This is a genomic window from Acinetobacter sp. GW821-FHT01C12 (assembly GCF_059422625.1).
In genome coordinates, this window is sequence record NZ_JBWKXD010000009.1 from 57,672 (window position 1) to 158,804 (window position 101,133).

The window sequence follows — 101,133 nt, forward strand, 5'->3', positions numbered from 1 at the left end:
AAAGTCTTGCCGTTAGTGAAAGCGGTAAAGATATTAGCGGAAGTAATACTAAGAACTCAGCATTTACAAACAATAATTTTGCAAAAGTATTCGATGAGCAGATAGTTGCTATAGATCATGAAGGTAATTTTATACCTGACACAGCTTATTACATCAAATCAAAAGATGGACAAATATTTAAGGGATACACTGATTATGAAGGAAAAACTCCACGTATAATTACAAATACAGCAAATGATCTAGAAATATGGCTGGGCGATGATGCTGAATTTATGATGGAGAACCATAACAATGGTTAATCCAACAGGTACAGCTAATACGAATCAAAAACTGGGGTCAACTCAGAACATTAAAGTAGATCGAAAAAATAGAATTATTGTTTGGGGCGGGGCTTACAGTACAAGTGATATAAACACGTTTAAAGCTACTGCTAATAACTTACAAAGGATGTATAAAGCTAGGGATGGAAGTAAATATAATATATTTATTCGCGAAATAAAAATATATCAGGATCTCATAGACTTAATTAATAGGCAGCCTGAAAATAGTATTAAATCATTAGATATTTTTACACATGGTGGTCAAAACCATTTGTGGATGGTTTCCGTAAGAGAGTCTGATACTGATAATGACCGAATTAAATGGAGTATTTATGATCTAAAATGGATTAGAGGACTGTTTAAAAGTGCAAATTTTGGTGTAAGTGACCTTAAAAAGATTAATTTTAAAGGTTTTATGAATGATGCCAAAATTGAAATACAGGGTTGCAATACCGCAGAAGACCCACACGATTCTAATAACTTATCTGCCGCATTTTCTAGGTATTTATATAATGCAGGAAAAATAAAGTCGTATGTCATTGGGCATACGACTCAGTCAAACCCACGAATTAATGGCTCTTCAACAAAAATTAGTGAGCAAAGTTATATGTGGATGCGTAGAGTTGTTTATCGAAATGGTCATTTAATTTTAGATACGAAAGATAAAGGCTTTTTAGATAGTAAAATTAAATAATAGGTTGAGATATGTTAGGAAAATACACTTATGAAATCTTTTTAATTTCAGGATACTTGAGCCTTTTTTTTCTAGTATTCACTATTCTTGTTTTAAGCTTTCCAGGATTTTTTAGATTAATACCAATATTTAAGCGTGTGAATAGAAAGACCTCAATGTGGTTGTTTTTCATTGCTGGAATATTTTTTCTCTTGTGTCAGCTCGCAATCCCTGAGGGATTTCCTTAATAAGAAATAGGATGCTGTAAGTCTTTATATTTATTTAATTTCTAAAAGTGTCATCTTCAAAAAATAAAAAAGAGTGCCAAAGCACTCTTTCACTCGCAACAGAATACATTAAACCGCTATTTTAAGTTAATCTGATAAATTGCTGTACTGCCACTGACTTCATTACCCACAATCAACATAGGCTTTGAATTTGGTGAATCTTTGGCAGAGACAAACATCAGTCCTTCAGGACCTAAATCACTTTTCTCAATCAGAATCTGCTTGCCATCCTTGTTTAAGATTGGCTGACCTTTGGCATCTTTATAAACCTGATCCTGTTTAAAGGTACGATTATTAAAATACTGTATAAACACAGGCTTTTGTGGATTGCTAATGTCATATACCATTATCCCACTTTGGCGCTCTAAGCCAATAAAGGCAAAGGTTTTTTTGCCAATTGTACCCAGCGCTAAACCTTCAGGCTCAGGCCCTTTATTGTCACTTCGGTCATCAAAAGCCGCCGATTCGTGATCACTATTAAAGTAATTTGGAAATAGCTCAGCAACTTTACGCTCAAATTCACTGCCTGAATCCCAAACTAACTTGCCTTGTGCATCCCAAATACTGAAAGAACGCGCGCCATAGCTATAAAGTTTGCTATAGGTCAATAATCCATTGGCATCCAATTTTGGTGAGCCATCCGTGTTGGTTTGATAACCCATATTCCAAGCAATGTTTAAACGTCCTAATTGTGTATCATCACGGCACATGCCTGGATCAGTCGCTGTTGCACCACAATAGGCAAAAACTGTTGCATCTAGTTTGACCCCTTTTACACCCGCAACAAGATTAGTCAAATGAGCAGGATAATCGCCTTTATTATTGAAACCTTTGACGTTGAATAAATGCTTCATTCGAATTGCTTCTGTAAAACCTTTACTTTGATCTCCAGCATAATATGCAGTTGAGTCTTTTAGCCACTCACGTGAATCACCTTCATTGGCGGTGACCAAATAACTTGCCCCATTGACTTGATAATGGGCAATTGAATCAGGTTGATACATCCCCACCAAACCTGGCCAAGTTTGGATATTAATTTTTCCATCTTTATCACTGACATCTAGCGCATTATTGGCAAGCCCATGATCTTTATAACCTAATGGAAAAATATCAGTCACTTTTTTAGCAACGATATCAATTTTGGCAATGGCATTATTTTCTTGTAAGGTCGCCCAAGCGGTTTTCCCATCATTGCTGATGGTGATGTACTCTGGCTCTAGATCTTGTGCAACTGTCGCTTTAGGACCAAAAATACGTACACCCGATTTAATCAAATCGGCTTTTTTATCATTAAACGCTTTAAAATCAGCAAGGCTGGCGGTTGGTCGTTGAATATTGCTGATATCAATAATGCTGATTGAACCTTCAGGATCAATACTATAGTCATCATTGGGTTCAGCTTCATTTGCCACCAAAACAGTTTTACCATCGGGGCTAAATGTCAGCATATCAGGTAAAGCACCAACTTCGACTGTACTGATCAATTTCAAATCTTTGGCATTAAAAAAAGCCACAATCCCCTTATCTGTTTTTTGTTTGGCTTGAACAGCAAGTGCCACAATGCCATTTTTAATCGCAACTGAATTTACTTCTGAATCAGCTAAAGCTTCACGGGCCGAAAGCTCACCAATATGCACAGGCGTTTCGGGTTTAGACACATCTAACACATCAACCAAACCCTTTTTGGCATTGACCACAAATACCCGTTTTGTTGTTGCATCATATGCCGGAATCTCTGCTGCACTTTCAGCAAAAATACCCGTTTCATAACGCCCCAATAAGCTTAAATTAATGCTTTCAGGGGTGGCTTCTTCAACCGTTGGCGCTGTTGTTTTATTATCATCATTACATGCCACTAAGCCAACAGAAAGCATTGCTAAACACAATGCAGAAACTTTTATGTTCATAAACAGCCCATTTTTTGTTTAATTTGGCTTAATGTATTCATCATGGGTGTAAGTTCCATGACAAGCAGATTACAGTTTTATGGCAATTTCTTGAACATTCAATTGAATACTGCACCTGATTCAATATAAAGCAACGATTTCATACAGATTTAGTCAGATGATTGTTTTAAAATATTCACAAAATGGGATTATTTAAGTTCTATGACGACTACGCCATCGCACAGTAAACTCCAACCTAAATTCTATTTATTGGTTTTTTTAGTTTCGATCGGCTTTTTCATGCAAGGCTTAGATACCACGATTATCAATACCGCTTTGCCAGCTATGGCAGAAAGCCTGCAAGAAAATCCATTAAAAATGCATGGCATCGTGATTAGCTATGTCTTGGCAGTTGCTGCATGTATTCCTTTAAGTGGTTGGTTGGCAGATCGCTTTGGGGTACGAAATATTTTCTTTGCAGCAATCGTGATTTTTACCGCTGCCTCATTGGGCTGTGCACTGTCCAATGACTTCAATCTGCTTATTGTATTTCGAGTTATTCAAGGTATCGGTGGCGCATTACTGGTTCCAGTCGGGCGACTCGCCATGTTAAAAATCATCCCTCGTGAGCAGTTTCTTTCTGCAATGAGTTTGATGAGCTTAGCAGGTTTACTCGGTCCATTAATGGGTCCGATCTTAGGCGGTTGGTTGGTCGAATATGCCTCTTGGCACTGGATTTTTCTGATTAATTTACCCATCGGTATTTTAGGCACTTTTGTCACCTTTAAAGCCATGCCCAATGTGGTTGAAGCATCGGTAAAATCCTTTGATTTCAGTGGCTTTATCCTATTGGCAATTGCAATGGTGGGCATGGCATTAGGGATTGAAAATATTGCCAGCAATGAAATCTCCAGAAACCTGAGCTTAGGCTTACTTTTCGCAGGGATAATCTCAGCATTGGTCTATGCCTATCATGCCCATACCCATAAAAATGCATTGTTTCGTAGTCGACTGTTTAAAAATAAAATCTATACCATCGGTGTACTCGGTAATTTCTTTGCGCGCTTTGGTGGAAATGCGGTTCCTTTTATTTTGCCACTGATGCTTCAAGTCGCCTTTAAAATGGAACCTTTTATGACTGGGGTAATGATGACCCCGATTGTACTTGGTTCATTATTTTCTAAACCCATCATTCGCCCGATTTTACAACGTACTGGTTATCGTCCATTTCTACTGGTCAATACTTTATTGATCGGTGCATGTATTGCCAGTTTTGCCTTACATACAGCAGATACTCCGACATGGTTAGGTGTAGTGCATTTCTTTATTTTTGGTGTACTCAACTCATTACAGTTTGTGACCATGAATACCCTTACGCTTAAAGATCTCCCACAACAGGACGCCAGTAGTGGGAATAGCTTTTTATCGATGATTATGATGTTATCAATGAGTATTGGGATTGCTTTGGCAGGTACTTTACTCAATGCATTTACAGGCTATTTTAGTGAAGCGCATATAACACAAGCATTTCACTATACCCTGATTTGCTTAGGTGCGATTAACATCATTACGGCGTTGATATTCTTTCAAATTCCCAAAGATGCGCAAATTTAAGTGTTTCAATTTTTATTCAGCCATCGTTTTTTAGAACCAAAGCACGTTAAACTGATCCATCTGGATATTTAGAAAAACCATGTCAAAATACGCTGCGAAAAAACACAAACAGCAAAAAATCACTCGCAATAGCTCAGTTTTAGCGATCGCACTTTTCTGCTGCGTCATACTCGGCACTTTGTTTTTTGTTCATAATAATGCTGCCTTGGCTGAAGCCTATCCGATTAAAGGCTTCGATGTATCACATCATCAAGGTGATATTGATTGGAAAAAAATTTCTCCGCAGCACTATCAGTTTGTCTATCTCAAAGCCACTGAAGGTGGCGATTATCAAGATGATAAATTTCAGCAATATTGGTTAGAAGCACGTGAACGTGGTCTACGCGTGGGGGCTTATCACTTCTTTCGTTTATGTCGCGATGGTGACATTCAAGCACAAAATTTTATCAAAACAGTGCCAAATAAAAGCAATGCCTTGCCCCCTGTGATGGACTTGGAGTATGACAGCAGTTGCATAAACACCTATACCAAAGAACAATTAATCAAACACATCAAAAATATGCATGATCAATTGCAAAAGCATTATGGTAAACAACCGATTTTTTATACCTCTAAAATCTTTTACAACATGGTACTCACAGGTGAATTTAAAGATACACCGATTTGGATTCGTGAATATAAAGATAAGCCTGATTTAAAAGACCAACGTGCATGGACATTTTGGCAACAGAGCAACCAAGGCAAAATTCAAGGCATCGAGAAAAATGTCGATTTAAATGTATTTTATGGTGATGCAGAACAATGGCAGCAGTTTTTACAGAAAAATAAGTTGAATTAAGCGTAATCAAGATCATTCATGACATAAGCTGTCGCATATTCTTTACAAAATTCAAATTCATCAATAGAAACAAATCAAGATCGGTTAGAATAATCACACAGCGTTTCAACACTGTGTAATTCATGAGAAAAATCATCCATATTGACATGGATGCATTCTATGCATCTGTAGAGCTACTCGACCGTCCTGAATTAAAGCATCTGCCTGTGGTGATTTCCTCACATCATCCTCGGGCTGTGATTGCTGCTGCATCCTACCCAGCACGTCAGTTTGGATTACGCTCCGCCATGTCGATGTCACAGGCAAAAAAGCTCTGCCCTCAAGTCTATGTGATTGAACCGAACTTTGAAAAATATCGCGATGTTTCTGTAAAAATTCATGAAATCTTTCAGAAATACACTGCGCTTATCGAACCTTTATCTTTAGATGAAGCTTATTTAGATGTCACTGAAAATTTACAAAATATTCCCAGCGCCACTGAAGTGGCGGAACGAATTCGAGCCGATATTTTTAAACAAACAGGGCTTACGGCTTCGGCAGGTGTGGCACCGAATAAATTTCTTGCCAAAATTGCCTCGGACTGGAATAAACCCAATGGCATTTGCATCATTAAACCGACCCAAGTTCAACATTTTATCCATGCTTTACCCCTGAAAAAAATTCCCGGTGTTGGGAAGGTCACTCAGGAAAAACTGAAAAGCTTAAACTTAGAGACTTTGGGTGATTTGCAAAAAATTGAAGAAAATATACTGATCCATCATTTTGGCAAATATGGCAGACAGTTGTTTTTATATGCCCAAGGTATTGATGATCGCCCAGTACAAGCCGAACGACAACGTCAGCAAATTTCCAAAGAAACCACATTTGATGATGATCTCAGCCTTGAACAGTGTTCAATCTATTGGGACAATTTAATTGAACGTGTTTGGCTCAGTTTAGAAAAAAAACACATGCAGGCTCGCGGTGTCACCGTTAAGTTAAAACTCAAGAATTTTCAGGTTTTACAGCACAGTAAAAGTTTTAAAACCGCACTTCAATCACAACAAGAAATGGTTCAGGTCATTCAAATATTATTAAGCGAAATGCAAATTCCTGAGCATTTCCAATTCCGTTTAATCGGGGTAGGTTTATACCAACTGACAGATCAGCAAGATGAAGCACAATTGTCATTATGGTAAACATAAATGAAAAAGACATGTGCGACTTCAGCTTAAATCTTTTACTTTATATCAGAAATAAAATCGTGAATTAATCTGGCCACTTGATTTGCGTGTACATTGGCCAAATCATGTTTCCCTTGTTCAATGATATGCAATCTGGAATGCTGAATTTTTTCATGCAAATATTTACCCACGCCCACAGGGCTAATGGGATCTGCATCGCCCCAGAGCAACAGGACTGGGCACGCTATTTTGTATAATGAATCATCTAAATGGGTTTGATGATCGACAAACCAATTGGGCACCGCAAATGTTTGCTGGTAATCGCCTCGCCAATCGGCAACCTGAAAGGGGCTTAAATCAATTCCACCAGAGCTTGCAACCAAAACCAAAGCTTTGATCAATTCAGGTTTTTGTAGTGCTGCTTGAACTGCAAAAACCCCTCCCATAGATTGAGCTATCACAATGCAGGGCTGTTGAATTTGGTCGAGAATATAATCCTGTAAATCATCAAAACTATCAATATACGGATGCTCTGGATGCCCAGCAAAACTTGGATAGGCCATCACTGTTTTTTGATGATCGGCTGAAAGCTGCTGCATAACAGGTTGCCAAAATGCTGTACTTCCCGATGCACCTGGTAAAAAAATTAAATGCATTCAGCCATCACCTTGATATACAAAATTTAATCATCACTCTTTAGTTTAGCGCGTTGAAAAGCTGGACGCTGCTGAATTCGTTCAGCATATGCAGCCAGTCGAGGGGTTTTATTTTTGGTTCTTTGTTGCATGGCAATCACGGGAAAACTCATTTGAATGTCGGCAAAAGAAAACTCACCTGCGGCATAGTCATGTTGACTAAAATAAGCTTCCAAAAAGGCTGCATGTTCTTTTAAACGAGGATTGCTAAAGCCGCCACGGACGCCTTCTGAAATTTTCTTTGCAATCGGGCGAATTAAAAAAGGAACATGTTTTGGCATATTGGTCATGACCAAGGTCATCAACAAATAAGGCATTAAAGAACCCTCGGCATAATGCATCCAGTAGTTATATTGCATTAAGTCTTTAGGATTCTGAGGCTTAAACTGATTTTTTGTATCATAGGTTGCTTGAAGATAGTCCAAAATCACAGCAGATTCTGCAATGGTTAGGTCACCATCAGTCAATACAGGTGACTTTCCAAGCGGATGAACTGCTTTTAACTCAGGGGGTGCAGCAAAAGTAGGCAAGCGTTTATAGTGCTTAATCTGATACTCAAGTCCCAACTCTTCTAAAGCCCAAATAATACGGAGTGAACGAGATTGATCTAGGTGATGTAATGTAATCATTGTATTGCCTCAGTTTTTATCCTTCGACTATAAATTGATCTCGACTTTTCAACAATTCTATTACTGTATTTAAATCATTTTTTTATCAACTTTGTTTATACTCTAGATTCAATATTGATTATTCTGAGAATAAAAATGAAGTCACTTATCCCGTTAATTTTCTTCTTTATTTGTTCAAATCTATATGCATATCAACCCAAGCTTATGTTACTGGGATCTCTTGAGAATAAGGGTGAGTCCTTTATTGATGTAAATGCACATCAAAAAATTCGTGGTTCGTTTAAGCAAGCTGTCATCTATGAAAAATATGCCAACCCTATTAAAGATGAGCAAGGTGCAACATATCAATCGGTTATTAAACAGCTTATTGTAGATTGCACAGGAAAAACCATCGCCATTCGGGGCGCTGACTACTTTGCAGGAAAAACATCAAACAGTAAATTAGTGAAAAAATTTGATGACCTTACCTTGAGCCATGATGGTGAAACGGGGGCTGCTTTTTATTCGTTTGACGACTTAGAGTTTAAAGCCTTGAATCAAGATAAGTTCTATAACAAAATTTATGCAAACACCTGTAAATAATCAATAAAAGCAACTTTGTATAATCTTAATGACAGAAAAAAAAGATATTTTGTTTTTATACAAAATATCTTTTATGGATCAGCGACAACGGTCATCTTTTACATAGCCGTTTTTATATAATCGTGGTATTGATTTCCACACTACGCAATAAAGTCTTGGTCACTGGGGTTTTTTGGCAAATGTCTAACACTTTTTGATGCAACTCTTCAGACAAAGGAGTGGCAAAAGACAAGCGACGCTCGACCCATTCTTTCCCCTCTTTATTGGCATTAAAATCAGCTTCAACTGTAAACTCACCCAAATCAAGACCTTTGTGTTGCGCATACATACGCAATGTAATCATGGTACAAGAAATTAAACCTGAACAGATAAAATCATAAGGTGCTAAGCCCTTGTCTTGCCCACCAAATGATTCTGGTTTATCGGTAATCAGTTGATGTTTTCCACTCACCACCTCACCTGACCATGGTTCTGGATAGGTTTTTACCTTTGCATTTGCAATAATTGCCATTTTATTTTCCTTTAATCTTTAAATTTTTAGTGAATGCCCGTTTAAATAAAACTTTGTAAACGCAACACTTGCGCTAAAGGATGATCAAGCATGCCTTTAACGCAAATTATTCAACGTGGGTTCAATCTAACTATATCTTTAACTTATTGAAAAACAATGATCTTGGCGGAGTCTTACTGAGCTCTCATTCAATTTCAGGATCAGCCTGCGGCTCGCCCTACTTTTGTTTCGACAAAAGTAGGCAAAACCATTGTCATCCGCAAAACTCATCAACCACCAGCAACGCATTCAATGAATCGCAGAAACAACACTTTATCAATGAAGTCCTGCCTCAGACAGTTGCGGATGACGTTTCCGAGTATCATATTTTCATCAAGAGTTTTATATCGAACTCAGGTTATTTACTTTGAATCCCTGTCTAAAGATCGGCAATGCGCAATGCAGCACATCACTTCGATGCTCGCATCTTGTCTGGGAATGCCGGTGCTTCTAAACGTGGACCATCATAATCAGGGATCGTTCCAAAACGGGTATCCTGATTTGCCCATTGTTCTGTTGCCGTTTTTAGTTCTTCCTGTGTTCTGCCCACAAGATTCCACCACAGTAATATAGGCGACTCAAAAGGTTCTCCACCAATCAACAGTAAACGCGAGCCTTTTGGTAATTCAACCTCAATCTGTGAAATTCCAGGTTCAATCACCACCATATTGTCACTATTTAAATCATGACCATTTACTGTTGCTTCACCTTCTAATGCCATAAATCCATATTCAAAATGAGGATTCAGTGGAATACGTGTCTTGGTTGATTCTTTTGCAAAAAAATCGATCCCGACTAATTCCGTATGCACTTTGACAGGAGATTTGGTATTCATGAATTCACCGACTAAAACTGTAAATTCAATATGGTCCTGCTCTACGATGGGTAATTCTGGATAATGATCAAACTGCGGGGCCATATTGATCTTATCATCAGGCAGTGCAATCCAAAGCTGTGCAGCATGCATTCTCGTTTCAGTATCGGGAGCAACTTCTGTATGGGAAATTCCATAACCCGCCGTCATCAGATTCACTTGTTTAGGACGAATCAATTGTTTAGAGCCGATGCTGTCTGTATGCATCATCGTCCCTTCGATCATCCAAGTGAAGGTTTGTAACCCAATATGCGGGTGCGGTCCGACATCCAATCCATCTCCCTGAGGAAATACGACTGGGCCAGCGTGATCTAAAAAGCACCATGCGCCAATCATGCGTTTTTGACGACTGGGTAATGCACGTTTAATGACGGTGCCTTTGCCTATTTCTGCTGAACGGATTGGAAAATCTTGAATGAACTGATTCACATATTTTTCACAATCGTCAGAGTTAGAAATCTCGGTATAGTTGGTATTGGTCATTTTGTTATCCTAAATTTGTCCATCAGCTCAGGACGTTATTGCAACATCTACAATTTCATTTTATTTAGCTTATCGGTTTTATATACATCGACCTATAGCTATCTTAATACGCTGAATACCATGAATAGGACAATAATAGTTTGGTTTTTGTTATGCAGTTTCTGATTACAAGATCTGGGAGCAATACTTTACCAAGTTGAATATTCTCTGAAATGTTTATAGACCCGTCATCACCCTATAGCATGTTCAAAGTCTTGATCGAATTAAGCAGAAGGTGGTGGCGTAAGATCTACAAATAAGCCTGTGAAACGGCGAACCAGAGGTAAAAAAATTAATACTGTGGGAAAGGCAATCATCCATGAAAATAGCCAGACGCTAAACCATTTTGCAAAAAATCCATCGAACCACCCCACATTTTTCCATAAATTAATCATGGAAATGGTCGCACTCATCAAAGCTGATAGTATGAACGGCATAATCCACCCTGCATATTTTGCTGGTAATTTCGGAATTCCAGCAAAAATCATGGCAGGTTTATGTTGATCGGGTCTATTTTCGATCTTGATCTCTGGTTTTAAATCAGGCATTTTTCTTGACGTTCTGCTTTAGGTTTTTCATAAATTGTTTAACTGCGGGTTCAAAGTCTTGAAATAGTACATGATCACGGTGGGTAATCATGACTTCTAAAAAGAGTTTTAATCCTACCGCAAACGCTTTAGTGGTTTCTTCATCAAAAAACTCAGCAGCTTTTAAGCGCTCTACGATTTGGAAAATATCATCGTGATTGCCCACGTTAAATTCGATATTTTCATTGTAGGTTGACGGATGACCTTGCGCATCTGCAAGATGTTGAACAGTCACATAATATTGATGTTGTTTCATAAGATTTCTCTAACTTGTTAAATATTCGGCTGGGTTTAATGAAGGGTCTGTTGACAATTCGTCTACGTTTGCGACTACGTGTGTTTTTTAGACGATACTAGGCGCGAGATACGAAATTTAGTCATTCTAAATGAGTATTTCGAAACGACGTAGCGGCAAAAAACACGCTAGTCCCGAAGGGTTGTGGCTAAAATTATCTCAGCCTTCGTTATGAAACTCGAAAATAGTCTCGCTATTCTCTTCGTTTCATGCCTTGCCTGCTCAATTTTAACCTACAACGCAAGCCATTTATGAAATGTCAACAGACCCTCATGTCGTACTAAATTTAATATCCAAAACATCAATATCAAACGCTTGAAAAACCTGTTCCAGTGAAGCGATCAAAGATGCTTTATTGATCTGGGTTAGGTCAGCACATTGAATATTGAGTGACTCCACTTCGGATAAATAAGGCAAAGCATATTTGGCTTCATCTCTGCCATGCAGATTTTGAGTAATCAGACCGACTTTTTCTAAATCGCTCACCACTCGATATATGGTCGATAAGCTGATCTGCTTATTTTGTACATATAACTGCTGATAAATCTGCTTTGCTGTCAGTTGTGTTTTTTGGTCCAACAGCGCTTTGAATACAATCACTCTTGCTTGGGTCACTTTTAAATTTGCATGCCGCAGCTTTTGTTGTACCTCAATACTCATGTCTCACCTAAACCTTCTATTGCCCTATTATTGCCCCATTATTGCACTGTTATAAACGCCCAATTTCTACGGCGGCTTGATCAATTTTTTCAGCGACTTGTCTAACTTGTTCAGCATCAAAATCTTTACCCTTGAGCTTTAAGCGTAATGATGTTTTTAAGTTTTCCATCGCACGATGAATATCCAAATATTGGTCGTTTTCATGAATTTCGCGTCGAGTTTCCAAACGCTCTAATAAGTGTTTGATATGTGCATGCTGCTCTTTTAAATGTAATTTTCCAGCATCAGTAATGTGATATTGCTTACGATCACCTTCTGTATTTTCAGCATGCACAAAACCAATTTCTTCAAGATAGGTCAGGGTTGGATAGATTGTGCCTGAACTTGGAGTATAGCCTCCACCGACCAGATCACTGATGGCTTTGATAATTTCATAACCATGCTTTGGCTGTTGCTGTATCAGATGTAAAACCAAAAGCTTCATTTTACCCGATTCAAACAACCGACCTCGTCGTCCACCATAGCCCCGTTCGGTATGCTGTTCACGATGCTCAAAATCATTTTGTGAATGATCATGTCGCTCTGATTTCATCTTTATTTTTCTCAAATTGATTAATTTATGCATATTAAGATATATCTTAATAAGTCTTAAGACAAGACTAAAGAACAAAATAAATTATAATATTTTGATAAATAATGAATTAAATAATTTTAAATCGATCTATCTTAAAAAATTAAGACATAAAAAAGACCGATTAAAAGCCTTTAAACCGAATCTATTGGCTATTTCTATTATTGTTATGGATTGCTTAAAGCTTGACTTAGTTACCCATTTTTTAAGCATCGTTTTTATATCTTGGGACAGCAAACTTTTAATTTTCAGATCTTTAGCCTTGACATAGAGATTAATTTACATACAATGCGATTTGTAACAAAAAATTAATATTTTTATAACAAAAGGGTCACACAATGTTTAAGAAAACTTTATTTGCTGCATTACTTGCTAGTTCTTTTGGGTCTGCACATGCATACCAAGCTGAAATCGGTGGTTCACTCGGTATTGTTGATCCAGATAAAGGGGATACATCTACTGGTTTTGCTATTGATGGAACATATTATTTTAACCCTGTTCAAGTTAAAAATAACCCATTAAACGAAGCTGCCTTTCTAGATCGCGCAAGCAACGTAAATGCTGGGATTAGCTATATCGATTATGATGCCTACGATGTAACAGCTTATGGTGTTGGTATTGAATATTTCGTTCCAAATACCGATTTTTATGCAAGTGCTGCTATTGGACGCTCTACAGCTAAGGCCGATCATGTCGATGATTTAGATACAACAACTTACTCTGCTGAAGTAGGTTACTTGCCAATCCCGGGGCTTTTGATTGCAGTGGGTTTAGCAGGCTATGATAATGATTTTAATGATGATATAGATCCAACTATCCGTGCTAAATATGTCACTCAAGTGGGTCGCTATGACATAAATTTTGAAGGTGGTGCAAGCTTTGGTGATACCGATGCTTACAGCGTAGGTACAGATTTATACCTAGATAAAACTTTCAGTGTCGGATTGGCTTATTCAGGTAACCGCACTGATGGTACTGATGAAGACAGCTTTACAATTCGTGCAAAAAAATTCTTTACTCAACAAATCAGCTTAGAAGGTTCTGTTGATTTTGAAGATGACGATAATATCTATGGTCTTCGCGCTGCTTACCGCTTCTAATTATTGGTAAACTTTAAAAAACCGCTCTTGTATAAGCGGTTTTTTAATCTCTAAATTTACTGTTCTAAATGCAGCATTCTTAACTGTAAACTCACATTGCCATTAAATTGATTTTTATCCAATTCATAAACAATACGTACCATATCTTGCATGGGATCAAAATTGAATTTATCGCGTACATTAAAGGCAATCGCATCAATCGGTTGGCCATTTTCCAAAGCTAAACGCAATTTCAGATGCACTTCCTTTAACCAACGATAATCGATGACTTTAAAACGCCCTTCAAATACCGGTGCAGGAAACTTTTGCCCCCACGGCCCCAATTGCGCCAAAGTATCTACAGTTTGCAGTTGAAATGCCTGAGCAGGTAATTCACCATCCGTCCACAACACCGCTTGGAATAGTGCATCATCTGATTGAGCAACCAACTCAGTAAACCGTTGTTTAAATTCTTCAAAATGTTGCTTTTGAATGGTCAAACCCGCCGCCGCCGCATGCCCACCAAAATGACTAATCAAATCAGGATATTGCTCAGCAACTTTTTCAATACTGTCTCGAATATGAATACCATCAATCGAACGTGCGGAACCTTTGATATGAATCCCGTCTTTATCTGCCGCAAATACAATACTGGGGCGATGAAATTGCTCTTTTAAACGCCCTGCCACAATACCAATCACCCCTTGATGCCAATGCTCTTCAAACATGACCAGCGCTGCGGGTAAATGATCTTGATCAAGCTGTAGATTTTCCAGCGCTGCCAAAGCCTCTTGTTTGATCTCCGACTCAACTTGACGGCGTTCTAAGTTTAAATCATTGAGCTGGCGTGCCAAAGCATGAGCTGTCTGCGTATCGGTTGCCAAAAGACATTCAATACCGATGTCCATGGTTTCCATACGCCCTGCGGCATTAAGACGAGGCCCTAACACAAAACCTAAATCAGAGGCTTTTAACTCAGCAGGATCTCGCGCTGCGATGTCTAATAAGGCACTAATCCCAGCACGACATTGATTCTGTTGAATCCGTTTAACCCCTGCATCCACTAAGATACGATTGTTATGGTCGAGGCTGGCAACATCGGCATAAGTGCCCAAAGCAACCAAATCCAAATATTGCGGCATTTTTGCAGCCGATTTCCCCAGTTTTGCCCGATGGCTACTTAACTTTGCCAATAGGTAAAATGCCACGCCAACGCCAGCCAAAGCCTTACTTGGAAATTCGCACCCTAACTGATTTGGGTTAACAACCGCTTCAGCCTGAGGCGTTTCCTTGGTTGTTAAATGGTGATCGGTGATAATCACCTGCATTGCATGTGACTGCGCTTGTGCTACACCTGCATGACTGGAAATTCCATTGTCGACCGTAATTAATAGATCAGGCTGATATTTTTCAAAAGCCAAGTCGGCAATTTTAGGGGTTAGGCCATAACCATATTTAAAACGATCTGGAACAAGGTATTCAACATTGGCGCCCATTTCTCGTAAAGCCAGCATCATCAGTGCGGTACTGGTGGCACCATCTGCATCATAATCGCCAACAATCACAATTTTTTTATCTTGATCTAAAGCTTGATCAATTATTTGAATGGCTTGCTCCAAACCTTTCATTTCTGGTGCAAGTAAATATTTAAGTTTTAAGTCTAATTCTTGTTCAGATTGCACACCACGACGGGCCAAAATTTCCGCAATAAAGGGTAACACGCCCTGAAAGTTTTCAGGGCGTGTAATCAAAGGTCGTTGTTTAATTTTTAATTTTTGCATTTATGGCATCAAACGTTGTATTGCCCAAGATCCACCTACTTTTTCATAAGTGAGGCGATCATGTAAGCGATTTGGGCGGCCTTGCCAGAATTCATAATACGTTGGCTCTAAACGATAGCCTCCCCAAAATTCGGGTTTAGCCAATTCATTTTTTTCAGCCACTTGATCATACAACGCTTGAAAACGCTGTTGTAGATGTTCACGACTTTCAATCACGCCACTTTGTGGGGTACTGATATGCGCTGCAATTTGGCTATCACGCGGACGCTTATGATAATAATCTGTAGATTCTTGTTCAGATATTTTCTGAACTTGACCACCCACACGAACCTGACGTTCTAACTCAGGCCAATAGAATAGCAATTCTGCATAAGGATTTTCAGCTAAATCTAAGCCTTTTTGGCTATCATAATTGGTATAAAAATCATAACCAGCCTCAGTGGCTCCACGCAATAACACAGTACGCACATGTGGACGCCCTTGTGCATTTGCAGTTGCCAACGACATTGCATAGGGTTCATGCAGTTTTGCTTCTAAAGCCAAATTAAACCAATTGAGAAACTGCGCATGAGGATGAGCATCCACCTGCTCCTCATGTAGTTCACCTTTTTGATAAGTAAGGCGAAGCTCACTTAAGTCTTTAATTACATCACGCATGAAGCAAAACCTTCTACAGACGATACAATATTTTAAGCCGCATTTTGACGAACAGCATCTGCTAAATGATTTGCCAAATCAGTTACTTCTTGCAGATTATCGCCTTCTACCATAACACGGATGATCGGTTCCGTCCCTGACTTACGAATTAAAATTCGCCCACGTCCTTTAAGTGTGGCTTCTACTTTATCAAACTCGGCAACCAATGCTGGCACTGCAAATGGGTCAAACATTTGTTCAAGACGAACATTGACCAAAACATTGGGTAAAGTTTTAAAATCTGCAACCAATTCATCTAAAGATTTATTCTGTTCAACCAATACTGTTAACACTTGCAGGGCTGCAATGATTGCATCGCCTGTTGTGCTCTTGTCTAAAGTCAAAATATGACCAGATGGTTCGCCACCAGTCACCCAGTTGTTTTCTTCTAAATTTTGCAATACATAGCGATCACCCACTTTAGCACGCACAAAAGGCACTTTGGCTTTTTCAAGTGCCAATTCTAATGCCATGTTACTCATCACTGTACCCACGATACCCGCCGGTTTTTGAGATGCTTGGGTTGCTAAAATATACAGAATATGGTCGCCATCAATCAATTTACCAAAACGATCGACCAAAACCACACGATCTGCATCGCCATCAAAAGCAATACCTAAATCTGCTTGATGCTCAATCACGGCTTTTTGTAAATTTTCAGGATGTGTTGAACCACAATCCTTATTGATATTTAAACCATCTGGTTCATTATAAAGCGCAATAACTTTTGCACCTAATTCACGAAATACTGCTGGGCCTACGCTATATGCTGCGCCATTGGCGCAATCCACCACAATTTTTAAATGGCGTAAATTGAAATGATATGGGAATGTCGATTTACAAAACTCAATATAACGACCATTGGCATCTTTAACACGTACACTCTTACCTAAGTTTGCGGTGTCTTCAATGATGATATCGTTCTCAAGCTCTTGGTTAATCGCATCTTGAATCGTATCTGGGAGCTTTTTCCCTTCATCTGAAAAGAATTTAATCCCATTATCAAAATAAGGGTTATGTGAAGCAGAAATCACGATCCCTAAGTTGGCATGCAATGCACGGGTTAAATGAGCAATTGCAGGGGTCGGCAGCGGTCCAAGCAAATGTACATAAACACCTGCCGCATTGAGACCCGCCTGTAAAGCTGCTTCAAGAATATAACCCGATAAACGGGTATCTTTACCTAAAACCACAATCGGTTTTGATTTTGGGCTAATTTGCTTTAATACTTTCCCTGCCGCAAATCCGAGTTTAAGTGCAAATTCTGGGGTAATTGGGAGTTCACCAAATTTTCCACGAATCCCGTCTGTTCCAAAATAACTCATCTTTTACCCACTTATTATGTGTTGTATAACCAATTTTTAAGGTTTACTACTTTACACCAAAATAAAAAAGCCGTCATAAACTGACGGCTTTTTCCAATCAAAATATTACAAAAGATTAACCTACACGATAGTTCGGTGCTTCTTTGGTAATCGTTACATCATGCACATGTGACTCTTGCATACCTGCAGCGGTGATTTTCACAAATTTTGCATTTTGACGTAAATCTTCAATGGTTGCAGAACCGGTATAGCCCATAGATGAACGTAAACCACCCATCATTTGATGTACGATATTGCCCATAGGGCCTTTGTACGGTACGCGACCTTCAATCCCTTCTGGGACCAATTTTTCAGCGCCTGCTTTCGAATCTTGGAAATAACGATCGGCAGAACCCGTCGCACCAGCCATTGCACCCAAAGAACCCATACCACGGTATGCTTTGTAATAACGGCCTTGGAAGAATTCAACTTCACCAGGTGCTTCTTCAGTACCCGCCATAAGTGAACCCACCATAATCGTGCTTGCGCCAGCACCAATTGCTTTGGCCATATCCCCAGAGAAACGGATACCACCATCAGCAATTAATGGAATTTGGTCTTTCAATGCATTGGCAACACTGTCAATTGCAGAAATTTGTGGCATACCAATACCTGCAACGATACGTGTCGTACAGATTGAACCAGGACCAATACCCACTTTCACCGCATCTGCACCCGCATCAAGTAATGCCAAAGCAGCATCACCCGTTGCGATATTACCGCCAATCACTTGGACTTGAGGGAAGTTTGCTTTCACCCAACGTACACGCTCGATCACACCCGCAGAATGACCATGCGCTGTATCCACTACAATCGCATCAACGCCTGCTTCAACTAACGCTTCAACACGACTTGGAGTTTCAGCGCCAGTACCCACTGCAGCACCAACACGTAAACGACCTAATTCATCTTTACAGCTATTTGGATAAGATTCCGCTTTACGGAAATCTGTAACTGTAATTAAGCCTTTTAATGCATTGCTTTCATCAACCACCAATACTTTTTCAATACGGTGTTTTTGCAATAATGCTTGAATATTTTCTTTCGATTCATTTTCACGAACAGTCACAAGACGATCTTGCCCTGTCATGATATTGCTTACTGGTTGTTCCAAGTTCGTTACAAAACGAGTATCTCGGCCAGTTACAATCCCAACCACTTTGCCATCTTTAACGACAGGTACACCGCTGATGTTGTTGGCTTGTGTAATTGCCATCAAATCACGAATCGTGGTTTCAGGTGTCACGGTAATTGGATCTTTCACCATTCCCGCTTCGAATTTTTTTACACGGCGAACTTCTGCAGCTTGTGCAGAAATATCCATGTTTTTATGTAAAATACCAATACCACCGTTTTGCGCCATTGCAATCGCCATACGTGACTCAGTCACAGTATCCATTGCTGCTGAAACCATAGGGATGTTCAGTTGAATGCCGCGTGTGAGGCGTGTCTTTAGAGAGACATCTTTTGGGAGGATAGTAGAATAGGCAGGGAGTAATAAGACATCATCGAAGGTTAGCGCTTCTTGAACGATGGTCAACATAACAGTCTCGCTGGTAATTTCCGTGAGCTATTATATACAAATTTCCGTTCAATTTTCATTTTTTATTGTGCGGATTTATCTTATTCTCGATCACACTTTATTTTTCAGTATCTTATTGAAATAAAAATGGGCTTTGAATATAAAATTACCGTGGATTTAACACTACAGTAGACTGTCGACTTACAGTCTCTGCTTTAATATCCTAAATTTTCCCAATGAAGCGTTAACACACCTGATCAAAGTCTTCATCATTGCTGGGGGTAGCGACTTCTATTTCGATCAGGGGAATTAAACCATAGCCTTGTCTTGCTTTTGCACATTGTGAATCCCCAGCATGTACCTGTTTGCATGAAGAACTCCGTTGCTCATACATACTACAGCTGACTTGCTGTCCAATCTCACCCTTTAATGCCACACAACGCGGTTGCTTTTGATTGGTGCCCTGCATACAAGAATACACGGCTGTCAAAGGTTCGACATAATCTGGCGGCATGGCTTCTCCTTCTGCCCAATAAAATGAGACTCGGAAAAAGGCGCAACACGCCCCGCAACTTAAGCACGCATCCTGTGCTGAGATTTGTGACAACATTTTTTTAAGATTCTCGTTATCAATTTAAAATTTTGGCAAGAAAATCCTAAAAAAAGTCGCACTCAAACTCAATATCTTTTTTGAATTTTTTATTGCGGACAGGTAAACACGGACTCATCCATCAAATCGACACCACATTGTAAATTTTCGATCCAGTCTAAAAACTGATGAATCATCTCTTTACCAATAAATGGCTTACCATGTTGCGGCACAATCATTTCAATATCCATTTGACGCACCATTTTCACCCATAAACGAATTACCCGATTGGTACACATATAACGCTGATGAAAACCATGCATGGTTGGAATGTGCATTGCAAAATCTTCAATTGGTTTCGAGGCATCATCAACAATCGATGCACCCATATCACCTGAGAATAAAATTTTTGAAATTGGATCATAAAACTGGAAATTTCCAACGGAATGTAAGAAATGCGCAGGAACCACGATAATGCGGGTTTCTCCCAATGGAATAGAGCCACCTTGGTCAGGCAATTCGATCAGACGTTCTAACCAGCCCCCCTTCATACGGTCACTCATAAATGCTGAGTTTAAATGAGGTAAAAAGCGTGCCCATAATTTAGATGCGACCACTTTGGCATCGGTATAGACCAACCAACGCGGCATTGAGGTAATAATATCAGGGTCTTGGTGAGATGCCATGACATAGTCTAGATTTTGTAATCGGGTGTATTTATTGAGCTCCATGGTCAGGGGCACATAAGTCAAATCACCGCCCGGATCTAATACTGCTGCACGTTCATTATTTAAAATAAGAAACTGATTGGCTTGTACACCTTCACCTTTCACCAAACTGGTAAAACTTATACATTTATGAGTGCCATTATCAAACAAAACTTGCGACGTGGTGCGATCTAAAGCCATACCAGAAACCCCAAAACCTTTTTTAAAATAAATCTTTAGTTATCCCATACAACATATAAGGTTTTCTTCAAAGTTACAATAAATCTACAACCTAAGTTTAAAGATTATTTGTGTCATCATTCTCAGAATAATAAAAAACCCAACATTAAGTTGGGTTTTCAGCTTTAAAAATAGATGACTTTATTGATGTTCAATCAGCTTGGAAAATTGCGCTTAAAAAAAGTAATGCTGAACTAAAGCGGCGACACCAATAATAAAGAAGATTGCAGCTCCAATTTTATGAATCAGAGCAATAGGTAATTTATCTGCCAATTTATTGCCAATAAATACGGCAGGTGCATTGACCAGCATAATCCCCAATGTCGTACCTAGAGTTACCCAACCGATGCTGTCAAAGCGTGCAGCAAGTGCCACTGTGGCGATTTGGGTTTTATCCCCAATTTCTGCAAGGAAGAATAATACAAAGGTTGCACCAAAGACCCCATATTTTTGCCATTTATTAATACTTTCAGATTCATCATCCAATTCATCTGGAATTAACATCCACCCAGCCATACCAATAAAGCCAAGTGACACAATCCAAAGTAACACTGTCGGGCTAAGGACTGTGGTAATCCACTGACCAAGTACAGCCGATACGCCATGATTGACAATAGTTGCTAATAAAATTGCAAATAAAATAGGAATAGGTTTACGAAAACGTGCAGCAAGAAGTAATGCGAGCAGTTGTGTTTTATCGCCCATTTCGGATAAAGCGACAACCACTAAAGAGATGAGGAAGGCATTTAACATTTCAAAGTCTCTGGCTAGCAATATTTACCGATGACTTACCCCTCCTGCTAGCCAATATGAATAGTCGCCTATTCAACGCGGAGTGATAAATCAAAGGTCTTGCCAACAAAAGATAGCTGAGTAAACACCTTCAGCTAAATTGGTTCTTTGCTATGATGACCATACTCTGTTGAGTAATTATGTTGATCATCACCCATTTATCATCTCGCAGATGACAAACAGCGGCTACTCCCCAATGAAGTACAGCTATTCTACAACGCTTTATCAATCATTTTCAATTTTTAAAAATTAAAAAATTTAAAGCTCAGATAAACTTCAAAAAATATCGTGCCGAAGCATTTTTAATGCCCGCAGAGGATGAATTCAATTTCGTTTCTTCACTAATTTTGAACCCTAGATGGTTATCCCATCGTGGGGCGACAGGGATGTCGCCGATTGATTTAGTTGAAAATATTAATTAGGAGAAATTATATTCTTGTGCCTGAGTTTTTTGACAGATTGACTATATTGAATAATGACTTTAAAGCAGGTTTGAAAATTGTTGATAAAACGAAATCAGACGCATATAAAAAACCTCGCCTAAAGCGAGGTCTTCTATAATTTAAAACTTAAAGCAAGATGTTACGAATATCTGATAACAACTTGGTCAATTTATTGGTAAATCGCGCAGCATCCGCACCATTAATCACACGATGGTCATAAGACAATGACAATGGCAACATCAGTTTTGGATCAAAGCCTGAGCCATTCCATACTGGTTGCATCGTTGCAGGTGAGATACCCAAAATCGCAACTTGCGGCCAGTTCACCAATGGCGTAAATGCAGTACCACCAATTGAACCTAGGCTAGTAATAGTAAAGTTTGCACCTTGTAAGTCTTTCGGAGAAAGTTTCTTATCACGTGCTTTTTTACTTAACTCACCCAATTCAATGGCAATTTGCTTAATCGATTTTTGATCAGGATTACGCAATACTGGAACAGTTAAACCATCTGGTGTCGCCACAGCGATTCCCATATGGATTTCTTTACGCAACAGCACAGACTTTTGATCATCTGCCAAGTGACCTGCAAAATAAGGCTCTTCTTTAAGTAAGAACGCCACCGCTTTTGCAATAAAGGCAAGGATCGTTAAGCTAATACCATCTTGCTTAAATTTCCCTTTTAACTCACCGCGCCAAGCTTCTAGTTCAGTAATATCTGCTAAATCAAATTGTGTCACTTGCGGAATAAAATTGTTTAATGACAATTGCGGTACAGACACTTGCTGTAAACGCGTCATTGGTGCAATTTCACTACCACCAAATGCACTGAAATCTGGTAATGCAGGCAAACCTGAAGCGGCTGGCGCAGCAGTTGTTTGAGCTGCTGCTTGTGGTGCAGTCAATTTGGCTTTAACAAAAGCAAAAACATCATCTTTCATCACCCGTGCATGAGGGCCAGAGGCCTCGACTTGTGATAAAACCACACCCAGTTCACGCGCAAGCTTACGCACGGCTGGACCTGCATAAACTTTGGCATTTTCAGCTTGTTGTGCTTTAGATAACTTTTCAGTACCCACTTGAGCAACGGCCACTTCAGCTTTTGGCGCTGATGCTGTCGTTTTCGCGGCTGGTGCTGATGCAGCTTGTGATGCTTGAGCGGCTGGTTTTTCTTTCGGTGCTGGTGCAGTCTGACCTTGTGCTTCAATCGTCACCAAAGCAGTGCCCTGACTTACAGACTGATTCAATTCCACATGGATCGCCGTCACTGTCCCTGCAACCGTACTTGGTACTTCTACAGAGGCTTTATCCGACTCAGCAACGCAAAGGCTTTGGTCTTTTTCAACTTGATCGCCTACGCTCACCAAGATTTCAGAAATTGTTGCTTTATCTACACCAAGATCAGGAACAGCAACTTCAACTTTACCCGATTGGGCTGGCGCTGATGCTTCTGGTGCAGCAGCTTGAGTTGGTGTTGCTGACGCTTGTTGAGGCGCTTCAGCAGGTGCTGCCGCCGAAGTCGTTGTAGCGCCTACAGTTTTCACTGTAATCAGTACCACACCTTCTTTAACATTATCGCCTTCTTTGACCACAACACTTTCAACAGTGCCGGCAACTGTACTTGGAACTTCAACCGTTGCTTTATCCGATTCCACTACGACGATGCTGTCATCTACCGCAATTTCGTCGCCCACTTTAACCAGAACTTCGCCGACCAAAGCTTTTTCAACACCAATATCTGGCACTTGAACTTCAACTGTTTGAGATGAAGCTGGCGCAGATGCTGAAGGTGCAGCAGATGCCACAGGTTCAGCTTTAGTTTCCACAGCAGGTTCAGTTTTTGCAGCTTCTTGAGCAGGCTGTGCTGGTGTTTCTGTCGCAGTTGCATCCGCAGATTCAACTTCGATCAACACAGCACCTTCTGAAACTTCATCACCTTCCGTAACAGCAATACTTTTAACCACACCTGCTGAAGTGCTTGGCACTTCAACAGAGGCTTTGTCTGACTCAAGTAGAACGATACTGTCATCAACAGCGATGGTATCCCCGACTTTCACCAAGATTTCTGCAACAGTGGCCTTATCAACGCCAATATCAGGAGTTTTAACTTGCATCATTATTTCTCCTCTGTCACTTCAGTATAAGCAGCAACTTCTTGTACAGATGGATGCGCTTGCGGTAACCATGCAACTGGACGATCAACATCAAGTTCAAATGAAGAGATTGCATCTTTCACTAAACGTGGATCAACTTCACCTTCATCAGCAAGTTTTTTCAATGTTGCAACCACAATATGTGCCGCATCTACACCAAAGTAACTACGCAAATTACTGCGTGTATCTGAACGACCATAACCATCTGTACCCAATGTTACATATGGACGGCTATCTGGAAGGTAAGCACGGATCTGTTCGCTATAGGCACGCATATGATCTGTTGCTGAAACAACAATACCATCCGTGTCACGTAATTGCTGAGAAACCCAAGACTCTTTACCGTCTTCAAGTGGATGTAGGCGATTGTATTCTTCAACAGCCATACCATCACGTGCCAATTCATTGAAGCTTGTTACGCTCCAAACATTGGAATGGATTTGGTATTCATCACGTAAAATTTGCCCAGCTTTAATCACTTCACGCAGAATCACGCCTGAACCCAATAACTGAACTGTGGCTTTTTCATCTTTATTGAACAAGTACATACCACGTTTGATGCCTTCTTCAGCACCTTCAGGCAATGCAGGTTGGTCATAGTTTTCATTCATGAGCGTCAAGTAATAGAACACACGTTCTTGATTCACATACATACGTTGTAAACCATCATGCACAATCACAGCTAACTCATAACCAAAGCAAGGATCATACGCTACACAGTTTGGAATCGTTCCTGCCAAGATATGAGAATGACCATCTTGGTGTTGTAAACCTTCACCATTTAATGTTGTACGACCAGCTGTTGCACCACACAAGAAGCCTTGTGCCTGAGAGTCACCCGCTGCCCATGCAATATCCCCAATACGTTGGAAACCAAACATTGAGTAATACATATACATCGGAATCATTGGTAAGTTATTGGTTGAATAACTGGTACCCAATGCTGACCAAGCGCTCATTGCACCTGCTTCATTGATCCCTTCTTGCAACATGTGACCATCTTTTGCTTCACGATAGTTCATGAGCTGTTCTTGGTCTTCTGGGGTATAGTTTTGTCCATGCGCAGCATAGATACCCAACTGACGGAACATGCCTTCTAAACCAAAGGTACGCGCTTCATCAGGTACGATAGGCACAACACGGTCTTTAATGGCTTTTTCTTTTAACAATGCAGCAATCAAACGCACCATAACCATCGTGGTTGATTGTTCTTTACCACCACTGCCTTTAAGCACGCCATCAAATACTGAAATCTCAGGAATCGCCAATACTTCACTGTCTTTACGACGTGCAGGTAAATAACCACCTAAAGCTTCACGACGTGCTTTCATATATTTCAATTCAGGTGAGTTTTCACCTGGACGATAGAATGGAAGCTCTTCAAGTTGCTCATCAGAGAATGGTAAATTGAAACGGTCACGCACATATTTCAATGAATCGTGTTGCATTTTCTTGATTTGGTGGGTTTTGTTGACAGCTTCAATTTCGTCAGACAAACCATAACCTTTCACTGTTTTCGCTAAGATTACAGTCGGTTGACCATTGCTGGTCATTGCTGCTGCATACGCGGCATATACTTTGTATGGGTCATGACCACCGCGATTCAGATTATCAATATCTTCATCACTTAAGCCTTTTACCAACTCCGCAGCTTCTGGGTACTTACCAAAGAATTTTTCACGGGTATAAGCGCCCCCTTTTACTTGGTAACGTTGGTATTCACCATCTAGCGTTTCATCCATACGGGCTTTTAAAGCACCTGAGGTGTCTTTGTCCAATAAAGGATCCCAATGACGACCCCAGACCACCTTAATCACACGCCAGCCTGCACCACGGAACAGTGACTCTAGCTCTTGAATGATTTTACCGTTACCACGTACAGGACCATCTAGACGCTGTAAGTTACAGTTAACCACCCAGATTAAGTTGTCTAATTTTTCGCGACCCGCAAGCGAGATTGCACCTAAGCTTTCTGGCTCATCCATTTCACCATCGCCAAGATACGCCCAAACCTTACGGTTTTCTTCTTTGATCAAACCACGATTCATCAAGTACTTTTGAATATGCGCTTGATAAATTGACATGATTGGACCAAGGCCCATCGAAACGGTTGGGAACTGCCAGTAATCTGGCATTAAGTAAGGATGAGGATAACTTGAAAGCCCTTGACCACCCACTTCACGACGGAAATTACTCAATTGATCTTCAGTCAAACGACCTTCTAAAAATGAACGTGCGTAAATACCTGGTGCACAATGACCTTGGTAATAGATCATGTCGCCACCAAAGCTATCACTATTGGCACGGAAGAAATGGTTAAAACCGACATCATATAGGGTTGCTGAAGACGCAAAACTTGCCAAGTGACCACCTAAGTCATCACCTGTTTTATTGGCACGTAGAACCATTGCCAAAGCATTCCAACGAATTAATGCTCGAATACGACGCTCCATATCTTGGTCGCCTGGCATCGCTGGAGATTCTTCAACTGGAATGGTATTTAAATAAGGGGTATTTAGACGCTGAATAGGTACATGCTTCGAAATTGCTTGTTGATATAATTTTTCTAATAAAAACGCAGCACGATCCGTACCCATATGCTGGAGCACTGAATCAAAGGCATCTTGCCATTCTTGTGTTTCCTGAGCGTCGCTATCACCATAATACGCCATTTCCCACTTACTCCTTGAATAGTTTTCTATATATTATATGTATCATGTTTTAGGCCTGTTAAGTTATCGTTACAGCCAAATGCAGATTGTAAGGATTATTTAGCAACTAAATAGTTGTTGACTAATTAACACTTAAAATAACAAAAAACCGCCAATAAAGGCGGTTTTTTATACAAAATAATTTTTTATTTGATGATAGTCTGAATACAGTATTTAATTCATCGCGACTACGAATTCAACCATGCATACAGAGCATCAGTCATAAGCTCAACAATCAAATGTTTAGCGTTATGGCAACATGGCTAAGTAAGAAGATGGATTTTTACGTTGACCATCTTTCACTACTTCGTAATGCAAATGTGGGCCTGTGCAACGACCGGTACAACCCACGTTGGCAATATGTTCACCAGCCTTCACCTGATCACCCACACGGGCAATTAGACGTGAAGCATGCGCATAACGTGTGATATAGCCATTGCCATGGTTAATTTCTACATATTGACCATAACCAGTGCCCCAACCAGACTTGGTTACGATACCAGGACCTGTTGCATAAATTGGTGTACCACTTGGTGCTGAAAGATCTAAACCAGAATGATGTTCGGCACGACCACCCATTGTACGACCGCCAAAATCAGAGCTTACGCGCTTCATGTCTGGAAGAGGATGAGTGACTAACCAAGAATATGGAGAGTTTGCAGTATAACGAGAAGCAGAGTTTGCGCTAGAACCGTATTTTTTAGCGATACTTGCATTGTTTAACTCGATTGGCGCATCTTGGCTACGTAAAGTAATATTCATCTTTGCTGAAGCAGGAAGATCTAAATCATCTGGATTATAAGAGCCTTGAGATAGAGTCTTTGATAATTGCTCTAAACGATCTGGTGATTGAACCAAGTCTGCAAATGCAGCGGTTGCAGCGGAAGCTGCTAAAGTAAAAGCCAATAAAATACGTCGCGTATGCATAAAAACCTCTTTAACTGTTCTTAGTCAAGTTTCTTGAGTGATCTCATCCTTGATATCTATCGAAATGAGCGCTTAAGATAGGACATAAATATGTAGGAACCATGTATGTCTGAACCAAAAAACGTCTTTCAACCAACAAGACAACACTTAAAAACAGGAAACTTATCGTTTCTTACAAAGCAAGTTGCCGAATGGCAAAAACTTACTAAATTAATTCAACCGCTACTTCCTCAACCTGAGAATTGGCGAGTTGTCTGTTATCAATACGGTATTTTGACCATCACCGGTGAAAATCAAGCCATGATTAGTCAACTCGGTTATCTTCAAAAACAGTATATTTCTCAATTATCACAAATCAACGAACTTCGTGATTTACAAAAACTGCAAGTTCGTTTACGTATTCAAAACAGCAATACTGAAACACCCCCACAACGCCATAAAACTGTAAAAAGCATACAACCTGCAACATCTGAAATGTTACAAAATGCCGCTAGTTTTGTGAGCGACCCTAAGCTTAGCCAAGCTTTACTACGTTTGGCAAGCAATAAAAAGTAAACTGATTAGATTAAATTAAGATTAAAACTGATCAAAATATGACAGATATCACACTTTTTATTGTTACACTATAACACAATGCCTAAAAGACAAAGACTTATGTCACGTTGACAAAATGAATTGGGCACAGCTTCTCGTCATCAAATGTTACAATTTCATAGCTGCTTGGATCACTTTTAACATTGCGTAAAAGTTGATTATTCAGTGCATGTCCCGATTTATAGCCATCGAATTTGGCAATAATTTGATGTCCAAGTAGGTATAAGTCACCAACTGCATCCAAAATTTTATGTCGAACAAACTCATCTGCAAAGCGTAGACCTTCTTCATTGACCACGCCAGTATCATCTAAGCCAACAGCATTATCTAAGCTCGCACCCAAGGCTAAATTATTGGCTTTTAAATAATCAAGATCTTTCATAAAACCAAAAGTACGTGCACCGCTGACTTCATAGACAAATGTTTCTGTTGAAAAATCAATGGTCGCCGATTGGTATTCTTTTGCAAAAGCAGGATGATCAAAGTCGATGGTGAAGTTGATTTGAAAACCATCGTGAGGGGTAAAAATTGCGCGCTTATCTTCTATGAGTGCTTCAACAGGTTTGAGAATCCGAATAAATTTTTTCGGTGCGTCTTGTTCTACTAATTCGCCCTGCATGAGTAAGTATATAAATGGACCTGCACTACCATCCATAATCGGTATTTCAGAAGCAGACACTTCTATAATCAGGTTATCTATACCCAAGCCAGCGATTGCACTGGTGACATGTTCAATGGTGCCAACCTTGGTTTCATGACTGACCAAATTGGAACACATGAATGCTTCTTGAATCAGCATGGCATCTGCTGGCAGATCGACAGGTGGATTTAAATCGATACGGCGAAATACAATACCCCCGTCCGCCACATGTGGCAAAAAGTTAATCATGACTTTTTGTCCGCTATGTAGTCCGATGCCACTCGCTTTAACGACTCGCTTCAGGGTACGTTGTTTCAACATGCTAATTCGGTCTTCATTCTCAAATCCGCTATACGTTAGCACATTTAGCCATTGATAAAAAACAAAAAAGGTAATGAATCTCACTACCTTTTTCGTTGATATTAATTATTTTTAATAATTATCAATCATTTACGCTGTTGATTTTTCAAATAATCTTGAATACTCATTGGCGTAGAACGACCGCTTGAACTTGGTGCTGCAACAGGTGCACCATCTTCTTGACGTTTATTGATCGCAGGAACATCATCTTCATCAACCACAGTGTTGTGGCTGGCTTGCTGGCTATATGATTGCGCAACATTGCTGATATGGGTTCTGCGTTTTGCTTCAGTTGCATCACTGGCATTACGTGTTAAACCTGTAGCAATTACAGTGACACGGATTTCATCACGTGCGTCGGGATCAAATACAGTACCAAAGAACACTTCACCTTCTTCAAGGTCAACAATCTGGTTCACAACATCTGTGATCACTTCAGTTTCACGTAAAGTCACATCAGCACCGCCAGTGATGTTAATCAACACCCCTTTGGCATTCATGATATTTACATTATCCAATAACGGACTACGAATCGCCAAACGTGCCGCTTCTTCAGCACGGTCTGGACCGCTACTCTTCCCTTCACCCATCATTGCATAACCACGTGTACTCATCGCAGTTTTCAAGTCAGCAAAGTCAAGGTTAATATGACCCGGACGAACAACCAGATCAAAAATACTCCGTACCGCATTCAGCAACACGTCATCTGCTTTACGGTAAGCATCTTGCATAGAGATGTCACCATAAACGCTGAGTAAACGTTGGTTCGGTATAATAATTAAAGAATCAACATGTTGTTCTAATGCTTCAATCCCTTTTTCAGCCGAACGTTGACGACGACGACCTTCAAAGTTAAATGGTGTTGTCACCACACCCACGGTAAGAATACCCATTTCTTGAGCAATCTCAGCAACAACGGGTGCAGCACCTGTACCTGTACCACCGCCCATTCCAGCAGTCACAAATACCATATCCGCACCTTCAAGATGTTGACGGATTTGCTCACGGCTTTCTTCAGCAGCAATTTGACCTACATCTGGATTAGCGCCAGCACCCAAACCACGTGTGCTTTGCTCACCAAGTTGCATTTTAAAAGGCGCATTCATGCGATCAAGGGCTTGCTTGTCTGTATTTGCACAAACAAATTTCACACCTTTAATGTCAGATTGCACCATGTGTTGTACAGCATTACCACCGCCGCCACCAACACCAAACACAGTAAAACGGGCTTGACCGTTGTTATCGGTTTGTCCATCGTCTAAAAATTCAAATGAGGCCATGACCTTTAGATTTCCTAATATAATTTGGCAGTCACTTAAGCCCGTATACTGCCTTGATCTTCAATAATAAAAATTGTTTTTAGGATGCTGTTCATTGCAGAGCTTGTCAAGTATTGGACAGAACACTTACAACTTCCTAACAATATTCCCCAAAAAACCACACCTAAAAAATACCTTTTAATTTGTTATTTAAGGCATTCCAACCATTCACAATCCGATCAAAGAATGGTCTTCCACCTTGAACTTCAGGTTCTTCAATCGCCTCTTGCATGTCACTTTGACTAAACAAAAGTAACCCTGCTGCTGTAGCATACATTGAACGACGTAAAGATGGTAAATTCTGATCATCGGTCACCACTTGTAACGGTGGATTGCCTAAGTGTGCAGAGATACCCAGCATACGACGAGCCAATGTCACCATGCCTTCGATCTGGCAAACATCACCTGTCAGTACTACACCATGATACAAACTTTGTAGTGCACTACGTTGTTCTAATTCGTATCGTACTTTACCTAAGATATCTTCATAGCGTGCGATAATAATTTCAGTCAACTCAATACGACTAATGGTTTGTGGGCCATCAATTGCCTCAAACTGAATCATATGATCCGGTTTCACTTGGTGAATGTCGACACAACCATGCAGTAACTTAATCCGTTCAGCTTCTTCGGTTGTAGTTTGCAATACAGTGGCAATATCACGGGTGACATTTTCACCACCACATTGAATGGTGTGGGCTAATGCCAAATGCCCTTCAATATAAACTGCAATATTGGTCGTTCCAGCACCAATATCGAGCAAACAAACGCCATATTCCTTTTCATCTTTCAGCAAACTGCCTTCTGCAGTTGCTAAACAAGACACCACCATTTTTTCAACCGAAATATTGGCGCCTTTCATTGCACGATCCAAGTTCTGCATAGTACTGATTGGCATCATCATCAATTGATAATGGGCTGTCATACTATTGGCAGATAAATTGATTGGATTCTGTACCCACTCACTTGAATCATCCAGCTCAAAACCTAAAGGCACTGCACTTGCTAAGTAATGATCGGCTGTCATATGACTGGCTTTAGCAAGCTCTAATGCACGCACCACTTCAGTTGTCGTAATGGTATGTTCTGAATTTGAAATCGGCGTACGACCAATTGCATAATGGCTTTGTAATTCGGTGCTTGGAATTGAAACCCAAGCTGAATGAATACGACACTCAGCCATATCTTCAGCTTCTTGAACCGCTTGTTTAATTGCATTTGTGACTTTATCAAGGCTCACAATTTTGCCTTTATTCATTCCTTTATTGCGTGCGCTTGCCATGCCAATAACCTGAATATTATCAGGGGCATGTACTTTACCAATCAGTACTGAAACTTTATGTGTCCCAATGTCAATTGCAACAACTGAGGGAACAGCTTCATTCATCACTTTGCTACCATTATCTTCATTGTTTATGTTTGGCTATATGCCTCTTTTTCAAGCCACGTATTATGGCTGTGCAACCATCCCACCTGCAACGCTTATGTCATTACTGGTTACAACAAATTGACCATTCACAATCTTTGGTGAAATAGAATTTCTCCATTGAATTGCCAAACCATTTCGGTAGCGCAAATCAATGGCGGAAATATTCGACCAAGCGGGTTTCAAATCAGTTTGAGCCAAGTGACTTAAACGTTGTAGCTTACTCATGGTTTGATCTTGATCTACGATCACCCGTAGTCCCGAATCAAACTGCATAAACCAAGTCATACGTTCAGTGAGATAAAGCTCTTTTAAACGTAAGTTGACTGGGTGAAATAATTGATTAATTTCATTATAGCGACGCATCATCACTTTGGATTGGCTGAGCGGCCCATGAAGCAATGGCAAGTTTGAATAATTCTTCGCCACCGCTTCTGTATAGACATCTCCAGCATCACTCAGTAATCGCCCGGTTCCCCAACGTGCGATTGCATGACGCGGCATAATCCGCACGCGAATACCATTTGGCCATGCCCGTGAAACCACAACACGATCCACCCATGATACTTCTAGTGCTTTATCTCGAATCTGTTCTAAATCCGAGGTGAAATAATTATTTTTAACAACAGGTGCCAAATGTTGTGTAATCGCTTGTGACTCTACCGATGAAGTGGTGCCTACCACTTGAAGTGTGGCCACCCGAGCATCGGTAATCACTTTATACAGACCATAGATTCCTGCAAATAGCACAGCAATAGCAATGACCATAAGCAACCAGCTTCCCACGTTGAGAAGCTTTTCCTGACGTGTTGGCGGCTTATCGTGTATTGATGTAATTGCCGCACGTTTGCGACGCATCGAAGCAGGAAGTTGAGCCATAAACTTAGTGTGCTTGTTCCGTGAGCGTTTGCGCTAAAATCGCAACACACAATTCATCAAAGCTATAACCTACAGCTTTTGCGGCTTTAGGTACAAGCGAGTGACTGGTCATGCCAGGCACTGTATTCACTTCTAACAACCAGAAATGACCTTGTTCATCTAACATCGCATCAATCCGTCCCCAACCACTGGCACCGACTGCTTGGAAAGCACGTAAACACAATTCTTGTAAGTTCTTTTCTTGTGACTCGCTTAAACCACATGGAATACCATATTCCACGTCATTACGGTTATATTTTGCTTCATAGTCATAGAATGCAACATCAGCAGGTGGTTGCAAACGAATCACGGGTAATGGCAAACCATTGAGGAAAGAAATGGTATATTCACGCCCCGTGATCCATTTTTCAGCCATCACCACAGCATCATGTACTGTGGCCTTTTCAATTGCAGCAGCAAGGTCTTCAGCTTTTTCAACCTTGCTCATACCAACACTAGAACCTTCATGTACAGGCTTAATGATTAATGGTAAGCCAAGGCTTTCAATCACTTCAGTTAAATCAGAATCTTTGGAAATAATACGATACGGTGCAGTCGGTAAATCTGAACCTTGCCAGATTTGTTTGGTTTTAACTTTGTCCATCCCAATCGCTGAACCCTGAACCCCTGTACCTGTATACGGTACATTCATCCATTCTAACGCGCCTTGGATTTGACCATCTTCACCACCACGACCATGCAATACAATAAATGCGCGATCATAGCCCACAAGTTCCGTCACGCTACGTTCTTGAGGATCGAAGCCTTCCGCATTCACACCCGAACGTAATAATGCTTCTAAAACAGCTTTACCACTATCTAATGACACCTCACGCTCAGCAGATTTCCCACCAAGCAACACCGCTACTTTGCCGAATTTAGAAGCATTTGACACGTTTAAATCCTTAAACTTATAAGTTAGTCAATTTAATTTCGAGGCTTTATTCAAATCCAAATTTAAACAAAGCCAAATCAATTATTTTAAATACAGTTGGTTTTGAGCCAATTCTACAGAAATTGCTCCCACGTTACCTGCACCTTGTGTTAATAACAAGTCATTCGCTTGTAACACTTTTTGTATCGCGTTCTGCAAATTGCCTTCCACTGGGTCAATCAAGATCGGCTCAACTTCACCACGCAGGCGAATACTCCGAGCTAATGAACGACTATCTGCACCAACAATCGGTTTCTCACCTGCAGGATATACTTCTAACAACAACAATTGATCGACTTGTGACAACACATCTACAAAATCATCAAAACAGTCACGAGTACGACTATAACGGTGTGGCTGAAACATCATCACCAAGCGACGATCTGGATGGCTGGCACGTGCAGCTTTAATGGTCGCTTCAACTTCTTTCGGGTGATGCCCATAATCATCTACAAGTTTTACTGTACCTTCATCCAATTCAAACTCACCTTGAACTTGGAAACGACGACCTACACCACTAAAGCTTTCTAAGGCACGTGCAATCGCAGCATCAGACACACCTTCATCTGTTGCAATACCAATCGCAGCCAGTGCGTTTAGAATATTATGTAAACCTGGAAGATTAATGGTTAAACGTAATGGCTCACGACCTTTACGTAATACAGTAAAGCTTGACTGCATACCGACTTGTTCAACATCAATTGCTCGAATGTCATTGTCTTCATTAAAACCATAGGTCAATACTGGACGACCAATACGTGGCATGATTTCACGAATATTGGCATCATCACCACACACTACAGCCAAGCCATAGAACGGCATTTTCTGTAAGAATTTGATAAAGGTGTCTTTAAGTACATCAAAACTACCGCCATAGGTATCCATATGATCTGCATCAATATTGGTAACAATGGCCGCCATAGGCTCAAGATGTAAAAATGATGCATCTGATTCGTCTGCTTCTGCGACAATAAAACGACTAGCACCCAACGCAGCATTAACACCGGTACGGTTTAACAGACCACCGATCACATAAGTTGGATCCATGTTTTCTTCTGCCAACATGCAGGTCACTAAACTGGTTGTGGTGGTTTTACCATGAGTTCCTGCAACGGCGATACCATGACGATAACGCATCAATTCACCCAACATTTCTGCACGACGAACTACGGGTATACGATTTTCAATTGCTGCTTTTACTTCTAAATTTTCAGGGTCAATTGCAGTAGAAACAACCAGTACATTTGCACCTTTGATATTGTCTGCCGTATGTCCAATAAAAACTTTAATGCCGTTTTCTTCAAGTTGAACCGTTGTTTTTGATGCCTTAATGTCAGAACCAGAAACCTTATAGCCTTGGTTTTTCAATACTTCTGCAATACCACACATCCCAGCGCCACCAATACCCACAAAATGGATATGTTTAATACGGCGCATCTCTGGAATTTTAATTAGGTTTTTTGCTTTATCAGCAGGGCTTGTTGGAGACATAATCAACTCTAACTTACAAATCTTGAATTAAACCAACCACACGTTGTGTTGCATCTGGTTGAGCTTGTTGACGAGCTTTTACCGCCATTTCCATCAGTAATTGGCGGTTCATCAACGGTGTTAGTAAATCCTTTAACGAATCTGGAGTCATGCTCTGTTGCGGACAGATTTTCGCCGCACCTGTTTTCTCCAAAAATCGTGCATTGGCAGTTTGGTGATCATCCACCGCACTTGGTAATGGCACAAATACAGCCGCCACACCAGCCGTCGCCACTTCAGTGACTGTTAAGGCACCTGCACGACAAATAATTAAATCTGCGTTGCTATAGGCCAGTGCCATATCTTCAATAAATTGCTGAACCTCAACCTGTATATTTGCAGGTGCATCCGCATATAGAGCCTGTGTGGTCTCTTGCTTATTTTGCCCGCATTGATGAAACACTTTTAATGGAACATCAAATTGTTTTAAGGCTTGAGGTACACATTCATTCAGGGCTTGCGCACCCAAAGAACCGCCAACAATTAAAACATGTAAGGGTTCAGCCGCATTTTCGCGTTCTTTATAACGAAAAGAAGGATTATAAATTGCGGTAATTTCTGACCGTACAGGATTACCTGTCATCACAATTTTTTCACTTTTCGGAAAAGTATCTGGAAATGCTTCGCAGACTTTTTTAGCAATTCTTGAAAGCTGGGTATTGGTAAAGCCTGCCACTGCATTTTGTTCGTGAATAATCACAGGAATACCCAACAGACGTGCAGCCAAACCACCCGGACCCGCAACATAACCGCCAAAACCAGCCACTGCATCGACATTGAGCTGTTTCATATAGCGCATTGCGCTCAAGGTTGCTTTTAAAATTTTAAAGGGTGCCGCTAATTTACGTACAATACCGTTGCCACGTACACCTTGAATGTCAATGTGATAGATTGGAATATCATGTTGTTTTAAAAGTCGATTTTCCATACCTGTCGGAGTCGCCAACCAAGACACTTGGCTGCCTTGTTGTTGCAATTCTTTTGCAACTGCCAGTGCAGGGAATACATGTCCACCTGTACCTGCCGCCATCATCATGATGTGTTTCGGTGTGCTTTGCTGGGGTTCGGTCACGGTCTAATTCTTCAATGCAAAAATAAATATTTAACGAATATCTTAAACAACCAATTGTAATCACAATCCGCTATGGGGAAAAGTTCATTTACTTTTTTTCACCAAGCCTTTCATTGTTTTTTTCTACTGATTTGAAAGTTTAAACTACTTTTATCATTAATCCGTTAAAAAAAGTGGAATTAAACGTTATTTTTTTATATTTCTCGATGATTTATCATTTTTATAGCCAATCGACAGCAAAAAAATAGAGCCATGAACGACTCTATTTTTTAGTTGAGATTTAAAATGCATTATCCAGCTTAAATTAAACTGACTGACCAGCTTCTAGTACATTAAACAAATCATCTGCAATTGAAGTACCAAATTGATCATCAATTTCACGGATACAGGTTGGACTGGTGACATTGATTTCAGTGACATAATTTCCAATCACATCTAATCCGACAAAAACCAAACCCTTGGCTTTTAAGAATGGTCCAACTTTGGCGGCGATGGCTTTGTCATTTTCAGTCAATGGACGAGCTTCACCCAAACCACCTGCTGCCAAATTCCCTCGCACTTCACCATTTTGAGGAATACGAGCCAAGCAATAAGGTACAGGCTCACCATTAATCATCAAAATACGTTTATCACCATCCACAATTTCAGGGATATAACGTTGTGCCATAATCGGTTGTGTGCCATTTTCAGTTAAAATTTCAATGGTTGAACCAATATTGACCCCATCTTGATATAAACGGAAGATCCCCATTCCACCCATACCATCCAGTGGCTTAACAATAACGTCACCATGTTCTTTTAAGAACTCACGAATCAAACTTTGTTGTGAAGTCACTAAAGTGGGTACTTGTAGATCTGGAAATTGGGTCGCAAACAATTTTTCATTACAGTCACGCAAACTTTGTGGTTTGTTAATAATCCACACCCCTTCACGCTCTGCCTGTTCCAAAATATAAGTGGTATAAACAAAGTTCATGTCAAAAGGCGGATCTTTACGCATCAACACCACATCATAAGCAGCAAGTGACTCTTTGGCTTTTTCACCTAACTCATAGTAGTGATCATAATCTTCAAAAACCTGAAGCGGTGAAATCAAACCAAATGCTTTGCCTTGGTCAATATATAAATCTTGTTGTAATGCATAGCCTAACTCATGCCCTCGACGTGCAGCCGCCCATAACATTGCCATTGTTGAGTCTTTTTTCAGGTTTACACTTTCGATGGGATCCATCACAACAAGTACGCGCATATTGATGCTCTTATAAAATTTTGGATTGAATGCAGTATAGCGGAGAATCTGGTGTACTTTTTCGAAATTTCGCTAAACTCTTAGCAATTATTGTGAATATGATGATCGAAATGCAACAAGCCATTGTGGGATTTCATTTGGATGAGGAGCAACATTATGTTGCTGAACTTGCGTGTGGGCATCAACAACATGTGCGGCATCTTCCACCTTGGCAGAATCGTCCGTGGGTGTTGACAGAGCAAGGACGGCAGGAAAAAATAGGCATGCCGTTAGAGTGTAAGGCTTGTGAAATAACCCAGAAATGAGCCTTCAAATAAAATAATATTCGGAGTAGGATTGACTCTAAATCAATATTTTCGACGAATAAAACAATAGTGGGATATATAACATGTTGAAAAAAAATATTTATATTGCGTGTTCTATTTTATTTATTGCATCAAATACATTTGCGCAAAAAAATGATTTATTACAAGGTTATTGGGCGATGTTGCCTTTGAACAATGGAATTGCCAATGTCGCTTATTTTGATGGCAAAGACACCGCTACCTTATATCCTTTTGAGTGTGACTTTAAAAATAAAACCGTCAGTTCGCCAGAACCACCTGAGGTTTCAAAATACAAAATTAAAAATAACAGCATCTATTTGCTTTACCCAGATGAAGCAGCAAACCAAACGCTCGTCATCAAAGCATTAAAAAAAGATCAGTTGGTATTAGAACAGACCTTTCTTGAAAATTATGCCTTAACCTATACCTATCAAAAAGTAGAAGGTATAAAAAATTTATGCCCTACCGCATAGATATAACATCAGCCCAGTAAGTACAAGCACATCAATGGCAAAACAGATAATTAATGCGTGATCACTATGCTAGATCAAAACGACTCATCAGAGATTAAAAATTACTATAACAAACTTGCGCACGACTACGATAACAACCGTTTTAACAACAGTTATGGGCAATATTTAGACCAACAAGAGCGTGCTTTTCTCAAGCGTATTCTCAGTAAAACAGCACCTACACATTGTATGGATATCGGTTGTGGTACAGGTCGTTTACTCGATTATGCCGATTACGGTGTAGATTTCAGCCCTGAAATGCTGAAAGTCGCTAGAGAAAAATATCCGCATAAAATCTTGCTTGAAGGCTCTCTGACTGAAATTCCAATCGAAAACCATCAGCTCGATGTCATTTATAGCTTTCATGTGATCATGCATCAAGACCATACAACCACAGAACAGTTTCTGAATGAGGCGCATCAAAAATTAAAAACCAATGGCAAGCTTATTTTTGATTTCCCCTCTGCCAAACGTCGACAAGCTGTAAAGCATCAACAACAAAGCTGGCATGCTGCTCATCAAATGACATTGGCAGAGATTGAAAAGCTGCTTGGCCCTCAATGGAAGCTGGTTGAAAGTCAGGGCTTTTTATTTTTCCCTATCCATCGTATTCCAACGATTTTACGCCCACTGTTTAGAAGCCTAGACAGCTTGATGTGCCGTTCATTTTTAAAAGAATATGCATCATACTTGGTTGTCGTTTTAGAAAAACAACCGTCAGTAAACAATTAGAATAAGCAGGTGGAATATGCGGCAATATTTACCCAAATCATGGAAACTGCTTTATCAGTTATTACGCAGGTATTGTCGTGAACACCTTTTCTCGAAGCTACCGTTTGCCTTAAAACATCAAGCACTGTGGCAAGCAGACCAGCAAATTTCAACCCAACAAAGTATCAAGATAAATCATTATTTTGAAAATAAAACCCATAACATTGATCTTGCGATTGAGGCCTTAAACGGTTTGGTCATTGAGCCAAATCAAATCTTTTCATTTTGGCATTTGGTAACAGCCCCGACGTTAAACAATGGCTATAAAACAGGACGTAATCTGGTCAATGGAAAAATTTCAGAAGATCTGGGTGGTGGGATCTGTCAAATTTCTTGTTTGCTCTATATGAATGCGTTAAAAGCGGGTTTAACCATCATAGAACGACATTCACATTCGATTGATATTTACCAAGAACATGAACGCTTTACCCCCTTAGGCAGTGATGCAACTGTGGTGTATGGCTATAAGGACTTACAGTTTCAAAATTGTTTAGATCAGGTACTACAGATTCAAATTTTCAGACAACATGACCAACTGGTCGCCACCTTGGTCGCTCAGCAGCATTTAAAGGAATATACACTCAAATTTATTGTTGAGGATTCTAAAACCCATCGAATTGTCCGCACCTTGCAAGACCAAAAACAGATTGAGCAAAGTATCTACTTGCTCAATTCGCATGTTGATTAAGCTTATTTTTCTTGAAATTGTTGTTGGCTATTTTCTATCAAGTATTGATGTGCAGTCCGTGGATCACGCGGTAAGGCCAGTTTGACACGACAGCCCAACTCGATATCATCTTTTTCAAACACAATGATTTCGGCATCCAGCTCTATTGGACGACCAATTTCAAAATCGGTTTGATCTAAACTTTCTCCCAATAAGTCTGCATATTTCTTTTCTAAGTGACCAATGGTTAAATCTTGAATCATGACTTTAATCGAGTATTGCTGTCTCGAACATTCAGGTTCACGTTGAATACGTGATTTCTTGATATAACTGTTCTCAGATGCTCTTAACATCAATTCATTGATTAATTTTTTTTGGGCGTGCACGTTGATATTTAAAACCAGCTCAAACTGTTCTAAACCTTTCCATTGAAATGGATATTGCCGAAAAAACATATCCCGCTCAAATTGGTAACGTTGCCAACGTCGTTGGTCGATATGTTTGACCAGCATAATGCCAAGTACAGCAACCACGACGATTATCAATAGAATGAACATTTAAAATGGCACCTAATCCTTTATAGTCCATAAAAATAAGGAGCTTATGCTCCTTATCTTATCCTTTTTTTTAACTTATATACCATATTTCACACGGTAAGCTTCCATTTTTGCTAAAGCATCTTGCTCGCCTTTAGCATCTAGATAATCCATTAAGTCTTTCATGCTAATTAAAGCATGCACTGGAATCTCAAGTTCTTGTTGAACTTCTTGGATGGCAGACAATTGACCTTGCCCTTTTTCTTGACGATCTAGCGCAACCAATACGCCTGCAATTGTCGCACCTGCGTTTTTAAGAATTGTGACAACTTCACGAATTGCGGTACCCGCAGTAATCACATCATCAATAATCCAGACTTTTTTACCTTCTACTGAAGCACCGACCAATACACCGCCTTCACCATGGTCTTTGGCTTCTTTACGGTTAAAGCCCCAAGGCACACTTACACCATGTACTTGTGACAAAGCCACAGCTGTTGCTGCAACAAAAGGAATTCCTTTATATGCAGGCCCAAAGATCACTTCAACGTTGTTACATTGTGTTAATTTATCTGCATAACCTTGAGCTAAAAGCGATAATGCTTCACCATCGTTGAGTAAACCTGCATTAAAAAAATAAGGGCTCACACGGCCCGATTTTAAAGTAAACTCACCAAATTTAAGCACACCACGTGATAATGCGAGTTCGATAAAAGCTTGCGGGTTAAACTGAGCTGGCGTTGACATGAGGTGCTCCAAAATTCATACATTGAGGTTATGACTGCGCATGATACCAAAGAGTAGCTATCCAAGTGATCAAAAAATTTTAAGAGTTGTCTCAATTAACGTAAATGGCTTACGTTCATCCGTCACTAAAGGCCTACTTGAATGGATGGAAAAGTCAGATGCCGACGTGATCTGTATCCAAGAAAGCCGTATTACGCATGAACAATGGACCGATAAATTTAAACCCGAAGGTTGGTTTACCCATTTGTTCCCTGCGGAAAAATCAGGCTATGCAGGTACAGCGATTTACAGTCGCTTGCCGTTTAAATCGATCCAGAATGGTTTGGGTTTTGAACTTGCCGATAGCCAAGGTCGTTTTATTAGCGCGGAATTTGATGTCGGTTTAGCCAAACCTGTGCATATCTGCTCGCTGTATTTACCTTCAGGTTCATCAGGTGATGAAGCACAAGCCCGTAAAGATCACTTCTTAGAAGAATATCGAAAAATTTTAAAACAATGGCGTGATGAAGATAAGTCAATCATTGTATGTGGCGATTACAATATTGTGCATAAACGAATTGATATTAAAAACTGGTCAGGCAACCAAAAATCTTCAGGTTGTTTACCGCATGAACGTGCTTGGTTAGATCATATTTATGACGAACTGGGCTATGTCGATACATTTCGTGAAGTACGTAAAGAAGCTGAACTGTATTCTTGGTGGTCGAATCGTGGACAAGCGCGCGCTAAAAATGTCGGTTGGCGAATTGATTATCAAGCATGCTCACCTGACTGGAAGGATCGCACAGTCAATGCCTGGGTCTATAAAGATGAATGGTATAGCGACCATGCCCCTGTGATTATTGATTATCAAATTTAAACAGCCCTATGCTCAATTTTTAAATAAAAATTGAGCAATTTTGTGAACAAGTGTTCACTGATTACAAGGCAATAACTTACAAATTTTGTCGTGTTATCTTATATTTTCTTCATATCAACAAGCGCATTATACACGCACGGCACAGGGACATTGTCAGGATGACAGCAAAAGGATAGGACGCCGTAGGAAGAAAAGGAAATAAGTATTTTTAATATTTATTTTTCAAGGATGTGACATTGGACGTTGTAATGAGACCCGCATAATCAGGATGATTAGATGCGGGTTTTCTCTTTTTTTTATTTTTAAAATTTAAATCATTTAATCAGCCAGTCTGCTGCTCGCTTCAATAAAATATTAAGCGCAAATTGTTAAATTCTGATGACAGCAATCATGCCTTTTAAAATATTTTATCTATTCTTATACTGTACATATTGGCAATTTTGCTACTCTTTCTGTCAAATCAAACAATTGAATATTAGGTTAAGACATGTTGAAAATTTATGGAATCAAAAATTGTAACTCCATGAAAAAAGCTTTTGATTTACTGACTGAACTTGGCTTGAGTTATGAGTTTCATGATTATAAAAAACAAGGCATAGATGCAGAGACGGTTAAACAATGGCTCGATCATATTGGGCAAGATCTTGTACTCAATAAAAAAGGTACAACGTGGAAAAAACTCAGTGAACAAGAACAACAACTGGCCTTATCGAGTGAACAAGCACTGATTCAAGCGCTAACCACACACACTAGTTTAATCAAACGCCCCGTGATTGATCAAAATGGCCAATATGTAATTGGTTTTGATGAAGATAAAATTAAAGCTTTAAAACTTACAGCATAAAAATAATCGAGCAACAAAAAGCCTGATCGATAGTTCAGGCTTTTTGTTGTGGTGAATCAATGTGCTTAGTTTGCACGCACCCAAGTTTGGTTGCGACCTAAAGCAGAAATACCCATATAACCACGTAACTTTAACTGGTTACCAGCAAGTTCACCTTTGAGCTTATAGGTCTTGCCATTTTTAGGATCTAGAATCGTACCATTGTCATAGTTTTTACCACCAACATTTTTTAAACCATTGACAATCGTCACACCTTTCAATGATTTATTGTGGTAAGGACCTTCACATTTGGTACAAGAGTTTTCTTCACCTGGCGTTAAAATACTTTGAATCGTTGCCGTCAATGTTCCATTTTTTTGTTCAGTGAATTTCACAATTGCTTTGGGCTGTTTCGTTGTATCATCAATTGTTTTCCAAACTGTTCCATTGAGTGGATCCGCAGCATTTGCAAGAACTGTTGCTGATAATAAGCCTAATGCAAGTACAATTTTTTTCATTGTTTTGTTTTCCCTAGTCTAATTGACACTTTATAGTATCAAAAATTTACGTCGATTTAGCAATTCTTGAATGTGACTATATAGTGTACCCTTGTAACAAATGTTGATAAATCAACAAAAATAAAGTCAAAAGTTTAACAATATGGAAGGAACATGAAGATTAACTCAGCTCTGAAACAATATCTTACAGAATCTATTCTTAAATCTAGCTTCAAATTTCCCAGTCGTTTCAATCTTCCCCCTGCAACTGCACGTTTTGGAATAGAACAACTTGCACGTGTTTTTCCACAACGTAAAGATGTACAGATTCGTTCTTTGCGCATAGCTGGGATTCGGGCAGAAGAAATTAAACCGCAAGCGCATGCAACCCAAATGATTTTCCATATTCATGGTGGAGCATTTTTTGTCGGTTCAATCAAAACCCATCGCGCGTTTTTATCTGAAGTTGCTGCACGTACACAAATGCAAGTTTTACATGTCGATTACCCGCTCGCACCTGAAAGCAAATTTCCTGAAGCAGGTGATGCAATTTATGATATTTATCAGCAACTTTTAGATCAAGGTGTGCAAGCGAAAGACATTATTGTGTCAGGTGATTCTTGTGGAGCGAATCTGGCTTTGGCACTCGCTCTACGCATCAAACAAGAAAATAAACAACAACTCCCAAGCGCCTTAATCCTGATGTCACCTTTCTTAGACCTGACTTTAACAGGTGAATCTCTACGCTATAATCAGAAGCATGATGCTTTACTGTCAATCGAAGCACTTGAATCTGGCATTGATTTTTACGTACCAAAAAACATGGATCGTTCTTTACCCCCACTTTCGCCTATATTTGGAGATTTTGCAGGGCTGCCACCGACTTTAGTTCAAATTGGCTCTAAAGAGATTCTGTTGTCAGATGCGCAACGTTTCGAAGAAAAAGCCAAAGCTGCAGGCGTGCAAGTCAATTACAAGCTGTATACGGGAATGTGGCATAATTTCCAAATGTTTAGCCCGTGGTTTGATGAAGCCAAACAATCTTTAGCAGATATTGCTGAATTCGCTCATAAAATTGATAAAGATTAATCCCAATATTGACCAAATGGTGAACAACAAGTGCTTTAAAAGCCAAACTGTTGTTCACCTTTAAAAATAAAATCATCCATTTAAACAAAATGAGCATTCACTAGAATAATAATTATACAATTCATTGGAACTATATTTCTTGTCAGATTTATTTTTAGGGGGTTTTCCCAGTCCGAATAGACTCTTAACCTATACTACAAAGTTAATCACACTTTTTAAAATTATGTATATATCCTTCAAGTATTTACTTCAACTTTAGTTTGAATTTAAGCCAATAAGTTGCTACATTCTAAGTATCAACAATAAAAATCCAAGTGTGGATGGATTAGATTATGCGTAATAAAATTTATTCAGAAAAACGACGTAAAATTCATTCCTTATTCAATCAAGTATTGAAACATTCTTTTATTGCCAAATTAATCCATAAAAACCAACTCAGCAATAATCTGGAAATCGACCCACATACAGGTATTTATAATCAGTTTGCAATTAATACCTATTTAAAAGAGTTACATCCTCAGACTGAATCAAATTTTGGTATCGTTTTACTCAGTGTGGATAACTGGTGTGAAATCAAGAATAAATACAATCCAAAAATCGCACATAAGGCTTTAGCCGCAATCGCCCAAGAGTTATTAAAAAATATCCGTGAAACAGATCTTGTTGGTCGTTATAGCGAATCTGAATTTATTTTAATTCTCAGTGATGTTACTCAAGATCAAGCTCATCATATCGCAGATCGTCTATCACTTTTAATGAATCATTATGATTTAAAGATCAATAACAAAGTCATTCCACTTCAAACAAGTTGTGGCGCGTCTGTTTCTAAACATGACAGCATGAGTAATGTGGTATTACAGCAAGCAGACCAAGCGTTATATATTGCGAAAACCAATCGCAAAGCTTGTTATACGGGTACAGGTGTTTTATCTTAAAACATCTGTATATTTAAAAAAAATTACACTACTATTTATTTTATATTAATAATAAAATATTCTTTCATTAACAAATAAATGATAACAATTCTTTGTTTTAATAAATTTTAATCACTATAATTTAAAAAATTATTAATCAGTACTTAATGAATAGCAAACTGAAAAACCCTGGAATAATTATGAATGAAGGTATCGAATATAGGACTTAATCATTACTGGCAAAAGCTGAAACAACAATTAGATTCAAATATCATTATGAATTGGAGCAGTTTACATAAATGTATCTTGATTCTGTTCCTGACTGTTGCCCTTCATTTATCATGGATTGCTTGGAAAGTTTTTATTTTATTCAATCCAGAAACTTGGCAATGGGTCAATATTTCCTTGATTCGTTCACAACTTGTGGTCAACGCTGGCTCCACTCTACTGCTTTTTTTCCTGATCGCATTTTGTTATTTGTTTCAGAATAAAAAATGGGCAAATACCATCCTCCCCCATATCGTCATCAGTATTTTTATTATCTTAATGCTTGCTGATGGCTTTCTTGTCGGTATCTATAGTCCAGCTACTGTTTTTGCATTCGTGTGTATTTCTGGTGTGGGTTTAATCTTATTCAATAGAAAAATTATTTATCTGCAAATTAGTACTGCCCTGCTGTTCTATATTGCAATGATGTTCTGTACCTATTGGCGCATCATTCCATACGCTCCAATTTTTAATGAACATATGTTGGAAAATAATCGGCATGACAATACCTTCTGGGTGGGAACGATGTTGTATTTTATTGTCCCTATTTTAATTGTATGTTTGATTTTATGTGAAATTTTGCTATCTCAGTGGCGCTATAGAGAATCATTAATTAAAAAACTCAGTGAAACGGATCCACTGACCAATTTATATAATCGTCGTTTTTTTAATGAAAAGCTTGATGATATCCAAAATAAGCAAACCCACTACGCCATTATCTTAATTGATATTGATCATTTCAAAGAAATCAATGATTTATATGGACATCATTTTGGTGATGAAGCATTGTGTCAAGTTGCCAAATTATTATCATCTCACATTCGTCAGTCAGATATTGTGGCTCGTTATGGCGGTGAAGAATTTATTATTGCCTTGCCTGAAACTTCTTTAAACATTGCTCAAGCACTTGCTGAACGCTGCCGATTGGCGATTCAAAACCAAGTGCTTGAATCGCTTGATCATCATTATGTTCAGCTGACCGCCAGTTTTGGCATTGCCACCTCGAATGACGAAGACAATATCAACAAAATTATTCATCTCGCAGACAAAGCGCTATATCGGGCCAAACAATCCGGGCGCAATCAAGTGCAGCTCTATCATGCTCAAATCAATGAAATAGCTTAAGCGGTATTCAATAGATTAAACTTGGCTACGATATTGTTCTTCACACGCTACAAATCGAAATTCTGCATGGGCTTCTGCTATCCATTGTTGTATAGCAGGGACCGCTAATATCTTGTCGATATAACGCTGACTGCTCGCTGATACGGCAATACCATAACCGATGAAACGCATCACAACTGGCGCATAAAAAGCATCGACAATCGTAAATTCATCACCACATAAAAAACTGTCAGGGTGTGGTCGCTCCGACCATAATTGTTCAATCCGCTTTACATCGTGCTGTAGTTTTAAATTTTCCTGCCAAAGCTGTGCACCAATATGCTTTAAATCAGCATCTAAATTCATATCACAACAACTACGCAAGGCCATAAAACTACTGTGCATTTCAGCGGACATCGATCTTGCACGTGCACGTTGTTTTACATCTTGAGGCCACAAGTGTTTTTCAGGAAACTTTTCTGCCAGATATTCACAAATCGCCAAAGAATCCCAAATTAAAAAGCCATCGTCCACTAAGGCTGGGACTTTGCCAGTTGGGTTTATTTTTAAAATACTTTGTTTAAATTGGCTATCGATATCAAAGTGATCGAAAGGAATAAGATGCTCTGTAAATGGAATGTTGAAATGCTGAATTACTAACCAAGGTCGCATCGACCACGTCGAATAATTTTTATCACCAATAAACAGTTCTAACATTCTAATACTCCTGTATTTATTACTTATTTTGAACTCAGCATACACAAGATAAGACTGTTCTAAAAGCATTTCAAAAATGCTCGCTTTTAAAACAAATCAAGGAGTAGATCAACTACTCCTTGATGATGTATCAGACTGAATTGGTTAGAATAAGAATGCCACACCTAAACCAGCTTTATAACTACGATCTCGCCCTTCCAAATCGACACCAACACTTCCATCAAGTTGGGTACGTTCATTGACCGCATAGATCAAACCAGAGCCTAGACCATACTTATAGTCTTGGCTTTCTGTTTTTGAATAAACAAACTCAGAGAACCCTGAAAGATTACCTGCAATTTTATAACCAACAGTTGGTACAGCGGTCACTGACCAATGCCCATCTTGCACAGCATAGTTCATGGTGATTCCAGTATTGACCAAATCGTTATACTGGTAAGCTAATGATGTGCCGATGCTATAAATATCATCTTCTTCACTAAAACCATCATTGCCCGTTGCAATCAAGGCTTGAGCCAAAATCGCCATAGATAATTTATCATCTTTTAAGTCGATGGCTTTTTTAATCCCAATAGAAACATCACCTAAGCCAGAGTCATCCTCTTTCATGCCTTTGTATTTGGTTTGTGTCCAAGCTGGACCCTGCCAGCCTAACTGTAATTCCATACTTGAGGTTAAACCAGTACGGAGCAGCATATCGCCATTGAGGGTTACAGTTTTTGCTTTTGCGCCATCTACTTTAGTTTCTGTATAGGTCGCACTTGGAAGACCTTGCTCCCAAGCCAATTGACCCACTGGCGTGATTCCTGTTCCGAAACCTGTTCCAGGACGATCAAAAGAAAATTCTGCTGCCATTGCGCTTATACTTAGACTCGAAGCAAGGGCTAATGTGATTCTATTTAAAATTGCCATATCAAGACTCAAAATTTACGATAATTCTTTGGACATTTTCGCACCACGACTACGTAGTAACTCTAAAGATTCTTTCTCTTCAGGTAAAGCCTGAGACCAATCTATTTGATCAAATTCACAATCAAAGAACAAATCACTGATCGAAGATAAAATGGTCTTACCTTCTTCATCTTTGGTATTCGGATCAACCTTATGATCTAAAAGCTTGTCAATTGCAGGTACACAAGCTGCGCTTGCTGCATCCCACAGTGGACCATAGCACTCTTCAGCGTCCCACAAATAAAAGTTTGCTTTGGCATTTATTAATGCATCCAAAATATCTAAATGTGGTTGTAAATCTTGCGCTTTTTGTTCTGCTGTTAAAGGTTCGCCCGCTTCATAAGCATCACAAATTTTTTCCCACCATTTAAACAATCCATCTGACCAAATCGAAACAGCTGGACCTTTTTCAGGTTCCATAAAGTTTGGATCAAATCCATCTGCAAGCAAACGTTTAACTTGAGCAAGGTCTAAATCTTCTAAAGCCTGTATAAAGACTTGTTGTTGTGCTGATAACATTTTGATCTCACTATTCTATTCCTATACAACATTATGACGAATATTTTTAAAATAGCTTTGAAAAATTTTAATCGTATCGCTTTTATTTTATAAATGGCATTTATTGTTCATTTATGACAAAGAAGACAATCCATAACTCTTTTAGAACAATAAAATTGAAGACCATAAAAAAGCCCCGAAGGGCTTTTTATCAGATCATGCTTCATCTGCATCAGCAAGTTCTAGTTTTCCACCACGTGGATTTTCAATTTTCTCTAATACGTGCTCTAGGCTACGCTTTACGCGATCTATCGCACCGTGTAATGAAAGATCAATGTTTTTCGCTCGATGTTTTACCACGACTGGCTTCAAACCCGCTGCTTTGACCTCAATCATACACTGGATATCATCCGCCCCACCTTTGTCACCGTTCTCATCACTGATATGAACTGAAAACTGGGTAATACGTTCGCTATGACGTTGGAATTCTTGATTTAGCTCATCGCGTACGTAAGTAATTAAACGATCACTATTTCTAATATTTTTATCTGTACGGATTTCTATATTCATAAAAAACATCCTCTTTCTAATCAAAAAACGAGTGCAAAACTTATATTTACGGCACACTTTGCGCCTGCTGTATAAGACAGCTTTTCACCTACAATAAATTGGAACCGTAACTCCTCTATTGCAAAGATGAACACTTTTAACGATCTGCAGATAGGTGTTCTTATACATTCAATATCAGGCCATATTGGAAAATATGCAAGTAGATTTTTAACTTTTTTATGAAAAGAATATGAAAAATGACATCTTGTTACGTTACTTTATAATTAAATGATTTAATTGATTTTTTAATGACTAATTCTGACTAAAAACATCAACTATGTTTAATTCTTAAGCTTTTAATCGGTATAAATTTTAAATCTTTGCTTTAAATATGCGACTCACGTTTTAAAACATTTCACCTCTTGATGTTTACATATTTATTTTCATTCCATCTAATTTTCGCTTTATTTTTATTTAAGAATCTGTATTCTTGAAGCGCTTTTCTTGGGGGAAAGGAAGAATTCATGAAACTTACAAAAATTGCGGCTATCTGCGCAATCGCTTCAACTGCAACTTTGGCTCAAGCTGCGCCTGTTTGGCAAGATTTTAGTATTACTGGTCTTTATGGTGAAAACTATGAATTAACACCAGATGAGAAACAATCTACTATCACTTTTGAGTATGCTGCAAAACTTAAATACGGTGATTTCTTTGCTTTTGCTGACCGTACCAACAGTGATGGTCAGTCGGATACTTATTTTGAGGTTTCTCCACGTCTTAGCTTAGGTGCTGTTTCTGGGAAAAAACTTGAATTAGGCCCAATTAAAGACGTATTAATCGCGACCACTTGGGAAGGTGGTAAAGACATGAACAACTACCTATACGGTGTTGGTGTTGATTTAGCCATTCCTTACTTTCAATATGCGCAATTAAATTTCTACCGTGCCAATAATGAAATCCAAGAAGATGACTATCAATTGACATTTACTTATGGAATTCCATTTAAAATTGCATCTGAAGAATTCCTTGTAGATGGCTTCCTTGATTGGTCAACTGCAGAAAAAGATCAAGTCGCTCACTCAAGCGAGTTGAACTGGACGACACAATGGAAATGGAATGCGGGTAAACACATTTCTCCAGATACGCGTCTATATCTTGGTGTTGAACACTCTGTATGGCACAACAAATATGGCGTTCCAGGCAAAGATGAAAATAATGTCAGTGCTTTAATCAAGTATCATTTCTAAGACTGAGCTAAATCCATTGATTAGAAAGCAAAACTTCGGTTTTGCTTTTTTTATTGCCCTTAAAAATAATTCTTTTTAGAATACCCCTATCAATTTTCCATTGACCTGTATCCATGAATTTTCAGATCCGCCCCGCTCAAGCTTCTGACCTAACTGAGATTATGCGTATTTATAATCATGAAATTGCAACAGGTTTAGCAACATGGAACAGCCAATTAAAGACTTTCGCAGATTACCAACAGTGGTTTCTAGAATTACAACAACAGCAATTTCCACTTTTTGTTGCTGAAGAAACAGCGACTCATGCCATTGCAGGCTATGCCGATTATGCAAGCTTTAGAGCAATCAACGGTTATCTATATACAGTTGAGCACTCTGTTTATATCGACCCAGAATTTACTCGACAAGGGCTCGGCAAACGCTTAATGCTGAAATTGATTGAACATGCTCAACAGCACAATATCCATGTTATGGTTGCTGCAATTGACCATGAAAATACTGGTTCGATTTATCTACACCAACAACTCGGATTTAAACAAACAGGTTACATGCCACAAGTCGGACAAAAATTTGGGAAGTGGCGTGATTTGGTGTTAATGCAATTAAATTTTGATTAAAATAGAGCAGTATTTATACAGCATCCGTCGTAAATTTTTTTGTCGCTTTTTTAAAATTTGTTGTATAACCATAAACAATATTGCTGAACTTCAGAGCGAATATCGATGAATAAAATGATAATCAGTCTATTGGCACCATTTGCATTGATACTTAATACAGCAAGCCATGCTGCTGACTACGATGAACAAAATATAAAACAGGGTTGTGCCAAACTTAGTCAATATCGTAAATTGGGACAAAAATCTTACGACCAGAAAAACTATAAAAAAGCGCTTGATCAGTTTCAAAGACAAGCATCTTGGAGTGCTTTTTGTCAGTCTGTGGGTGAAGAAGACACTGGCATTCGGGTTTCAGATAATGACATCGACATTGCCAATAATAATGTGGGTTTAACGTATAGCAAACTCAATCAACCCTTATGGGCAAGAGCGTGGTTTCAAATTAAACCCACAAAAACCAGTCAATTTAATTTAAAAAAGTTAGTAACACCAAAACCAAACAATGACTTAACAGGAGAATATGCCAGTTATGCAGGTTTTGGCGAATGGAACAATATCACCATTAAAAAACGTGATCAGAAATATCTCATTCAATTCACTGGTCTATGGATGGGTGCTCGAAGCCTGATTTATGGCCCAAATATTGGCGAGTTTGAAACAGAAATGCCTCTTCATGCCAAGAAAGCAAGCTATCGTTTTGAAAATTGTCAAATTGACATCAATTTCACTTATAACGCCTCTTTAGGCAATTTTATTGAAGTGAAAGAATTAAATGAACAAGCCGATTGTGGCTTTGGTATGAATGTTTCATCAACAGGCTATTATCAGAAAGTTGAGCCTCAATAAAATTTTGATTCGGAATTCAAAATAGTTTAGTTTGTTGCATTATATGCTTTAATATCCTTTACTTAATACATAATAATTGGGTGAAAAATGGCAAAATTTCTAAATACGAGCGGTACAAATTTTTTCTTAGAAGAATTGATAAAAAATGCAAAAGAAAGACTGATTTTAATTAGCCCTTATCTTCGGCTTAATGACCGTATCAAAGAATTATTAGAGGATAAAAATCGTTTAAAAATTGATATTCGGATCATTTATGGGAAAAGCGATTTACATCCTGATGAAATTAAATGGATGCAAAAATTAGATTATGTTCGAGTAAGTTTCTGCAAAAATCTTCATGCTAAATGTTATTTAAATGAAACAAGTTGCATTATTTCCAGCTTAAATTTATATGAATTTAGCCAAGTAAATAATAATGAAATGGGGATCTTAATCAATAAAGAAGATGATACTGACGTCTATAAAGATGCCTATGAAGAAGCTCAACGTATCATTCGTATTAGCGATGAGGTTCGAATTTCTCTTGATGAAGTAAAAACAGAAGAAGTGGAAGATAATTCAAAAGAGCTATTAGAGAATTCGAGTAAATTAACTTCCTCAAAACTTGCTGCTAAACATAAGCTTAAAACGCCTGAATTATTAGATAAACTTGTAGCAAAAGGTTTTTTAACTTTAAACGATGGCGGTAAACATTATTTGACTGAACAAGGTAAAACTGTGGGTGGAGAATTCAGGTCAAGCCAATATGGTGGTTATTTTCTGTGGAATGAAAATACAGAAATCTAGACTATTTTCATGTGTATTCGTTTAGCCTTAATCGAATACAAGGGTTGAAAAGAATGAAGTTCTCACTATTCATTTTATAAGTTGAGAGCTTCATTCCTCATTAACCATCAAATCGCCACTAAATCTCGAATCCCCTTTTCAGGCATTTCTTCACCGATGCCCTGTGCAATCACTTGACCACGTGCCATCACGGTATAGTTATCAGCCAGCTCCTCGGCAAAATCATAGAATTGCTCTACAAGTACAATCGCCATTTCGCCACCATCAGCCAATTTGCGAATCACTCGACCAATATCTTTAATAATCGAAGGCTGAATTCCTTCGGTCGGCTCATCTAAAATCAAAACTTTCGGCTCCGATGCTAAAGCACGTGCAATGGCTAATTGCTGTTGCTGACCACCCGATAAATCACCGCCACGGCGATGTTTCATTTCGTCTAAGACAGGAAAAATCTCATATAAATGCTCAGGAACTTTACGGGTTTTTGCGCCTGAAAACTTTGCCATGCCGATCAAAATATTTTCCTCTACAGTCAGGGTTGAGAAAATATCACGCCCTTGAGGAACATAGGCCAAACCCGCGCGTACACGCTGTTCAGGGCTCATTTTAGCAATGTCTTTGCCATCCAATAAGATTTGCCCAGACTTAATCGGTAAAATTCCCATCAAACATTTTAATAAGGTGGTTTTACCCACACCATTCCGTCCTAAAACCACAGAACACTCACCTATCGGTGCAGTTAAAGTCACATCACGGAGAATGTGACTGCCCCCATAAAATTGATTGACGTCTTTTATTTCTAGCATATTGCTCCCCTTAACGTCCTAAATACTTTTCAATCACATCTTCATTGGCTTGTACTTCCGCCAAGGTTCCTTCTGCAAGAATGGCACCTTGTGCCAGAACCGTAACTTTCTCACTGATGGTGTCGATAAAGCTCATATCATGCTCGACCACAACCAATGTATGATTCTTTTTTAATTCCAAACATAACTCTGCTGTGCGTTCAGTTTCAGCATCGGTCATTCCCGCTACAGGCTCATCCAACAAAATCAGTTTAGGTCTTTGCATCAACAGCATGCCAATTTCTAGCCACTGCTTTTGTCCATGTGATAACAATCCCGCAGGCTTTTGAATAAACTCTTGTAAACGAATCTGTTGCAAAGACTCATCCAAAGCCAACTGTGCATCGGAACTTAACTTGCTAAAAAAACTTTTTTTCACGGTTTTGTCTTTTGGTGCAGCAAGGAGCAGATTTTCCATCACGGTAAAATTTTCAAATACAGTTGGTTTCTGAAACTTACGACCAATACCCGCTTCTGCAATTTGCTCTGTACTCATTTTGGCAAGATCATAGTTTTGACCAAAAAAGGCAGAACCTTCGGTAGGACGTGTTTTACCAGTGATGACATCCATCAATGTGGTTTTTCCCGCACCATTTGGCCCAATAATGCAGCGCAACTCCCCTTCTTCAATGTAAAGAGACAAATCATTTAAAGCGCGGAAAGAATCAAACCATACACTGACTTTCTCTAAATAAAGCGCAATACCATGACTGAAATCAGCACCTTCAGCTTTAGGACGACCATAACCCTCACCGATTTGACCACCATGCTGCGAATTTAAGCCCAAATCTGACAATAGCTCTGACATTAGTGATCCTCCTTTTTAAAGCGCTCAAGCAATCCAATCACCCCTTTAGGGAGGAAGATGGTTACAACGATAAATAATGCACCAAGGATCAATAACCATATTTCAGGATATGCAACGGTAAAGTAGGTTTTAACTCCATTGATCAGACCTGCACCTAGAATTGGGCCAATCAATGTGCCACGACCACCTGCCGCAACCCAAACCGCCATTTCAATCGAATTCACAGGATTCATTTCGCTTGGGTTAATGATGCCTGCTTGTGGGACATACAAGGCACCAGCAACTCCGGCAATCACCGCAGAAAGAACCCATGCCGAGAGTTTGTACCACAGGGTGCGATAGCCTAAATATTGCAAACGGTTTTCACTATCACGGATTGCTCCCAATACTCGACCATAAGGCTTATTCATTAAACTACGTAAGCCGATAAAGCTGAGTAACAACACTAAGGCTGTGAGGAAACACAATGTTGCTCGCATAGAAGCAGAGGTAATATCCATCCCAAGAATGGTTTTAAATCCAGTAAAGCCATTGTTCCCACCAAAACCTGTTTCATTGCGGAAGAACAACAGTGCAGCAGCAAAAGTCATGGCTTGGGTGATAATCGAAAAGTACACACCTTTAATTTTGGAACGGAATGCAAAGAATCCAAAGATAAAGGCAATCACGCCTGGTACCAAAATCACCAAAGCCAAAGCCCATAAGAAATGCTGGGTTCCGACCCAGTACCAAGGCAGCTCAGTCCAACTGAGAAAACGCATAAAGTCAGGCAATTGCTCGCCTGCTGACTCTCGCATCAGGTACATACCAAAAGCATAACCACCCAAAGCAAAATATAATCCATGCCCCAAACTTAGAATGCCGGCATAACCCCAAACCAGATCCAAAGCCAGTGCAACCAAGGCGAGACACATGATTTTGCCAATCAAAGTCACCCAGTATGCTGAGAGGTGTAAAGCGGAATCTTGTGGCAACACATGAAACCACGGCAAAATCAGCATCACAGCGAAACATACAGCTATGGCGATTGCACTATAGGGTTTATCTGAAAGTAATGATGTGATTTTCATAGGCTTACTCCACAAAACGACCTTTGATAGCGAATAAACCTTGTGGGCGTTTTTGAATAAACAGAATCACAAGAACCAAGAGAATAATTTTGGCGAGCACTGCGCCCATACCAATTTCGAGAATTGTTCCACTTACACCTAAACCTAATGCGGCAAGCACAGCGCCCCAAACCTGACCAACGCCACCCACAACCACCACAAGGAAAGCATCAATAATATAATTTTGCCCTAGGTCAGGTCCGACATTGCCGACTTGTGCCAAGGCACAGCCTGCCAGCCCTGCAAGTCCTGAACCCAGTCCAAAGGCCATCATATCGATCCGTGCAGAGCGAATACCGACAGCACGTGCCATCTGACGGTTTTGCGTGACTGCACGGACGAATAGACCAAATCGGGTTTTATTGAGCAGGTAAACCAGTAAAAGTAATACAGCGATGGTGAAGACGATGATCGCGATACGGTTATACGGCAGCATCAAACTAGGTGTAAGCGAAATCCCGCCTGACAGCCATGAAATATTTGATACTTCCACATTCTGCGCACCAAAAATCATCCGGACCAATTGCATCAAAATAAGGCTGACACCAAAGGTCGCCAACAGAGTTTCTAACTGACGGCCATACAATGGGCGAATCACAGTTCGTTCTATCAACATGCCAATCAAAGCACTGACTAGAAATGCTGCTGGAATTGCTGCAATCAGGTACCAATCCACATAAGCACTCAAATGGGTTTTAAAGAAACTTTGCACCACATAAGTGGTATAAGCACCGATCATGATCAACTCGCCATGCGCCATATTGATCACACCGAGTAAGCCATAAGTAATCGCCAGTCCTAATGCTGCGAGCAATAAAATACTTGCAGTACTGAGGCCTGAAAAAACATGTCCTGTCCATTCACTGGCTTGAATGCGGGTTTTAATACTACTTTGCGCACTGACCAATGCAGCCTTTAATTCTGGATTTAAATTTGGCTGTGTTAGCGCTTGTTCCATGATCGCCAAAACATCAGGACGACTAGAATCTTTTAGCGTTTTAACCGCCTGAATTTTGGTGAGCGTATCTGGACTATTAAAATCAATTCGTGCTTTTAACTGAGCTAAACGTGCCTTCACTTTATTATTTTTTTCATTGAGATAAAGTTGGTTAATGACCTTAATATCCAGTTCATCTAAATTATTTTCCAAAATATCAATCGCAGCCAATCGCTGTGATGCATCTGTGGACTGTAACTTGATCTTCGCCTGACCAAAGCTTAAGGCTTTGTGCAAGGTATTGACCAGCGTCACTTGATTTAAATCACTTGGCCAATCAGTAATTGCCTGTTCATCTGGATAACTGAACAGTTTATCGCCAGCTTTCATGATGTAGGTATTGCCCGAACTGTCGGTATAAAGCTCGTCGTTTTCGACATAGGCCACCAGCTTATCAAGCTCGTCTATACTTGCTGGCCATTGATTCAGCATCGCTCGACGCTTTGCAAAATCTGCACGTACAAATTTTTGAATGGCATCATCATGGCTTGCCGCTGGCTGAGCGGATGACGATTGCGCGATATGCACAGATTCAGCAAAAATCTGTTGAATAAGAAATAATTGAGAGATCGTAAAAAAAAGTGCTGCAAGTTTCAGTCTAAGTGACATGTGCAACTCCCCCTATTTTTGTTTAAATACAATGACCTTTAAAGTTGAGTCATCAGTTAAGCCCACTATGCATATAGCGGGCTTTTGGGGTCGTAAAGTCTTTATTTAGGAATGTACGGGCTCCATGGTTCCGCTTTGATCGGTTGAGGGCTCTTGTAAACCACATCAAATTGCCCATCACCACGAATTTGTCCAATCATCACAGGCTTATGTAAGTGATGATTAGTAGCATCCATACTTAAGGTATAGCCTGACGGTGCTTTAAAGCTTTGACCTGCCATCGCTTCACGGACTTTATCTACATCCGTTGTTCCCGCTTTTTCAACGGCTTGTTTCCACATATTGATGCCAACATAGGTGGCTTCCATTGGGTCATTGGTCACCAATTTACTGGCATTGGGTAGCTTATATTCCACTGCATATTGCTTCATCTTATTGACGAATTCGGTATTCACTGGATTCTTCACAGACATAAAGTAGTTCCAAGATGCCAAATGCCCGACCAATGGTTTGGTGTCGATCCCGCGTAATTCTTCTTCACCGACTGAAAAGGCCATCACAGGAATATCCGAAGCTTTTATGCCTTGGTTACCCAATTCACGATAGAACGGTACGTTAGAATCGCCATTGATGGTGGAAATAACCGCGGTCTTTTTACCAGCAGCAAATTTCTTAATATTGCCGACGATGGTTTGATAATTACTGTGCCCAAATGGTGTGTATTCTTCCATGATGTCTGCATCGGCAACGCCTTTAGACTTTAAGAATGCGCGTAAGATTTTGTTGGTGGTCCGCGGGTAAACATAGTCGGTACCTAATAGAACAAAACGTTGTGCCTTACCTCCCTCTTCACCCATTAAGTATTCAACAGCAGGAATCGCTTGTTGATTGGGTGCTGCGCCTGTATAGAAAATATTCTTAGACTGTTCTTGCCCTTCGTATTGCACTGGATAGAACAACAGACCATTGAGCTCCTCTACAACTGGTAACACTGATTTACGTGAAACTGAAGTCCAACAGCCAAAAATGACAGCGACTTTGTCCTGAGTAATCAACTGGCGGGCTTTTTCAGCAAATAATGGCCAGTCTGATGCAGGATCAACGACAACAGGCTCAAGCTTTTTCCCCATCACCCCACCTTTGGCATTAATTTCATTGATTGCCATCAGTGCCGTATCTTTGAGCGATGTTTCAGAGATTGCCATGGTTCCAGACAATGAATGCAAGATGCCCACTTTAATTGTGTCACCGCCTGTAGCAGTTGCCGATTTATTTTCTGCTGCGGGTTTCGCTTCTGTTTTATCTGCGGGTTTTGAGCAAGCTGTCAGCGCAATGCTCCCCATCATTGCCACAGCGAGAAGTGTTTTTGAAAACATTTTTTGTTGGAACATCATCTTTTTCTCTCCAAACCTTTTGGTGCATTTTTGAATGCGCGATTTTGCTTTTACCTGACAGGCTTAATTCAATTTTTATGCCAAGTGGAGAATTTGTGATTTTATCGTTGAATATTTTTCCTGATAAAAAATAATAAAATCAAAATATTAACTGCTATTATTTTTATATAAGTTGAAGATACATTGATAGGCATCAAATGCCTTTCAATCACTGAATATAGCCAGCACTTAGCAAGTGAAAATGCGAGATTAAAAGCCACACTGGTCAAATTAAGTGCGATTTTTTTTGTTTAAAATGAGCGATGAGAGTGCAAAAAATTTACCCAAAATTAAATTTTTAGGGCTTTTGGGATAAATTTTGCTTTACAGCACCAAACGATTTTTGACGGGATAATCCAATCCCTGAGATGTATGGCGTAGAGGCAAAAGAATAGGAGAAAAAATAGAAAGATAATGCAGAAATTATTTGTACGACGAAGAATGTAATTCTGTTTGCATCAATGCGATGTTTCAGAGGTATCAAAAAAAATGATGCTCTGAGGCATCATTTTTTAAATATGCATAAGTTCAGCAATCAAACACTCAAATCAGCTAAATTACCTTTTTGCTCTAACCAGTCTTTACGATCACCTGACCTTTTTTTAGCAAGTAATTTGTCCAGTAAGCCTGTTGTGTGATGCGTGTCGTCCAAATCCAACTGCACCAAACGGCGCGTATTTGGATCTAAGGTGGTTTCACGCAATTGACTGGCGTTCATTTCACCCAAACCTTTAAATCGCGTAATTTGCGGGTTTTTAGATTTAACTCTCTTTAAGATAGCTTCTAACTCTTCGTTATCAAGCGCGTAATAAACATCTTTGGCATCATCGATACGGAACAATGGTGGCATTGCAACATATAGGTGCCCAGCATCGACCATTGCAGGGAAATGCTTGACGAAGAGTGCACAAAGCAAGGTCGCGATATGTAAACCATCTGAATCGGCATCGGCAAGAATACAAATTTTGCCATAACGTAATTCGGAAAGATCATCACTGCCCGGATCTACGCCAATCGCAATCGCAATATTATGCACTTCTTGAGAGGCCAACACCTCGTCAGAAGACACTTCCCAAGTATTTAAAATTTTCCCACGAATTGGCATGATCGCTTGGAAGTTTTTATCGCGGGCTTGTTTTGCAGAACCACCGGCAGAATCACCTTCGACGATAAACAGTTCAGATTCTTCAAGGGTATGACCCACACAATCTGATAGTTTTCCGGGCAAGGTAGGACCCGCAACAATCTTTTTACGTTCAACTTTTTTTGCTGCTTTTAAACGGCGACCCGCTTTCGCAATCACAATCTCAGCCAATTGCATGGCCACTTCAGAGTTTTGATTTAGCCAGAGTGCAAAAGCATCTTTGGCAATATTTAAAACAATGTTAGATGCTTCTCGGCTTGAAAGACGTTCTTTGGTTTGTCCTGAGAATTGTGGCTCTTGGAATTTAAGCGACAGGATATAATTGACCCCGTCCCAAACATCTTCAGCAGATAATTTCAGATTACGTGGCAACAAGTTACGTAACTCACAAAACTCACGCATCGCATCGGTAACACCTGAGCGTAACCCGTTTACATGGGTTCCCCCTTGTGCCGTTGGGATCAAATTCACATAACTTTCCTGAATTTGTTCGCCACCCTCAGCATTCCAGCAAATTGCAAACTCAGCACTGGCGCGTTCAGCTTCACCCGTTGCAACAAAGGCAGGATCTGGAATGATTTCACGATCTTGTAATTCATCCATCAAATAGTCGACGAGACCATTTTCAAACTGCCATTCAATTTTTTCGTCATTAATCTGGTCAATATAATTAATTTGTAGACCAGCAGCCAATACAGCTTTGGCTTTGAGATTATGTTTTAACGCTTTTAAAGCAAATTTAGGAGAGTCAAAATATTTCGCTTCTGGCCAAAAATGTACTGTTGTCCCCGTAGCACGTTTTGGTGCTTTACCTTCCAAAATCTCTAAAGGCGCAACAGGTTCACCATGTTCAAACGCCATTTTATAAAGATTGCCGTGGCGTTGAACTTCAACTTCAACACGATCAGACAAGGCATTGACCACGGAAATCCCAACACCATGCAAACCGCCCGAAAACTGATAGTTATCGGTGCTAAATTTACCGCCTGCATGCAGTTTCGTCAGGATAATTTCAATCCCGCTTTGTCCGTATTCAGGGTGAATATCGACTGGCATACCACGGCCATTGTCTTCGACCGACAACGAACCATCTTTATATACCGTGACAGTAATTTTATTGGCATGTCCTGCAAGTGCCTCATCGACAGCATTATCAATTACTTCTTGCGCCAAATGGTTTGGACGAGTGGTATCGGTATACATACCTGGACGGCGACGTACAGGATCTAGACCAGATAATACTTCAAGTGATTGGGCCGTATATTGAGACACGTTGAGTTTTTTCCTTTTATTTTACGGAGTATGATAAAAATTCCAGAATCATGGGTATTTTATCTGCAAAATCTTCCATCGCATGATTACCATGCATTTCTGTCATGATCAATGATGTGTGTGGAGCTGCACTATAATACCGTTCAGCGTCACGATAATCTAAAACTTCATCACCTTGTTGCAATAAGACCAGTATTTTGTCTGCATCTTGTACAAATGGCACGGCAATCGCTTCCAAGTAGTCAAGTTGTAAACGATCTAAAGTCCATTGTTCATTGATCTTATAGGGAATCTGTTCAATTCCAAATAAATTACTGAACAATTGCCATGGTCGCATAGCTGGATTAATTAAAACAGCAGGCACACCATATTTTGCGACCAATTGTGTCGCATAAAAGCCACCAAAGCTACTCCCCACCAGTGCAACATCAGGCAATTTTTCAATGAGCGCTGAAATTTGATCTAAAACCAGTTGCGGATGCTGGTTTAAATCAGGCAAATGCACACTATGCGATGAATAACATCGACAATAATCATCTAGTTGTTGCCCTTTTATTGATAAAGGACTACTTTTAAAACCATGTAAATAAATAATATTCATTGAAAATAGTTTGCTTTTTTACCACCAATGTTTTAGTTTTTAATGTGATTCAAATCACATTATTGTTTTAATTTGTATATGTCAGGATATTGTCCGACAAAAAACTAAAACTTAATCGCAATTATCGGTATTTTAAATAGCGTTCAGGATGAACAAGATAAGATGATTGCCTAGGGATTTATACATTGATCTACAGCAAAAATAAAGTCTTTGTTCCAGATCAATATGGATGAGGAAATAACAATGCCAAGCTTAACCCCTTTACACGAAACCTATTGTAAGTGGGATCGTTCGCCTCCAAGTCAGGCCGACGTATTAGAAGGTTTAGCGCAGTTAGTGAGTACGCCACTCAGTGGCATGGTTCAAGACTTCATCCAGTCGATTCAACGTGAAATGTTGCTGAGTATTTTTGGCTTAAGTAAACAAAAAGCCAAACGATTCCAATCCCGTCCAATTGTCGATAAATTCTATCAATTTGGTTATCACGCATTGCAAAATTATGGTAGCCACCTGATTGCCCCAATTTTACGTAAAACCATTGAACGTTTCCCAAATTTACATGATAAGCCATTGACCTCTCATATGACTTTTTTGGTCAGTGTTTTAAATGGGGTATTGGGTGATTATTTGTTGGCAACTCATAATCCGCTCGCACTGTCACCTGTGCTTTATGATCATTATGGTTCATTACAGCAAGGTGATTTGGCTGGCCGTGTGGTGATTTTCTCTCACGGTTTATGTATGAATTATCAAGACTGGACCAATCGTAACAATGGCGGTATTGGTGAGAAACTCTTGGCGCAACGTGATCACAACACCATGTTGTATTTTCACTACAATACTGGACGTAGAATTTCAGCCAATGGACGTTCATTGGCAAATCTTTTAGAAGATTTAATCAAACGTAACCCTCGCATTACCAGCATTGATTTAATTGGCCACAGTATGGGTGGCTTGGTTTCTCGCAGTGCGCTGTTCTATGGCAAACAAAACATGCATCAGTGGTTCCACATGGTTGAGAATCTGGTTTGTATTGGCTCCCCGCATCATGGTGCGTTATTAGAACGTTTCGGATTTGCCATGCAAGAGAAAGTGGGTAATTTCCCGATTGTTAAAATGATCAGTCATATCGTCAATATCCGCAGTAATGGCATCTTAGACTTGCGTTATGGAAGTGTTCGAGATGATGACTGGGAGCATAACAATGCCCGTATTGGCTTGATGGATGACAACCGCAAACCAGCTCCGCTACCATCGCATATCAATACCTTTTTAATTGCAGGTACCTTGGAATTTGAAAACCGCAAAAACCGCACCTTAAAAGTGATTGGCGACTATCTGGTCAGTGTTAAAAGTGCCTTAGGTGAACACCCAAACCCACGTTTTCAGTTGAAATTACCTGAATCGCATAAAGCTGTGTTTTATGGCTTAAACCATCTTGAGATTCAATATCATCCTTTAGTTTCGGAACAAATTGCCAAATGGTTTTATCCGCACCATGATGAATTGGCAGAAGAACAAATTCGCAAATATTTGATTAAATTAGAAAGTATGCAAGGGATTGTTGAGACCTAATTGTAAAAAAAGCTGATCTTCAATCAGCCTTTTTTGCTATTTCACTTCAATTTGATAAGACTTGTTCTGCTGAGGATCAACCATGTCACCATATTCATCAAAGTTTGATTTTTCTGCACATTGGGTATCGATCAATAAGCGTTGATTTTTTACAATAAAACCTTGTTTTAATTCACAAGTCCAAGCTTTATTATAAAATTTTTGGCTGAGCTTTTTGCCTGTTAAATCAAATTGCGTCACCTCAATCAACGACTGAGCAAGCGTTCTAGCAGGATGGCTCTGCGACACAGACAATACGTAGTATCTGCCACCATGTAATTGACAGTCTTCAATTCGACTTGAAAAATAATCTGGATTGACAATAAATTTTTTAAATGGCTGAGCACCCAATTTGATATAGGAAACATCGGCTGGAATGGTGTCGTCAAATTCAGATTTAAACTGACAAGACACATCTTTACTGACCACTTTGCTGGCTGGTTTTGCAGAGACTTGTGCTGTAGCCAAACAGACCAGTATGCCGATCCCGGCTAAATTTATTATATGTTTCATGATTTTGCTTGATTTATAAATAATTGAAGTTTATATGAAAAAGAGCCAGTTTAGACTGGCTCTTAATGTTTTTAAATTAGTACTTTCTAAACAACTGCCATAGACTGATCAATGCCAATACACTGAAAAACAGTAATGACCAAACAGGTAAAGATTGTCCTAAGAAAGTCCAATCGACCATGGCACATTCGCCAGAACCCTTAAGCACATTTTCAAACACAGCCTTTAAAGGTAAAGTGTTGACCCAATAGTCCAGACCTGGACCACAACTTGGAACCTGATCTTTAGGTAGGTTCTGTAGCCACACATGCCGAGCGGCAACACCAACTGACCAAGAAATCGCAGCTAAACCCAAAACGCTATAAATGCGTTTAAATACATTTGTTTTTGGGTTATGCAAAAAGGCAATCAATGAAATTAGCCCTAGACCAATCAATCCAATACGTTGAAATACGCATAGTGGACATGGCTCAAGCCCTTGTACATGCTCTAAATAGAGCGCAAATGACATACCAATCACACTTGCCAAAAATAAAAGACCACTTACGAAGCGATAACTACGCCATTGCATGGAACTTCCTCATTATCTAATTAATGCTTTATCTAAATTTACTCAGATAATCCTCGAAACTTATACTTGTATTTTGTTCAAGTTGCTGTTGTTCTGCGAGAGATGTTCGAGTAAGTCCCTCAAAATACGCTAAAGTTTCTGGACTTAATACATGTTGTTCGTAACTTTGGATATGTTGATTGGCCATATAGCCACCAAAATTCCATGTACCACCTTGCTCTACAGTATCGGCAATCACATGCGCTGATAGTGTTTCATCCACATCATCAATACGTGTTTGCATCACCGTCAATGCTTGACGATATAAATCTGTTGCATAGGATTGGTTGAGTAGATCTGCAAGTGGTTGCATGGCAGTGATATGCTGTTGAATCCACTCAAGTAATGGATATTCAACACCCGCTTCAATGATTTTCGCATTTGGCGCACGACCACGATTGACCACTTCAGCCTGATTTTGCTCAATAATATCTTGTTCTTCATCCCATAAATCTGGGCTTTCTTTAAGCAAGCAATACAATGCAACCACTTCCAAGAAGCCTGCTGTATCCTCATCGATACCAATCGCACTGTATGGATTTACATCTACCGCGCGTAATTCAACATAGCCAATCCCACGATTTGACAAGGCCTGAGATGGCGTTTCCCCTGCTTGTGGCACTTGTTTTGGACGGACTAAGCTGTAGTATTCATTTTCAATTTGTAAGACGTGATCATTAATTTGAATCGGCTGACCATTGGCATCGTTTAAACCTAAATGACTAAACTGCGCATAAGGTGAATTGACCGCTTTTTGTAATTCAGCCACATAACTTTCTAAATTGTTGTAATGAATACCCAATTGTTTTTGTGCGGAATTTTGATAACCAAAACGCCCCATGCGCAATGCTGTGGCATAAGGTAGAAATAATGTGCCTTTGATTAAAGGCAACAACTGATGTTCACGGCCTGTCATAAAACATTTACAGACTGAAGGGCTGGCACCTACCAAATACATCACGAGAGGAGTTAAACGAATAAAGTTACGGATCAACCCAAGATAACGATGACTGCGATAGTCTTGCAGGCTTAAGGCTTTAAGCGCTTCATTGCTTTCATGTTGTTGTAATTGTTCAAATAACGCATCTGGGAAAGACACATTATAGTGCACACCCGAAATCGTCTGCATACGGCGCCCATAACGAATGCCGAGACCATGACGATATAAGGTTTTGAATTGACCAATATTGGATGTGCCATATTGCGCCAAACGGATATTTTCTTCTTTGTCATCCAGCATACATGGCATGGACAAAGTCCATAGCTTTTCATCATTTTCTAAATGACGATGCACAACAGCATGTACATCGGTTAAAAAGCTTAACGCTTCAGGAATACTTTCTTTGGGAGGTGTAATAAACTCCATCAAAGCTTCTGAATAATCTGTGGTGATATGCGGATGTGTTAGGGCTGAGCCTAAAGACTGAGGATGATCAGCCTGTGATAAAAAGCCATTACTTTGCATACGCAGGCTTTCACGTTCGATGCCACGTAACATGCCTCTGAATAAGGTAGAATCCACCCAATTTGGTACTAAAGATTGGGAAATCGTTTCGGGTTGACTCATACTTACTCGCTTATCTTAAAGAATTTTTTAAAATAAAATGTTTTGATGCGCGCAGTATAACGTTATTTATCGATATACACGTATAAGCATCGTTGTTTTAAATGAATTATTCACTTTATTTCGGAAAAGTTTTTAACACAAACTACCTCTACAAGACATCTAAAATTTGTGATTTTATAGAAAAATTACCACTAAAGAATTGTAACTACTATGAATTATCAAGAAATTATCGATTTTTGGTTTAGTGAAGAAACTCAACCATTTTGGTTCGCAAAAAGTGACGCATTCGATCAAACTTTGCACCAGCGATTTGCACATACCTTGGATCAAGCCAAACATTGTGAGCTATGGACTTGGCGTGCCACAGCAGAAGGTCGCTTGGCTGAAATTATTGTTTTAGATCAATTCTCGCGTAATTTGTATCGAGATCATGCTGAATCTTTTGCACAAGATGCCTTGGCACTTGCGCTAGCACAGGAAGCAATTCAGCTGAATTTAGATCAACAATTAAGCCCCGAACAACGTTCATTCCTGTATATGCCATTTATGCATAGTGAATCAAAAATTATCCATATCCAAGCTTTGCAACTTTTTGAAGAGCTGGGCAATCCACTCAATTTAGATTTTGAGAAAAAGCATAAAGTGATTATTGATCGTTTTGGGCGTTATCCTCACCGTAATCAAATTTTAGGGCGAAGCTCAACGGCAGAAGAAATTGAATTTTTAAAACAGCCGAATAGTCATTTTTAATCCTAATCGTTTTTATCTAAACAGCTTATGCAGAAATATTTTGCATAAGCTGTTTGACCAGCACATCAAAGCATGCTGATCCATCAGAAACAACAAGCGTTAGAAAACATAGCTGTGTTTAATAATGGTATTTTCAATCATTTCTGCATGTATGGACTTTAACTGCTGTTCATGCGAGTCAAAACTTGGAAATAGCGGTATGCCCTTTCCAAGAAGAACAGGCATGATAAAAACCTCTAAGGTATTAAGCAGCTTCTGTTCAATAAAAGTATTCTGCAATTGTGTTCCACCGACAATCCAGACATTGCCGTTATAATTCTGTTTAAGGTGCTCAACAAGTTCATCCACAGCTAAGTTCCATCGCGAAAGCGAGGCATGAGTTAAAGCTAAATCAGGATTAAGAAGTGACGATAAATCCTTTCTGATTTGGATAAGGCCACGCCTCACCAAAAGAACAAATCACTTCATATGTTTTACGCCCCATAATCACAATATCGATATCTTGGATAAAGTCATCATATCCACAGTCAATACTTTGAAATGGCGCTAAAAACGCTACAGAACCATCTAGTGTTGCGATATAACCATCTGCGCTTGTTGCAATATAACCTTTAATTTGAATACTCATTTAACCCTCTCTCAACAGCCTTCACTCTCAACAGTCTTTATTTTTTATCATGGATTAAATACGCATAATACCGTGCTTATTGTTTAAATTTTACGTGAACAGTCATTTATCTTGTTGAGTATCATCCTGAATTAACAAAATTCTTCTTGAAATTCATTGTCAGTCCATCAATTTAGAACAATATACTGAGGATTATAAATTCATTAAATTCCATCCAAAAGAATGGAAAGGAGAGACACATGAACAAAGTACTCATTGGTCTAACTATTGCAGCGGCGCTCACCATAACAGGTTGTGCGACGACACCAAGCAAACCACGTACCTTTGACCAGCTTGGGCAATACACTACGGTTCCACTTAACGATCATAGCTATCGCATCAGCTTCCAAGGCAATAGCAATATGAGTTTTGGAACAGCTGAAGAAATTAACCTTGTTAAAGCCGCACAAACCACGCTTTTAAATGGGTTTACTTACTTCAAGGTTTTAGATGACCCAAGTAATCGCACTCAGCAACCGCCTCGTAAAGCGGTAGTTTACCCATCATCAAACTACTATCCATATGGCTGGGGCTATCGTCGTCATCCTGTGTTCTGGAATGACCCATTTTATGATATGCCACAAGTGGTGACCATTGACCCTGTGCAAATTTCCTATACGATAGAATGTTATAAAGATAAAAAATCATCACCGAATGATGCATTTGACGCTCGTCTGATTTTGCAATCTTTAGGACAAAAATATGGTGTTAGTCCGACAGGACAAGTACTGCAACCACAGCCTGATGCGGTAACATCAACGAAATAAAAATGCTGAAATCGATTTAGGAAAATGAATGAGCGGAATTGAACAAAGTGAAGTTCTCAATGAAATTCCAAACTTAGATCGAAGCAAACGCTTTGCGACCATCGCCTTGGTGGTGGCTGTTGTCGCATGGTTTGCTTTGATCATTTCCGCCAAACTGATGCCTGAATATGCTTGGTTTATTCATATTCTCATGCTGGGTGCTGAAGCTGGCGTGGTCGGTGGCTTAGCCGATTGGTATGCGATTACCGTATTGTTTCGTAATCCCTTTGGGAAAATTCCCATTCCTAAATTCCTCAAAGATCACACCGAAATCATTCCACGTAATAAAGCACGTATTGCGGAATCGATGGGTAAATTTGTCCAAGAGAATTTTCTCTCTCCACAAATTGTTGAACGTAGTTTAAAAAGTATTGATCTTAGTTTTGCTGTGGGTCAATGGCTGGCCAATCCTAAAAATAACGGTCAAGTGGTGGATGTGATTCAGCAAACGGTTCCGAAAATTTTCGAATTTGTCGGGCAGGATCAAATTGGACGCTTTATTCAAAACAACAGTGTGCAATGGGTTCGAAATACTCGAATGAACCAATTGGCAAGTGAAATGCTGCGTGCGGTTTTAGAAAATGATTTCCATCAAGATGTATTACAACGTGGACTGGATATTGCCCATGAATGGATGATGACCCATCCTGAAAAAACCCGTGAAATCACTCAAACCATGTTTAAAGAGCTTGGTGTTTCCCGCCTTGCCAAAGGTGCCAGCTGGATTGGGATTGATGTTGAGCAACGGACCATTGATTCAGTGATTGAAAAAGTGGAATCCATGCTTGCTGATCAGGAGCATCCTATTCGTCAAAAAATTGAAGAAGCTGCACATGAGCTTATGTTGCAATTGGCGGATAACAATAGTCATGCCAGCATAAGCTTAAATGAAACCAAGAATGCCCTTTTAGACAGCGAACCGGTACTCAACTTTATTACTGGTGCTGTGGTGATTTTATGTGATGCGGTTAAATCTGACTTGCTTAAAGCAGACTCGGGTATTGCCATGAATTTACGTATCGCCATTCAACAGCTGGGTGAAAACTTGATGCAAAATCAGTCAGTACGAGAATTGCTGAATGATCGAATCAGCGGAATTGCCATCAATTTAAGTGACCAATATAGTGAGAAAGTGATTAAGTTTATTAGTCAACGTATCCATGAATGGGACTCTACCGAAATGATCGCCAAGATTGAAAATGAGGTAGGCGGTGATTTACATATGATCCGTGTTAATGGTGTTGTGGTGGGTGCATTTATTGGTCTAAGTTTAGGTGTGATTCGTGCTGTGATTGATTTTGCGATTTAAGAATATAAAAAATGGGAGTCTAGCTCCCATTTTTTAACACTGCACTTTTTATCAATTTAAATGCTGTATCAATCAATCGCATAATTGATGGTCACGACAACCCGCGCAATTTTATTAATGGTGGCTTTATCATAAGCACCGCCATAATCGCTATCATCATCAGAACCACTTTCAGGTAAAATATAAAACGCACCCTGACTTGCAGAACGCATCGCACCGACTTTTACCCCACCGACTTTTGCAAACTCATTGGCACGACTATGCGCATTTTTAGTTGCATTGGCGATCAATGACATTTTTATTTCTTCTAGATTCGACACCAAATACTGCGGTTTTTGCTCGATGGAGATCCCCTTTTCATCTAATAAATACGCATCTTTTGCGGCTTTCTCAATCTTTTGAATATCACGACTATTTATCACTAGTGATTGCATCGCAGTATAGCCTCTAAACTCGCGGGTAAATTTCCCCTCGCCTTGATTCACTTCTTCATAATAGGGTTGAGAGCTTTTATTACCCAGTTTCATTTCTGTTGCCTTAAACCCGTGCTCAATAAAGAAATCTTGTAGTGCTTTTATTTCTTGATCTAACAATTGATAGGCGGCTGAAACACTGTCTGAAGCACGACTGGTTTGCAGATGAATCTCCCAGCGCGCTAGATCCGCTTGTATGGGTTTTTCAGCCAACCCTTTGACCACTATTGAATTTTTTTCACCATTAAACTGCTTAAGTGCATAGCTCATGACACTTGCTGAGATAATGAATCCTAAACTTAGAATGAGTGCAAAGACCCATAAAGTTTTATATGTGATTGATTTATTTTCCATTATTGTAGTATCGCTAAAATTATTATAAATAAGTTATAGTAAGGATCCTACAACAAGTCAACCCACTTTGCCCCTATAAACAATATTGCTTTATGGTTTGCATCGCCTATAAAGATTGATCACGCCTTATTAAAATCAGAATAATTCATCTAATCATCATATGAAATCTACATGATCTGATTCAGCGCTTAAAATCACTGCTAAAGTGCATTTAAGCCATCTAAAATTGCTCTGAAACGAATGAATAAAATTTCAGTTTGGATCTTGTAGGCTTAAAAATGAGAAATTTAGCAATCATCTTATCGGTAATTTTACTTCTCACTCTTTTGTAGTTCTATTTAGTTAATCTTTCGCATCATACTCGGCGATATACCATAATGTTTTCTAAACTCACGTGAGAATTTCGACATATCATCAAAACCACACTGATAGGCAATTTGATTAATCTTATGCGTATGTTCATTGGTCTGTATCAACATCTTCTTGGCTAATTGCAGACGGCTTTGCATTACATAACGGCCAAATGTGGTTTCATTCTGTTGAAAAAGTTTACTGATATATCGCGAACTAATACGAAGATCTTGAGCAATATCATGAATACTCAGCCCACTATTGTCTAAATGCTCCAGAATTAAATGCTTAATCTGCACGAGCATACTGTGGCTACTGGATCGAGGCGTTTTGTCTTTGATCTGATCGAGAACCACATAACGCAGTAAATCAAAAAATTTATGCAGTACCACCTGTTGAAGTTCAGTTGAAGCCTGCTCAGGAAACCAAAATAAATCATGTGCGTAATTTAGTAATAAAATTTTCAGTGGATGCCCCTCACCAAAAGCATGACCACACAACTGGTCAGGTCGCCCAAAATACTGTTGAAATTGTTCACGTGGGAACATGAGCACTAGTTGATTGAATTGTCCATTCAAATACAAATCATACGGCTGCTGGGTGTCATGAAAAATAAATTGTCCTTGGCTGAGACATTGTTCACGACCATGATACTGAACGCCCATTTGACCTTCTATCAGGAAGATAAATAAAATCTCATCATGATGACTATGTCTAATATTGGAAGCATGCCGTTCAACATGTTGACCATAGCCTTTGATTTCAACCAGTTGAATATTGCCTATATGTTTTGCAGACAAAGCACCAAAAAAGCCATCCTGTACAGAAACATTACAGGTCAATGGTACAAATACTTGACTAATCGCATCCTGCCAATAGTCACGTTGCAGCTTATTTTTGACACGCCTTGTGTCATAGTTAAACATCATTGTCTCTCTTATTCTTAGACGCTTATACAATAAAGCTAATCCGTTTAGCATAATTTGTAAACCTTCAACTCAGTGCCCCCTAACTTTGAGATCAAGCAAAATTTATCTCTTTTACATTTGAAATCATTATTTGGATTTTTAGTTCCGTATAGATCTATGTTTTGTTCCTGCTCAGCATACCCCCTGATCAATCTTTGGCTCTATAACCAAAAGTGCAATATTGCTTAGTTATTGAGAAAGGATCACTCATGAAAACTTCAATTAAAGTCGCTTGTGTACAAGCGGTTCCTGTATTTCTCGACTTACAAGGAAGCGTAGACAAAACCATCAAAATTATTGCTGAAGCAGCAGAAAAAGGGGTCGAACTTATCGCCTTTCCAGAGACTTGGATTCCTGGCTATCCCTGGTTTTTATGGTTAGATTCTCCCGCTGCAAATATGCCGTGGGTATATCAATACCATCTCAACTCTCTTGAACTTAACAGCGACCAAGCCAAACAAATTGCAGATGCTGCAAAAAAACATAATATGCATGTGGTTTTAGGCTTGAGTGAGCGTGATCATGGCAGTCTGTATATTTCCCAATGGATTATTGATCATCATGGTGAAACCATCGCTGTACGTCGAAAATTAAAAGCCACCCATGTAGAGCGGACTTTATTTGGTGAAGGTGATGGTAGTTCTCTGCAAGTCTATGACACTGCACTTGGTCGCATTGGAGCACTGTGCTGCTGGGAACATTTACAGCCCTTAAACCGTTATGCAATGTATTCACAGCACGAACAAATCCATATCGCAGCATGGCCTAGTTTTAGCTTATATACGGATATGACTGCCGCACTGGGCGCAGAAGTCAACAATGCTGCTTCACGTCTGTATGCAGCTGAAGGACAATGTTTTGTGCTTGCATCTTGTGCGATGGTTTCTCAGGAAATGATTGACGCTTTATGTAGCGATGACACAAAGAAACAGTTACTAAAAACTGGTGGCGGTGCATCACGAATTTATGGCCCTGATGGCGGTGATCTTGTCAAACCACTTGCCGAAGATGAAGAGGGTCTGTTAATCGCTGACATTGATCTTAATCATATTATTTTTGCCAAAAATGCAGCAGATCCTGTTGGGCATTATTCTCGTCCAGATGTTTTTCAATTGGTCTTTAATGCTCAACATAAACCCAACGTGATTTATTCAGCACCTATTGTACGTTCCGCTATCGAACCAACAAATGTAGATGTGACAGCAGAATTGGAAGTTGAAGGAGAATAAATGATGATTTGCTGTTTTTAGTTGTGGAAGCTGTATAACTCAATCTTGGTTAATTTTTAAATAAAGGAAGGTTCTATAAGGGTCTTTCTTTAATAGAGGGCTCTTTGGCTATAAAATAATTTATTGTTTAAAATAAATTCTAAACCATGTCTCAAATAATAATTTCCTAAATTTTGATAACCTTTTTGTATCAAATTAAATTATTTCTAATTAGCATCCCACTGTTGCGATGTATGTAAGACTCTTAAAATACGGACTGTATCTACAATGTCATACACCACAACATAGTGTGGATGAACAACCAATTCTCTTGTTTCTTTCTTTTGTCCAATTCGTCCCATGAGATTATTATGGGCCAGTAAACTTACTTTCTCTCGAATTAAGTCATCTAATTCAATTGCAGCAAGTGGATTCCTTTCATCAAGATAATCATAGATTCTCTCACGATCTAATTGTGCATCTACGGTCCAAAGAATATTCATTACTTTTTAGCAGTCAACCGTGCCAATGTTGCAGCTCGTTTTGCAGCAAATTTAGCTTCTACGTCCTCATGAGAAATCAGATTCCCCGCATTCGCCTGATCTAAGCCAATTTGTACTTGCTTTTGAAACCAGACATCATAAGATGCCGCTTTTTGTTGTTGCTTTACAAAATCGCGCATGAAATCACGTAATAATTGCGCTCCGCTACGATCCATATCTTTCGCAAAACTAGAAAACTCTTTCTTTAAAGACTCATCCACTCGGAATGTGAAAGTCGCTTCTGTCATAGTTTCAGCTCCAATGTGTTACATTTGAATTCAAATATAACACAAAGCAATATATGACGCACAAAAAACCTTTAGATAGATCTTGAAGTAAATGACTGCTTGATTCATAGATATTTAGCTATAAAAACGAACTAGTTGCCATTAAACAATTGGATATATCGGTTTGTGTAAATTACTACATCAATCGAATAGCACCGATTTATCAGAATCAAAGCCAGTATGATCCCTTAATGAGCCAAAGTTTTGATATATTCTTTCAAACTAAGAATAAGTACATCTTTGGTCATGTTCCAAATACTCAGGATGAGCCATTGGAAGTTAGAGGGTTTTAACCAAACCAGTAAAAAGCGATTCAATCTAGTATGTTCAAAAATATTTGATCAAAAAAATCTTTATGATTTTCAATTATGTAAAAATTGGATTAAAAAAGCGTGGAACGTGAAAAATCACGAAAAAGCCGTTCTAGTGCGCTGAACCCTAGAACGGCTTAGGCTAATACATTGATGCTTATAGGAAAAATTCAAGCATTTCGCATAAGCCGTATTATGTTAATTTTAGGAAAATTTAAAAATGACTATCAAAAATATCCATTTCATTCTCAGAAATTTTAAAAGAATTTGCTACCACTATAAATTCAGAACCATTTGAAAATAAAATATAAGTATTATTTTCAATAGGTTTTTTTAAAATATTTTCAATAGGTTTTTTTAAAATATTTTCAATATGATTTATATTAGTTTCTGTTGGGGGCTTAAATTTAATTCCTTTTAAAAATCTAGGTAACTCCATATAATCAACCCCCATAAAAATTAGATCAATATTTGTATTATATGAGGAATTCATAGGACTCCTAATTAATAATTGACCTAAACTAACTTTATATTCCCATACCTGAAAATTTCTATATGTATAATCATCAACAATCATTAATAATCACTCCTAACTATTTGAAAGGATTATCTACTTTTTTACCATCATTCCAAAATGTAATTTTATCCCAAAATTGTGGATTTTCTTTAATTTTTAAAAGTTCCCAATCAGTTGCACCTCCTCGTCCAGATGCTGCTCGTTGGACACCCTGCCATACATTTACATCAGTCAAATTAAAATGAACAGGAACATTTGGATTACTTAATGCATCCATTACACCATTTTTCCATTTTGTTACATCTAGCAAATTTTTCCAAGTAGAGGCATTTAAATTTTTTGCAAAATCATCTAAATGTTCCCCTATCCCTAAGTCTTACTTTCTCAATCTTAAACTCCTCCCGTACACCTCCCCCTAACCAATAGATTACTTAATCCTATTCAGCTCCTTAAAACGACCTGCTAAACTGCCACCAATGCATTTATAAAATCAGTCTGGTCATGATCGAAATCCACTCCAAACTCCCTACACAAGGCGTCACCATTTTTAGCATCATGACCGCTATGGCACATCGTCTTAACGCCCTTAACTTGTCACAAGGTTTTCCAGACTTTGACGCGCCACCTGCGTTGCTACAAGCTCTCAGCCAAGCCACATTAGACGGTTTTAACCAATACGCAGCGGGCGATGGTTTATTAGCGCTAAGAGAACAACTGGCTCAACTATTTTTAAAACGTGATCAATTACAACTTGATCCAGTCACCGAAATCACCATCACTCCTGGGGCAACGATCGGGATTTTTAGCGTAATACAAGCCATCATCCATCAAGGCGATGAAGTTATTATTTTTGATCCAAGCTATGACAGCTATGCACCAAGCGTGCAATTGGTCGGTGGTAAAGCCATTCATATCCCACTCAATGCGCCTGAGTTTTCCGTGGATTGGAATCAAGTCAAATCTGCGATTACAGATAAAACCCGTATGGTGATTGTAAATACTCCACACAATCCAACTGGGGCAATTTGGTCTAAACAAGACTGGCTAAATTTAATTGAACTGATTCAAGATAAAAATATTATTGTGCTTTCAGACGAAGTCTATGAGCATCTGATTTATGACGGTGAAAAACATTATTCAGCATTGTCATTTCCAGAACTCAGAGATCGTAGTTTTGTGGTGGGTTCTTTTGGTAAGACCTTTCATGTGACAGGTTGGAAAACAGGTTATTGCATTGCGACACCAGAGCTCATGAAAGTATTTCGTCAAATTTATCAATTTGCCAACTTCTGTGGGGTAACCCCCGTGCAAATGGCACTTGCCAATTTTATGCAACAGCATCCTGAACATATTGACGGGCTATCAAGCTTTTATCAGCAAAAGCGTGACCTGTTTATTTCAGGTATTGCGGATTCAAAATTCAGTTTAATCCCCTCTCAAGGCACATTCTTTCAAAATGTCGACTACAGCCAAATTCGCCCAGATTTAAATGATGTAGATATGTGTAAATTCTTAGCAGAAGAACATAAAATTGTGGCGATTCCAGTTTCTGTTTTTTATAAGCAAGCCCCTAAAAACTTACGTTTAGTGCGTTTTTGTTTTGCTAAAAAGGAGCAAACTTTGATTCAGGCCTGTGAAATTTTAAATCAAATTTAATCCCGATCCATACAGATCCTCTCTGTAAAATTAAAGCCTGAGTTACTCAAATACTCAGGCTTTTTACCCAGCGTTTGTTATATTATCAATAAGATAAAGACACTCGAAATAGACAGTAGAATAAAAGATGCCAGCTCGTCCCGATATGCTTCACCAACCCAAATTCTGGAAGGTTTTTTTAATCTTCCTTGGCCCCCTGATTCTAACCAATATTCTGCAAAATCTGTCTGGAACAATTAATACCATTTTTGTTGGGCAAATGCTGGGGGTAGAAGCGATTGCCGCAATTTCGGTATTTTTTCCGATTCTATTTTTATTGCTGGCTTTTGTGATTGGTCTATCTACAGGTGCAACTGTTTTGGTTGGACAAGCGTGGGGCGCCAAAGATATCGAAAAAGTGCGTACCATTGTTGGCGCATTGTTATTTATGACCCTGATTGGTGGATCAATCATTGCCTTTTTAGGGGTGTTTTTTGCCAAAGAAATTCTATTGCTTTTGGGTATAGATCCCAAAATCATGCATCTTGCACTGCCCTATGTTCAATGGATGTTAATGAGTAGCCCTTTTCTATTCATCTATATTACCTACACCTCTATTTTACGTGGTGTGGGTGACAGTACCACACCATTGATGGCCTCAAGTCTGACGATCATTGTGGGTGTGATTGTAACCCCAGCCTTGATTGGCGGTTATTTTGGTCTACCTAAGCTCGGCATTATTGCTCCAGCAATTGCCAGTGGCTTAGGCTTTATTTCGACCTTAGCTTTTCTCTATATCTATTTGAATAAAAAAGATCATGCTTTAAGACCAGATTCAGCGTTAATTCAACATATCCGCTATCACCCACAATTTAGTCGCAGTATTTTGCGCTTGGGTGTGCCGACAGGTATTCAAATGGTGACCAACTCGGTCGCAGGTCTGGTGGTGATTGGACTGGTTAACCAACATGGTGCACATGCAACAGCGGCCTATGGTGCAGTCAACCAAGTGCTCAACTATATCCAATTCCCTGCATTGTCGATTGCCATTGCGGGTTCCATCTTTGCGGCGCAAGCGATTGGTGCTGGGAAATCTGAGCTGTTGGCAAAAGTGACGCGAACGGCGCTGCTGAGTAATATTGTGATTACAGGTTCATTGGTACTCTTGGCCTATATTTGTTCAAAATATTTGATGGCGTTGTTTATTACAGATCCATCAGTGATTGAATTGGGTCAACAATTATTATTTATTGTGTTATGGTCGATTATATTTTTTGGTGCAAGTGCAATTTTTGCCTCGATCATGCGTGCCAGTGGAACTGTAACTGTTCCTATGATTTTTAATATTTTATCCATCCTGCTCATTGAAGTTCCATGTGCTTATTTATTTAGCCAGTGGTTTGGTTTACAAGGCATTTGGTATGCGCTTGCACTGACCTTTTTCAGTCTATGCCTTATGCAAGGTTTGTATTATCAATTTGTTTGGAAAAAGAAAACGATTGAGATCTTAATTTAAATGAATGGATATTGAGTTCTTATTCAGCGCATAATTTCACAATGTCTAAAATGAAAAAACCGTCAGCTTGACGGTTTTTTCATTTTATAAATCAATTATTTTGGTTCTAGCTTTTTACTAAACTTGGTCGCAAAACCTGTAATTTTTTGATATCCAGTCGGTAAAATACGCTGAATTAAATCCAAGGTTTTTGCATCATTCCCAATAAGCAAACGACGTTTGTCTTTTAGGACAGCATCCAACATCTGTTGAGCAGCATCTTCTGGTGGCATACGTAATAGTTTATTAAATGCTTTTGCTGATTTGTCAGGATTCATTCCCAAAGAACGTAAACTGTCATTCATACGCGCATCATTTGCAATATTGGTACGAATACCGCCTGGATGAACGCATAGCGCTGATACACCACACTTTTCGATATCTAATTCTTGACGTAATGATTCAGTAAAACCACGTACCGCAAATTTAGATGCATTATATGCAGACTGGGTCGGTTGCGCGGTTAAACCAAACAAGCTCGAAATGTTGATGATATGCCCATCACCTGTTTTCTTGATATAAGGTAAAAATTCTTTTGTTCCGTATACAACGCCCCAGAAATTGATATCCATAATCCATTCTAGTTCGTCATAAGATGCACCTTCCACGGTAGAACCTAAAGCTACACCAGCATTGTTAAAAATCATGTTTACAGAACCATGATTTTGCACTGTGTCCGCAGCCCAAGCTCGCATTTCTTCAACTTTGGCAACATTCACTTTCTTTGAGGTCACACGAACATTATACGGTTTGACCAGTTCAACGGTTTCAGCTAAACCTTTTTCATTCACATCACTAATGGATAAATGACAACCTGCTTTTGCCAATAAAATAGCAAGTTGTTGTCCCATACCAGAGCCAGCACCAGTAATTGCAGCGACTTTGTTTTTAAAATTTTTCATTGTCTATCCTTTTTTAAACCCGCACAAAGCATTCAGAGTGATGTGCAGCTCACTTGCTCAATATAATTTTGACAATCATTATTGTCAATATTATATTATGATTTAGCCGATGTTTTTTTATACAAAAATTCTAGAATAGGTTTCAATGGCTTTTATTGCTAAAATAAGCGCTTCTTTGTGACAATCAAATATGACACGAGTAATTTTTTACAATGAATGAGCCACTTTCCACTGAAAAGAAAACTATAAATAAAGCAGCCAAAGAGCGTCAATTTAAAGGCATGTCCTTATCTGAGCGGAAACTTGCACGTCGAGAAAAGTTAATCGAAGCAGGGATTGAAGCTTATGGTACGCATGGCTTTTTTTCTGTCACCGTCAAAGATATTTGTAATGAAGCCAAGCTGACTGAACGTTATTTTTATGAGTCCTTCAAAAAAAGTGAAGAACTGTTCCAAGTCATCTTTCTACAGCTGATTGAACAATTACAGCAAACCGTGATGCAAGGCGTCATGCAAGCAGCACCTGATCCTAAAAATATGATTCGTGGTGGCTTAACTGCAATCTTTACCATGTTAAAAAATGATCCACGTGTGGCGCGTATTATTTATATCGATGCCATGCTGGTTCAGGAACTGCATAATCATGCCACGATCCATGAAACGATGGGCCGTTTTGACCGATTAATTCACTCCTTTGTCACCCTAATGATGCCGCATATTGAACGCAGTGAACAAGAAATTTCCTTGGTTGCCACAGGTTTAAATGGCTATGTAACTCAAATTGCGGTGCGCTGGGTCATGGGTGGATTTAAACAATCGCTTGAAGAAATTGTCTCAGCATGTGAAATTGTATTTATATCGCTGATTGATTCATTTTCATCTAAATAAGCTTTTTAGCCTGAACAATCCTGTCATAAAATCGTCACAAAACTGTCAAATAGAAGATTTTTATGTTCAGTTGAAATAAATTTCTTTTCTCAAAATGGAACATTTATTTAAAAATGTCATGGATTATTCATCATATCGACGATTATTTGTCACATTTTTTTGCAAAAATTCGTCAACATCTTCTTTTTGCAATGATACTGTCATAATTAATCTTTGTAATAAGCCTGTCATAAATAAAAGACGGTACACCGTTCATACATAGGATATTGCGTTGTGAAAGATGACTATATATTAATCGTCGATGACGAACTTCCGATTCGAGAAATGATTCATACCTCATTGGATATGGCAGGTTTTCAATGCCTGCAAGCTGAAGATGCAAAACAAGCCCATCAAATGATTGTTGACCAACGACCATCTTTGATTTTACTCGATTGGATGATGCCTGGCGGTGTGAGCGGTGTAGACTTATGTCGTCGCTTAAAACGTGATGAAAACTTGGCAGAAATTCCAGTCATCATGTTGACAGCACGTGGCGAAGAGGACCATAAAGTTCAAGGTCTTGATGCTGGTGCAGACGATTATATGACCAAACCATTCTCTACCCGTGAATTGGTTTCGCGTATCAAAGCTGTCCTTCGTCGTGCCAATGCACTCAGTGGCGAAAAAACCATTGATGCCAATGGATTAATACTTGATCCAGTGAGCCAACGTGTCAGTTTTAGTGATAATATTTTAGAAATGGGTCCAACGGAATACCGCTTATTGGCATTCTTTATGACACATCCTGAACGTGCTTATACACGTGCCCAGTTACTTGATCAGGTCTGGGGTGGTAACGTGTATATTGAAGACCGTACCATAGACGTACACATCCGCCGCTTACGTAAAGTGCTTGAACCTTATGGTGCTGATCGCTACGTACAAACTGTACGTGGAACGGGTTATCGCTTCTCTACCCGTGCAGATGTTGCTTTAGGTTAAGCATTCTCAAGGTAAATAAATTTCTATGTATGAACCCTACCCCGTCCCAGATCTTGCACGAGAACATAAAAAATTCCGTTATAGTAGCTTGTGGGAATTTGCAAAACAAGATTTACGCCTGCTTGGTTTTTTACTCATCATTGGCGGATTTATTGGTTTAGGGATAGGGTATTTTTGGATTTGTATTTCCATTGGTTTTGCTGTTTTTTTTCTATTTCAATTACGCTCTTTATACTTGGTGAATGAGTGGATTTCGAATCGTCCTTACGACTCTCCACCCAATCTAGAAGGTATTTGGGGGGCACTGCTTTTTAATGTTTATCGTGCACAACGACAAGAACGGGTTGTTCAAGCTGAAATGGTCGGATTGATTGACCGTGCGCAATCCTCACTGATAGCTTTAGCTGAAGCTGTGGTTTTAACCGATGAATTACATCAAATCGAATGGTGGAATCCTGCTGCGGAAAGATTGTTGGGCATTCAACCGCTAGATCGTGGTCGTAACATCTTGACCATTATTCGCCAGCCGAGCTTTATTGAATATTTTAATAATATCGACCAATCTCCAGATGGCATTAAAATAAAATCTTCGGTTTATGAAGAGCATTATGTACAGATTAAACTGACACGTTTTGGTAGTGAAAGCCGTTTGCTCGTCGCTTACGATGTCACACGTGTACATAATCTGGAACAAATGCGCAAAGACTTTGTCGACAATATTTCACATGAACTTCGTACCCCGCTGACTGTACTCAGTGGTTATATCGAAACCTTTACCGACCAAGAAGATTTAAATCCGCGCTGGAAACGTGCCTTTGAACAGATGCAATCGCAAACACGTCGAATGAATGCGTTGGTCAATGACTTACTCTTGCTTTCACGTTTGGAAGGCAATAAACAAGTCGCAAAAAATCAAATCATCGATATGCCGAATTTGATGAATCAGCTTTTTGATGATGCACAAGCCTACAATGTCGATTATGGCCATACTTTAAATTTAGATATCGACAGTCATTGTGACCTGATTGGCTCTGATGCGGAGCTTGCCAGTGCGTTTAGTAATTTAATCACCAATGCGATTAAATACACCCCTAAAGGTGGCACTGTTACAATCGGCTGGCATGATGACAGTGAACATGGTTATTTCACTGTTGAAGATACCGGGATCGGGATTGACCCAAAACATATTCCACGTTTAACCGAACGCTTTTATCGCGTAGACAGTGCACGAAGCCGTCAAACGGGTGGAACTGGGTTAGGGCTTGCCATTGTGAAGCATGTTTTAATGCAACATAATGCGTATTTAGAAATTGATTCTAAAGAAAATCGGGGGTCTATTTTTAGAGTGGTTTTCCCCAAAGAGCGCCTTGATTTTGCAGGTTAATATTTGATTTTTTGATTAATTCTGATGAAACTATTTCTAGATTGTGAATTTAATGGCTTTGGTGGTGAATTAATTTCACTGGCATTGGTTGACGAGAATAATCAACATTTTTATGAAGTTTTAGAATGCGCTGACCCAATTACTTGGGTTAAAGACCATGTCATGCCTCGTTTAAATCAAAAACCGATTTCATTAGCGCAATTTCAAAGTCACTTACAGCTTTATTTATCTCAATATACAAGTCTTGAAATTGTGGCAGATTGGCCAGAAGACTTTGCCTTGTTTACCCGTAGTCTGGTACTTTCTGCAGGAAAATGTATCCGAACACCTCCGCTGACCATGCAGTTATGGATGCAGGATCCAATCGAAACCCATGTTGCCTCTGAAAACCCACACAATGCATTAGCAGATGCACAGGCTTTAAAACTGTCTTATTTCAATGCCATAAGGCTTTAGACTCTGTGACTTTCTACAACAGAAAGTGCACCTCATCATAGAACACGCAAATTAAACGGTATGCCCTAAAGCTTCGCCCATCACCACAATAGAATTGGCTTTAAACTGTTCATCCCAAGTGATTTTATTCTGTTCAAACAATACAACTGCGGTTGAACCTAAATAAAAACGTCCAAGTTCAGCACCCTTTTCTAAGGCTAAATCATGCTGGTTTAACTCTAAACGCCCTGTTGGTTTTACTTTACCAGTCGCCACAGTTTCAATTCCTGCCACGATCATTGCACCCACGAGAACAACCGCCATACGTCCTAATTCGGTATCAAACAAACAGACCATACGCTCATTACGCGCAAATAAACCAGGAATATTCTCTGCTGTCGTTTGGTTTACTGAAAATAACTCACCAGGGATATACAAAGTTTCTGTCAACGTTCCTGCAAATGGCATATGGACACGGTGATAATCACGTGGTGACAAATAAACCGTGGCAAATTCACCATTGATAAATGGTGCAGCCAATTGCGGATCGCCAATCAATTTGTCTACAGAAAAACTTTGGCCTTTGGCCTGAAATACATCACCATCTTTAATTTTACCCAACTGAGAAATTGCACCATCTGCTGGAGAGACAATACTGGTCTGATCTGTGTCAATTTCTCGGACACCGTCTTTTAAAGCACGGGTAAAAAATTCATTGAATGATTTATATTTTAAAGCATCACTTTGCTCGGCAATAGAAAGGTCTATTCCATACTGTGCTTTAAATGCTTGAATCGCTAAATTTTTAACAATTGGATTTTCACTGGCTGCAACTTTACCAACAACACGGCTGAGTTGCTGTTGCGGAATGACTTTTTGTGCTTGGATAAAAATTTGTTTTTTTAACGTTGATGTAAGACTCACGCAGGTGATTCTCCAGTAATAATTGGACTATCGAGGCGATTGCCCCACTCGCTCCACGCACCATCATAGGCTTGAATATTCCAATCCAATAACCGACCCAAGATATAAGCCAGACCAGAACGATGATGTGACTGACAGTACACCACCACAGGCTGGTCAAATTGAAAGCCTAATTGTTCTAGACGTTGTTGCGTGCGTTCTAGAGGATGCAATTTTAAATGATTTTGACGATTAATTGCAGTACTCCATTCAAAATGTTGTGCACTTGGAATGTGACCGCCGCGTCGCGCTGCTAAACGCTGTCCCGTATATTCTTCTGAAGTTCGACAATCCCAAACTTGAATCGCTTGCTGTTCAACCTTTTGCAACAGTTTTGCATATTCAATTCGGTGTTGATCAAGATGTTGTAAATTGACAGTAACTAAGGGTTCAACTTTGCTAAAGCTTTCCGCTTCAGCCGAAGTTGGGTAGCCTGCTGCCAACCATGCATGAATTCCGCCATTGAGTAGACTGGTATTATAAAAACCAAGGCAATGTAAATTCCAAATCAAACGCCCAGCCCAAGCACCACCTTCATCATCGTAGACCACAACATGATGCTCGGGAGAGATGTTTAAATACTCAATCAGCGCTTTTAAACCGTCCTCATCAGGCAATAACCCTGAAGCTTGTTCTTCCTGTCGAACCAACAGTTGTGGTTTAACATGTAATGCATGTGGAATATGTAATTGTTCATACACAGAGCTACGACTTAGATCGACAATACGAATTTTGTCATGCCCTAAAAATGGCACAAGTTGTTCTGCTTCTATGAGTAATTCGAAGTTAAAGGCTGATGTAGTCATACGTTTTTCTATTTTAAGACCTTGAGCACAAATGATCTTAGCACAGTGTTTTTTACCAATATGCTGATTTTTCACATTCTTTTAGCAAAAATTCAGATATCAATTTTCACTGCTTCGACAACTTCAGGTATTTCAAAGACCTGTCGTAAGTAAGCCAAGAAAGTATCGTTATCCGTCATGGTTTTTCCGGGACTATCTGAAATTTTCGCTACAGATTGACCATTACACTCCACCAGTTTTAACACAATATTGAGTGGCGTTTGCCCCATATCATTGGTCAAATTGGTACCAATACCAAAACTGACTTGAAAACGATCCTTAAAGTATTGATACAACGCCCACGCACGTTCAATATCTAATCCATCACTAAAGGTTAGCATCTTGGTTTTGGTATCAATTTTTAGTTTTCGGTAGTGTTGATAAGCTTTATCGCCCCATTCAAATGGGTCACCACTGTCATGACGTAAACCATCGAATAACTTAGCAAAATACAAATCAAAATCTTGTAAAAATGCATCCATACCGACCACATCGGTCAAGGCAATGCCCAGATCACCACGATACTCTTGTACCCAGGTTTCTAAAGCTGCTTTTTGAAAATCTCTTAAACGGACATCTAGCGCTTGGAATGCTTGTAGAAACTCATGCGCCATGGTACCGATTGGATGAATATTTAATTCCTTTGCCAAAAGGACATTACTGGTACCTCTAAACACATTCGGTACAGCTGCATGGAAAGTCTGAATCACATGTCTTTGCCAATCTAGACTATAACGACGACGAGTACCAAAATCTGAGACTAAAAATGGAGGAGCTTGAGTGCCTTGTTGCTGTTCAAATTTCTTTAATAATTCAACTTTGGCTTGTAGACGACGTTCACCTTCAACATAAATGTCATCATTACGAATCCGGCTAAAATAAAGTTCATTGACAATCGCCAGAACAAAAATTTCAAACATCATCGCCTGAACCATTGGGCCTTCAACCCAAATGTCTAAACGACCTTGTTCATCAATACCCGCTTTAATAAAACGGCGTTTGAGTTGGAATAATTCTAAATAGTCGACAAAATCACTTTTGATAAAACGCATACTGCGTAAATATTGCAATTCATCTTCTTGGAATTTGAGTAAGCAGAGATGATCGAGCTGCTCGTTCAAATCATCCAGAATATCTGTCAGGGGATAAACCGTAGCATCCAGATTACGACAGCGAAAATGATACACACTGTGCGTTTGAGGAAATTTATGTAGCACCACTTGTAACATGGTAAATTTATATAAATCTGTATCGAGCAAGGATTGGATGATTGGCGCCATATCTATTTTAATTTCGCTATGCTGTTTTTATTAAAGCATATTTTTCACTGAGATAACGTAATCATTTATAAGTGATGAACTATATTTTCAGTTAAGCTCAACAGAAATCTCAGCAGAATTATTTTTTCAATTTATCTACTCATATGATAATTTTATAAATTCTATTTTTATTCAAAAGCTTATCAATATTTTCAACTTTTCAGCAATGGCTTACTCGCATCAACTTACAGGGTTTTCCCTGTTAGAATAGCACTATCGTATTTTAGTCTTATTGTTTATATGCGCGCATTATTACAAAGAGTGTTAGAAGCCAAAGTTGTTGTTGATGGTGAAACCACGGGAGAAATTCAAAAAGGAATTTTGGTTTTTCTAGGCTTAGCGAAGGATGATAATTTTGAAAAAGGTCAAAAATTAATTGATAAAATTTTGAAATATCGTTTCTTTGATGATGAGCAAGGCAAAATGGGCTGGAACGTCAGCCAAGCCAATGGCGGGATTTTATTGGTTTCTCAATTCACCTTAATGGCACAAACGCAAAAAGGCTTGCGTCCAGACTTTGGGCCAGCCATGCCGCCCACTGAAGCCCAGGCACTGTATCAACAATTGGTTGATTATGCTCGATCACAATTTAAAAATGTTGAGACGGGTATTTTCGCAGCGGATATGAAAGTGCATTTGGTCAATGATGGGCCTGTGACCTTTAACTTAGAAGTTGAATAATTAAAAGCTGAATAATCAAAATTTTGAGCTTAATGCCAATGTTTAAATCTTAAAAAGCCCGATCAGATCGGGCTTTTTAAGATTTTCGATTCGCTTAGCGTCCAATCTTCTCTTTTAAGAATTGGCGTGCCAATTTAATTTTATCTTTCACTGGTTTTGGAACTTTTGGTGGAATCAGTTTAGCCACTTGGTTAAACCAGACCAACAAACTGAAATCGCCTTCCATTTTGATACTGCCGTTTTGCATACCCGTCATAAAAGCCGTTGGATCGCCTTTTACCAAAGTTTTTACACCTTGCTCACTGTCAGCAAACTGTAAAACAAAATCAGCTTTTTGTTCAGCACCTGAAACTGTATCAATTTGACCATTGTTCACAATAATTTGGCGTGCCACGCCCAAGTCAGTACCAATCTGAATACGGAACTGACGGTCATGGGTCAATTCAATAAATTTTGGACTGGTACGAGCCAATTGTTTCATACGAAGTGCTAAACCCAATACAAGCAAATCCAGTGGATCTGTACTTGCATCAACGATTGGTAACTTCACAACTGGAATTGCAGAAAGTTTCATGACATTTAAGCCTGTTGTTTTTTAAATTAGATTCGAATTTGCTCATCCTAACATAACTTGTCATTGCGTAGACATGGCTTTCAGAGCAAAGTATAAACTGAAAAAAAGGTATACCATTATGATATACCTTGGAATGTCTAAATTGATTTTTTTCGTGTAATTAAAGTCACTATTGTTATCTTAGCGTTCATATTGACTGAAGTTTTCACTCAAAACTTATTCATCTTCATAGACTGGGGTATGTTCAATATATTGGCGATTTGCCAATGCTTTTTGTGCACGACTGTCTTCACGCAATAAAAGAGCAATCAATGCAGACATCGCCAACATAATCGCGGTTAAATAGCTATATGCGACCGAAATATCAAAGATGTTCTGTACACTATAACGCATTGCTTCCAAGGTGCCCCAGAAGATCATGCCTGCAAACATAAACCCTAACCAATGACGATAAGGGGAAAAGAAAACGGTAGCCAACGCTGCAGCAATTAGACCGAATCCAATCAATGTTGCAAATGTTGTTGATACCATAACAACCTCCGTCAAAATGATGCCTTATAAAAAAACCGTTTAAATAGGTGTTTCACAACAATTTCAAGCTTTATAATTTTTCTTAAATCACCTTATAGAAGCTTATGCTTTGCATTATGTATAGTTTTTAAGAGAAGGAAAGCGCTGTTTTCTGGTTAAACGACACACTTTGTCGCAACATTCATTTGTCATTACATTTTTTAAGAATCCTGTTTTTCTCACAAACTAATTACCATCAATCATGCAGTGTCATTACAAAAAAATACACACAGCTTTTAATCCCTGAAAAACTTTTTTTAAGTTCTAAAACGAATATTTTTATCAAGCTGTTTTATTGAGCGCGAATGGCAGCAAAGTGATTCATTTTCAAATAAAAAATAGCGACTTAAAGTCGCTATTTGTCATGATTCTGCAATATAACCCATGTCATTTAAGCACGGGACAAATCTTTATCATGGACGCCTAAAAGATAAAGCACACCATCTAGGCCTACACTTGAAATGGCTTGATTGGCATTTTGACGAACCACAGGTTTCGCACGGAATGCGACTCCGAGCCCTGCAATTGAAAGCATCGGCAAATCGTTTGCACCATCTCCAACCGCAATCGCTTGCTCAGGTGAAATCCCCATTTTCCCAGCCAACTCAGTTAACAAATACGCCTTGCGCGCTCCATCAACGATATGGCCTTTAACCTCACCTGTCACGACTCCATTTTCAACATCGAGGATATTGGCATGCACTTCATCAATGCCCAATTTTTCTTGTAGATATTCAGCAAAGTACTGAAAACCACCAGATAAAATCGCAGTTTTATAACCTAGTGATTTTAGTGTCGAGATTAACCGCTCGGCACCTTCTGTCACGGTTAGTCGTTCAGCAATTTGAGGCAATACTGTGGCATCAAGGCCTTTAAGTAAAGCAACGCGTGCACGGAAACTTTGTTGAAAATCCAACTCCCCTTGCATTGCACGTTCAGTAATTTCAGCGACTTTATCGCCCACCCCTGCTTCTTTAGCAAGTTCATCAATCACTTCTTGCTCAATCAAAGTCGAGTCCATGTCGAAGCAGACTAAGCGACGATTACGGCGATAGGCATTGTCTTCCTGCACCGCGACATCAATATTTAATTCAGCAGAAAGCCGTAAACATGCGGCTCGCATCGCCTGTGCATCCAGCATTTGCCCACTCAAACCGAATTGAACACATGAACGTTTCAGCCCATCTTGGTGTCCATTACGCTCGGGACGCCCCGACAAGCGCGTCACTGTTTCAATGTTAAAACCTTGACTTGAAACAATATTGGTTACCGCTTGTAGATGTTCGGCTGTGAGCTCTGGTGCTAAAGCGGTTACGATATAACGTGTGCGCCCACCTTCACTCACCCATTGGTCATATTCTGCGCCTGAAATCGGCTTAAAACGAACAGTTAAACCAATATCATGTGCTAAAATAAGAATGTCTTTCATGGCTAAAGCTGTTGCAGTTTGATCGTTTGACGACACTACAATACCTAAAGTCAATTGATTATGGATGACCGCCTGTCCTACATCTAATATTTGCAAAGAATGTACGGACAACACTTGCATTAATCGAGTAAACTGATTGGGTTGGTCAGGTCCTAAAAATGAAATAAGAATGATTTCTCGCATGAATTGACTCGGGTCTGAGCTACAACAATTGGAAGAATCATAATCGAAATCGAAATTTTTTGCTTTGGAAGTTTACGTTGAATGCGCCAAGACAAGGGCTATTTGCTAGCCTACTTATTGTAAGTTTTGCATTTCATACCTTTTTATTGGTAGTTGCAACAACACATCAGTTGAATGAAAACCGTGCCAGCCAAGGCCAACTCATGACCAGCCAATTGGTCACGGACAGCCTATCTGAACTCGAACCCGCAAATACGGTGTCATTGGCGCTGTTGGCAAATCGCTATGCGACCAATCCAAGTGTGGCTTCGATTCGAATACTTGATGCTAAAAAACAAGTACTGGCAACCAGTGGTATGGCAAAAACGCGTCAAGGTGAAGTTTTTGTTCGTGATGCATTACAGAACGAGAAAAAAGTCGGCACTATTGAAATTACCTTGATCAAGCCAAGTATTGGTGAAATTTTACGGACCCAATGGCTGGCTATTTTAGTGTCCTTATTGATTCATACCTTCTTATGGTTGGCCTACCGCGCCATCGCTCGCCCAACGCGCAGTGAATTTTTGGCTCGCATCAACAATGAAGCCCGTTTAAAACACGAGATTCAACAACTGACTGAAGCACTTGAAGCTGAGAAAGCCAACCGCACGATTGCGATTGCCCAAGCTCAACAACAAGCGCAAGCCAAAGCAAAACCTGAACCCAAAACTCCTGTAACCACAACACTGGAAAATGACCAAGAGATTTTGGCGCTGAATATTCAGTACTATGATCCAAAGCAACTGATGAATACGGTCAACCAGTCGGTTTCACTGCCTTATTTTAATTTATGTCAGATTTTTCTGAATAAAAGTATTGAACTTTGCGCACAGCATTTCAAATTGAATGCAAAAGATTTCACCATTCATCAAGAATTTAATCAGAATGGTGCAATCCTGAGTATTGATGCTGAAAAACCCAATGCAGCACAATCTATATTAATGGTTGGTTCGGTATTTCAATTATTGTCAGAAGTTCTGTATAAACGTTACCGTGAAGATAAGCGCTTTGTGTTACAGACACGTTGTGCGGTCACCACCTCAGTAGAGGCGATGCAACTTGATGCGTCTCAAGCGGCTGAGCGCTTGGTGAATCATTTAATTGCCAAAGAAATGGCATTGTATTTAAGCAATGATCAACTCAAGCATATTGGTGATTGTTATCAATTGGTTGCCTTACCAAATCCAACCAATGTGTTGACCCGTCACTCATTTATGATCAATGGTATGAATAATGACTGTGCTGAACTTGCACAAAATATTCGTACTGAAATTTTAAAAGGTAAGAAAAATACACCAAGTTCTGAAGCAATCTCAGAGAATTAAGTATTTACCATCTATTAACCCTCCTCTTTTTTAAAGTGCGAGGGTTTTTCTTTTATTACGCTCAATTTCCGATAAGTTAATCTTATTTTTTTCGAAATGAGTGTCTGATCTTTATACTAAATCACGATAAATCAATTTTCTTCTCTTTTCATTGCCCTACAAGCTTGTGTATAACTATCTATCTCAAAGGAAGATGATAAGCATAGGCAAAATACGTAAAAACACGTTAGACTATGCTCCAAATGTACTCAATGAAAATGTCATACGACAGAACAAAAAGGTGAAGGTTGATGCCGCTCAATACTGTTGAAGAGCTTGTAGCAGATATCCGTGCAGGTAAAATGGTTATCCTGATGGATGACGAAGATCGTGAAAATGAAGGCGATTTAGTCATTGCTGCAACACACGTACGCCCTGAAGACATCAACTTTATGATCACCCATGCTCGTGGTCTTGTATGCCTAACACTGAGTCGTGACCGCTGTAAGCAACTCGATCTACCATTAATGGTCGACCATAATGGCGCACAACACAGTACAAATTTCACGCTTTCTATTGAAGCTGCAAATGGTATTACCACTGGTATTTCTGCCGCAGAACGTGCCCATACCATTCAAACTGCAGTTGCAGCACATGCCAAACCTGCTGATATTGTACAACCTGGACATATCTTCCCATTGATGGCACAACCAGGTGGTGTATTACACCGTGCTGGACATACTGAAGCTGGCTGTGACTTATCTCGTTTAGCGGGTTTAGAGCCAGCATCTGTGATTTGTGAAATTATCAATGAAGATGGCACGATGGCACGTCGTCCAGATCTTGAAGTATTTGCTGAGAAACATGGCTTAAAAATTGGTACAATTGCTGATCTGATTCATTATCGTATGACCAATGAACAAACCGTAGAACGTTTGGATCAACAAAGTATAGATACTGAATACGGTACCTTTGATTTATACCGTTACCGTGAAATTGGTAATCCAGACATTCATTTGGCTTTGGTCAAAGGTGAACCGAAACAAGGAGTGACGACTGTCCGTGTACATGGTTTCAATCCTGTACGTGATTTATTGAAACTCAATAAAAAAGATGGTGAGCCTGCTTGGAACCTTGATAAAGCACTCAAAACGATTGCCGACAGTGATCGAGGGGTTTTGGTCTGGATTGGTCAACGTCATCTATCTGACTTAGGCCCTGCTTTGGCAGAACTTGGTAAGCCAAAACCAACAAAATCAAATGCTGCACTTTCACAGCAATACCAAACGATTGGTGTTGGTGCACAAATTTTACGTGATCTCGGTGTTGAAAAGATGAAACTTCTTAGCTCACCATTACGTTTCAATGCATTATCAGGCTTTAATTTAGAAGTGGTGGAATACATCACTGCTGACCAAAAAACTGGTCAATAATTTTTAATCAGACTGCATTTATTGCTCAATTAGGTTTTTAGTCGGGAAATAAAAGCAGTCGGTACAACCACTTATCTGTTAAATTATCGAGGTTGCCATGGCGATTCGCCGAATTGAAGGTTTATTACATCTCGCGAGCGAAGACCGTTACGCGATTTTAGTTGGTCGTTTTAACAGCTTTGTTGTTGAACATTTATTAGAAGGTGCAATTGATACATTGCATCGTCATGGTGTAAACGACGATAATATCACTGTCGTTCATGCACCGGGCGCATGGGAACTTCCAGTTGTGGCTAAAAAACTAGCAGCTTCTGGTAAATTCGATGCAGTGATTGCACTTGGCGCAGTGATTCGTGGCAGTACGCCACATTTCGACTTCGTTGCAGGTGAATGTGCCAAAGGTTTAGGTGTAGTTGGTTTAGATACTGGCCTACCTGTAATCAATGGTGTATTGACTACGGATAGTATTGAACAGGCGATTGAACGCTCTGGTACAAAAGCAGGTAATAAAGGTGGTGAAGCTGCCCTTACTGCTATTGAAATGGTTAACCTGTTAAAGGCAATTTAAAGCATGTCGCAAACACTCCAAGCTACTTATGCAGCAAAACGTAAAGCACGTCGCTTTGCTGTACAAGGGATTTATGAATGGCAAATGAGCCACAACCCAGTGCATGAAATTGAAGCACGTACCCGTGTTGAAAACGCAATGCATAAAGTGGATCTCGGCTATTATCATGAGTTGCTCACAGCCGTGATCGCAAACCATGAAGCATTGGATGCTTTACTTGTTCCTGTTCTGGATCGTGAACTAAGTGCATTAGACGGTGTAGAACTTGCTACATTACGTTTAGGTGCATACGAACTCAAAGACCATCTTGAAGTCCCTTATCGAGTTGTGCTCGATGAAGCCATTGAGCTGGCAAAACACTTTGGTGGTGCTGACAGTCATAAATACATCAATGGTGTATTAGATCGTTTAGCAACAAGCCTGCGTGAAGCAGAAAAGCAACAAAGCAAATAAGTTGTTTTTACATGGCTGAGTTTTCAATTATTGAGACCTATTTCAATCGTCAGCAACAAACTGATGTTGATTTAGGCGTCGGTGACGACTCAGCTCTGCTCTCCCCACCTTTGAATCATCAATTGGTGATTTGCACAGATACCCTTGTCGCTGGTCGACATTTTCCCTTAGAAACATCTCCACATGCCATTGGCTGGAAATCTGTTGCTGTCAATCTTTCAGATATTGCTGCAATGGGTGCAAAACCCCACAGTATTTTACTCGCATTGAGCCTATCCCAAATTGATCATGACTGGCTAAAACAATTTAGTCAGGGTTTATATGATTGTTGCGATCAATTTGGCGTACGTTTAATTGGTGGTGATACCACGCAAAGCCCACATCTCACTATTACCGTCACTGCACTCGGCTGGATTGAAACAGGCAAAGCCGTTACCCGTTCTGGTGCACAAGTCGATGATTTAATTGTAGTCAGTGGCTCGATTGGTGATGCCGCTTTTGGGCTAAAACATTTAGGACATCCCCTACAACAACGTTTAGATTACCCAACACCGCGCTGTGAACTAGGCGTGATGTTAAAAGACTTGGCGTCCAGTATGATTGATGTTTCAGATGGGCTTGCTCAAGATCTCGGGCATATCTTAAACGCCTCTGGTGTCGGTGCAAAAATAAATTTAAATCAACTCCCGATTCAGTCAGCTTTAAGGCAACTCAGCGACAATGAGCAATGGAAATATGCTTTAGCAGGCGGAGATGATTATGAGTTATGCTTTACAATAACTATGCAAAATTATGCTAAACTTTTGCAATTAAAACCAAATGTAACCACTACAATCATCGGCCAAGTTACACAAAAATCTGGGATTGTATTTGAGAAAGATGGCTTAGACCATCCACTTCAACTTCAAGGGTACCAACACTTTGCATAAACCTCCGATTGTCTTTAAAAATATGACATGGGCTGAACGCTTTATTGTGTTCTGCGGTGTGGGCTTTGGTTCAGGCTTAGCGCCTAAAGCACCAGGTACATTTGGCTCAGCATTTGCGCTTTTGTTTATTCCGATTTGGCTTGCAATTGGTTTTTATGGCTCCATATTGGCCATCATAATCATGTCATTGCTCGGTATTTGGATTTGTGGGAAAACCGCAGATATTATCCATGTGCATGATGATGGGCGTATTGTTTGGGATGAATTTGCTGGGCAATCAATCACCTTCCTGCCTTTGATTTATTTAGGGCAAATGAATTGGATTTGGGCACTGGTTGGATTTGCACTGTTTCGTTTATTTGATGTCTGGAAACCATGGCCTATTCGTGTCATTGACCAAAAAGTTGATGGTGGCTTTGGGATCATGCTTGACGATATTATCGCAGGCCTCTGGGCAGCAATATGTATCGTGATTTATTTATATTTTAAAATGGCTTAAGCCAGATCTGTTAGGTGTGATATGTCTACAACTGTGATCATTCTTGCTGCAGGTAAAGGAACACGTATGCGTTCTAGTTTACCCAAGGTACTCCAACCGTTAGCAGGACGCCCACTACTCGGTCATGTGATTGAAACAGCAAAACAATTACAAGCAAAAAATATCATTACAATCTTTGGTCACGGTGGTGATCTGGTTCAAAATGCATTTGCGCATGAAAATATTCAATGGGTAGAGCAAACAGAACAACTCGGTACGGGTCATGCAGTTAAAGTGACTTTACCTGTTTTACCCCAAGACGGCATTTCTTTGATTCTTTCTGGTGATGTGCCTTGTGTACAAGAAAGTACCCTACAACGTTTGCTTGATGTATCCAGTCAAACAGGCATCGGTTTAGTCACATTAACGCTTGAAGATTCTACAGGCTACGGTCGTATCGTACGTAAGGATGGAAAAATCCAAGCGATTGTTGAACATAAAGACGCTTCTGATGAACAACGTCAAATTAAAGAAATCAACACAGGTATTTACTGTGTCAGCAATGCCAAATTACATGAATGGTTACCGAAACTCAGCAATGACAATGCTCAAGGCGAGTACTACCTGACTGATATCGTGGCAATGGCTTTAGCTGATGGTATGGAAATCGCATCTATTCAACCAGAATTGGCTTTTGAGGTTGAAGGCGTAAATGATCGCATTCAACTTGCAGCATTAGAGCGTGAATTTCAAAATTATCAAGCCAAATCACTGATGCAACAAGGCGTGCATTTGATTGACCCTTCACGTTTTGATTTACGTGGTCAACTCACGGCGGGTACTGATGTTCGTATTGATATTAATGTGATTATTGAAGGTCAATGTACTTTCGGAAATGGCGTTGAAATTGGTGCAGGATGTATTATCAAAAATACCCAAATTGCGGCAGGAACCAAAGTTCAACCATATAGTGTTTTTGAAGATGCGGTAATTGGTGCAGATGTACATATTGGTCCTTTTGCACGACTACGTCCAGGTGCAAAATTGGCAGATGAAGTTCATATCGGTAACTTTGTTGAAGTGAAAAACTCTTCTGTTGGTCTAGGTTCAAAAGCCAATCATTTCACCTATTTAGGCGATGCAGAAATTGGTGCGGGTTCAAATATCGGTGCAGGTACAATTACCTGTAATTATGATGGTGCCAATAAACACAAAACCATCATTGGTGATAATGCCTTTATTGGAACCAACAACTCACTGGTTGCACCGATTAAAATTGGTCATGGCGCAACCACAGGTGCGGGTTCAGTGATTACCCATGATGTAGCAGACAACAGTCTTGCATTTGAACGTGCAAAACAAATTTCGAAAGAAAATTATCAACGTCCCCAAAAGGTCAAGAAATAAGAGGATATTATTATGTGCGGTATTGTTGGTGGCGTTGCTGAACGAAGCATTACAAATATTTTAATTGAAGGCCTAAAACGTCTTGAATATCGTGGTTATGACTCGGCGGGTGTTGCACTGGTTGATCAGGGGCAAATCTTACGTGAACGTCGTGTTGGTAAAGTTGCAAATTTAGAAGGCGCGGTTGCAGAGTCGAATATTTTAGGTTCTGTGGGTATTGCACACACACGTTGGGCAACCCATGGTAAACCAACTGAAAATAATGCCCATCCGCATATTTCTGGCCATGTTGCAGTGGTACATAACGGTATTATTGAAAACTACCAAGAGCTTAAGGATGATCTTGAAGCTTTGGGTTATGTGTTTACATCTCAAACCGATACTGAAGTCGTTGCTCACTTAATTACTGAAGCACTGAAATCATCACCAAATCTATTAAAAGCCGTTGAAGAAATCGTACCTCAACTGAAAGGTGCTTATGCACTGGGGATTGTACATACCGATTACCCAGATGAATTAATTGCTGTTCGTGAAGGCTCACCTTTAGTCATTGGTGTCGGTATTGGTGAGAACTTTATTAGTTCAGACCAATTGGCACTATTACCTGTGACCAACCGTTTTATCTATCTTGAAGAAGGTGATATTGCGCGTTTAACTCGTGAAACGATTGAGGTTTTTGTTAATGATCAATTGGTTGATCGTCCAGTGAAAGAGCTGGATGCAACCGTGAGTAATGCCTCTAAAGGTGAATATAAACACTACATGCTCAAAGAAATTTTTGAGCAACCTGAAGCAATTCAACAAACGATCTCTCAAGCTTTAAATGGCAATACATTACGAGAAGACTTTTTACAAAATGCTGAAATAGATTTTAAAAATGTTCAGCAAGTTCAGGTGCTTGCTTGTGGTACCAGCTACCATGCGGGAATGATTGCAAAATATTGGTTTGAACAACTGATTGATCTGCCTTGCCAAGTTGAAATTGCCAGTGAGTTCCGTTATCGCTCGCCTGTGATTGTAGATAACACCTTGTATGTTTGTATTTCCCAATCAGGTGAAACTGCAGATACCTTGGCTGCATTACGTGATACCCAAAAGCGTGCTAAAGCAAAAGGCTTAAATATCTATACCATGACGATTTGTAATGTCGCGACCTCATCTATGGTTCGTGAAACAAATCATCATTTATTAACCCTAGCTGGTCCTGAAATTGGGGTTGCATCAACCAAAGCATTTACCACACAGCTTGCGGCTTTGATGTTATTGACCCTTAAACTTGGTCAAGTTAAGCAAACCATTTCAGCTGAACGTATTGATGAAATCACTTCCGCATTGTGGCATATCCCTAAAGTCATTTTAGATACCTTACAAAATGATGCAGAAATTTTACGTTTATCTGTTCTGTTCAAAGAGAAACAGCATTGCTTGTTCTTAGGTCGCGGTACAGAATTCCCAATTGCACTTGAAGGTGCATTAAAACTTAAAGAAATTTCATATATTCATGCCGAAGGTTATGCTGCGGGTGAATTGAAACATGGCCCACTGGCTTTGGTCGACAATGATATGCCTGTGGTGATTCTTGCACCGAATGATGACATGCTGGATAAACTTAAATCCAATATGGAAGAAGTCCAAGCACGTGGTGGTGAACTGTTTGTTTTTGCTGATGAAAATAGCGGTATCGTGGCTAAAGATCGTCAACATGTTGTCTATGTTCCAACAGTAAATACTTGGTTAGCGCCGATTGCTTACAGTATCCCAGTACAGTTACTGTCTTATCATGTTGCAGTATTACGTGGTACTGACGTAGACCAACCTCGTAATTTAGCAAAATCAGTTACAGTTGAATAATCAATCAGTTACTTATTGTAGTGTATGAATAAATTAAGTTTCATACACATATCAATAGCTCAAGCAATCCACACAAACCATGCATTAAAATTGCATGAATGTGTGGATTTTTTATGCCTAATTTTTATAGATCCAGCAATTTAAAAATAACCTAAACAGAAACCATCTTCTTAGACTTGAACCAACAAAATCCCTGAGCGAAAAAATAGCCTCCTTTTACTTCGTGTCAAAGTAAATAAGCTCGAAAGTGAATTAGTCCGTTTTAAAAACTTTATTTCTATTCTGTTTTATTCAACCTAAGTGCCTTATGGCATCAGTTTTTTAAAATTTTTGATTCACAATGCAATAAAAAATTAACATGAAGCTATTTGACAAAACAAACATATGAACATATATTCATATGTAAATAATCCAATTCAGAGGTCCTTATGGGACACAATCATAATCACCCCCATAATAGCCATAGTGATCACAACCACGCACATGTACCTGAAGCAACTACAGGAAATGAAAGAAAAATTCTGATTTCTTTCTTCATTATTTTCAGTTTTATGCTTGTTGAAGCTGCTGGGGGAATCATATCTGGTTCACTGGCACTGTTAGCTGATGCAGGCCATATGATGACGGATGCACTTGCATTAGGACTAGCATATGCAGCGTTTCGCTTTGGGCGTCGTACTGCGGATAAATCACGTACTTTCGGCTATATGCGCTTTGAAGTGATTGCAGGCCTGATCAATTCTCTAACCTTGTTTGGGATTGTTGGATGGATCGTCTATGAAGCGATTGTACGCTTTCAATCACCTCAACCCGTACTTGCAGGACCGATGTTTATTGTCGCAATTGTTGGTATGTTGGTGAATATCTTTGTTTTATGGTATCTCACACGAGATGATACGGATCATGTAAATATCAAAGGTGCAATTCTGCATGTGATGGGTGACTTATTGGGTTCTGTTGCTGCAATTATCGCTGCAATCGTCATCTGGTACTCAGGCTGGACACCGATTGATCCGATTTTGTCTGTGCTTGTATCATTACTTGTATTGCGCAGTGCATGGTCTTTGTTTAAACAAACCATTCATATTTTATTAGAAGGTGCGCCAGCCAATGCGAATACAACAGATATCACCACTCACTTATTAAAATCCGTTCAAGGCATTCAGAAAATTAGCCATATTCATGTATGGATGATTACTTCAGGAAGAGCAATGGCAACATTACATGTCCAACCTGAAGCAGGTGTTGATATTAAGACACTCACCGAACAAATTGAACATGAATTAAAAACCAAATTTGATATTGAACATCCAACTGTCGCGATTGATTGGCAAGGTGATAGCAGCTGTAGCCTTGAAAAACCGACAAAAATTGATCCTCATGCTGGACATAGTCATTAAGATCAATATGGATCAAGCACAAATTGCCACAAGGTCATTGATTGTTGCCTTGTGGCATCCACATTTTGAAATTCACTTTGCTTTTTAATTCGATTTGAAAAATAGAAAATTTAACCACACTGCTCTTCTGCAATATGTTTTGCCATATCAGACAAAACATGGCTGACATGCGTATCAGCGATTTCATATAAGACTTGTTTGGCCTGACGCTCACTTTTAACCAAACGTGCTGAGCGTAATAAACGTAAATGATGACTAACCAAAGATTGCGATAAATCGAGTGCTTCACAGATATCGCCAACTGGACTAGGTCCACGCATACAGAACATAAGAATTCTGAGACGTGAGGCATCTCCTAAAAGCCGAAAAGTTTCAGCCAGAATGATAATCTCGTCTTGCGATATTTCTGTTGAGCCGTCTTTAAAAGTCATATATTAATCACAATCGTTGTTCATAATTTTTCATCATAAAAGATTCTACTCTTGTGCTTCTCATAAGGACAAGACTTAATCGCGACAAAGTATTTTTCTGGAGGTGCGGTTTTATCAAGCTTGAATAAAAAACCAATTCTTTATAAAGATTGGTTAAGTTGTAACTTCAGCTTCTTTCCACAAGCAATAATGGTTTTTCGATCGGCATCAATTGCGCCATAAGCAATCGCCATCACACGCATTTGCAGGGTAATATCATAATGCGGATAAGACGCTGAGCGATGAAATAAACGGGCATCGATTTCCAGCATTTGCGCAAAGTGATGTAATTCCTCCAGTGTATCTGCCATCAAATGACACCATTCTTGGCCTTTAAACGGAACTTTTGCGCGATCGACATACACACTCATAACAAGATTCATTTTCCCTATTTCAGATTGATTATCCCATGAAATTCATCCATGATTGAATACAAATTCAAGGTATAGCAAAGCGTCATTTGATGACAAAATATAATGAAAATTTATCCAGCCACACCAATCCATCTCAAGCAACTCAATCAGCTTGCCTGCACCACATATCGCCAACATTTTGCTGATCTTTGGTCAGAACAAGGCCTACAAAGCTTTCTCAATCAAAATTTTAGTTTAGAAAATTTGTCTGAATCTCTGCGAGATCCTGATCAAATTTGGTTATTGCTTGAAAATGAACAAGCGCAAATTATTGGATATGCCAAGCTAAATCTCAATCAATATGAGCCCCATCTAGATATTATTGGTGCAGAATTACAGAAAATTTACTTGCTTGAAAATGCTGTTGGAAAAAGTTTTGCATCTGCACTCATGCAAAATGCGATTGATATTGCACGTGAACATCAACAAGCTTCTGTATTTTTAGAAGTATTGAAAACTAATACGCGTGCAAAAAAATTCTATCAAAATTTTGCTTTTACAGAAAAATTAAACATCGACTTTAAAACCGATTTATATGATATTGGTATGGATTTAATGCAACTCGAATTAACCTCAAGATAATGAAAAAATATCTGATTAGTGCATGTCTTGTAGGTGAAAATGTTCGCTACGATGCCAAGAACTGCCTACAACACAAGCTTAAACAACTGCTAGACACTCAACAAGCCGTGGTGATTTGTCCTGAAGTTTCAGGCGGTTTAACTACACCTCGACAGCCTGCTGAAATCGTAGGCGGTGATGGTTATCAAGTTTTAAAGGGACAAGCCAAAGTAAAAGATGCCAATGGTGATGATGTTTCAGCTGAATTTATTCTGGGTGCAGAAAAAACTCTAAAACTCGCCCAATACCATCAAGTTACACATATTATTTTAAAAGCCAACAGTCCTTCTTGTGGTTCACAGATGATTTATGATGGATCATTTTCAGGGCATAAAATATCAGGCAAAGGGGTTACAGCAGCCCTACTTGAACAACATGGCTTTAGCGTACTCACTGAAGATGAGTTTTTAAAACAGTTAGCGCATGAATAAGCACTATAAATAAAAAGAGAGCCAAGGCTCTCTAAATGAAACGTAAATTTTAAAATAGTATTAGGGTCTGTTGACAATTCGTCTATGTTTGCGACTACGTGTGTTTTTTAGGCGATACTAGGCGCGAAATACGAAATTTAGTTATTCTAAAT

Annotated in this window: 104 protein-coding genes, 1 pseudogene and 1 riboswitch (1 of these 106 cut by a window edge); of the genes and pseudogenes, 44 read left to right on the plus strand and 61 right to left on the minus strand. The window is 39.3% G+C overall.

The window, feature by feature from the left end; all coding sequences use genetic code 11:
• Nucleotides 1–299, plus strand: partial view of a PAAR domain-containing protein gene (locus AC07WY_RS17045; protein WP_494736801.1) — the 3' portion only. Its footprint begins 241 nt before the window's first position; only the last 299 of its 540 coding nucleotides appear in the window; its start codon lies off the left edge, out of view; its stop codon occupies nt 297–299.
• Complete coding sequence (locus AC07WY_RS17050; protein ID WP_494736802.1) at nt 292–1,014, plus strand: hypothetical protein; 723 nt, start codon at nt 292–294, stop codon at nt 1,012–1,014. Before AC07WY_RS17045 ends, AC07WY_RS17050 begins: the two co-directional genes overlap by 8 nt.
• 343 nt (nt 1,015–1,357) lie before the next feature.
• Here AC07WY_RS17050 and AC07WY_RS17055 read toward each other — a convergent pair whose 3' ends face one another.
• Complete coding sequence (locus AC07WY_RS17055; protein WP_494736803.1) at nt 1,358–3,187, minus strand: choice-of-anchor I family protein; 1,830 nt, start codon at nt 3,185–3,187, stop codon at nt 1,358–1,360.
• A 201-nt stretch (nt 3,188–3,388) separates the two neighbouring features.
• On the opposite strand from AC07WY_RS17055, the gene mdtD reads away from it, so the two are divergent.
• From mdtD to dinB, 3 genes are all read left to right on the plus strand, one after another.
• Nucleotides 3,389–4,780 (plus strand): multidrug transporter subunit MdtD, encoded by a 1,392-nt coding sequence (gene mdtD / locus AC07WY_RS17060; protein ID WP_419262389.1) that lies wholly within the window; start codon nt 3,389–3,391, stop codon nt 4,778–4,780.
• A 79-nt stretch (nt 4,781–4,859) separates the two neighbouring features.
• Nucleotides 4,860–5,618, plus strand: coding sequence for a glycoside hydrolase family 25 protein (locus AC07WY_RS17065; protein ID WP_004718580.1), 759 nt, complete (start codon nt 4,860–4,862; stop codon nt 5,616–5,618).
• A 122-nt stretch (nt 5,619–5,740) separates the two neighbouring features.
• Nucleotides 5,741–6,796: a DNA polymerase IV gene (gene dinB / locus AC07WY_RS17070; protein WP_494736804.1), complete on the plus strand. Its 1,056-nt coding sequence runs from the start codon at nt 5,741–5,743 to the stop codon at nt 6,794–6,796.
• Nucleotides 6,797–6,837: 41 nt separating this feature from the next.
• Here dinB and AC07WY_RS17075 read toward each other — a convergent pair whose 3' ends face one another.
• Both AC07WY_RS17075 and AC07WY_RS17080 read right to left on the minus strand, forming a co-directional pair.
• Complete coding sequence (locus AC07WY_RS17075; protein ID WP_494736805.1) at nt 6,838–7,437, minus strand: alpha/beta fold hydrolase; 600 nt, start codon at nt 7,435–7,437, stop codon at nt 6,838–6,840.
• Nucleotides 7,438–7,463: 26 nt separating this feature from the next.
• On the minus strand, nt 7,464–8,105 hold the full coding sequence (locus AC07WY_RS17080; protein ID WP_004718584.1) for a glutathione S-transferase family protein: 642 nt from the start codon (nt 8,103–8,105) through the stop codon (nt 7,464–7,466).
• Nucleotides 8,106–8,240: 135 nt separating this feature from the next.
• On the opposite strand from AC07WY_RS17080, the gene AC07WY_RS17085 reads away from it, so the two are divergent.
• Nucleotides 8,241–8,687, plus strand: a complete 447-nt coding sequence (locus AC07WY_RS17085; RefSeq protein ID WP_348961216.1) for a surface-adhesin E family protein — start codon at nt 8,241–8,243, stop codon at nt 8,685–8,687.
• A 112-nt stretch (nt 8,688–8,799) separates the two neighbouring features.
• On the opposite strand, the gene AC07WY_RS17090 is transcribed toward AC07WY_RS17085, so the two are convergent.
• The 6 genes from AC07WY_RS17090 to AC07WY_RS17115 form a co-directional block, all read right to left on the minus strand.
• Nucleotides 8,800–9,198, minus strand: coding sequence for an OsmC family protein (locus AC07WY_RS17090; protein ID WP_004718587.1), 399 nt, complete (start codon nt 9,196–9,198; stop codon nt 8,800–8,802).
• 448 nt (nt 9,199–9,646) lie between these two features.
• Entirely contained in the window at nt 9,647–10,594 is a 948-nt protein-coding gene (locus AC07WY_RS17095; protein ID WP_494736806.1) for a pirin family protein, read from the minus strand.
• 263 nt (nt 10,595–10,857) lie between these two features.
• Complete coding sequence (locus AC07WY_RS17100; protein ID WP_494736807.1) at nt 10,858–11,181, minus strand: DUF2798 domain-containing protein; 324 nt, start codon at nt 11,179–11,181, stop codon at nt 10,858–10,860.
• A complete protein-coding gene (locus tag AC07WY_RS17105) occupies nt 11,174–11,476 on the minus strand; it encodes a DUF3861 domain-containing protein (protein WP_004718593.1) in 303 nt (100 codons plus the stop codon). The genes AC07WY_RS17100 and AC07WY_RS17105 overlap by 8 nt, the downstream gene beginning before the upstream one ends.
• Before the next feature lie 309 nt (nt 11,477–11,785).
• The gene (locus AC07WY_RS17110; RefSeq protein WP_004718594.1) at nt 11,786–12,175 is read right to left on the minus strand and encodes a Fur family transcriptional regulator; all 390 of its coding nucleotides are present in this window, start codon (nt 12,173–12,175) and stop codon (nt 11,786–11,788) included.
• A gap of 49 nt (nt 12,176–12,224) precedes the next feature.
• The gene (locus AC07WY_RS17115) at nt 12,225–12,767 is read right to left on the minus strand and encodes a PadR family transcriptional regulator (protein ID WP_166782950.1); all 543 of its coding nucleotides are present in this window, start codon (nt 12,765–12,767) and stop codon (nt 12,225–12,227) included.
• Nucleotides 12,768–13,144: 377 nt separating this feature from the next.
• On the opposite strand from AC07WY_RS17115, the gene AC07WY_RS17120 reads away from it, so the two are divergent.
• A complete protein-coding gene (locus AC07WY_RS17120) occupies nt 13,145–13,906 on the plus strand; it encodes a putative porin (protein ID WP_494736808.1) in 762 nt (253 codons plus the stop codon).
• Nucleotides 13,907–13,962: 56 nt separating this feature from the next.
• Here AC07WY_RS17120 and recJ read toward each other — a convergent pair whose 3' ends face one another.
• From recJ to AC07WY_RS17170, 10 genes are all read right to left on the minus strand, one after another.
• Nucleotides 13,963–15,666 carry a single-stranded-DNA-specific exonuclease RecJ gene (gene recJ, locus AC07WY_RS17125; protein WP_494736809.1) on the minus strand — a complete coding sequence of 568 codons (1,704 nt, stop codon included), beginning with the start codon at nt 15,664–15,666 and terminating at the stop codon, nt 13,963–13,965.
• Nucleotides 15,667–16,323, minus strand: coding sequence for a pyridoxamine 5'-phosphate oxidase (gene pdxH, locus AC07WY_RS17130; RefSeq protein ID WP_494736810.1), 657 nt, complete (start codon nt 16,321–16,323; stop codon nt 15,667–15,669). It lies immediately after the preceding gene.
• A 32-nt stretch (nt 16,324–16,355) separates the two neighbouring features.
• Nucleotides 16,356–17,687, minus strand: coding sequence for a phosphoglucosamine mutase (gene glmM / locus AC07WY_RS17135; protein ID WP_419335709.1), 1,332 nt, complete (start codon nt 17,685–17,687; stop codon nt 16,356–16,358).
• A 115-nt stretch (nt 17,688–17,802) separates the two neighbouring features.
• Nucleotides 17,803–19,269, minus strand: coding sequence for an IMP dehydrogenase (guaB, locus tag AC07WY_RS17140; RefSeq protein ID WP_004718605.1), 1,467 nt, complete (start codon nt 19,267–19,269; stop codon nt 17,803–17,805).
• Between the two features lie 223 nt (nt 19,270–19,492).
• A complete protein-coding gene (locus AC07WY_RS17145; RefSeq protein ID WP_081407361.1) occupies nt 19,493–19,858 on the minus strand; it encodes a YkgJ family cysteine cluster protein in 366 nt (121 codons plus the stop codon).
• An 89-nt stretch (nt 19,859–19,947) separates the two neighbouring features.
• Nucleotides 19,948–20,745 carry an oxygen-binding di-iron domain-containing protein gene (locus tag AC07WY_RS17150; RefSeq protein ID WP_004718609.1) on the minus strand — a complete coding sequence of 266 codons (798 nt, stop codon included), beginning with the start codon at nt 20,743–20,745 and terminating at the stop codon, nt 19,948–19,950.
• Between the two features lie 213 nt (nt 20,746–20,958).
• Entirely contained in the window at nt 20,959–21,537 is a 579-nt protein-coding gene (locus tag AC07WY_RS17155) for a TMEM165/GDT1 family protein (RefSeq protein WP_004818402.1), read from the minus strand.
• Nucleotides 21,538–21,625: 88 nt separating this feature from the next.
• Nucleotides 21,626–21,783: riboswitch (yybP-ykoY riboswitch) on the minus strand.
• A gap of 362 nt (nt 21,784–22,145) precedes the next feature.
• A complete protein-coding gene (locus AC07WY_RS17160) occupies nt 22,146–24,131 on the minus strand; it encodes a 2-oxo acid dehydrogenase subunit E2 (protein WP_494736833.1) in 1,986 nt (661 codons plus the stop codon).
• Between the two features lie 2 nt (nt 24,132–24,133).
• Nucleotides 24,134–26,842 carry a pyruvate dehydrogenase (acetyl-transferring), homodimeric type gene (gene aceE / locus AC07WY_RS17165; protein ID WP_004818397.1) on the minus strand — a complete coding sequence of 903 codons (2,709 nt, stop codon included), beginning with the start codon at nt 26,840–26,842 and terminating at the stop codon, nt 24,134–24,136.
• Between the two features lie 288 nt (nt 26,843–27,130).
• A complete protein-coding gene (locus tag AC07WY_RS17170) occupies nt 27,131–27,808 on the minus strand; it encodes a M23 family metallopeptidase (protein ID WP_004718614.1) in 678 nt (225 codons plus the stop codon).
• 105 nt (nt 27,809–27,913) lie between these two features.
• Between AC07WY_RS17170 and AC07WY_RS17175 the strand changes: the two genes are divergently transcribed.
• On the plus strand, nt 27,914–28,363 hold the full coding sequence (locus AC07WY_RS17175) for a hypothetical protein (RefSeq protein WP_034611264.1): 450 nt from the start codon (nt 27,914–27,916) through the stop codon (nt 28,361–28,363).
• Between the two features lie 97 nt (nt 28,364–28,460).
• Here AC07WY_RS17175 and lpxC read toward each other — a convergent pair whose 3' ends face one another.
• From lpxC to gshB, 8 genes are all read right to left on the minus strand, one after another.
• Nucleotides 28,461–29,363 (minus strand): UDP-3-O-acyl-N-acetylglucosamine deacetylase, encoded by a 903-nt coding sequence (gene lpxC, locus AC07WY_RS17180; RefSeq protein WP_016539103.1) that lies wholly within the window; start codon nt 29,361–29,363, stop codon nt 28,461–28,463.
• Nucleotides 29,364–29,488: 125 nt separating this feature from the next.
• Nucleotides 29,489–30,682: a cell division protein FtsZ gene (gene ftsZ, locus AC07WY_RS17185; protein WP_004718620.1), complete on the minus strand. Its 1,194-nt coding sequence runs from the start codon at nt 30,680–30,682 to the stop codon at nt 29,489–29,491.
• 163 nt (nt 30,683–30,845) lie between these two features.
• Complete coding sequence (gene ftsA / locus AC07WY_RS17190; protein WP_004718623.1) at nt 30,846–32,108, minus strand: cell division protein FtsA; 1,263 nt, start codon at nt 32,106–32,108, stop codon at nt 30,846–30,848.
• A gap of 63 nt (nt 32,109–32,171) precedes the next feature.
• Nucleotides 32,172–33,026, minus strand: coding sequence for a cell division protein FtsQ/DivIB (locus AC07WY_RS17195; protein WP_004818392.1), 855 nt, complete (start codon nt 33,024–33,026; stop codon nt 32,172–32,174).
• Between the two features lie 4 nt (nt 33,027–33,030).
• Complete coding sequence (locus tag AC07WY_RS17200; RefSeq protein ID WP_224964557.1) at nt 33,031–33,960, minus strand: D-alanine--D-alanine ligase; 930 nt, start codon at nt 33,958–33,960, stop codon at nt 33,031–33,033.
• Nucleotides 33,961–34,041: 81 nt separating this feature from the next.
• Nucleotides 34,042–35,490: a UDP-N-acetylmuramate--L-alanine ligase gene (gene murC, locus AC07WY_RS17205; protein WP_004818388.1), complete on the minus strand. Its 1,449-nt coding sequence runs from the start codon at nt 35,488–35,490 to the stop codon at nt 34,042–34,044.
• 13 nt (nt 35,491–35,503) lie between these two features.
• Nucleotides 35,504–36,601, minus strand: a complete 1,098-nt coding sequence (murG, locus tag AC07WY_RS17210; protein ID WP_262084822.1) for an undecaprenyldiphospho-muramoylpentapeptide beta-N-acetylglucosaminyltransferase — start codon at nt 36,599–36,601, stop codon at nt 35,504–35,506.
• A 304-nt stretch (nt 36,602–36,905) separates the two neighbouring features.
• The gene (gene gshB / locus AC07WY_RS17215; protein ID WP_209828440.1) at nt 36,906–37,850 is read right to left on the minus strand and encodes a glutathione synthase; all 945 of its coding nucleotides are present in this window, start codon (nt 37,848–37,850) and stop codon (nt 36,906–36,908) included.
• Nucleotides 37,851–37,960: 110 nt separating this feature from the next.
• Here gshB and AC07WY_RS17220 point away from each other — a divergent pair, with 110 nt between their 5' ends.
• The 4 genes from AC07WY_RS17220 to AC07WY_RS17235 all read left to right on the plus strand — a co-directional run bounded on the left by AC07WY_RS17220 (nt 37,961) and on the right by AC07WY_RS17235 (nt 40,147).
• Complete coding sequence (locus AC07WY_RS17220) at nt 37,961–38,155, plus strand: DUF3565 domain-containing protein (protein WP_315972850.1); 195 nt, start codon at nt 37,961–37,963, stop codon at nt 38,153–38,155.
• An 83-nt stretch (nt 38,156–38,238) separates the two neighbouring features.
• On the plus strand, nt 38,239–38,649 hold the full coding sequence (locus AC07WY_RS17225) for a hypothetical protein (RefSeq protein ID WP_262084819.1): 411 nt from the start codon (nt 38,239–38,241) through the stop codon (nt 38,647–38,649).
• 66 nt (nt 38,650–38,715) lie between these two features.
• Nucleotides 38,716–39,420 carry a class I SAM-dependent methyltransferase gene (locus AC07WY_RS17230; protein WP_494736811.1) on the plus strand — a complete coding sequence of 235 codons (705 nt, stop codon included), beginning with the start codon at nt 38,716–38,718 and terminating at the stop codon, nt 39,418–39,420.
• A gap of 16 nt (nt 39,421–39,436) precedes the next feature.
• Nucleotides 39,437–40,147 (plus strand): VanW family protein, encoded by a 711-nt coding sequence (locus AC07WY_RS17235; protein ID WP_494736812.1) that lies wholly within the window; start codon nt 39,437–39,439, stop codon nt 40,145–40,147.
• 2 nt (nt 40,148–40,149) lie between these two features.
• Here AC07WY_RS17235 and AC07WY_RS17240 read toward each other — a convergent pair whose 3' ends face one another.
• The gene (locus AC07WY_RS17240; RefSeq protein ID WP_004718640.1) at nt 40,150–40,683 is read right to left on the minus strand and encodes a hypothetical protein; all 534 of its coding nucleotides are present in this window, start codon (nt 40,681–40,683) and stop codon (nt 40,150–40,152) included.
• 75 nt (nt 40,684–40,758) lie between these two features.
• Entirely contained in the window at nt 40,759–41,409 is a 651-nt protein-coding gene (gene pyrE, locus AC07WY_RS17245; protein ID WP_004718641.1) for an orotate phosphoribosyltransferase, read from the minus strand.
• Nucleotides 41,410–41,449: 40 nt separating this feature from the next.
• Here pyrE and AC07WY_RS17250 point away from each other — a divergent pair, with 40 nt between their 5' ends.
• Together AC07WY_RS17250 and AC07WY_RS17255 are read left to right on the plus strand one after the other, a co-directional pair.
• Nucleotides 41,450–42,268, plus strand: a complete 819-nt coding sequence (locus AC07WY_RS17250; protein WP_004818376.1) for an exodeoxyribonuclease III — start codon at nt 41,450–41,452, stop codon at nt 42,266–42,268.
• Nucleotides 42,269–42,755: 487 nt separating this feature from the next.
• A complete protein-coding gene (locus tag AC07WY_RS17255; RefSeq protein WP_034611235.1) occupies nt 42,756–43,112 on the plus strand; it encodes a Spx/MgsR family RNA polymerase-binding regulatory protein in 357 nt (118 codons plus the stop codon).
• A gap of 65 nt (nt 43,113–43,177) precedes the next feature.
• Here AC07WY_RS17255 and AC07WY_RS17260 read toward each other — a convergent pair whose 3' ends face one another.
• Entirely contained in the window at nt 43,178–43,609 is a 432-nt protein-coding gene (locus AC07WY_RS17260; protein ID WP_096732585.1) for a DUF2147 domain-containing protein, read from the minus strand.
• A gap of 153 nt (nt 43,610–43,762) precedes the next feature.
• Between AC07WY_RS17260 and AC07WY_RS17265 the strand changes: the two genes are divergently transcribed.
• The 3 genes from AC07WY_RS17265 (at nt 43,763) to AC07WY_RS17275 (ending at nt 46,983) form a co-directional block, all read left to right on the plus strand.
• Nucleotides 43,763–44,677, plus strand: a complete 915-nt coding sequence (locus AC07WY_RS17265; RefSeq protein ID WP_004818371.1) for an alpha/beta hydrolase — start codon at nt 43,763–43,765, stop codon at nt 44,675–44,677.
• A 332-nt stretch (nt 44,678–45,009) separates the two neighbouring features.
• Nucleotides 45,010–45,612 carry a GGDEF domain-containing protein gene (locus AC07WY_RS17270; protein ID WP_494736813.1) on the plus strand — a complete coding sequence of 201 codons (603 nt, stop codon included), beginning with the start codon at nt 45,010–45,012 and terminating at the stop codon, nt 45,610–45,612.
• Nucleotides 45,613–45,795: 183 nt separating this feature from the next.
• Entirely contained in the window at nt 45,796–46,983 is a 1,188-nt protein-coding gene (locus tag AC07WY_RS17275) for a GGDEF domain-containing protein (protein WP_494736814.1), read from the plus strand.
• Nucleotides 46,984–46,998: 15 nt separating this feature from the next.
• Here AC07WY_RS17275 and AC07WY_RS17280 read toward each other — a convergent pair whose 3' ends face one another.
• From AC07WY_RS17280 to AC07WY_RS17295, 4 genes are all read right to left on the minus strand, one after another.
• Complete coding sequence (locus AC07WY_RS17280) at nt 46,999–47,679, minus strand: glutathione S-transferase family protein (RefSeq protein ID WP_494736815.1); 681 nt, start codon at nt 47,677–47,679, stop codon at nt 46,999–47,001.
• A 144-nt stretch (nt 47,680–47,823) separates the two neighbouring features.
• Nucleotides 47,824–48,591 (minus strand): transporter, encoded by a 768-nt coding sequence (locus AC07WY_RS17285; protein ID WP_004818363.1) that lies wholly within the window; start codon nt 48,589–48,591, stop codon nt 47,824–47,826.
• 15 nt (nt 48,592–48,606) lie between these two features.
• On the minus strand, nt 48,607–49,149 hold the full coding sequence (locus AC07WY_RS17290) for an ankyrin repeat domain-containing protein (protein WP_262084811.1): 543 nt from the start codon (nt 49,147–49,149) through the stop codon (nt 48,607–48,609).
• 195 nt (nt 49,150–49,344) lie between these two features.
• Nucleotides 49,345–49,698, minus strand: a complete 354-nt coding sequence (locus AC07WY_RS17295) for an HPF/RaiA family ribosome-associated protein (RefSeq protein ID WP_004718651.1) — start codon at nt 49,696–49,698, stop codon at nt 49,345–49,347.
• A gap of 503 nt (nt 49,699–50,201) precedes the next feature.
• Between AC07WY_RS17295 and AC07WY_RS17300 the strand changes: the two genes are divergently transcribed.
• From AC07WY_RS17300 to AC07WY_RS17315, 4 genes are all read left to right on the plus strand, one after another.
• Complete coding sequence (locus AC07WY_RS17300; protein WP_262084810.1) at nt 50,202–50,924, plus strand: outer membrane protein OmpK; 723 nt, start codon at nt 50,202–50,204, stop codon at nt 50,922–50,924.
• Nucleotides 50,925–51,037: 113 nt separating this feature from the next.
• Nucleotides 51,038–51,541: a GNAT family N-acetyltransferase gene (locus AC07WY_RS17305; RefSeq protein ID WP_096732573.1), complete on the plus strand. Its 504-nt coding sequence runs from the start codon at nt 51,038–51,040 to the stop codon at nt 51,539–51,541.
• A gap of 105 nt (nt 51,542–51,646) precedes the next feature.
• On the plus strand, nt 51,647–52,387 hold the full coding sequence (locus tag AC07WY_RS17310) for a hypothetical protein (protein WP_494736816.1): 741 nt from the start codon (nt 51,647–51,649) through the stop codon (nt 52,385–52,387).
• Between the two features lie 87 nt (nt 52,388–52,474).
• Complete coding sequence (locus AC07WY_RS17315; protein ID WP_154129934.1) at nt 52,475–53,173, plus strand: phospholipase D family protein; 699 nt, start codon at nt 52,475–52,477, stop codon at nt 53,171–53,173.
• A gap of 107 nt (nt 53,174–53,280) precedes the next feature.
• Here the strand turns inward: AC07WY_RS17315 and urtE are convergent, their stop codons facing one another.
• From urtE to AC07WY_RS17350, 7 genes and pseudogenes are all read right to left on the minus strand, one after another.
• Nucleotides 53,281–53,979: an urea ABC transporter ATP-binding subunit UrtE gene (gene urtE, locus AC07WY_RS17320; protein ID WP_151957495.1), complete on the minus strand. Its 699-nt coding sequence runs from the start codon at nt 53,977–53,979 to the stop codon at nt 53,281–53,283.
• A gap of 10 nt (nt 53,980–53,989) precedes the next feature.
• Entirely contained in the window at nt 53,990–54,826 is an 837-nt protein-coding gene (urtD, locus tag AC07WY_RS17325; RefSeq protein WP_410004151.1) for an urea ABC transporter ATP-binding protein UrtD, read from the minus strand.
• Nucleotides 54,826–55,896, minus strand: a complete 1,071-nt coding sequence (gene urtC, locus AC07WY_RS17330) for an urea ABC transporter permease subunit UrtC (protein WP_262084808.1) — start codon at nt 55,894–55,896, stop codon at nt 54,826–54,828. The genes urtD and urtC overlap by 1 nt, the downstream gene beginning before the upstream one ends.
• 4 nt (nt 55,897–55,900) lie before the next feature.
• Nucleotides 55,901–57,415 (minus strand): annotated as a pseudogene (gene urtB / locus AC07WY_RS17335) (urea ABC transporter permease subunit UrtB); the annotation flags it as partial.
• A gap of 227 nt (nt 57,416–57,642) precedes the next feature.
• Nucleotides 57,643–58,932: an urea ABC transporter substrate-binding protein gene (gene urtA, locus AC07WY_RS17340; RefSeq protein WP_034611328.1), complete on the minus strand. Its 1,290-nt coding sequence runs from the start codon at nt 58,930–58,932 to the stop codon at nt 57,643–57,645.
• Between the two features lie 577 nt (nt 58,933–59,509).
• Nucleotides 59,510–61,390, minus strand: a complete 1,881-nt coding sequence (parE, locus tag AC07WY_RS17345; protein ID WP_096732563.1) for a DNA topoisomerase IV subunit B — start codon at nt 61,388–61,390, stop codon at nt 59,510–59,512.
• Nucleotides 61,391–61,406: 16 nt separating this feature from the next.
• Entirely contained in the window at nt 61,407–61,991 is a 585-nt protein-coding gene (locus tag AC07WY_RS17350) for a YqiA/YcfP family alpha/beta fold hydrolase (RefSeq protein WP_151957493.1), read from the minus strand.
• Between the two features lie 243 nt (nt 61,992–62,234).
• Between AC07WY_RS17350 and AC07WY_RS17355 the strand changes: the two genes are divergently transcribed.
• Nucleotides 62,235–63,566: a PGAP1-like alpha/beta domain-containing protein gene (locus AC07WY_RS17355; RefSeq protein ID WP_004818342.1), complete on the plus strand. Its 1,332-nt coding sequence runs from the start codon at nt 62,235–62,237 to the stop codon at nt 63,564–63,566.
• A gap of 36 nt (nt 63,567–63,602) precedes the next feature.
• On the opposite strand, the gene AC07WY_RS17360 is transcribed toward AC07WY_RS17355, so the two are convergent.
• The 3 genes from AC07WY_RS17360 to gshA all read right to left on the minus strand — a co-directional run bounded on the left by AC07WY_RS17360 (nt 63,603) and on the right by gshA (nt 66,295).
• A complete protein-coding gene (locus tag AC07WY_RS17360) occupies nt 63,603–64,118 on the minus strand; it encodes a hypothetical protein (protein ID WP_419335720.1) in 516 nt (171 codons plus the stop codon).
• Nucleotides 64,119–64,194: 76 nt separating this feature from the next.
• On the minus strand, nt 64,195–64,689 hold the full coding sequence (locus AC07WY_RS17365) for a disulfide bond formation protein B (protein ID WP_004818338.1): 495 nt from the start codon (nt 64,687–64,689) through the stop codon (nt 64,195–64,197).
• Between the two features lie 28 nt (nt 64,690–64,717).
• Nucleotides 64,718–66,295, minus strand: coding sequence for a glutamate--cysteine ligase (gene gshA, locus AC07WY_RS17370; RefSeq protein WP_262084805.1), 1,578 nt, complete (start codon nt 66,293–66,295; stop codon nt 64,718–64,720).
• 210 nt (nt 66,296–66,505) lie between these two features.
• On the opposite strand from gshA, the gene AC07WY_RS17375 reads away from it, so the two are divergent.
• A complete protein-coding gene (locus AC07WY_RS17375) occupies nt 66,506–67,045 on the plus strand; it encodes a DUF924 family protein (protein ID WP_004718682.1) in 540 nt (179 codons plus the stop codon).
• Between the two features lie 99 nt (nt 67,046–67,144).
• Here AC07WY_RS17375 and AC07WY_RS17380 read toward each other — a convergent pair whose 3' ends face one another.
• A complete protein-coding gene (locus AC07WY_RS17380; protein WP_262084804.1) occupies nt 67,145–67,393 on the minus strand; it encodes a dihydrofolate reductase family protein in 249 nt (82 codons plus the stop codon).
• A 49-nt stretch (nt 67,394–67,442) separates the two neighbouring features.
• Nucleotides 67,443–67,673: a dihydrofolate reductase family protein gene (locus AC07WY_RS17385; protein WP_494736817.1), complete on the minus strand. Its 231-nt coding sequence runs from the start codon at nt 67,671–67,673 to the stop codon at nt 67,443–67,445.
• 239 nt (nt 67,674–67,912) lie between these two features.
• On the opposite strand from AC07WY_RS17385, the gene AC07WY_RS17390 reads away from it, so the two are divergent.
• Together AC07WY_RS17390 and AC07WY_RS17395 are read left to right on the plus strand one after the other, a co-directional pair.
• On the plus strand, nt 67,913–68,479 hold the full coding sequence (locus tag AC07WY_RS17390; protein ID WP_004718687.1) for a CC0125/CC1285 family lipoprotein: 567 nt from the start codon (nt 67,913–67,915) through the stop codon (nt 68,477–68,479).
• Nucleotides 68,480–68,507: 28 nt separating this feature from the next.
• Nucleotides 68,508–69,827 carry a DUF445 domain-containing protein gene (locus AC07WY_RS17395; protein WP_004718689.1) on the plus strand — a complete coding sequence of 440 codons (1,320 nt, stop codon included), beginning with the start codon at nt 68,508–68,510 and terminating at the stop codon, nt 69,825–69,827.
• Nucleotides 69,828–69,895: 68 nt separating this feature from the next.
• Here the strand turns inward: AC07WY_RS17395 and AC07WY_RS17400 are convergent, their stop codons facing one another.
• Together AC07WY_RS17400 and AC07WY_RS17405 are read right to left on the minus strand one after the other, a co-directional pair.
• Nucleotides 69,896–70,654, minus strand: coding sequence for an SIMPL domain-containing protein (locus AC07WY_RS17400; RefSeq protein ID WP_494736818.1), 759 nt, complete (start codon nt 70,652–70,654; stop codon nt 69,896–69,898).
• A gap of 338 nt (nt 70,655–70,992) precedes the next feature.
• Nucleotides 70,993–71,934, minus strand: coding sequence for an AraC family transcriptional regulator (locus AC07WY_RS17405; RefSeq protein ID WP_262084802.1), 942 nt, complete (start codon nt 71,932–71,934; stop codon nt 70,993–70,995).
• A 248-nt stretch (nt 71,935–72,182) separates the two neighbouring features.
• Here AC07WY_RS17405 and AC07WY_RS17410 point away from each other — a divergent pair, with 248 nt between their 5' ends.
• Nucleotides 72,183–73,202, plus strand: a complete 1,020-nt coding sequence (locus tag AC07WY_RS17410; protein WP_494736819.1) for a carbon-nitrogen hydrolase family protein — start codon at nt 72,183–72,185, stop codon at nt 73,200–73,202.
• A gap of 206 nt (nt 73,203–73,408) precedes the next feature.
• Here AC07WY_RS17410 and AC07WY_RS17415 read toward each other — a convergent pair whose 3' ends face one another.
• The 4 genes from AC07WY_RS17415 to AC07WY_RS17430 all read right to left on the minus strand — a co-directional run bounded on the left by AC07WY_RS17415 (nt 73,409) and on the right by AC07WY_RS17430 (nt 75,115).
• Entirely contained in the window at nt 73,409–73,684 is a 276-nt protein-coding gene (locus AC07WY_RS17415) for a type II toxin-antitoxin system RelE/ParE family toxin (protein ID WP_494736820.1), read from the minus strand.
• Nucleotides 73,684–73,971, minus strand: coding sequence for a CopG family ribbon-helix-helix protein (locus AC07WY_RS17420; protein ID WP_494736821.1), 288 nt, complete (start codon nt 73,969–73,971; stop codon nt 73,684–73,686). The genes AC07WY_RS17415 and AC07WY_RS17420 overlap by 1 nt, the downstream gene beginning before the upstream one ends.
• 564 nt (nt 73,972–74,535) lie before the next feature.
• Nucleotides 74,536–74,898 carry a hypothetical protein gene (locus AC07WY_RS17425; RefSeq protein ID WP_494736822.1) on the minus strand — a complete coding sequence of 121 codons (363 nt, stop codon included), beginning with the start codon at nt 74,896–74,898 and terminating at the stop codon, nt 74,536–74,538.
• Nucleotides 74,899–74,914: 16 nt separating this feature from the next.
• Nucleotides 74,915–75,115: a hypothetical protein gene (locus AC07WY_RS17430; RefSeq protein ID WP_494736823.1), complete on the minus strand. Its 201-nt coding sequence runs from the start codon at nt 75,113–75,115 to the stop codon at nt 74,915–74,917.
• Between the two features lie 224 nt (nt 75,116–75,339).
• On the opposite strand from AC07WY_RS17430, the gene AC07WY_RS17435 reads away from it, so the two are divergent.
• Together AC07WY_RS17435 and AC07WY_RS17440 are read left to right on the plus strand one after the other, a co-directional pair.
• Nucleotides 75,340–76,494 (plus strand): methionine aminotransferase, encoded by a 1,155-nt coding sequence (locus tag AC07WY_RS17435; RefSeq protein WP_494736824.1) that lies wholly within the window; start codon nt 75,340–75,342, stop codon nt 76,492–76,494.
• A 127-nt stretch (nt 76,495–76,621) separates the two neighbouring features.
• Nucleotides 76,622–77,989, plus strand: coding sequence for an MATE family efflux transporter (locus AC07WY_RS17440; protein WP_004718718.1), 1,368 nt, complete (start codon nt 76,622–76,624; stop codon nt 77,987–77,989).
• 95 nt (nt 77,990–78,084) lie between these two features.
• Here the strand turns inward: AC07WY_RS17440 and AC07WY_RS17445 are convergent, their stop codons facing one another.
• A complete protein-coding gene (locus AC07WY_RS17445) occupies nt 78,085–78,930 on the minus strand; it encodes an SDR family NAD(P)-dependent oxidoreductase (protein WP_004818325.1) in 846 nt (281 codons plus the stop codon).
• A gap of 212 nt (nt 78,931–79,142) precedes the next feature.
• On the opposite strand from AC07WY_RS17445, the gene AC07WY_RS17450 reads away from it, so the two are divergent.
• From AC07WY_RS17450 to AC07WY_RS17465, 4 genes are all read left to right on the plus strand, one after another.
• A complete protein-coding gene (locus tag AC07WY_RS17450; protein ID WP_004718721.1) occupies nt 79,143–79,817 on the plus strand; it encodes a TetR/AcrR family transcriptional regulator in 675 nt (224 codons plus the stop codon).
• A 273-nt stretch (nt 79,818–80,090) separates the two neighbouring features.
• The gene (gene phoB, locus AC07WY_RS17455; protein WP_004718724.1) at nt 80,091–80,801 is read left to right on the plus strand and encodes a phosphate regulon transcriptional regulator PhoB; all 711 of its coding nucleotides are present in this window, start codon (nt 80,091–80,093) and stop codon (nt 80,799–80,801) included.
• Between the two features lie 25 nt (nt 80,802–80,826).
• Nucleotides 80,827–82,185 (plus strand): phosphate regulon sensor histidine kinase PhoR, encoded by a 1,359-nt coding sequence (phoR, locus tag AC07WY_RS17460; RefSeq protein ID WP_004718725.1) that lies wholly within the window; start codon nt 80,827–80,829, stop codon nt 82,183–82,185.
• Between the two features lie 24 nt (nt 82,186–82,209).
• Entirely contained in the window at nt 82,210–82,641 is a 432-nt protein-coding gene (locus tag AC07WY_RS17465; RefSeq protein WP_494736825.1) for a hypothetical protein, read from the plus strand.
• A gap of 51 nt (nt 82,642–82,692) precedes the next feature.
• Here the strand turns inward: AC07WY_RS17465 and asd are convergent, their stop codons facing one another.
• The 3 genes from asd to pncB form a co-directional block, all read right to left on the minus strand.
• A complete protein-coding gene (gene asd / locus AC07WY_RS17470; protein ID WP_419259690.1) occupies nt 82,693–83,544 on the minus strand; it encodes an archaetidylserine decarboxylase in 852 nt (283 codons plus the stop codon).
• Entirely contained in the window at nt 83,541–84,389 is an 849-nt protein-coding gene (locus AC07WY_RS17475; RefSeq protein WP_239046682.1) for a sulfurtransferase, read from the minus strand. The genes asd and AC07WY_RS17475 overlap by 4 nt, the downstream gene beginning before the upstream one ends.
• A 92-nt stretch (nt 84,390–84,481) precedes the next feature.
• Entirely contained in the window at nt 84,482–85,708 is a 1,227-nt protein-coding gene (gene pncB, locus AC07WY_RS17480; RefSeq protein WP_004718736.1) for a nicotinate phosphoribosyltransferase, read from the minus strand.
• Nucleotides 85,709–85,987: 279 nt separating this feature from the next.
• On the opposite strand from pncB, the gene dtd reads away from it, so the two are divergent.
• On the plus strand, nt 85,988–86,428 hold the full coding sequence (gene dtd / locus AC07WY_RS17485) for a D-aminoacyl-tRNA deacylase (RefSeq protein ID WP_262084790.1): 441 nt from the start codon (nt 85,988–85,990) through the stop codon (nt 86,426–86,428).
• A 94-nt stretch (nt 86,429–86,522) separates the two neighbouring features.
• Here dtd and AC07WY_RS17490 read toward each other — a convergent pair whose 3' ends face one another.
• From AC07WY_RS17490 to serB, 3 genes are all read right to left on the minus strand, one after another.
• A complete protein-coding gene (locus AC07WY_RS17490) occupies nt 86,523–87,002 on the minus strand; it encodes an SCP2 sterol-binding domain-containing protein (protein WP_004718739.1) in 480 nt (159 codons plus the stop codon).
• A gap of 216 nt (nt 87,003–87,218) precedes the next feature.
• Nucleotides 87,219–87,533: a ciprofloxacin tolerance protein AciT gene (aciT, locus tag AC07WY_RS17495; protein WP_004818318.1), complete on the minus strand. Its 315-nt coding sequence runs from the start codon at nt 87,531–87,533 to the stop codon at nt 87,219–87,221.
• Nucleotides 87,534–87,963: 430 nt separating this feature from the next.
• Nucleotides 87,964–89,184 (minus strand): phosphoserine phosphatase SerB, encoded by a 1,221-nt coding sequence (gene serB / locus AC07WY_RS17500; RefSeq protein ID WP_004718743.1) that lies wholly within the window; start codon nt 89,182–89,184, stop codon nt 87,964–87,966.
• A 77-nt stretch (nt 89,185–89,261) separates the two neighbouring features.
• On the opposite strand from serB, the gene AC07WY_RS17505 reads away from it, so the two are divergent.
• From AC07WY_RS17505 to AC07WY_RS17545, 9 genes are all read left to right on the plus strand, one after another.
• Nucleotides 89,262–90,548: a hypothetical protein gene (locus tag AC07WY_RS17505; protein ID WP_494736826.1), complete on the plus strand. Its 1,287-nt coding sequence runs from the start codon at nt 89,262–89,264 to the stop codon at nt 90,546–90,548.
• A gap of 290 nt (nt 90,549–90,838) precedes the next feature.
• Entirely contained in the window at nt 90,839–91,960 is a 1,122-nt protein-coding gene (ribBA, locus tag AC07WY_RS17510; RefSeq protein WP_004818315.1) for a bifunctional 3,4-dihydroxy-2-butanone-4-phosphate synthase/GTP cyclohydrolase II, read from the plus strand.
• A gap of 97 nt (nt 91,961–92,057) precedes the next feature.
• Nucleotides 92,058–92,528 carry a 6,7-dimethyl-8-ribityllumazine synthase gene (gene ribH, locus AC07WY_RS17515; protein ID WP_494736827.1) on the plus strand — a complete coding sequence of 157 codons (471 nt, stop codon included), beginning with the start codon at nt 92,058–92,060 and terminating at the stop codon, nt 92,526–92,528.
• A 3-nt stretch (nt 92,529–92,531) separates the two neighbouring features.
• Nucleotides 92,532–92,981 carry a transcription antitermination factor NusB gene (nusB, locus tag AC07WY_RS17520; RefSeq protein WP_004718751.1) on the plus strand — a complete coding sequence of 150 codons (450 nt, stop codon included), beginning with the start codon at nt 92,532–92,534 and terminating at the stop codon, nt 92,979–92,981.
• A gap of 11 nt (nt 92,982–92,992) precedes the next feature.
• A complete protein-coding gene (gene thiL, locus AC07WY_RS17525) occupies nt 92,993–93,910 on the plus strand; it encodes a thiamine-phosphate kinase (protein WP_494736828.1) in 918 nt (305 codons plus the stop codon).
• A gap of 22 nt (nt 93,911–93,932) precedes the next feature.
• Nucleotides 93,933–94,409: a phosphatidylglycerophosphatase A family protein gene (locus AC07WY_RS17530; RefSeq protein ID WP_494736834.1), complete on the plus strand. Its 477-nt coding sequence runs from the start codon at nt 93,933–93,935 to the stop codon at nt 94,407–94,409.
• A gap of 21 nt (nt 94,410–94,430) precedes the next feature.
• Nucleotides 94,431–95,795, plus strand: coding sequence for a bifunctional UDP-N-acetylglucosamine diphosphorylase/glucosamine-1-phosphate N-acetyltransferase GlmU (gene glmU / locus AC07WY_RS17535; RefSeq protein ID WP_419335737.1), 1,365 nt, complete (start codon nt 94,431–94,433; stop codon nt 95,793–95,795).
• Nucleotides 95,796–95,807: 12 nt separating this feature from the next.
• Nucleotides 95,808–97,646 (plus strand): glutamine--fructose-6-phosphate transaminase (isomerizing), encoded by a 1,839-nt coding sequence (gene glmS / locus AC07WY_RS17540; RefSeq protein ID WP_494736829.1) that lies wholly within the window; start codon nt 95,808–95,810, stop codon nt 97,644–97,646.
• A 428-nt stretch (nt 97,647–98,074) separates the two neighbouring features.
• On the plus strand, nt 98,075–99,046 hold the full coding sequence (locus AC07WY_RS17545; RefSeq protein ID WP_004718779.1) for a cation diffusion facilitator family transporter: 972 nt from the start codon (nt 98,075–98,077) through the stop codon (nt 99,044–99,046).
• 110 nt (nt 99,047–99,156) lie between these two features.
• On the opposite strand, the gene AC07WY_RS17550 is transcribed toward AC07WY_RS17545, so the two are convergent.
• The gene (locus tag AC07WY_RS17550) at nt 99,157–99,477 is read right to left on the minus strand and encodes an ArsR/SmtB family transcription factor (RefSeq protein WP_166782917.1); all 321 of its coding nucleotides are present in this window, start codon (nt 99,475–99,477) and stop codon (nt 99,157–99,159) included.
• 140 nt (nt 99,478–99,617) lie between these two features.
• Complete coding sequence (locus AC07WY_RS17555; protein ID WP_004718783.1) at nt 99,618–99,887, minus strand: DUF4031 domain-containing protein; 270 nt, start codon at nt 99,885–99,887, stop codon at nt 99,618–99,620.
• Nucleotides 99,888–99,992: 105 nt separating this feature from the next.
• Here AC07WY_RS17555 and AC07WY_RS17560 point away from each other — a divergent pair, with 105 nt between their 5' ends.
• Both AC07WY_RS17560 and AC07WY_RS17565 read left to right on the plus strand, forming a co-directional pair.
• A complete protein-coding gene (locus AC07WY_RS17560) occupies nt 99,993–100,511 on the plus strand; it encodes a GNAT family N-acetyltransferase (RefSeq protein WP_166782916.1) in 519 nt (172 codons plus the stop codon).
• Nucleotides 100,511–100,981 carry a 2-thiouracil desulfurase family protein gene (locus AC07WY_RS17565; protein ID WP_494736830.1) on the plus strand — a complete coding sequence of 157 codons (471 nt, stop codon included), beginning with the start codon at nt 100,511–100,513 and terminating at the stop codon, nt 100,979–100,981. Before AC07WY_RS17560 ends, AC07WY_RS17565 begins: the two co-directional genes overlap by 1 nt.
• The last annotated feature ends 152 nt before the right edge of the window (nt 100,982–101,133 follow it).

Excerpts from the sequence above, each read along its gene's own strand:
- AC07WY_RS17050 (WP_494736802.1), top strand. The coding sequence starts at position 292 with ATGGTTAATCCAACAGGTACAGCTAATACGAATCAAAAACTGGGGTCA.
- AC07WY_RS17055 (WP_494736803.1), bottom strand. The coding sequence starts at position 3,187 with ATGAACATAAAAGTTTCTGCATTGTGTTTAGCAATGCTTTCTGTTGGC.
- mdtD (WP_419262389.1), top strand. The coding sequence starts at position 3,389 with ATGACGACTACGCCATCGCACAGTAAACTCCAACCTAAATTCTATTTA.
- AC07WY_RS17065 (WP_004718580.1), top strand. The coding sequence starts at position 4,860 with ATGTCAAAATACGCTGCGAAAAAACACAAACAGCAAAAAATCACTCGC.
- dinB (WP_494736804.1), top strand. The coding sequence starts at position 5,741 with ATGAGAAAAATCATCCATATTGACATGGATGCATTCTATGCATCTGTA.
- AC07WY_RS17075 (WP_494736805.1), bottom strand. The coding sequence starts at position 7,437 with ATGCATTTAATTTTTTTACCAGGTGCATCGGGAAGTACAGCATTTTGG.
- AC07WY_RS17080 (WP_004718584.1), bottom strand. The coding sequence starts at position 8,105 with ATGATTACATTACATCACCTAGATCAATCTCGTTCACTCCGTATTATT.
- AC07WY_RS17085 (WP_348961216.1), top strand. The coding sequence starts at position 8,241 with ATGAAGTCACTTATCCCGTTAATTTTCTTCTTTATTTGTTCAAATCTA.
- AC07WY_RS17090 (WP_004718587.1), bottom strand. The coding sequence starts at position 9,198 with ATGGCAATTATTGCAAATGCAAAGGTAAAAACCTATCCAGAACCATGG.
- AC07WY_RS17095 (WP_494736806.1), bottom strand. The coding sequence starts at position 10,594 with ATGACCAATACCAACTATACCGAGATTTCTAACTCTGACGATTGTGAA.
- AC07WY_RS17100 (WP_494736807.1), bottom strand. The coding sequence starts at position 11,181 with ATGCCTGATTTAAAACCAGAGATCAAGATCGAAAATAGACCCGATCAA.
- AC07WY_RS17105 (WP_004718593.1), bottom strand. The coding sequence starts at position 11,476 with ATGAAACAACATCAATATTATGTGACTGTTCAACATCTTGCAGATGCG.
- AC07WY_RS17110 (WP_004718594.1), bottom strand. The coding sequence starts at position 12,175 with ATGAGTATTGAGGTACAACAAAAGCTGCGGCATGCAAATTTAAAAGTG.
- AC07WY_RS17115 (WP_166782950.1), bottom strand. The coding sequence starts at position 12,767 with ATGAAATCAGAGCGACATGATCATTCACAAAATGATTTTGAGCATCGT.
- AC07WY_RS17120 (WP_494736808.1), top strand. The coding sequence starts at position 13,145 with ATGTTTAAGAAAACTTTATTTGCTGCATTACTTGCTAGTTCTTTTGGG.
- recJ (WP_494736809.1), bottom strand. The coding sequence starts at position 15,666 with ATGCAAAAATTAAAAATTAAACAACGACCTTTGATTACACGCCCTGAA.
- pdxH (WP_494736810.1), bottom strand. The coding sequence starts at position 16,323 with ATGCGTGATGTAATTAAAGACTTAAGTGAGCTTCGCCTTACTTATCAA.
- glmM (WP_419335709.1), bottom strand. The coding sequence starts at position 17,687 with ATGAGTTATTTTGGAACAGACGGGATTCGTGGAAAATTTGGTGAACTC.
- guaB (WP_004718605.1), bottom strand. The coding sequence starts at position 19,269 with ATGTTGACCATCGTTCAAGAAGCGCTAACCTTCGATGATGTCTTATTA.
- AC07WY_RS17145 (WP_081407361.1), bottom strand. The coding sequence starts at position 19,858 with ATGTTGTCACAAATCTCAGCACAGGATGCGTGCTTAAGTTGCGGGGCG.
- AC07WY_RS17150 (WP_004718609.1), bottom strand. The coding sequence starts at position 20,745 with ATGGCTTTAGATCGCACCACGTCGCAAGTTTTGTTTGATAATGGCACT.
- AC07WY_RS17155 (WP_004818402.1), bottom strand. The coding sequence starts at position 21,537 with ATGTTAAATGCCTTCCTCATCTCTTTAGTGGTTGTCGCTTTATCCGAA.
- AC07WY_RS17160 (WP_494736833.1), bottom strand. The coding sequence starts at position 24,131 with ATGCAAGTTAAAACTCCTGATATTGGCGTTGATAAGGCCACTGTTGCA.
- aceE (WP_004818397.1), bottom strand. The coding sequence starts at position 26,842 with ATGGCGTATTATGGTGATAGCGACGCTCAGGAAACACAAGAATGGCAA.
- AC07WY_RS17170 (WP_004718614.1), bottom strand. The coding sequence starts at position 27,808 with ATGCATACGCGACGTATTTTATTGGCTTTTACTTTAGCAGCTTCCGCT.
- AC07WY_RS17175 (WP_034611264.1), top strand. The coding sequence starts at position 27,914 with ATGTCTGAACCAAAAAACGTCTTTCAACCAACAAGACAACACTTAAAA.
- lpxC (WP_016539103.1), bottom strand. The coding sequence starts at position 29,363 with ATGTTGAAACAACGTACCCTGAAGCGAGTCGTTAAAGCGAGTGGCATC.
- ftsZ (WP_004718620.1), bottom strand. The coding sequence starts at position 30,682 with ATGGCCTCATTTGAATTTTTAGACGATGGACAAACCGATAACAACGGT.
- ftsA (WP_004718623.1), bottom strand. The coding sequence starts at position 32,108 with ATGAATGAAGCTGTTCCCTCAGTTGTTGCAATTGACATTGGGACACAT.
- AC07WY_RS17195 (WP_004818392.1), bottom strand. The coding sequence starts at position 33,026 with ATGGCTCAACTTCCTGCTTCGATGCGTCGCAAACGTGCGGCAATTACA.
- murC (WP_004818388.1), bottom strand. The coding sequence starts at position 35,490 with ATGTCTCCAACAAGCCCTGCTGATAAAGCAAAAAACCTAATTAAAATT.
- gshB (WP_209828440.1), bottom strand. The coding sequence starts at position 37,850 with ATGCGCGTACTTGTTGTGATGGATCCCATCGAAAGTGTAAACCTGAAA.
- AC07WY_RS17220 (WP_315972850.1), top strand. The coding sequence starts at position 37,961 with ATGCAACAAGCCATTGTGGGATTTCATTTGGATGAGGAGCAACATTAT.
- AC07WY_RS17225 (WP_262084819.1), top strand. The coding sequence starts at position 38,239 with ATGTTGAAAAAAAATATTTATATTGCGTGTTCTATTTTATTTATTGCA.
- AC07WY_RS17230 (WP_494736811.1), top strand. The coding sequence starts at position 38,716 with ATGCTAGATCAAAACGACTCATCAGAGATTAAAAATTACTATAACAAA.
- AC07WY_RS17235 (WP_494736812.1), top strand. The coding sequence starts at position 39,437 with ATGCGGCAATATTTACCCAAATCATGGAAACTGCTTTATCAGTTATTA.
- AC07WY_RS17240 (WP_004718640.1), bottom strand. The coding sequence starts at position 40,683 with ATGTTCATTCTATTGATAATCGTCGTGGTTGCTGTACTTGGCATTATG.
- pyrE (WP_004718641.1), bottom strand. The coding sequence starts at position 41,409 with ATGTCAACGCCAGCTCAGTTTAACCCGCAAGCTTTTATCGAACTCGCA.
- AC07WY_RS17250 (WP_004818376.1), top strand. The coding sequence starts at position 41,450 with ATGATACCAAAGAGTAGCTATCCAAGTGATCAAAAAATTTTAAGAGTT.
- AC07WY_RS17255 (WP_034611235.1), top strand. The coding sequence starts at position 42,756 with ATGTTGAAAATTTATGGAATCAAAAATTGTAACTCCATGAAAAAAGCT.
- AC07WY_RS17260 (WP_096732585.1), bottom strand. The coding sequence starts at position 43,609 with ATGAAAAAAATTGTACTTGCATTAGGCTTATTATCAGCAACAGTTCTT.
- AC07WY_RS17265 (WP_004818371.1), top strand. The coding sequence starts at position 43,763 with ATGAAGATTAACTCAGCTCTGAAACAATATCTTACAGAATCTATTCTT.
- AC07WY_RS17270 (WP_494736813.1), top strand. The coding sequence starts at position 45,010 with ATGCGTAATAAAATTTATTCAGAAAAACGACGTAAAATTCATTCCTTA.
- AC07WY_RS17275 (WP_494736814.1), top strand. The coding sequence starts at position 45,796 with ATGAAGGTATCGAATATAGGACTTAATCATTACTGGCAAAAGCTGAAA.
- AC07WY_RS17280 (WP_494736815.1), bottom strand. The coding sequence starts at position 47,679 with ATGTTAGAACTGTTTATTGGTGATAAAAATTATTCGACGTGGTCGATG.
- AC07WY_RS17285 (WP_004818363.1), bottom strand. The coding sequence starts at position 48,591 with ATGGCAATTTTAAATAGAATCACATTAGCCCTTGCTTCGAGTCTAAGT.
- AC07WY_RS17290 (WP_262084811.1), bottom strand. The coding sequence starts at position 49,149 with ATGTTATCAGCACAACAACAAGTCTTTATACAGGCTTTAGAAGATTTA.
- AC07WY_RS17295 (WP_004718651.1), bottom strand. The coding sequence starts at position 49,698 with ATGAATATAGAAATCCGTACAGATAAAAATATTAGAAATAGTGATCGT.
- AC07WY_RS17300 (WP_262084810.1), top strand. The coding sequence starts at position 50,202 with ATGAAACTTACAAAAATTGCGGCTATCTGCGCAATCGCTTCAACTGCA.
- AC07WY_RS17305 (WP_096732573.1), top strand. The coding sequence starts at position 51,038 with ATGAATTTTCAGATCCGCCCCGCTCAAGCTTCTGACCTAACTGAGATT.
- AC07WY_RS17310 (WP_494736816.1), top strand. The coding sequence starts at position 51,647 with ATGAATAAAATGATAATCAGTCTATTGGCACCATTTGCATTGATACTT.
- AC07WY_RS17315 (WP_154129934.1), top strand. The coding sequence starts at position 52,475 with ATGGCAAAATTTCTAAATACGAGCGGTACAAATTTTTTCTTAGAAGAA.
- urtE (WP_151957495.1), bottom strand. The coding sequence starts at position 53,979 with ATGCTAGAAATAAAAGACGTCAATCAATTTTATGGGGGCAGTCACATT.
- urtD (WP_410004151.1), bottom strand. The coding sequence starts at position 54,826 with ATGTCAGAGCTATTGTCAGATTTGGGCTTAAATTCGCAGCATGGTGGT.
- urtC (WP_262084808.1), bottom strand. The coding sequence starts at position 55,896 with ATGAAAATCACATCATTACTTTCAGATAAACCCTATAGTGCAATCGCC.
- urtA (WP_034611328.1), bottom strand. The coding sequence starts at position 58,932 with ATGTTCCAACAAAAAATGTTTTCAAAAACACTTCTCGCTGTGGCAATG.
- AC07WY_RS17350 (WP_151957493.1), bottom strand. The coding sequence starts at position 61,991 with ATGAATATTATTTATTTACATGGTTTTAAAAGTAGTCCTTTATCAATA.
- AC07WY_RS17355 (WP_004818342.1), top strand. The coding sequence starts at position 62,235 with ATGCCAAGCTTAACCCCTTTACACGAAACCTATTGTAAGTGGGATCGT.
- AC07WY_RS17360 (WP_419335720.1), bottom strand. The coding sequence starts at position 64,118 with ATGAAACATATAATAAATTTAGCCGGGATCGGCATACTGGTCTGTTTG.
- AC07WY_RS17365 (WP_004818338.1), bottom strand. The coding sequence starts at position 64,689 with ATGCAATGGCGTAGTTATCGCTTCGTAAGTGGTCTTTTATTTTTGGCA.
- gshA (WP_262084805.1), bottom strand. The coding sequence starts at position 66,295 with ATGAGTCAACCCGAAACGATTTCCCAATCTTTAGTACCAAATTGGGTG.
- AC07WY_RS17375 (WP_004718682.1), top strand. The coding sequence starts at position 66,506 with ATGAATTATCAAGAAATTATCGATTTTTGGTTTAGTGAAGAAACTCAA.
- AC07WY_RS17385 (WP_494736817.1), bottom strand. The coding sequence starts at position 67,673 with ATGAGTATTCAAATTAAAGGTTATATTGCAACAAGCGCAGATGGTTAT.
- AC07WY_RS17390 (WP_004718687.1), top strand. The coding sequence starts at position 67,913 with ATGAACAAAGTACTCATTGGTCTAACTATTGCAGCGGCGCTCACCATA.
- AC07WY_RS17395 (WP_004718689.1), top strand. The coding sequence starts at position 68,508 with ATGAGCGGAATTGAACAAAGTGAAGTTCTCAATGAAATTCCAAACTTA.
- AC07WY_RS17400 (WP_494736818.1), bottom strand. The coding sequence starts at position 70,654 with ATGGAAAATAAATCAATCACATATAAAACTTTATGGGTCTTTGCACTC.
- AC07WY_RS17405 (WP_262084802.1), bottom strand. The coding sequence starts at position 71,934 with ATGATGTTTAACTATGACACAAGGCGTGTCAAAAATAAGCTGCAACGT.
- AC07WY_RS17410 (WP_494736819.1), top strand. The coding sequence starts at position 72,183 with ATGAAAACTTCAATTAAAGTCGCTTGTGTACAAGCGGTTCCTGTATTT.
- AC07WY_RS17415 (WP_494736820.1), bottom strand. The coding sequence starts at position 73,684 with ATGAATATTCTTTGGACCGTAGATGCACAATTAGATCGTGAGAGAATC.
- AC07WY_RS17420 (WP_494736821.1), bottom strand. The coding sequence starts at position 73,971 with ATGACAGAAGCGACTTTCACATTCCGAGTGGATGAGTCTTTAAAGAAA.
- AC07WY_RS17425 (WP_494736822.1), bottom strand. The coding sequence starts at position 74,898 with ATGATTGTTGATGATTATACATATAGAAATTTTCAGGTATGGGAATAT.
- AC07WY_RS17430 (WP_494736823.1), bottom strand. The coding sequence starts at position 75,115 with ATGGATGCATTAAGTAATCCAAATGTTCCTGTTCATTTTAATTTGACT.
- AC07WY_RS17435 (WP_494736824.1), top strand. The coding sequence starts at position 75,340 with ATGATCGAAATCCACTCCAAACTCCCTACACAAGGCGTCACCATTTTT.
- AC07WY_RS17440 (WP_004718718.1), top strand. The coding sequence starts at position 76,622 with ATGCCAGCTCGTCCCGATATGCTTCACCAACCCAAATTCTGGAAGGTT.
- AC07WY_RS17445 (WP_004818325.1), bottom strand. The coding sequence starts at position 78,930 with ATGAAAAATTTTAAAAACAAAGTCGCTGCAATTACTGGTGCTGGCTCT.
- AC07WY_RS17450 (WP_004718721.1), top strand. The coding sequence starts at position 79,143 with ATGAATGAGCCACTTTCCACTGAAAAGAAAACTATAAATAAAGCAGCC.
- phoR (WP_004718725.1), top strand. The coding sequence starts at position 80,827 with ATGTATGAACCCTACCCCGTCCCAGATCTTGCACGAGAACATAAAAAA.
- AC07WY_RS17465 (WP_494736825.1), top strand. The coding sequence starts at position 82,210 with ATGAAACTATTTCTAGATTGTGAATTTAATGGCTTTGGTGGTGAATTA.
- AC07WY_RS17475 (WP_239046682.1), bottom strand. The coding sequence starts at position 84,389 with ATGACTACATCAGCCTTTAACTTCGAATTACTCATAGAAGCAGAACAA.
- pncB (WP_004718736.1), bottom strand. The coding sequence starts at position 85,708 with ATGGCGCCAATCATCCAATCCTTGCTCGATACAGATTTATATAAATTT.
- dtd (WP_262084790.1), top strand. The coding sequence starts at position 85,988 with ATGCGCGCATTATTACAAAGAGTGTTAGAAGCCAAAGTTGTTGTTGAT.
- AC07WY_RS17490 (WP_004718739.1), bottom strand. The coding sequence starts at position 87,002 with ATGAAACTTTCTGCAATTCCAGTTGTGAAGTTACCAATCGTTGATGCA.
- aciT (WP_004818318.1), bottom strand. The coding sequence starts at position 87,533 with ATGGTATCAACAACATTTGCAACATTGATTGGATTCGGTCTAATTGCT.
- serB (WP_004718743.1), bottom strand. The coding sequence starts at position 89,184 with ATGCGAGAAATCATTCTTATTTCATTTTTAGGACCTGACCAACCCAAT.
- ribBA (WP_004818315.1), top strand. The coding sequence starts at position 90,839 with ATGCCGCTCAATACTGTTGAAGAGCTTGTAGCAGATATCCGTGCAGGT.
- ribH (WP_494736827.1), top strand. The coding sequence starts at position 92,058 with ATGGCGATTCGCCGAATTGAAGGTTTATTACATCTCGCGAGCGAAGAC.
- nusB (WP_004718751.1), top strand. The coding sequence starts at position 92,532 with ATGTCGCAAACACTCCAAGCTACTTATGCAGCAAAACGTAAAGCACGT.
- thiL (WP_494736828.1), top strand. The coding sequence starts at position 92,993 with ATGGCTGAGTTTTCAATTATTGAGACCTATTTCAATCGTCAGCAACAA.
- AC07WY_RS17530 (WP_494736834.1), top strand. The coding sequence starts at position 93,933 with ATGACATGGGCTGAACGCTTTATTGTGTTCTGCGGTGTGGGCTTTGGT.
- glmU (WP_419335737.1), top strand. The coding sequence starts at position 94,431 with ATGTCTACAACTGTGATCATTCTTGCTGCAGGTAAAGGAACACGTATG.
- glmS (WP_494736829.1), top strand. The coding sequence starts at position 95,808 with ATGTGCGGTATTGTTGGTGGCGTTGCTGAACGAAGCATTACAAATATT.
- AC07WY_RS17545 (WP_004718779.1), top strand. The coding sequence starts at position 98,075 with ATGGGACACAATCATAATCACCCCCATAATAGCCATAGTGATCACAAC.
- AC07WY_RS17550 (WP_166782917.1), bottom strand. The coding sequence starts at position 99,477 with ATGACTTTTAAAGACGGCTCAACAGAAATATCGCAAGACGAGATTATC.
- AC07WY_RS17555 (WP_004718783.1), bottom strand. The coding sequence starts at position 99,887 with ATGAGTGTGTATGTCGATCGCGCAAAAGTTCCGTTTAAAGGCCAAGAA.
- AC07WY_RS17560 (WP_166782916.1), top strand. The coding sequence starts at position 99,993 with ATGAAAATTTATCCAGCCACACCAATCCATCTCAAGCAACTCAATCAG.
- AC07WY_RS17565 (WP_494736830.1), top strand. The coding sequence starts at position 100,511 with ATGAAAAAATATCTGATTAGTGCATGTCTTGTAGGTGAAAATGTTCGC.